97 protein-coding genes and 2 pseudogenes (1 of these 99 running past the window's edge) are annotated in these 115,343 nt (G+C 64.3%); 42 read left to right on the top strand and 57 right to left on the bottom strand.

The window, feature by feature from the left end; genetic code table 11:
* The 7 genes from Q2941_RS10215 to garD all read left to right on the top strand — a co-directional run.
* A protein-coding gene (locus Q2941_RS10215; protein WP_458192358.1) for an SGNH/GDSL hydrolase family protein crosses the window boundary here: on the top strand, positions 1-268 show its 3' portion. 1,679 nt of this gene lie to the left of the window's left edge; 268 of the gene's 1,947 nt are visible here — the last part of the coding sequence; its start codon lies off the left edge, out of view; the stop codon is at positions 266-268.
* A gap of 379 nt (positions 269-647) precedes the next feature.
* Positions 648-1,988: an MFS transporter gene (locus Q2941_RS10210; RefSeq protein WP_458192357.1), complete on the top strand. Its 1,341-nt coding sequence runs from the start codon at positions 648-650 to the stop codon at positions 1,986-1,988.
* Between the two features lie 125 nt (positions 1,989-2,113).
* A complete protein-coding gene (locus tag Q2941_RS10205; protein WP_027528637.1) occupies positions 2,114-3,019 on the top strand; it encodes a LysR family transcriptional regulator in 906 nt (301 codons plus the stop codon).
* Between the two features lie 156 nt (positions 3,020-3,175).
* Positions 3,176-4,120 (top strand): 5-dehydro-4-deoxyglucarate dehydratase, encoded by a 945-nt coding sequence (gene kdgD, locus Q2941_RS10200; protein ID WP_254111623.1) that lies wholly within the window; start codon positions 3,176-3,178, stop codon positions 4,118-4,120.
* Positions 4,121-4,147: 27 nt separating this feature from the next.
* A complete protein-coding gene (gene gudD / locus Q2941_RS10195; RefSeq protein ID WP_458192356.1) occupies positions 4,148-5,500 on the top strand; it encodes a glucarate dehydratase in 1,353 nt (450 codons plus the stop codon).
* A 21-nt stretch (positions 5,501-5,521) separates the two neighbouring features.
* A complete protein-coding gene (locus Q2941_RS10190) occupies positions 5,522-6,970 on the top strand; it encodes an aldehyde dehydrogenase family protein (protein ID WP_027528634.1) in 1,449 nt (482 codons plus the stop codon).
* Positions 6,971-7,103: 133 nt separating this feature from the next.
* Positions 7,104-8,645: a galactarate dehydratase gene (garD, locus tag Q2941_RS10185; protein ID WP_458192355.1), complete on the top strand. Its 1,542-nt coding sequence runs from the start codon at positions 7,104-7,106 to the stop codon at positions 8,643-8,645.
* 235 nt (positions 8,646-8,880) lie between these two features.
* On the opposite strand, the gene Q2941_RS10180 is transcribed toward garD, so the two are convergent.
* The gene (locus tag Q2941_RS10180; protein ID WP_458192354.1) at positions 8,881-10,392 is read right to left on the bottom strand and encodes a CYTH and CHAD domain-containing protein; all 1,512 of its coding nucleotides are present in this window, start codon (positions 10,390-10,392) and stop codon (positions 8,881-8,883) included.
* Between the two features lie 290 nt (positions 10,393-10,682).
* Here Q2941_RS10180 and Q2941_RS10175 point away from each other — a divergent pair, with 290 nt between their 5' ends.
* Both Q2941_RS10175 and Q2941_RS10170 read left to right on the top strand, forming a co-directional pair.
* A complete protein-coding gene (locus tag Q2941_RS10175) occupies positions 10,683-10,952 on the top strand; it encodes a hypothetical protein (protein ID WP_254111616.1) in 270 nt (89 codons plus the stop codon).
* 121 nt (positions 10,953-11,073) lie between these two features.
* Complete coding sequence (locus Q2941_RS10170; RefSeq protein ID WP_458192353.1) at positions 11,074-11,328, top strand: hypothetical protein; 255 nt, start codon at positions 11,074-11,076, stop codon at positions 11,326-11,328.
* 70 nt (positions 11,329-11,398) lie between these two features.
* Here Q2941_RS10170 and Q2941_RS10165 read toward each other — a convergent pair whose 3' ends face one another.
* The 3 genes from Q2941_RS10165 to Q2941_RS10155 all read right to left on the bottom strand — a co-directional run bounded on the left by Q2941_RS10165 (position 11,399) and on the right by Q2941_RS10155 (position 14,016).
* The gene (locus Q2941_RS10165; RefSeq protein WP_027528630.1) at positions 11,399-11,749 is read right to left on the bottom strand and encodes a hypothetical protein; all 351 of its coding nucleotides are present in this window, start codon (positions 11,747-11,749) and stop codon (positions 11,399-11,401) included.
* A 528-nt stretch (positions 11,750-12,277) separates the two neighbouring features.
* Positions 12,278-12,877, bottom strand: a complete 600-nt coding sequence (locus Q2941_RS10160; protein ID WP_027528629.1) for a DUF2147 domain-containing protein — start codon at positions 12,875-12,877, stop codon at positions 12,278-12,280.
* 110 nt (positions 12,878-12,987) lie between these two features.
* Positions 12,988-14,016, bottom strand: a complete 1,029-nt coding sequence (locus tag Q2941_RS10155; RefSeq protein ID WP_027528628.1) for an NAD(P)/FAD-dependent oxidoreductase — start codon at positions 14,014-14,016, stop codon at positions 12,988-12,990.
* Positions 14,017-14,201: 185 nt separating this feature from the next.
* On the opposite strand from Q2941_RS10155, the gene Q2941_RS10150 reads away from it, so the two are divergent.
* Positions 14,202-14,669: an acyl-CoA thioesterase gene (locus Q2941_RS10150; RefSeq protein WP_027528627.1), complete on the top strand. Its 468-nt coding sequence runs from the start codon at positions 14,202-14,204 to the stop codon at positions 14,667-14,669.
* Positions 14,670-14,678: 9 nt separating this feature from the next.
* Here Q2941_RS10150 and Q2941_RS10145 read toward each other — a convergent pair whose 3' ends face one another.
* Both Q2941_RS10145 and Q2941_RS10140 read right to left on the bottom strand, forming a co-directional pair.
* Positions 14,679-14,999: a 2Fe-2S iron-sulfur cluster-binding protein gene (locus Q2941_RS10145; protein ID WP_027528626.1), complete on the bottom strand. Its 321-nt coding sequence runs from the start codon at positions 14,997-14,999 to the stop codon at positions 14,679-14,681.
* 120 nt (positions 15,000-15,119) lie between these two features.
* Positions 15,120-15,497 carry an Hpt domain-containing protein gene (locus Q2941_RS10140; RefSeq protein WP_027528625.1) on the bottom strand — a complete coding sequence of 126 codons (378 nt, stop codon included), beginning with the start codon at positions 15,495-15,497 and terminating at the stop codon, positions 15,120-15,122.
* 79 nt (positions 15,498-15,576) lie between these two features.
* Between Q2941_RS10140 and Q2941_RS10135 the strand changes: the two genes are divergently transcribed.
* The gene (locus tag Q2941_RS10135; protein ID WP_156944986.1) at positions 15,577-15,753 is read left to right on the top strand and encodes a hypothetical protein; all 177 of its coding nucleotides are present in this window, start codon (positions 15,577-15,579) and stop codon (positions 15,751-15,753) included.
* Positions 15,754-15,896: 143 nt separating this feature from the next.
* Complete coding sequence (locus Q2941_RS10130; RefSeq protein WP_027528624.1) at positions 15,897-21,524, top strand: apolipoprotein A-IV repeat region-like domain-containing protein; 5,628 nt, start codon at positions 15,897-15,899, stop codon at positions 21,522-21,524.
* A gap of 524 nt (positions 21,525-22,048) precedes the next feature.
* Here Q2941_RS10130 and Q2941_RS10125 read toward each other — a convergent pair.
* Genes Q2941_RS10125 through Q2941_RS10115 form a run of 3 tightly spaced genes read right to left on the bottom strand, consistent with a single transcriptional unit; the run spans position 22,049 to position 24,898 of the window.
* Positions 22,049-22,975, bottom strand: a complete 927-nt coding sequence (locus Q2941_RS10125) for an MlaD family protein (RefSeq protein ID WP_458192352.1) — start codon at positions 22,973-22,975, stop codon at positions 22,049-22,051.
* A 16-nt stretch (positions 22,976-22,991) separates the two neighbouring features.
* On the bottom strand, positions 22,992-23,762 hold the full coding sequence (locus Q2941_RS10120) for an ABC transporter ATP-binding protein (protein ID WP_027528623.1): 771 nt from the start codon (positions 23,760-23,762) through the stop codon (positions 22,992-22,994).
* A 2-nt stretch (positions 23,763-23,764) separates the two neighbouring features.
* Positions 23,765-24,898, bottom strand: coding sequence for an MlaE family ABC transporter permease (locus Q2941_RS10115; RefSeq protein WP_254111610.1), 1,134 nt, complete (start codon positions 24,896-24,898; stop codon positions 23,765-23,767).
* A 138-nt stretch (positions 24,899-25,036) separates the two neighbouring features.
* On the opposite strand from Q2941_RS10115, the gene dgcA reads away from it, so the two are divergent.
* Positions 25,037-26,032, top strand: a complete 996-nt coding sequence (dgcA, locus tag Q2941_RS10110) for an N-acetyl-D-Glu racemase DgcA (protein ID WP_458192351.1) — start codon at positions 25,037-25,039, stop codon at positions 26,030-26,032.
* On the opposite strand, the gene Q2941_RS10105 is transcribed toward dgcA, so the two are convergent.
* Positions 26,002-27,198: an MFS transporter gene (locus tag Q2941_RS10105; RefSeq protein WP_027528620.1), complete on the bottom strand. Its 1,197-nt coding sequence runs from the start codon at positions 27,196-27,198 to the stop codon at positions 26,002-26,004. The two genes, dgcA and Q2941_RS10105, sit on opposite strands and share 31 nt — an antisense overlap.
* 75 nt (positions 27,199-27,273) lie before the next feature.
* Between Q2941_RS10105 and Q2941_RS10100 the strand changes: the two genes are divergently transcribed.
* From Q2941_RS10100 to Q2941_RS10090, 3 genes are all read left to right on the top strand, one after another.
* Complete coding sequence (locus Q2941_RS10100) at positions 27,274-28,614, top strand: hypothetical protein (protein WP_458192350.1); 1,341 nt, start codon at positions 27,274-27,276, stop codon at positions 28,612-28,614.
* 194 nt (positions 28,615-28,808) lie between these two features.
* Entirely contained in the window at positions 28,809-29,162 is a 354-nt protein-coding gene (locus tag Q2941_RS10095; protein ID WP_458192349.1) for an ADP-ribosylation/crystallin J1, read from the top strand.
* Positions 29,163-29,297: 135 nt separating this feature from the next.
* Entirely contained in the window at positions 29,298-31,115 is a 1,818-nt protein-coding gene (locus Q2941_RS10090; RefSeq protein ID WP_458192348.1) for a caspase family protein, read from the top strand.
* Between the two features lie 158 nt (positions 31,116-31,273).
* Here Q2941_RS10090 and Q2941_RS10085 read toward each other — a convergent pair whose 3' ends face one another.
* The 4 genes from Q2941_RS10085 to thiD all read right to left on the bottom strand — a co-directional run bounded on the left by Q2941_RS10085 (position 31,274) and on the right by thiD (position 35,196).
* Complete coding sequence (locus Q2941_RS10085) at positions 31,274-32,257, bottom strand: threonine/serine dehydratase family protein (protein WP_027528616.1); 984 nt, start codon at positions 32,255-32,257, stop codon at positions 31,274-31,276.
* A gap of 55 nt (positions 32,258-32,312) precedes the next feature.
* On the bottom strand, positions 32,313-33,356 hold the full coding sequence (locus Q2941_RS10080) for a glycosyltransferase family 4 protein (protein ID WP_458192347.1): 1,044 nt from the start codon (positions 33,354-33,356) through the stop codon (positions 32,313-32,315).
* Positions 33,356-34,168, bottom strand: a complete 813-nt coding sequence (locus Q2941_RS10075) for a UDP-2,3-diacylglucosamine diphosphatase (protein ID WP_254111606.1) — start codon at positions 34,166-34,168, stop codon at positions 33,356-33,358. The genes Q2941_RS10080 and Q2941_RS10075 overlap by 1 nt, the downstream gene beginning before the upstream one ends.
* A 227-nt stretch (positions 34,169-34,395) precedes the next feature.
* Positions 34,396-35,196: a bifunctional hydroxymethylpyrimidine kinase/phosphomethylpyrimidine kinase gene (thiD, locus tag Q2941_RS10070; RefSeq protein WP_458192346.1), complete on the bottom strand. Its 801-nt coding sequence runs from the start codon at positions 35,194-35,196 to the stop codon at positions 34,396-34,398.
* A 154-nt stretch (positions 35,197-35,350) separates the two neighbouring features.
* Between thiD and Q2941_RS10065 the strand changes: the two genes are divergently transcribed.
* Positions 35,351-35,596 carry an Lrp/AsnC ligand binding domain-containing protein gene (locus tag Q2941_RS10065; RefSeq protein WP_027528612.1) on the top strand — a complete coding sequence of 82 codons (246 nt, stop codon included), beginning with the start codon at positions 35,351-35,353 and terminating at the stop codon, positions 35,594-35,596.
* Here Q2941_RS10065 and Q2941_RS10060 read toward each other — a convergent pair.
* The gene (locus tag Q2941_RS10060) at positions 35,593-36,519 is read right to left on the bottom strand and encodes a c-type cytochrome (RefSeq protein ID WP_458192345.1); all 927 of its coding nucleotides are present in this window, start codon (positions 36,517-36,519) and stop codon (positions 35,593-35,595) included. The two genes, Q2941_RS10065 and Q2941_RS10060, sit on opposite strands and share 4 nt — an antisense overlap.
* Before the next feature lie 154 nt (positions 36,520-36,673).
* Here Q2941_RS10060 and Q2941_RS10055 point away from each other — a divergent pair, with 154 nt between their 5' ends.
* Positions 36,674-37,093, top strand: a complete 420-nt coding sequence (locus Q2941_RS10055) for a CHRD domain-containing protein (RefSeq protein ID WP_458192344.1) — start codon at positions 36,674-36,676, stop codon at positions 37,091-37,093.
* A 258-nt stretch (positions 37,094-37,351) separates the two neighbouring features.
* Here Q2941_RS10055 and Q2941_RS10050 read toward each other — a convergent pair whose 3' ends face one another.
* Positions 37,352-37,819, bottom strand: coding sequence for a hypothetical protein (locus tag Q2941_RS10050; protein ID WP_458192343.1), 468 nt, complete (start codon positions 37,817-37,819; stop codon positions 37,352-37,354).
* A gap of 294 nt (positions 37,820-38,113) precedes the next feature.
* Here Q2941_RS10050 and Q2941_RS10045 point away from each other — a divergent pair, with 294 nt between their 5' ends.
* Together Q2941_RS10045 and Q2941_RS10040 are read left to right on the top strand one after the other, a co-directional pair.
* The gene (locus Q2941_RS10045; protein WP_458192342.1) at positions 38,114-39,730 is read left to right on the top strand and encodes a sensor histidine kinase; all 1,617 of its coding nucleotides are present in this window, start codon (positions 38,114-38,116) and stop codon (positions 39,728-39,730) included.
* A 236-nt stretch (positions 39,731-39,966) separates the two neighbouring features.
* A complete protein-coding gene (locus tag Q2941_RS10040; RefSeq protein WP_458192341.1) occupies positions 39,967-41,361 on the top strand; it encodes a serine hydrolase in 1,395 nt (464 codons plus the stop codon).
* 37 nt (positions 41,362-41,398) lie between these two features.
* On the opposite strand, the gene Q2941_RS10035 is transcribed toward Q2941_RS10040, so the two are convergent.
* The 10 genes from Q2941_RS10035 to Q2941_RS09990 form a co-directional block, all read right to left on the bottom strand.
* Positions 41,399-41,872: a VOC family protein gene (locus Q2941_RS10035; RefSeq protein WP_458192340.1), complete on the bottom strand. Its 474-nt coding sequence runs from the start codon at positions 41,870-41,872 to the stop codon at positions 41,399-41,401.
* Positions 41,873-42,127: 255 nt separating this feature from the next.
* Entirely contained in the window at positions 42,128-43,411 is a 1,284-nt protein-coding gene (locus Q2941_RS10030; protein WP_458192339.1) for a cystathionine gamma-synthase family protein, read from the bottom strand.
* A gap of 352 nt (positions 43,412-43,763) precedes the next feature.
* Positions 43,764-44,213 (bottom strand): cytochrome c, encoded by a 450-nt coding sequence (locus Q2941_RS10025; RefSeq protein WP_458192338.1) that lies wholly within the window; start codon positions 44,211-44,213, stop codon positions 43,764-43,766.
* Between the two features lie 124 nt (positions 44,214-44,337).
* Positions 44,338-46,647: a xanthine dehydrogenase family protein molybdopterin-binding subunit gene (locus Q2941_RS10020; RefSeq protein ID WP_458192337.1), complete on the bottom strand. Its 2,310-nt coding sequence runs from the start codon at positions 46,645-46,647 to the stop codon at positions 44,338-44,340.
* A gap of 305 nt (positions 46,648-46,952) precedes the next feature.
* A complete protein-coding gene (locus Q2941_RS10015; protein WP_458192336.1) occupies positions 46,953-47,294 on the bottom strand; it encodes a DUF1127 domain-containing protein in 342 nt (113 codons plus the stop codon).
* Between the two features lie 1,079 nt (positions 47,295-48,373).
* Complete coding sequence (murJ, locus tag Q2941_RS10010; protein ID WP_027528601.1) at positions 48,374-49,900, bottom strand: murein biosynthesis integral membrane protein MurJ; 1,527 nt, start codon at positions 49,898-49,900, stop codon at positions 48,374-48,376.
* Between the two features lie 221 nt (positions 49,901-50,121).
* Positions 50,122-51,273, bottom strand: a complete 1,152-nt coding sequence (locus tag Q2941_RS10005; protein ID WP_027528600.1) for a DegT/DnrJ/EryC1/StrS family aminotransferase — start codon at positions 51,271-51,273, stop codon at positions 50,122-50,124.
* 52 nt (positions 51,274-51,325) lie between these two features.
* Complete coding sequence (locus Q2941_RS10000; protein ID WP_458192335.1) at positions 51,326-52,330, bottom strand: Gfo/Idh/MocA family oxidoreductase; 1,005 nt, start codon at positions 52,328-52,330, stop codon at positions 51,326-51,328.
* A gap of 181 nt (positions 52,331-52,511) precedes the next feature.
* A complete protein-coding gene (locus Q2941_RS09995; RefSeq protein WP_027528598.1) occupies positions 52,512-53,924 on the bottom strand; it encodes a mannose-1-phosphate guanylyltransferase/mannose-6-phosphate isomerase in 1,413 nt (470 codons plus the stop codon).
* A 7-nt stretch (positions 53,925-53,931) separates the two neighbouring features.
* Positions 53,932-54,918, bottom strand: a complete 987-nt coding sequence (locus Q2941_RS09990) for an NAD-dependent epimerase (protein WP_458192366.1) — start codon at positions 54,916-54,918, stop codon at positions 53,932-53,934.
* A gap of 185 nt (positions 54,919-55,103) precedes the next feature.
* Here Q2941_RS09990 and Q2941_RS09985 point away from each other — a divergent pair, with 185 nt between their 5' ends.
* Together Q2941_RS09985 and Q2941_RS09980 are read left to right on the top strand one after the other, a co-directional pair.
* Positions 55,104-56,063: a lysylphosphatidylglycerol synthase transmembrane domain-containing protein gene (locus tag Q2941_RS09985; RefSeq protein ID WP_027528596.1), complete on the top strand. Its 960-nt coding sequence runs from the start codon at positions 55,104-55,106 to the stop codon at positions 56,061-56,063.
* Between the two features lie 35 nt (positions 56,064-56,098).
* The gene (locus Q2941_RS09980) at positions 56,099-57,094 is read left to right on the top strand and encodes an MraY family glycosyltransferase (RefSeq protein WP_035665468.1); all 996 of its coding nucleotides are present in this window, start codon (positions 56,099-56,101) and stop codon (positions 57,092-57,094) included.
* Between the two features lie 18 nt (positions 57,095-57,112).
* Here Q2941_RS09980 and Q2941_RS09975 read toward each other — a convergent pair whose 3' ends face one another.
* The 6 genes from Q2941_RS09975 to rfaD all read right to left on the bottom strand — a co-directional run bounded on the left by Q2941_RS09975 (position 57,113) and on the right by rfaD (position 65,063).
* The gene (locus tag Q2941_RS09975) at positions 57,113-58,060 is read right to left on the bottom strand and encodes an NAD-dependent epimerase/dehydratase family protein (RefSeq protein WP_027528594.1); all 948 of its coding nucleotides are present in this window, start codon (positions 58,058-58,060) and stop codon (positions 57,113-57,115) included.
* On the bottom strand, positions 58,057-59,277 hold the full coding sequence (locus Q2941_RS09970; RefSeq protein ID WP_027528593.1) for a glycosyltransferase family 4 protein: 1,221 nt from the start codon (positions 59,275-59,277) through the stop codon (positions 58,057-58,059). Before Q2941_RS09970 ends, Q2941_RS09975 begins: the two co-directional genes overlap by 4 nt.
* A 2-nt stretch (positions 59,278-59,279) precedes the next feature.
* On the bottom strand, positions 59,280-61,190 hold the full coding sequence (locus tag Q2941_RS09965) for a nucleoside-diphosphate sugar epimerase/dehydratase (RefSeq protein WP_027528592.1): 1,911 nt from the start codon (positions 61,188-61,190) through the stop codon (positions 59,280-59,282).
* 114 nt (positions 61,191-61,304) lie between these two features.
* Entirely contained in the window at positions 61,305-62,588 is a 1,284-nt protein-coding gene (locus Q2941_RS09960) for an O-antigen ligase family protein (RefSeq protein WP_458192334.1), read from the bottom strand.
* Positions 62,585-64,069, bottom strand: a complete 1,485-nt coding sequence (gene rfaE1 / locus Q2941_RS09955; RefSeq protein WP_458192333.1) for a D-glycero-beta-D-manno-heptose-7-phosphate kinase — start codon at positions 64,067-64,069, stop codon at positions 62,585-62,587. The genes Q2941_RS09960 and rfaE1 overlap by 4 nt, the downstream gene beginning before the upstream one ends.
* A gap of 13 nt (positions 64,070-64,082) precedes the next feature.
* The gene (gene rfaD / locus Q2941_RS09950) at positions 64,083-65,063 is read right to left on the bottom strand and encodes an ADP-glyceromanno-heptose 6-epimerase (RefSeq protein WP_027528589.1); all 981 of its coding nucleotides are present in this window, start codon (positions 65,061-65,063) and stop codon (positions 64,083-64,085) included.
* A gap of 192 nt (positions 65,064-65,255) precedes the next feature.
* On the opposite strand from rfaD, the gene waaF reads away from it, so the two are divergent.
* Positions 65,256-66,323 carry a lipopolysaccharide heptosyltransferase II gene (waaF, locus tag Q2941_RS09945; protein ID WP_027528588.1) on the top strand — a complete coding sequence of 356 codons (1,068 nt, stop codon included), beginning with the start codon at positions 65,256-65,258 and terminating at the stop codon, positions 66,321-66,323.
* A 457-nt stretch (positions 66,324-66,780) separates the two neighbouring features.
* On the opposite strand, the gene Q2941_RS09940 is transcribed toward waaF, so the two are convergent.
* Positions 66,781-67,101 (bottom strand): hypothetical protein, encoded by a 321-nt coding sequence (locus tag Q2941_RS09940; protein ID WP_027528586.1) that lies wholly within the window; start codon positions 67,099-67,101, stop codon positions 66,781-66,783.
* A gap of 253 nt (positions 67,102-67,354) precedes the next feature.
* Positions 67,355-68,392: a glycosyltransferase family 4 protein gene (locus Q2941_RS09935; RefSeq protein WP_458192332.1), complete on the bottom strand. Its 1,038-nt coding sequence runs from the start codon at positions 68,390-68,392 to the stop codon at positions 67,355-67,357.
* 127 nt (positions 68,393-68,519) lie between these two features.
* Here Q2941_RS09935 and galE point away from each other — a divergent pair, with 127 nt between their 5' ends.
* The 5 genes from galE to Q2941_RS09910 all read left to right on the top strand — a co-directional run bounded on the left by galE (position 68,520) and on the right by Q2941_RS09910 (position 73,977).
* Entirely contained in the window at positions 68,520-69,533 is a 1,014-nt protein-coding gene (gene galE, locus Q2941_RS09930; RefSeq protein ID WP_458192331.1) for a UDP-glucose 4-epimerase GalE, read from the top strand.
* Positions 69,534-69,650: 117 nt separating this feature from the next.
* Positions 69,651-71,459: an ABC transporter ATP-binding protein gene (locus Q2941_RS09925; RefSeq protein ID WP_027528583.1), complete on the top strand. Its 1,809-nt coding sequence runs from the start codon at positions 69,651-69,653 to the stop codon at positions 71,457-71,459.
* 35 nt (positions 71,460-71,494) lie between these two features.
* A complete protein-coding gene (locus Q2941_RS09920) occupies positions 71,495-72,196 on the top strand; it encodes a fumarylacetoacetate hydrolase family protein (protein WP_027528582.1) in 702 nt (233 codons plus the stop codon).
* 128 nt (positions 72,197-72,324) lie between these two features.
* Complete coding sequence (locus Q2941_RS09915) at positions 72,325-73,137, top strand: amino acid kinase family protein (RefSeq protein ID WP_458192330.1); 813 nt, start codon at positions 72,325-72,327, stop codon at positions 73,135-73,137.
* A gap of 12 nt (positions 73,138-73,149) precedes the next feature.
* Positions 73,150-73,977, top strand: coding sequence for an amino acid kinase family protein (locus tag Q2941_RS09910; protein WP_458192329.1), 828 nt, complete (start codon positions 73,150-73,152; stop codon positions 73,975-73,977).
* A 10-nt stretch (positions 73,978-73,987) separates the two neighbouring features.
* Here the strand turns inward: Q2941_RS09910 and Q2941_RS09905 are convergent, their stop codons facing one another.
* The 5 genes and pseudogenes from Q2941_RS09905 to Q2941_RS09885 all read right to left on the bottom strand — a co-directional run bounded on the left by Q2941_RS09905 (position 73,988) and on the right by Q2941_RS09885 (position 77,921).
* On the bottom strand, positions 73,988-74,446 hold the full coding sequence (locus tag Q2941_RS09905; RefSeq protein WP_027528579.1) for a YybH family protein: 459 nt from the start codon (positions 74,444-74,446) through the stop codon (positions 73,988-73,990).
* 32 nt (positions 74,447-74,478) lie between these two features.
* On the bottom strand, positions 74,479-75,408 hold the full coding sequence (locus Q2941_RS09900; RefSeq protein WP_027528578.1) for an aspartyl/asparaginyl beta-hydroxylase domain-containing protein: 930 nt from the start codon (positions 75,406-75,408) through the stop codon (positions 74,479-74,481).
* Positions 75,409-75,529: 121 nt separating this feature from the next.
* Positions 75,530-75,685 carry a hypothetical protein gene (locus tag Q2941_RS09895; RefSeq protein WP_254111577.1) on the bottom strand — a complete coding sequence of 52 codons (156 nt, stop codon included), beginning with the start codon at positions 75,683-75,685 and terminating at the stop codon, positions 75,530-75,532.
* 139 nt (positions 75,686-75,824) lie between these two features.
* Positions 75,825-76,863: pseudogene (locus Q2941_RS09890) on the bottom strand (alpha/beta fold hydrolase).
* Between the two features lie 134 nt (positions 76,864-76,997).
* Positions 76,998-77,921 (bottom strand): LysR family transcriptional regulator, encoded by a 924-nt coding sequence (locus Q2941_RS09885; protein ID WP_458192328.1) that lies wholly within the window; start codon positions 77,919-77,921, stop codon positions 76,998-77,000.
* 222 nt (positions 77,922-78,143) lie between these two features.
* Between Q2941_RS09885 and Q2941_RS09880 the strand changes: the two genes are divergently transcribed.
* Together Q2941_RS09880 and Q2941_RS09875 are read left to right on the top strand one after the other, a co-directional pair.
* On the top strand, positions 78,144-78,854 hold the full coding sequence (locus Q2941_RS09880) for an SDR family NAD(P)-dependent oxidoreductase (RefSeq protein ID WP_027528575.1): 711 nt from the start codon (positions 78,144-78,146) through the stop codon (positions 78,852-78,854).
* A 19-nt stretch (positions 78,855-78,873) separates the two neighbouring features.
* On the top strand, positions 78,874-79,110 hold the full coding sequence (locus Q2941_RS09875; protein ID WP_254111572.1) for a tautomerase family protein: 237 nt from the start codon (positions 78,874-78,876) through the stop codon (positions 79,108-79,110).
* A gap of 22 nt (positions 79,111-79,132) precedes the next feature.
* On the opposite strand, the gene Q2941_RS09870 is transcribed toward Q2941_RS09875, so the two are convergent.
* The 4 genes from Q2941_RS09870 to Q2941_RS09855 form a co-directional block, all read right to left on the bottom strand.
* Positions 79,133-80,593 carry a flavin-containing monooxygenase gene (locus Q2941_RS09870; RefSeq protein ID WP_458192327.1) on the bottom strand — a complete coding sequence of 487 codons (1,461 nt, stop codon included), beginning with the start codon at positions 80,591-80,593 and terminating at the stop codon, positions 79,133-79,135.
* Between the two features lie 160 nt (positions 80,594-80,753).
* Complete coding sequence (gene ahcY, locus Q2941_RS09865; RefSeq protein WP_027528572.1) at positions 80,754-82,175, bottom strand: adenosylhomocysteinase; 1,422 nt, start codon at positions 82,173-82,175, stop codon at positions 80,754-80,756.
* A 123-nt stretch (positions 82,176-82,298) separates the two neighbouring features.
* Positions 82,299-83,495, bottom strand: a complete 1,197-nt coding sequence (metK, locus tag Q2941_RS09860; protein WP_458192326.1) for a methionine adenosyltransferase — start codon at positions 83,493-83,495, stop codon at positions 82,299-82,301.
* Between the two features lie 60 nt (positions 83,496-83,555).
* A complete protein-coding gene (locus Q2941_RS09855; protein WP_458192325.1) occupies positions 83,556-84,911 on the bottom strand; it encodes a hypothetical protein in 1,356 nt (451 codons plus the stop codon).
* A gap of 227 nt (positions 84,912-85,138) precedes the next feature.
* On the opposite strand from Q2941_RS09855, the gene Q2941_RS09850 reads away from it, so the two are divergent.
* Both Q2941_RS09850 and Q2941_RS09845 read left to right on the top strand, forming a co-directional pair.
* The gene (locus tag Q2941_RS09850) at positions 85,139-86,227 is read left to right on the top strand and encodes an aspartyl protease family protein (RefSeq protein WP_458192365.1); all 1,089 of its coding nucleotides are present in this window, start codon (positions 85,139-85,141) and stop codon (positions 86,225-86,227) included.
* A gap of 94 nt (positions 86,228-86,321) precedes the next feature.
* Entirely contained in the window at positions 86,322-88,043 is a 1,722-nt protein-coding gene (locus Q2941_RS09845) for a caspase family protein (protein ID WP_458192324.1), read from the top strand.
* Between the two features lie 176 nt (positions 88,044-88,219).
* On the opposite strand, the gene Q2941_RS09840 is transcribed toward Q2941_RS09845, so the two are convergent.
* From Q2941_RS09840 to Q2941_RS09815, 6 genes are all read right to left on the bottom strand, one after another.
* Complete coding sequence (locus Q2941_RS09840; RefSeq protein WP_458192323.1) at positions 88,220-89,338, bottom strand: cobalamin-independent methionine synthase II family protein; 1,119 nt, start codon at positions 89,336-89,338, stop codon at positions 88,220-88,222.
* Between the two features lie 62 nt (positions 89,339-89,400).
* Positions 89,401-90,117: an ABC transporter ATP-binding protein gene (locus Q2941_RS09835; protein WP_254111564.1), complete on the bottom strand. Its 717-nt coding sequence runs from the start codon at positions 90,115-90,117 to the stop codon at positions 89,401-89,403.
* Positions 90,110-90,865 (bottom strand): ABC transporter ATP-binding protein, encoded by a 756-nt coding sequence (locus tag Q2941_RS09830; RefSeq protein ID WP_458192322.1) that lies wholly within the window; start codon positions 90,863-90,865, stop codon positions 90,110-90,112. Before Q2941_RS09830 ends, Q2941_RS09835 begins: the two co-directional genes overlap by 8 nt.
* Complete coding sequence (locus tag Q2941_RS09825) at positions 90,862-91,890, bottom strand: branched-chain amino acid ABC transporter permease (RefSeq protein ID WP_027528564.1); 1,029 nt, start codon at positions 91,888-91,890, stop codon at positions 90,862-90,864. The genes Q2941_RS09830 and Q2941_RS09825 overlap by 4 nt, the downstream gene beginning before the upstream one ends.
* An 8-nt stretch (positions 91,891-91,898) precedes the next feature.
* Positions 91,899-92,768 carry a branched-chain amino acid ABC transporter permease gene (locus Q2941_RS09820; protein WP_027528563.1) on the bottom strand — a complete coding sequence of 290 codons (870 nt, stop codon included), beginning with the start codon at positions 92,766-92,768 and terminating at the stop codon, positions 91,899-91,901.
* Between the two features lie 159 nt (positions 92,769-92,927).
* On the bottom strand, positions 92,928-94,106 hold the full coding sequence (locus tag Q2941_RS09815; protein WP_027528562.1) for an ABC transporter substrate-binding protein: 1,179 nt from the start codon (positions 94,104-94,106) through the stop codon (positions 92,928-92,930).
* 593 nt (positions 94,107-94,699) lie between these two features.
* Here Q2941_RS09815 and Q2941_RS09810 point away from each other — a divergent pair.
* Positions 94,700-94,987 (top strand): hypothetical protein, encoded by a 288-nt coding sequence (locus Q2941_RS09810; protein ID WP_035665413.1) that lies wholly within the window; start codon positions 94,700-94,702, stop codon positions 94,985-94,987.
* A gap of 95 nt (positions 94,988-95,082) precedes the next feature.
* Here Q2941_RS09810 and purU read toward each other — a convergent pair whose 3' ends face one another.
* Entirely contained in the window at positions 95,083-95,946 is an 864-nt protein-coding gene (purU, locus tag Q2941_RS09805) for a formyltetrahydrofolate deformylase (protein WP_027528560.1), read from the bottom strand.
* A 140-nt stretch (positions 95,947-96,086) separates the two neighbouring features.
* Between purU and Q2941_RS09800 the strand changes: the two genes are divergently transcribed.
* Positions 96,087-96,923: a uroporphyrinogen-III synthase gene (locus Q2941_RS09800; protein ID WP_458192321.1), complete on the top strand. Its 837-nt coding sequence runs from the start codon at positions 96,087-96,089 to the stop codon at positions 96,921-96,923.
* Between the two features lie 10 nt (positions 96,924-96,933).
* On the opposite strand, the gene Q2941_RS09795 is transcribed toward Q2941_RS09800, so the two are convergent.
* Positions 96,934-97,614 (bottom strand): redoxin family protein, encoded by a 681-nt coding sequence (locus Q2941_RS09795; protein ID WP_458192320.1) that lies wholly within the window; start codon positions 97,612-97,614, stop codon positions 96,934-96,936.
* A 21-nt stretch (positions 97,615-97,635) separates the two neighbouring features.
* The gene (locus Q2941_RS09790; RefSeq protein ID WP_458192319.1) at positions 97,636-100,953 is read right to left on the bottom strand and encodes an adenylate/guanylate cyclase domain-containing protein; all 3,318 of its coding nucleotides are present in this window, start codon (positions 100,951-100,953) and stop codon (positions 97,636-97,638) included.
* 414 nt (positions 100,954-101,367) lie between these two features.
* Here Q2941_RS09790 and Q2941_RS09785 point away from each other — a divergent pair, with 414 nt between their 5' ends.
* Positions 101,368-102,630, top strand: a complete 1,263-nt coding sequence (locus tag Q2941_RS09785; protein WP_458192318.1) for an MFS transporter — start codon at positions 101,368-101,370, stop codon at positions 102,628-102,630.
* A gap of 19 nt (positions 102,631-102,649) precedes the next feature.
* Here the strand turns inward: Q2941_RS09785 and Q2941_RS09780 are convergent, their stop codons facing one another.
* Positions 102,650-103,324, bottom strand: coding sequence for a Crp/Fnr family transcriptional regulator (locus tag Q2941_RS09780; protein WP_027528554.1), 675 nt, complete (start codon positions 103,322-103,324; stop codon positions 102,650-102,652).
* A gap of 334 nt (positions 103,325-103,658) precedes the next feature.
* On the opposite strand from Q2941_RS09780, the gene Q2941_RS09775 reads away from it, so the two are divergent.
* The 6 genes from Q2941_RS09775 to Q2941_RS09750 all read left to right on the top strand — a co-directional run bounded on the left by Q2941_RS09775 (position 103,659) and on the right by Q2941_RS09750 (position 110,940).
* Positions 103,659-104,480 (top strand): ABC transporter ATP-binding protein, encoded by an 822-nt coding sequence (locus tag Q2941_RS09775; RefSeq protein ID WP_027528553.1) that lies wholly within the window; start codon positions 103,659-103,661, stop codon positions 104,478-104,480.
* Complete coding sequence (locus tag Q2941_RS09770; RefSeq protein WP_458192317.1) at positions 104,477-106,408, top strand: long-chain fatty acid--CoA ligase; 1,932 nt, start codon at positions 104,477-104,479, stop codon at positions 106,406-106,408. The genes Q2941_RS09775 and Q2941_RS09770 overlap by 4 nt, the downstream gene beginning before the upstream one ends.
* A gap of 223 nt (positions 106,409-106,631) precedes the next feature.
* Complete coding sequence (locus Q2941_RS09765; RefSeq protein WP_027528551.1) at positions 106,632-107,525, top strand: branched-chain amino acid ABC transporter permease; 894 nt, start codon at positions 106,632-106,634, stop codon at positions 107,523-107,525.
* A 2-nt stretch (positions 107,526-107,527) separates the two neighbouring features.
* On the top strand, positions 107,528-108,601 hold the full coding sequence (locus Q2941_RS09760) for a branched-chain amino acid ABC transporter permease (protein WP_027528550.1): 1,074 nt from the start codon (positions 107,528-107,530) through the stop codon (positions 108,599-108,601).
* A 39-nt stretch (positions 108,602-108,640) separates the two neighbouring features.
* Positions 108,641-109,921 (top strand): ABC transporter substrate-binding protein, encoded by a 1,281-nt coding sequence (locus tag Q2941_RS09755; RefSeq protein ID WP_458192316.1) that lies wholly within the window; start codon positions 108,641-108,643, stop codon positions 109,919-109,921.
* A 179-nt stretch (positions 109,922-110,100) separates the two neighbouring features.
* Positions 110,101-110,940 (top strand): ABC transporter ATP-binding protein, encoded by an 840-nt coding sequence (locus Q2941_RS09750; protein ID WP_458192315.1) that lies wholly within the window; start codon positions 110,101-110,103, stop codon positions 110,938-110,940.
* 60 nt (positions 110,941-111,000) lie between these two features.
* Here the strand turns inward: Q2941_RS09750 and Q2941_RS09745 are convergent, their stop codons facing one another.
* The gene (locus tag Q2941_RS09745; RefSeq protein WP_458192314.1) at positions 111,001-112,152 is read right to left on the bottom strand and encodes an AGE family epimerase/isomerase; all 1,152 of its coding nucleotides are present in this window, start codon (positions 112,150-112,152) and stop codon (positions 111,001-111,003) included.
* A gap of 84 nt (positions 112,153-112,236) precedes the next feature.
* Between Q2941_RS09745 and Q2941_RS09740 the strand changes: the two genes are divergently transcribed.
* Positions 112,237-113,460, top strand: a complete 1,224-nt coding sequence (locus Q2941_RS09740) for a phenylacetate--CoA ligase family protein (RefSeq protein ID WP_458192313.1) — start codon at positions 112,237-112,239, stop codon at positions 113,458-113,460.
* Positions 113,461-113,671: 211 nt separating this feature from the next.
* Here Q2941_RS09740 and Q2941_RS09735 read toward each other — a convergent pair whose 3' ends face one another.
* From Q2941_RS09735 to Q2941_RS09725, 3 genes and pseudogenes are all read right to left on the bottom strand, one after another.
* Positions 113,672-114,235, bottom strand: a complete 564-nt coding sequence (locus tag Q2941_RS09735) for a hypothetical protein (RefSeq protein ID WP_458192312.1) — start codon at positions 114,233-114,235, stop codon at positions 113,672-113,674.
* A gap of 2 nt (positions 114,236-114,237) precedes the next feature.
* Positions 114,238-114,777, bottom strand: coding sequence for an alpha/beta hydrolase family protein (locus Q2941_RS09730; RefSeq protein WP_458192311.1), 540 nt, complete (start codon positions 114,775-114,777; stop codon positions 114,238-114,240).
* Positions 114,778-115,190: 413 nt separating this feature from the next.
* A pseudogene (locus Q2941_RS09725) lies at positions 115,191-115,343 on the bottom strand (IS5/IS1182 family transposase); the annotation flags it as partial.

The raw sequence follows: 115,343 nt of genomic DNA, 5'->3' as shown, positions 1-115,343 counted from the left end.
GATCCGTGACGCCAATGACAGCTATTTCGCCGCGATGACCTATCCGCAAGGCCTGCCCGCTGCGAGCCAGCCGAACGACATTCACGACGCCGCCTGGGGCGTGCTTTCCGCCGTCTATGGCGGCGCCGTGCACCCCTCAGCCGAAGGCCACGCCGCGATGGCGGACGCGACCCTGCCGGCCGCAAGCACCGTACTTGGCCTCGACGCCGTGCCGCCCGGCTTCACTCGCGGCCTGCTGGCGCCGCTGCTGCCGGGCGCGCAGCAGTAGGCCGCGCTGCAAGCACACTCTCGGTGTCATCGTCCGCCTTGTGCGCAATTGCGTACTGGAGCGGACGATCCAGTATTCCAGGGGCCGTGACGAATGCGGAGAGGCCGCGGCCCACTGAATTCCCCGCTTGCCGCCTACGCTAAAGCTTCGGCGAGCCAAAGTCCCCAACCCCGGCGAAGCCTTGGCGTAGCCTGGTCGCGGGGAATGACAGCGATGCGTGTGGGTATGATGTTCGGCCCGCGAGAGTGCCGTTCCTCCCCCTGCCGTCCCATCAATCCAAAAACGGTATCAATCGATACTCCCTTCAACTTGGACACTTTCCTGCGCGCCCCTCTAGGAGTCGTCCCTGAGGAAGCATTTATTCTGAGGAGGCGTGCGCATGAGCGCAGTAGTGTCCGCGGCGGACGTGAAGAGGTCCCGCGTCAGGCTTTTCATCGTGACCATGTTGTTCCTGGTCACCACGGTCAACTATGCCGACCGCGCCACGCTGTCGATCGCCGGACCCGCGCTCTCCAAGGAGCTCCATCTCGATCCCGTCGCCATGGGCTACATCTTCTCGGCGTTCGGCTGGTCCTATGTGATCGCGCAGGTGCCGGGCGGCTGGCTGCTCGACCGCTACGGTTCGCGCATCGTCTATGCCTTCAGCATCATCGTCTGGTCGCTGTTCACGCTGATGCAGGGCTGGGTCGGCTTCCTCGGCGCGGGCACCGCGGTCGCCATGCTGTTCGCCCTGCGCTTCCTAGTCGGCATTGCGGAGGCGCCCTCCTTCCCCGCCAACGCCCGCATCGTGGCAGCCTGGTTCCCGGGCAATGAGCGCGGCACGGCATCGGCCTTCTTCAATTCTGGGCAGTATTTCGCGACCGTGATCTTCGCGCCGCTGATGGGCTGGATCGCGCATGACTACGGCTGGCGCTACGTGTTCTTCGTGATGGGCGCGCTCGGCGTCGTCATGGGCCTGGTCTGGATCAAGACCATCTATGGCCCCAAGGAGCATCCCTCCATCAACGAGGCCGAGTTCGACTACATCAAGGAAGGCGGCGCGCTGGTCGATCTCGACGCGCCCAAGGAGGAGCGCGCACCGGACTCGGGCCCGAAATGGGATCACATCCGCCAGCTTCTCTCCAACCGCATGATGCTCGGTGTCTATCTCGGCCAGTACTGCATCAACACCCTGACCTATTTCTTCCTGACCTGGTTCCCCGTGTACCTCGTCAAGGAGCGCGGCCTGTCGATCCTCCAGGCGGGTTTCGTGGCGACGCTGCCGGCGCTCTGCGGCTTCATCGGCGGCGTGCTCGGCGGAATCATCTCGGATGCGATCCTGCGCAAGACCGGCTCGCTGACCATGGCGCGCAAGATCCCGATCGTCGGCGGCATGCTGCTGTCGATGGCGATCATCGGCTGCAACTATGTCGACGGCCAGGCGCTGGTGATCGGCTTCATGGCGCTCGCCTTCTTCGGCAAGGGCATCGGCGCGCTCGGCTGGGCAGTCGTCTCCGACACCTCGCCCAAGGAAGCCGGCGGCGTCTCCGGCGGCCTGTTCAACACTTTTGGCAACCTCTCCTCCATCACCACCCCGATCGTGATCGGCTACATCGTGGCCGCAACCGGCTCGTTCAACGGCGCCCTCGTCTTCGTCGGCGTCAACGCGCTGGTCGCCGCGTTCGCCTATCTCGTGGTCGTCGGCCAGATCCAGCGGGTGGTGCTTAAGCGTTCCTCCTGAGCGCTCCGGCGAAACCGGAACGGACCAGGCAACTTACGGCGGCTTCACAGCCGCCGTCTTTGTTTCGGAGGTTATCGATGCTAGAAGTGCCGGGGAAACGCCTTATCCATCTAAGGCAAGTATCGATGTTCGACCTCAACCAGCTCCGCTGCTTCGTCACAGTGGCGGAGGAATTGCATTTCGGCCGCGCCGCCGCGCGACTCAACATGACCCAACCACCGCTGTCCCGGCAGATCCAGGTGCTCGAGCACATCATCGACGCGCCGCTGCTGGAGCGCACCAGCCGCTCGGTTCGCCTGACGCCGGCCGGACGCAGCTTCCTGCCGGAGGCGCGGCGCATCCTGAAGCTCGCGGAGAGCGCCTCGCAGGTCGCCCGCCGCATCGCGCTCGGCAAGACCGGCTCGCTGAAGATCGGTTTCACGGCCGCGGCCGCTTACGGCTTCCTGCCCGAGCTCGTCGCCGCCTGCCGCGCCAGACTGCCCGAGGTCGATTTCTCGCTGAAGGAGATGGTCTCCGGCGACCAGTTCGAGGCGCTCGCCTCCGGCCAGATCGATGCCGGACTGTTGCGGCCGCCGATCGCGCGGCCGGAGCTTGCCAGCCGCCGTGTCGTCGCCGAGCCCCTGCTCGCGGCGATCCCCAAGAAGCATCCGCTGGCGAGCGCCGAGTCGGTGACCATCAAGGATTTCGACGACCAGCCCTTCGTGATGTATTCGCCCTATGAGAGCCGCTACTTCCACGACCTGCTGGTCGCGCTCTTCACCCGCGCCGACGTGCTGCCGCGCTATGTCCAGCATTTGAGCCAGATCCACTCGATCCTCGCCATGGTGCGGGCCGGGCTCGGGCTTGCCATCGTGCCGGCGGCGGCGGCGAGCCTGAAGATCTCCGACGTGCGCCTGCGGCCGCTCAAACTGCGCACGCGCGTTCCGGTCGAGCTCTTCATGGTCTGGCGGCGCGAGGACGAGAACCCGTTGCTGTCGGCACTGGTGAAAATCGCGAGCGAATTGGTCGCCGCGGAGACGATCGAAGATTGATGCTGAATATGCATCATTCGATATAGGCTTTGGCTTGGACGCGCATCGAACGGTCTCTTAAGTAACGGCCCATGGACGCAGCGGTTCGCGCGTCTTCCAGAACAACCGGCGTGCCCGTTTGCGCGCCGCCTTCAAAACCCAAAGGGAGCAGCGCCGATGAGCAAGATGACCCCGCAGGAGATGGCCCAGAAGATCGGCTCCGGCCTCCTGTCCTTCCCCGTCACGCCGTTCAAGGCGGATTACTCCTTCGACGAGGCGACCTACCGCGCCAACATGGACTGGTTGTGCGGCTATGACGTCGCCGGCCTGTTCGCTGCCGGCGGCACCGGCGAGTTCTTCTCGCTGACGCCGACCGAGGTTCCGCAAGTGGTGAAGGTTGCCGTCGACGAGACCAAGGGCCGCGTGCCCGTGCTCGCCGGCACCGGCTACGGCACCGCGACCGCACGCGAGATCGCGATCGGCGCTGAAAAGGCCGGCGCCGACGGCCTGCTCCTGCTGCCGCCCTATCTCACCCATTCCGAGCAGGAGGGCCTCGCCGCCCATGTCGAGGCGATCTGCGCCGCCGTGAAGATCGGCGTCATCGTCTACAACCGCGACAATGCAATCCTCCAGCCCGACACGCTCGCGCGCCTCGCCGAGCGCTGCCCGAATCTCGTCGGCTACAAGGACGGCATCGGCGACATCGAGCTGATGACCCGCGTCTACACCAAGCTCGGCGACCGCCTCACCTATATCGGCGGCCTGCCCACGGCCGAGACCTTTGCCCTGCCCTATCTCGACATGGGCGTGACGACCTACTCGTCGGCCGTGTTCAACTTCGTGCCGGAGTTTGCGACCAGGTTCTACGCCGCCGTACGCAAGCGCGATCATGAGGCCATTCACGCCGGCCTGAAGAACTTCATCCTGCCGCTGATCGCCATCCGCAACCGCAAGAAGGGCTATGCGGTCTCGATCATCAAGGCCGGCATGAAGGTGATCGGCCGCGACTCCGGTCCGGTCCGCCCACCGCTCACTGATCTCACCGAGCAGGAGATGGCGGAACTCACCGCGCTCGTGCAAAACCTGCCCGCCGCGCAATCGGCACAACAGGCGGCAGAATAGCGAAACGAAAAAAGGGAGGAGCAGCCGATGGTCGAAGTCTCCAGCGCGTCAGTCGCCGGCGCACCAATCGTCACGTCGATGCAGGTGATCCCGGTCGCCGGCCGCGACGGCATGCTCCTCAACTTGAGCGGCGCGCATGCGCCGTTCTTCACCCGCAACATCGTCATCCTCACCGACAACTCCGGTCACACCGGCGTCGGCGAGGTGCCGGGCGGCGAGAAGATCCGCAAGACGCTGGAAGACGCCCGCGATCTCGTGATCGGTAAGACCGTCGGCGCCCTGAACAACATCCTCGCCGAAATCCGCACCGCCTTTGCCGACCGTGATGCCGGCGGCCGCGGGAAGCAGACCTTTGACCTGCGCGTGATGATCCACGCCGTGACCGCGGTGGAATCCGCACTTCTCGACCTGCTCGGCCACCATCTGGGCCTGCCCGTCGCAGCCCTGCTCGGCGAAGGCCAGCAGCGCAAGAGCGTCGAGACGCTCGGTTATCTCTTCTTCGTCGGCGACCGCCGCAGGACGAGTCTCGCCTATGTCGAAGGCGAGACCGGCAAGCCGGACTGGTTCAATCTCCGCCATCAGGAAGCGATGACGCCGGAGACCGTCGTGCGGCTCGCGGAAGCGACCCACGATCACTATGGCTTTGCCGATTTCAAGCTGAAGGGCGGTGTCTTGCGCGGCGAGCAGGAGGTCGAGGCCGTCACTGCGATCGCCAAGCGTTTTCCGAATGCGCGCGTGACGCTCGATCCCAACGGCGCCTGGTCGCTCGATGAGGCAATCCGGCTCTGCAAGGGCATGCACGGCATCCTCGCCTATGCCGAGGACCCCTGCGGCGCCGAAGCCGGCTTCTCCGGCCGCGAGATCATGGCCGAGTTCCGCCGCGCCACCGGGCTGCCGACGGCGACCAATATGATCGCGACCGACTGGCGCCAGCTCTCCCATGCGCTGCGTCTCGGTGCGGTTGATATCCCGCTGGCCGACCCCCACTTCTGGACCATGCAAGGCTCGGTGCGCGTCGCCCAGACCTGCCGCGACAACGGCCTGACCTGGGGCTCGCACTCCAACAACCACTTTGACATCTCGCTCGCCATGTTCACCCATGTCGGCGCCGCCGCCCCCGGCAACGTCACCGCGATCGACACCCACTGGATCTGGCAGGACGGCCAGGCGCTCACCAAGGAGCCGCTCCAGATCAAGGGCGGCAAGATCGCCATCCCCGACAAACCGGGCCTGGGCATTGAAATCGACCGGGCAGCCATCGAAGCCGCGCATGGCCTCTACAAGCAGCATGGACTTGGTGCCCGGGATGACGCTATTGCCATGCAGTACCTGATCCCCGGCTGGACCTTCGACGACAAGCGTCCTTGCCTCGTGCGCTAAAAACTTCCCTGGAGGAAAAAGATGACTGCGATCCTGAAGAATTTCATTGGCGGTGAATGGGTCGACGGCTCCGGCATCACCAAGAACATCAACCCCTCCAACACCAACGACGTCGTCGGCGAATATGCCAAGGCCGACAAGGCGCAGACCGAAAAGGCCATCGCGGCTGCCAAGGCCGCTTTCCCGGCCTGGGCGCGCTCGACGCCGCAGGAGCGCTTTGACGCGCTGACCAGGATCTCGACCGAAATCCTCGCCCGCAAGGAAGAGCTCGGCCGCCTGCTCGCCCGCGAGGAAGGCAAGACCCTTCCCGAAGGCATCGGCGAGGTTGCCCGCGCCGGCCAGATCTTCGCGTTCTTCGCCGGCGAAGCGCTCCGCCTGATCGGCGAGAAGGGCGCCTCCGTGCGTCCCGGCCTCGAGGTCGAGATCACCCGCGAGCCGGTCGGCGTCATCGGCATGATCACGCCCTGGAACTTCCCGATCGCGATCCCCGCCTGGAAGATCGCGCCCGCGCTCTGCTACGGCAACACGGTGGTGTTCAAGCCGGCCGAGCTCGTGCCGGGCTCCGGGCACGCGCTGTCCGAAATCATCACCCGCTCCGGCATTCCGGCCGGCGTATTCAACCTCGTCGTCGGCTCCGGCTCCGTGGTCGGCCAGACCTTGCTCGACCATCCCGACGTCGCCGCGATTTCCTTCACCGGCTCGGTGCAGACGGGGCGCAAGATCGCGCAGGCCTGCGTGCTCTCGAACCCCATGAAGAAATTCCAGCTCGAGATGGGCGGCAAGAATCCGCTGGTCGTGCTCGACGATGCGGACCTCAAGACCGCCGTCGAGGTCGCCGTTAACGGCGCCTATTTCTCGACCGGCCAGCGCTGCACGGCGTCCTCGCGCCTGATCGTCACCGAAGGCATTCACGACCGCTTCGTCGCGGCGATGGCCGAGCGCCTGAAAGGCCTGTCGGTGGACGACGCACTCAAGGCGGGCGTCCATATCGGCCCCGTCGTCGATCAGAGCCAGCTCGACCAGGACCTGCGCTACATCAAGATCGGCCAGGACGAAGGCGCAAAGCTCGCCTGGGGCGGCGAGCTGCTCAAGCGCGAAACGCCCGGCCATTATCTCCAGCCGGCGCTGTTCACGGAGGCCAACAACAACATGCGCATCGCGCGTGAGGAAATCTTCGGTCCCGTCGCTGCAGTCATCCGCGCCAAGAACTACGAGGAAGCGCTGGCGATCTCCAACGACACCGAGTTCGGCCTCGCCTCCGGGATCTGCACCACCAGCCTGAAATACGCCACGCATTACAAGCGCAACAGCGAGTCCGGCATGGTGATGGTCAACCTGCCGACCGCCGGCGTCGACTATCACGTGCCGTTCGGCGGCCGGAAGGGATCGAGCTACGGCGCCCGCGAGCAGGGTTCGTACGCCCGCGAATTCTACACCACGGTGAAGACCGGCTACACATTCCCCGGCTGATGATGCGATCGTAGATATCGTAGGGTGGGCAAAGCGAAGCGTGCCCACCGCTTATGTTCGGTGTGAAGCATGGTGGGCACGGCGCGTTGCGCCTTTGCCCACCCTACGACTTCAAGTTCTGAGGCAAGAGCAGATGGACCAGTCAGTCGCAGCGAAAGAGCAGCCCCGCTACATCAAGCTCAACGAGCGCGACAATGTCGCGATCGTGGTCAATGATTTCGGGCTTCCCGCCGGCTCCCGCTTTGCCTGCGGGCTGACGCTGCGCGCCTTCGTGCCGCAAGGCCACAAGACGGCGCTGGTCGATATCGCGCAAGACGCGCCGATCATCCGTTATGGCGAGGTGATCGGCTACGCCCTCTCCCCGATCCTGGCCGGCGAATGGGTCGACGAGGCGCGCATCCGCATGCCGGAGGCGCCTGCGCTCGACAAGCTCGAAATCTCCACCGCCGTCCCCGCCCCGCTGCCCCCGCTCGAAGGCTACACCTTCGACGGCTACCGCAATCCCGACGGCTCGGTCGGCACCAAAAACATCCTCGGCATCTCCTCCTCCGTGCAATGCGTCAAGGGCACGATGGAATATGCGGTCAAGCGCATCCGCGCAGAGCTGATGCCGAAATATCCGAACGTCGACGACGTCGTTCCCCTCACCCACGCCTATGGCTGCGGTGTCGCGATCACCGCGCCCGACGCGGTGGTGCCGATCCGCACGCTGCAAAACCTCGCGCTGAACCCGAACTTCGGCGGCGAGATTCTCGTGGTTGGCCTGGGCTGCGAGAAGCTCGCGCCCGAGCGGCTCGTGCCTGAGGGCGTCAATGACGCCATCGTACGCATGCAGGACGAAGCCTTCGACGGCTTTGGTGCGATCGTCGATGCGATCATGACCCAGGCCGAGGCGCGCCTGAAAATTCTCAACGCGCGCAAGCGCGAGACCTGCCCCGCCTCCGATCTCGTCATCGGCCTGCAATGCGGCGGCAGTGACGCCTTCTCCGGCGTCACCGCAAATCCCGCCGTCGGCTACGCCGCGGATCTGTTGGTGCGCGCCGGCGCCACCGTGATGTTCTCGGAAGTCACCGAAGTGCGCGACGCCATCCAGCTGCTCACCCGTCGCGCGATCAACGAGGACGTCGGCCGCGCGCTGGTGCGCGAGATGGCCTGGTACGACTCTTACCTCGCGCGCGGCGGCGCCGACCGCAGCGCCAACACCACGCCCGGCAACAAGAAGGGCGGGCTTGCCAACATCGTCGAGAAGTCGCTCGGCTCGATCGTCAAGTCCGGCTCGAGCGCCATCACCGGCGTGCTCTCGCCCGGCGAAAAGGCGACGCAGAAGGGCATGCTGTTTGCGGCAACCCCTGCGTCCGATTTCATCTGCGGCACGCTTCAGCTCGCCTCCGGCATGACGCTGCAGGTGTTCACCACCGGCCGCGGCACGCCTTACGGCCTCGCGACCGCCCCCGTGATCAAGGTCGCGACGCGCAGCGAGCTTGCACGGCGCTGGAAGGACCTGATCGACTTTGATGCCGGCCGCATCGCCACCGGCGAAAAAACCATCGAGGAAACCGGCTGGGACCTGTTCCGCCTGATCCTCGACGTCGCCAGCGGCCGCACCAAGCCCTGGTCGGACCGTTGGGGCATCCACAACGACCTGACGCTGTTCAATCCCGCGCCGGTGACTTAAGTCGCGAATTCAGACGCGGGCAGCACGCTCAGGCGTCATCGCCCGGCTTGACCGGGCGATCCAGTATTCCAGAGACCGTGACGAATACGGAGAAGCCGCGGCGTACTGGATTCCCCGCTTGCCGCCTACGCTAAAGCTTCGGCGAGCCAACGTTTCCGGCGAAGCCTTGGCGTAGCCGGGTCGCGGGGAATGACGGCGGAGTGAAAGGCAAAACGCCGGCGATGCGACGCACCTTTCAAATCGCCTCCAACCCCCGCACTTCCTTTTCCGCGACCTTCACCAGCGGCTTGACCGCCTGGTCCTCCCGGCCGAGCACCACGCCCGAGGCCAAGGCACGCGCACGCCCTTCATGGCGTGGCGCCCGCGCCTTGAGCGCTGCGTCGACAGCCATGTCGCGATGCGCGACAAAATCGTTGAGCGAGCCAAACGCGTTCTGAATCTTTTTCAGATGCCTGGACAACGCTGCCACCTGCTTCCGTTCGCTCCGAGACTGAAAAAGACTTTCAAAGAACTCGATCGCATATCTGATCTTCTTGGCCCTGATGCGCAGCTTGTGCCGCTCCCGGGCAGACATCTCGTCGAGATGCCGTCCCTGCTTGCGCAGCTTCTTGATGCGGCGATGCAGCAGCCTGCCGGCGAATTTGCGGATCGGCGTCTTCGCATCTTCAGTCGCAATCGTTTGGTCGGCCTCGATCCATTGCAGCGTATCGACCAGCAAGGACCGGTAGTGCTGCGTGTTGACGGCTTCTTTTGCGCGCGCGAAAGCGCGCTCGCGCCTGGCACAGAACTCCTTCTTGATCGCCTTGCCGCCCCTGCGCAACAGCACGTCGCGCGTGGCAGGTTCGATATTCTCCGTCACGAAGACATCGAGCTCACGTGCCGGCGCGAGTTCGTTGGTGAGCCACTTCAGTTCCTGCTTGATCCTGTCCGTGCTCGCCCCGGACAGGACCTTCGAGAATAACGAGATCGCCGCGCGCAGGCGGCGCAATCCCACCCGCATCTGGTGAATTCCTTCCGGATCGCCATTGCGGACGGCGTCGGCGTTACCCGAGAAATGGCGTATCGTTGCGCGACCGATGGTCCGGAAGGCATCACCCGCATTCAAGTCGGCGTTCAAGGCGATGCTTGCGGCGGAAAGAACCGGATGCTCCTCGCCGCGCGCAAGAGCATAACCCCGGTCCGACTTCGATCGCAGATCGAGCTCGGCTTGCGATTTCCGTTCGATCGACCTCGCGACGCGGAACAAATCGACAAGCAGGCCATTCTTGAGTTCCAGTTCAAGCTCCTCGACCGGGTTGGAGTGTTGCCCGGCGACGATACGTCCACGATCGATGGCGAGTTCGATCTCACTTTTCCTGGTGCGAAGCGGCAACGTGATGCGGTGCACCGATGTCTCGAACACGGGTTTCAGCTTGCGACGCAACTTCCCGGATGCAAACGGCTCGAGCGGAGTGCCCTGCGCCTTGCCGAGGTTCGGCGCACCGTTCTTGATCTCCGCCTCCCATTCGCCGCGGCCGAACTGCGCACCGTTGGCCGATTTGACCGTCTGGACGTGCCTGTCGCCGTCATCGCGCACGCGCAGCGTGAGGCCGTGCCGTTTCAGCTTGCATTTTCTGGTATCGAAGTATGTCGACACCAGATCGTTCTCGGATCGCGGTCCGATCTTGCCGCCCGCCATGCGTCCGTTCGCCAACGTCTTGAAGTGGCGCACGGGTACGCGGAACTTCAGTTCGGTCTCGACAGCCATTCTGCTCTCCCGAGTTGGCTGCCGATAACGCGCGAGACGCGGCGGGGGTACCACAGGTATGAGGCCATTTGGGGCGCGCGTAACTACTCTCGCCGACTGGCGACAGGTCGCATGCGACGGACCTCCGCGAAACCGTCCTGAAACGCAGCGGCACGGCGTTTCCGGATCGCTTCATCGCGCTTCACATCTCGCAACCAAATATCTCCGCTCACGCTGCGCGGATTTGCGAACCTGTTCAGGCGTTATCGCGACCAACTCTCCGAGTGCTCATCTTCCCAAGGAGACTTGCAATGCGGATTCTTTCGATGATTGCCATTGCCGGCGCGATGATTGCCAGCACTGCCGGCGCATTTGCCGGCGAGCTTCCCTCTTACGAAGTGAACTCATTTCCGATTTCTGCGACGCAGGTCCAGTTGCTCGGCGCCACTGGCGTTCAGGAGCAGGCCTCCACGCCGATGCTGACCGTCGAAGGCATGCCCGCCTCGCCCGCGCAGATCACAGTGCTCTCGCCGCGCGTCAGGGTAGTCGCGAGCGCAAACTCGGACAACGAGTCCCGCTAATCGGCGGTCGCGGCGCGCTCGATGGCGCGCCGTATACGGAAATAACGCAAGCGGTCGGATGATCAGGAGAAAACGCGCTATTGCGGCCGGCATCGCCGGGTTCGTGATCGCAGCCCTTGTGATGATGTGGCCGCTGCCGCTGCTCTTCTATGCCCTCATCCTGGAAGAGATTTTTCCGAGCCGGATCGCGTGGGACGGCCACACCGCATGGAAGCGCTGCGACAGCGCGATCGCGGGACGCACGTCGTGGCCTGGTACGCCCAGCACAGCCTGCGAAGCCATGCATTTGTGTGCCAACGAGGCCCCGTTATCCGGCGCCCAGGAAAAATTGCTCAAGCAAGCCATTCGCGCGACGCCTGGGTGCAAGCCGCCGTAAAAGATCGTGCACACGTCAATCGCGCGCGTTCCGCGCGGATCAGATCAGACCGCACATTGGCTGAAACGCCTTACGTCATGCTGCCCGGCATGAAGCAGCGGACGCGTGGGTGGCCGTCGACATAGTGCTTCCACACCATGGTGCGGCCGATCTTGTTCGGCTCGGTGATGACGGCGCCGTCAGGCACCACGACCCATTCGTCGTCGATGTGCACGCGATAATGGCCGTTGTCGGACTCCCAATCGACGTCGGCCATGACGTAGCCATCGGCGTCCGAGCAGCATTGCCCGTATTGGCTGTGCAGGCTCTCGAACCAGGGCTTGAGCGGTGAATTGGCATAGCGCCCGTCGTCGCGCGCGAACGCGGTCGTAGCCAGCATGATCACGCCAAGCACGAGTGCGGCACAATGTCTTGCAAACATTCCTTCGTCTCCGCGGGTCGGTGTCACCGCGGGGCGCAAGCGCCGCTATTCGTCTGCCACGGACCGGCAGGCGTGGAGAAATAGCGATTCGCTCCCCCAGCAGCTTTCCCGACCACTATGCAAAACGGGCGCCAAAACACATTCCGGGGAACTACTGTTGGGGACATCGGCGGCGTGCGCCTTTGGACTCATGCAAACAGGACTGCATTCCCATTAGCTGTCGCTTTTCGCCGTCATTGCGAGCGCAGCGAAGCAATCCAGAGATTTATCCGCGGAAAGATTCCTGGATTGCTTCGCTGCGCTCGCAATGACGAGATCGGGGCGCGTGCGATCCACGACTCCAACTGTCATCGCCCGCCTTGTGCGCAATTGCGCACTGGGGGCGGGCGATCCGGTATTCCAGAGGCAGTGCGAGGATACGGAGAAGCCGCGGCGTACTGGATTCCCCGCCCTCGCGGGGAATGACAGCGGTGTGCGGGGAAAGACCTGAAACCAACGACCCGCGCGACCAGCGTCGCGGCGCGCGCCCTACTGCTTCATCGGCGCCATCATCGCGCCGCCTTTCTTCGCGGCGGGCGCTGGCGGCTTTGCGGCGACGGCTTGCGCGGGGAGATATTTTGCGACGATGGCAGGATCGAGCTGCGCGATGTTGGCATCCGGCAGGCGCGTCCAGGTCTCGTCCTTGCCGAGCAGCGAGATGCCGAGATAGCCGCGCAAGGTGAGCGTCTGACCATCCGGGCTGACCTTCATGTTGGCCTTCCAGATGTTGCCGTCGCGCGGATTGAGCACGTTGCCGCCTTCGTACTTCAGGCCATCACGCTTCATGTCGCGTACAAAGGACAGGCCGAGCACCGGCGCATTCTTGCGATCATCCGTGCATTTGGTGCAGGCCTCGTTCGGATCATCGCCCGGACGCGGGAAGGTCTTTGCGATCACACCTTCGAAGATGCCGTTGTGGTCGATGAAGAGAAACCACCCGACCTGCTTGCCGTCCTCGATCTTCTGCCAGAGGCCCGCAGCCGTGGGCTGCTGGGCCTGCGCTGCGACGGGCCGCGGCATCGCGAGCGACAGCGCGAGGCCGAGCGCGACGAGCGAGAGCAGTCGGAAGCTGGAAAAGATATTCCGCATTATGATCACCTGGTTAACCCACGACTGGAATGGCCGCAGACTAAGGCTATTTCGCGAAGGGTTCCAGCACCAGAAACATGGGAGAGATGCTCTCCCCGTTCCGGCCCGGATCAATTGACTCCGAGCTTCTTTTGCAGGCTGGACGAGGACGTCGTGTACTGGAACACCAGCCGCTTCTCCGGATAGACGTAGCGATGGGCTTTTTGCGCCATGAGCGCGCCCTCGTGGAATCCGCACAGGATCAGCTTGATCTTGCCCGGATAGGTGTTGATGTCGCCGATCGCGAAGATGCCGGGGACGTTGGTCTCGAACGCTGATGTCTCGACCGGCACCAGATTGTTCTCGAGCGCAATGCCCCAGTTCGCGACCGGGCCGAGCTTCATGGTGAGCCCGAAGAACGGCAGCATGGTGTCACAGGCGATCTCGGTGACGCTGTTGTCGTTGCCCTTGATCGTGGCGCCGGCGAGCTTGCCGTCAGAGCCGGACAATGCAGTGACCTGACCAAGCTTCAAATCCATCTTGCCTGCGGCCACCAGCGCGCGCATCTGCTCGACGCTGTGAGGCGCGGCCCGGAATTCATCGCGACGGTGCAGCAGCGTGATGCGCTTAGCCAGCGGATGCAGATTGAGCGTCCAGTCGAGCGCGGAATCGCCGCCGCCGACGATCAAGATCTCCTTGTCGCGAAACTGCTCCATCTTGCGCACGGAGTAATGCACCGAGGTGCCTTCATAGGCTTCGATTCCCGGCACCGGCGGGCGCTTGGGCTGGAACGAGCCGCCGCCGGCGGCGATCACCACCACCTTGCATTCGAACACCTTGCCGGCATCGGTGGTAACGCGGAACGCGGGATCGCCGATCTTCTCCACCTTCTCGACCATCTCGCCGAGATGGAAGGTCGGATGGAACGGCTTGATCTGTTCCATCAGCGCTCCGGTGAGGCCCTGCCCCGAGACATGCGGAATGCCGGGAATGTCGTAGATCGGCTTCTCCGGATAGAGCTCGGCGCACTGGCCGCCGACCTTGTCGAGGATGTCGACGAAATGCGCCTTCATGTCGAGAAGGCCAAGCTCGAAGGCGGCGAACAGACCGCAGGGGCCGGCGCCAATAATCAGCACATCGGTTTTGATCGCGTCGCTCATGTCGTCTCTTTATCGGTCGTTATCGGTTGGACGGCGCCCGGCAGGCAACGGAAAGGGCAGTTCCTGTCTAGCCAAGGCCGACGGCCCAGGGAAGGCATAAAAGCATTGGCCGCCTGCCGGCAGGGCTACTTGCCGGGACAGGATAACTGGGATGTAACGGCGGAGGAAATGACGGAGATCAACCGGTGAATGCACCAAGCCGCCTGGATTCAGCGCCGCGACTTGCGGATTTCCCCTATCGCCTCAGCGACAATGTGCGCTTCGGCGATCTCGATCCCAACCAGCACGTCAACAACGCCGTCTATGCCACCTATTTCGAGACCGGCCGCGTCACGCTGATGAAGGACCCGAAGATCGGGCTGACGCCGCCGGGGCTCGCCTGGATCATGGTGCGGCTCGACATCCATTTCCGCGCCGAGCTGCGCTGGCCGGGCACGATCGAGCTTGGGCTCGGCGTCGTGAAACTGGGACGGACGTCGGTGACCTTCGAGCAGGTCGTGTTCTCCGAAGGCAGATGCGTTGCCTCCGCGATTTCGGTCGGCGTCCTCATCGAAGAGGCCTCGCGGCGGCCGACGCCCCTCACCGCCGAGGTCATCGAGAAGCTCAAGCCCTGGCACAAGCGCGGCATCGAGGTCGCGCCGTCGAAGGTCTAGATTCTTTAGTTAGGCCTGCCGCTCCGGCGTCGACACCACGAGCCCGTCGAGCTCGTCGGACACCTTGATCTGGCAGGACAGGCGCGAGTTCGGGCGCACGTCGAAGCCGAAGTCGAGCATGTCCTCTTCCATCGGAGTCGGGCTGCCGACCTTCTCGCGCCAGGCTTCGTCGACATAAACGTGGCAGGTCGCGCAAGCGCAGGCGCCGCCGCATTCGGCCTCGATCCCGGGAATGGCGTTGCGGATGGCGCCTTCCATCACGGTCGCGCCGTTCTCGACTTCTACCGTGCGGGTTTCGCCCTTGTGGTCGACATAGTGGATTTTGGCCATGTGTGCTCGTGCTGCCGGAGTCTTGGGAATGAGGGAGGGTCCGCGCTGTCCTATAACGGGTCGCTTGGCGCAGCGCTAGTGCGCCAGTCTCCGGCAATCCGATGGATTTGGGGACCGCCCTCAGGCGCGGCGCAGGATCGCCTCGATCGCTTCGCGGGCCTCAGTGACCGCCTCCCTCAGCACAGCGAAGGCGCGGGTCGGATTGTCACCGGTCCGGATTGCGCATTCGAGTTCAGCGGCTGCGTCCGCCACCGCAAAGGCGCCGATTCCCCGCGCCGAGCCTTTCAGCATGTGCGCCAGCGCGGGTGCATCTGCGGGGAGCGCCGCCATCGCCGCGATCAGGCGGCTCGACTGCTCCACGAACATCGCGAGCACCTCGGATTCGAGTTCGGCATCCCCGAGGGTCATGCGCGCGAGATGGTCGAGATCGAGGGGATGGTCGAGCGGAGCAAGCGGCGGCGAGGGCATCCAGTCCATCCGTTGCAGATCAGGCATCATGGCGCGGGCCCCGGCATCGCTGGCAACGCGCCGGTCTGGCGGCGAAGCTTTCGACCTAACCCAACCACGGAAATGGTTAATGGAACGTTATGCCTATTTTACCCAATTCCGCCCTCATATTGACGAAAAGTTGCCGCAATCCGCAGAGTTCCGTGGAAAATTTCATTTATTGCTAAGGCCTTACGGCCCGATCCTGTTAACGATGATTAAGATTGTCTTAATCGCGGCCATTTCATTCGCAGCGCTCTGCCAATAGGATGTTGCGGAAATTGGCGGACAAGCCGTCTCGGGTGGAGGACGGCAATGGATCCGCGTTAGCGGCATGCACCGGTCTGTGAGCTTGCGGAATGCGCGGGCCTCGCGGGGGACGTGTACAAGTAACGAGGGCTCAAACTGAACATGGCGAATACTCCCAAGAAGGTCAAAGACCCCACGGAAGTCGCGCTTTCTGCAATCCAGGAAGCCCTGAACATCAGCGACACGGCTGCGGACACCAGCCGCGCCTCTGCGGTACGGACCGAGAATGGGCCTCCGGCGCTGCCGCCTCCCGTGTTCGACGAGCCGACCTTCGAGGCGCGCCCTGCCGCGACCGATCGGCCGGTGTTCGACCCGATCGAGGAGCCGCGCACGCCGCGCCGCGCCGCCAATGACGACCGCGAGACCATCGGCCAGCTCCTCCAGGCGCTTCAGAAGGGCCGCCCTGCCCGCAGCGTCTACACTTTCGCAACTGTCTTCGCCGGGATCTGGCTTGCGGCCTGCGCCGCGCTGACCGTCGGCTTCCTGCCATCGATCCATGCCGCCATGGGCCAGAGCGGCGGCGTGCTGGTCATCGCCGGCCTCGTCGCGATGTTCTTCGCGCCCATCATGCTGTTCTACTTCCTCGCGAGCCTCGTCTGGCGCGGCCAGGAAATGCGCATGATCGCGCAGGCCATGGCGCAGGTCGCGATCCGCTTCTCCGAGCCGGAGGGTTCGGCTTCCGATTCCATGGTCACCGTCGGCCAGGCCATCCGCCGCGAGGTCGCGGCAATGGGCGACGGCATCGAGCGCGCGATCGCGCGCGCCGGCGAACTGGAGACGCTGGTCGCGAACGAAGTCGCCGCCCTCGAGCGCGCCTACAGCGACAACGAAGTCCGCATCCGCGCCCTGCTCCAGGACATCGCCCATCAGCGCGACAACCTCGTCGGCCAGGCCGAGCAGGTCCGCAGCGCCATCTCCGGCGTGCAGATCGACCTGCGCCACGACATCGCGCTGATCTCGGACGCGATCGCCTCACGCGTCGACGAGGTCGCAAAATCCATCACCGGCGCCCTGGAAGAGCGCGGCGCCCACATCACGCAGGCGCTGAGCAATGCCGGCGATAACATGATCCTCGCGCTCGGCGAGCGCGGCGGCGACCTGCTCGACCGTCTCGAGGAAGCCAGCAACGAGACCACGCGCGCGGTCCTCGACGCCAGCGAGCGGCTGACCACCAGCCTCAACTTCAAGACCGGTCACGTCCACGACGAGTTCGTCGACCTCGCCGACCGCGTCCACGAGATGCTGAACGAGCGCATCGATCGCATCACCGGCGAGTTCGAGCAGCGTTCGTCGGCGATCGTCGACGGCATCTCGGAGCGTACCGAGCAGGTCCACGACTCCCTGAAGAATTCCTCGGACTCGCTCCTGCTCGAGCTCGAGCTGCGCAGCAACGACCTCTCCGCCAAGATCGACGACGCCGGCAACCGGCTCGCCGGCCACATCATGACGAGCGGCGACAAGGCGAGCGAGGCGCTCGACGCCACCGTCAACACGCTGGTCGCCAAGGTCGTGAGCCAGACCGAGACCGCGCACGATTCCCTCTCCCTGCAGATGAGCGCGTTCGACGAGCTGGTGAAGAACCAGGGCGCCGACCTCGTGGAGAGGTTCGCTCGCGACTCCGGCACGCTGGGCGCGCTGATCACCCGCCACATCTCCGAGTTCGACCGTACGGTGAAGACCTTCGGCGGCGAGATTGTCGAGCGCATGGGCCAGCGTACGACCGATATCGCCGAGACGCTGAAGACCTATGTCGACAATTTCGACACCCGCCTCACCTCGAACGGCGGCGAGATCACCGCGGCGCTCGACCAGCGCCTGGTGCAGTTCGAAACCACGCTCGGCGAACGCGTCACCAATCTTGACGGCTCGCTCGGCAGCAAGCTCGCCAACTTCGACGGTGTGATCGAAGGCCACTTCAAGACCCTCGACGATCAACTCGGCGGCCGGGTCGTCGCGCTGGAACAGTCGTTCGACACGCGCGCGAAGTCCGTCACCGAGACGATCGACAACCGCCTCGGCGCGCTCTCGACGTCCTTGACCGACGGTGCCTCGCAGGCGATCCAGTCGATCGACTCGCGCCTCACCCACCTCACGGCGTCGCTGACCGACGGTGCGACACAGGCGATCCAGTCGATCGACGCCCGCCTGACGCACCTGACCACGTCGCTGACGGGCGGCGCGGCGCAGGCGCTGCAGTCGATGGATTCGCGCTTCACCGAGCTCACGCTCTCGCTGACCAACACGGCGGCGCAGGCGGTGCAGTCGGTCGACTCGCGGCTTACGCTGCTGACCTCCACCCTGTCCGACGGCACCGCGCAGGCGATCGAGGCTGTCGACCGCCGCATCACCGGCGTAACCGAGACGATCGACGGCCGCAGCTCGCTTCTCACCAGCACGGTCGCCGCGCGCTTCCAGGAAATCCACCAGGCCATCGAGACCAAGGTCGGCTCGGTCGCCAACGACATCGACGTGCGCGTTGCGCAGTTCGAGGACCTGCTCGGCTCGCGGGTCGAGGCAGTGGCCGGCCGCATCGAGAGCAGTGGACGCCAGGCCAGCGACGACCTGATGTCGCGCGCGGAGATGATCTCCACCACCATCCGTTCGCATGTCGAGGACGCCGAGCGTTCGCTGACCAACCTCGTGGTCAACACCAGCGAGACCATCCAGACCGGCGCGCGGACCGCCCAGCAGTCGCTTATGACGGTGTCCTCGGACGTCAACGCACAGCTCAAGATGACCTCGTCCGAGGTCGAGCGCGCGCTGACTGCCGTCGGCACGGGCGCAGCGAACTCGATCCTGACCAGCGCCCGCGAGGCGCAGTCGACCCTGGTGTCCGCATCGGGCGAAGCCTCCAACCAGATCAAGTCCCTGTCGGCCGACGTCGAACGCACCCTGTCGGCGGCGGGTTCGGCCACCGCTGCCTCGATCCTGGCCGGCGCGCGCGAGGTGCAGACGTCCCTCATCACCGCTTCCTCCGATGCCGCCAACCACGTCAAGACGCTCACGGCCGACGTGCAGCGCTCGCTGTCGCTGGCCGGCAGCACGACGGCCGAGGCCATCACCGCCGGGGCACGCGACGCACAGAGCACGCTGATCGCGGCCTCGACCGAGACGTCGAACCAGATCAAGGCGCTGTCCTCCGATGTGCAGCGCTCGCTCTCGATGGCCGGCACCTCGACCGCCGAGACCATCACGGCCGGCGCGCGCGAGGCCCAGAACACCCTCGTTACCGCGTCCTCGGATGCCGCCGGCCAGGTCAAGTCGCTCGCGGCCGAAGTGCAGCGCTCGCTGTCGCAGGCAGGCCAGTCCACCGCGGAGACGATCACGACCAGCGCCCGTGACGCGCAGAGCACCCTGCTCGCGGTCTCGGCCGAGCAGACCGGCCAGGTCAAATCGCTCGCCGCCGAGATGCAGCGCTCGCTGGCCATGGCCGGCGGCGCCACCATCGAGGCGCTCACGGCCGGCGTCCGCGACGCGCAAGGAACGCTCGTCACCGCCTCCTCGGAAGCGGCGAGCCAGATCAAGTCGCTGTCTTCAGACATCGAACGCACGCTCACCGCGGTCGGCGCCGATACCGCGGCGGCGATCCTCAACAGCGCACGCGAGGCGCAGTCGTCGCTGACCGCGACGTCGGCGGATACAGCCAGCCAGATCCGCGCGATCTCGACCGACATCGAGCGCGCGCTCGGCACGGCGACCTCGAACGCCACCAACGACATCCAGACCAGCGCACTGAACGCCCAGAATGCGCTGATCACCGCCTCGAACGAGGCGAGCGCGCGGGTCAAGTCGAGCTCGGCCGACGTCGAGCGCTCGGTGCTCGCCGCCAGCGGCTCCTTCGGCCAGGCCATGACGGCCAAGACCGACGAGATCGTCACCTATGTGCAGCAGCAGGCCGACCGCCTGTCGAACCTGATCGACGCCAAGCGCGGCACGCTGGTGGACGCGATCGGCTCGAAGACCAGCCAGCTCACGCTCGACATCGACCGCGTCACCTCCGACGCGCTGAAGTCGATCGAGACGCGCGGCCAGGCGTTCTCGCAGTCGATGTCGGGCAACGGCAACGAGGTCGCACGCACCATCAACGCGGCGAGCGAAGTCGCGACCGGCGCGGTCAACAAGTCGCTCAGGGACCTCGAGCAGGCCTCGCGCGCGGCGATCGACCAGTCGCGCCAGGTCTCGATCGCGGCGGTCACCGAGATGCAGGAGACCAGCAAGATCCTGCGCACCGACACCGTCGCCCTGTTCGAGCGCCTGCGCGAAGGCAACATCCTCCTCCAGGAGGTGCTGACCGGTGCGCACGACAACCTCAACTCGCTCGAGCGTGCGCTGGTGACCCGCGTCGCCGACTTCGTCTCGGCGATGAACGACGTCACTGCGCGCAACGGCGCGGCGACGCAGAACCTCGAAGAGCAGCTCAACGTCTTCAACACCAAGACCACGAAGGCGCTGGTCGACCTCGGCGAGCTCTCGACCCAGTTCGACGCGCACGGCAAGGCGCTGGTCGATGCCGCCGCTGTCGTCGAGCAGAGCAACAAGAACACCACCGCCTCGCTCGCCGAGCGCAAGCAGGCGCTGGAATCGCTGGTCACCACGATCGACCTGCGCACCGCCGATCTCGACCAGCGGCTGTCGCGCTTCACCGGCCTGCTCGATGAGTCGCTTGCCGCTGCGGAAGAGCGTGCCCGCGACATCGCGCGCGTCGTAGCGGAGACCGCCGGTGCGGGATCTGCCGCGATCACCCGCCAGTTCGAGGCGGTGCGCGTGGCTTCCGAAGAGGAGCACCGCCAGACCATCGACGCGATGCACGACATCTACCGCCAGACCACCGACGAGGCGGACACGATGTTCAAGCAGTCGGCCGAGAAGTTCGGCAACCTCGTCGCCAGCATGAAGCAGATGGCGTTCGAGATGCACAACGAGCTCGAGGCCACGCGCAACGAGCTGCGCCGCGGCGTGCTCGAGATGCCGCAGGAGGCCGCCGAAAGCACCGCGCAGATGCGCAAGGTGATCGTTGACCAGATCGAGGCCCTCGCCGAGCTCAACCGCATCGTCGCCCAGCACGGCCGTGGCCTCGACGTCACGACCGCGGGCCGCGCCTCGGTTGCGCGTCAGGAAGAGCCGATGCTGGCGACCGCCGTCAGCCGCGGCACCGAAACGCGCATCCGCGACACCGGCAGCGCGTCGACCCTGCCGCCGCCGGACCTCGGCGTGCCCGCCTCTCGCCGCACTGAAGCCCCGCCGGTCGCGCCGGCCGGCAACGACCAAAGCCGCGACGGCTGGCTGTCGGATCTGTTGAACCGCGCCGATACCGGCCCGGCGGCTCCGACGGGCCGTGAGGCACCGCGCGGCCGTCCGCAGCAGCAGCCGCCTCAAGCGCCGCAAGGTAACGGCAATCCGCTGGAGTCGCTGTCGCTCGACATCGGCCGGCTGATGGACCGCAACCTCGCCGCCGAGATGTGGGACCGCTACCAGCGCGGCGAGAACAAGGCCTTCACCAAGCGCCTCTACACGCCCGCCGGCCAGAAGGCTTTTGACGAGGTCGCCCGCAAGTATCGCGCCGACCGCAACTTCAAGGGCACGGTCGACCGCTACATCTCGGAGTTCGAGCGTCTGCTCGACGAAGTCGCCCGCGACGGCCGCGGCCCGCAGGAGCTGCGCGGCCACCTGACCTCGGAGACGGGCCTTGTCTACACGCTACTCGCTCACTCGGCGGGACGGCTGGGGTAAGCGGCAGACAGCAACGAACTAGAATGCGGAGGCCTCGCGGCCTCCGTTTTCGTTCGACGAAGCCACGCAACAGAAACTGCAATTCGTGATGTCACCGCAGCTGATGGACATTGCACTACACATCAGCCATCGCACGCGCGACCTATCCGTCATCTGCAGCCGGCTAGGCCTCACGCCGGCAATCATGTGGACGGCGGGCGACGAACGGCAAACTCCCAAGGGAACGCGCATTGGCGGTCGAGGCACGGGATCCTATTGCTCGATCCCTTTTGGAAGAGACAAGCGCGAGCCGCTCGCAAAGCGACGACCGTACTTAGGCGGCTCAATCCGCATCGTCGCGCTCTTAGAACATTGTCCGCAACTGGGGGCCCGATCAGCCTCTTCGTCGGATGGTTCTGCGACGAGCACGCCGGCGATACTCTTGAATTTCAACTCCTGAGGGAAGCGGCCGACTTGCGCATCGCCATCGATTTGAACATCTACGCTCCGGACAGTTCGAAGACCCGATTCCGCAAACGGTGAGCCTACTGCCGCTTCTGCCCCTGCGCAGCCTGAGCTGGCGCTGTGGCGCGCGCATTAGCAGGTGCAGGTGCAGGCGCCGGCTTCGGTGGTTCGGCCGGCGGCGGGGCCTGTTGCGCGCTGCTGTTGCTGGCGCCGAACAGGACGCGGGTCGGGTTGCGGTCAAAATTGTTCACGGCGCGGCTGATGTCGCCGAGGGTACGGCGGCCGTCGGTCATGAGCGCGCCCGAGCGCTTGTCGAAATCATCGGCAAGCTCGCGGATCGACTTCACGGCCTGGAAGAGTTCACCGCCATCCTTGCCGCCGGCGAGCGTGTTGAGGCCGAGCATGAGGCTGTCGGCCTTGAGCATGACGCCGTCGACCTTGCCCATGACGGCATCGATGCGCTCGGAGTTGCGCGCCAGCGAGGTGGTGAAGGTCTCGAGATTCTTCAGCGAGTTCTTCACCGACTCCTGATTGTCCGCGACGAGCTTGTTGATGTTCTGCAGCGTGCCGCGGATCGCCTCGGTGACGTCCTGGAGCTTGTTGGGGTCCGCGGTGAGCGTCGGGATGCCGTCCTCGTCGAGCGGCGGCGGCGGGGCCGCCTCCTCGCCGCCCTTCAGCGAGATTGCGGCGACGCCGGTCAGGCCCTGGAATTCGAGGCCGACCAGGGTGTCCTTGCGGATCGGGGCGTTGTTCTCGACCATGGCGAGTGCGACAACCCGACGCGGGTTGTCCAGCTTCACCGAGACCACCTCCCCCACCCGGATACCGTTGAAGTTGACGCTGCCGCCGTTGCGCAGGCCCGCCGCCGGACCCTCGAACACGACCCGCAGGGGGCTGCGCTGCTTGGTGGTGTGCAGCGACTGGAACCACAGCACGAAGCCGATCGCCGCGGCGATCACCGCCAGCGTAAACGACCCGATCAGCACGTAATTCGCCCGCGTTTCCATGAAGTGCTCCGGATATTCAGCTCATGACCGCGCGGGCGCGCTTGCCATGGAAATACTGCCTCAACCAGGGATGCTGCGAGGCCTGCATGTCGGCGATCGACCCTGCCGCAATGATCTTACCGTTCCCTAAAACGGCGATGCGGTCGCAAGCTGTGTAAAGGCTGTCGAGGTCGTGCGTTACCATGAAAACGGTCAGGCCCAAAGTGCGCTGGAGCGTCCTGACCAGCTCGTCGAAATCGCCGGCGCCGATCGGATCGAGGCCCGAGGTCGGCTCGTCCAGGAACACGAGCTCGGGGTCGAGCGCCAGCGCACGGGCCAGCGCGACACGCTTGATCATGCCGCCCGACAGCTCCGACGGAAAGCGCTCGGCGACCTCCGGCTTCAGGCCCACCATGGCGAGCTTGGCCATGGTGATCTCGTCCATCAGGCGCTGCGAAACCTTCAGATATTCGCGCATCGGAAACTGGATGTTCTGCCGCACGGTCAGCGAGGAAAACAGCGCCCCCTGCTGAAACAGCACACCCCAGCGCCGCTCGACGCCGCGGCGCTGCGAGCTATTGGACGAATCCAGATCCACGCCGAACACTTCGATACGGCCGGCGACCTTCGATACGAGGCCGATGATGGTGCGCGTCAGCACCGACTTGCCGGCGCCGGACGGGCCGACGAAACCGAGGATCTCGCCGCGCTTGACGTCGAGGTTCAGCCCGTCGAGCACGCGCGTCGCGCCGAACTGCACGGTGATGTCGCGGACGCGGATGATGGGGTCCTGGATTTCGGGTGCCATCATCACATCCCGATCGATGCAAAGAAGATCGCGAACACGCCATCCATGACGATGACGAAGAAGATGCCCTTCACGACCGACGAGGTGGTGTGCTGTCCGAGCGATTCCGCGCTGCCCTGCACGGCAAGGCCTTCGACGCAGGCGACGATGCCGATCACCGCCGCCATCACCGGCGCCTTCACGATGCCGACGATGAAATGATCGATCGAGATCGCATCGCGCAAGCGCAGCAGGAAGGCTTCGGGATCGACGCCGCCATAGAGCCAGGCGACGAGCCCACCGCCGTAGAGCGCGGCCATCGCGCCGAGGAAGGCAAGGATCGGCAGCGCCAGCACCAGCGCCAGCATGCGCGGCAGCACCAAGACCTCGATCGGATCGAACCCCATGGTGCGCAACGCGTCGATCTCCTCGCGCATCTTCATCGAGCCGAGCTCGGCGGTGTAGGCGCTGCCGGAGCGTCCGGCGATCATGATCGCGACCAGCAGCACACCGATCTCGCGCAGCACCAGCACGCCCAGCATGTCGACGACGAAGATGTCGGCGCCGAACCTGCGGAAGTGGAAGATGCCCTGCTGCGCGATGATGCAGCCGATCAGGAAGGTGATCAGCACGATGATCGGCACCGCGCGCCAGCAGACCTGCTCGAGATGATGCACGGTCGAGGTCAGACGGAACGAGCGCGGGCGGATCAGTACGCGACCGCTGGCTGCGAGCACCGCGCCGAGCATGTCGACGAGATCGGTCACGGTCCCGGTGAGGCCGGCGACACCGCGGCCGATCTGCTCCAGCATGCCGGTGATGGTAATGGCGCCGGTCTCGATGACCGGCGTCGCCTTGACCCGCCGCACCTCGTCGACGAGGCTCGAATAGTTCGCCGAGAGCCCTGCGATCTGGGCCTCGGCTGCACCTTGCGTCAGGCTACGGCGTAAGCGCTCGATCAGCCAGGCGCCGAAGGTGTCGAGCTTGGAGACCTCGGAGACGTCGATGAAGATGTTCGGCCGGCTGCCGGCAAGCTTCTCGGCGTCAGCCACCATCCGCTCGAGGGCCGGCGCGAAGCTCGCGGTCCAGGCTCCCGTGGCGCAAAGTGCCAGCGAGTTGCCCTTGGCAATCCGCTCCAGCTTTGGATCGCCGTTCAAGATGTCCGCTCCCTAGCGAAGGGTTCGGATGAGAAGAGATGGTTGCGCACGCGCCCTTACCTTGAAGAAGGTATCCCCAACCAGCCATAGTTAGTTGCATCAGGTAACCAGCCGGTTCAGAAATTGCCAGAGTTCTAAATGACTTCCAGCAAACTTCCAATGTTGGCGGCGCGAATCGAGCGCTTCCCGATCGCCGGCCTCTTCACAATCAGCCGCGGCGCCAAGACCGAGGCCGTGACCGTCGTGGCCGAGGTGAGCCGGGGCGACCTGACCGGCCGCGGCGAATGCGTGCCCTACGCGCGCTATGGGGAGACCCCGGAGGCCACACTGAGGGCGCTCCAGGCCATGCAGGAGGCGATCCGGGGCGGACTGGACCGGCGCGCCCTGCAGGCCGCGATGGGCCCTGGGGCGGCCCGCAACGCCCTGGACTGCGCCCTGATCGATCTGGAGGCCAAGGAGGCGGGCCTGCGGGCGTGGAACCTGCTCGACCGCCCGGTTCCGGGGGAGCGCACCACCGCCTACACGATCTCACTGGGCACCCCTGAGGCGATGGCCGAGGCGACGGCCAAGGCGGCGCACCGCTCGCTCCTGAAGATCAAGCTCGGCGGGGAAGGCGATCCTGAAAGGATCGCCGCAGTGCGGAAGGCCGCCCCCGAATCGGAACTGATCGTCGATGCCAACGAGGCCTGGACGCTGGCCAATCTCGAGCAAAATCTGGCTGCCTGCGCCGACGTCGGTGTCACCCTGGTGGAGCAGCCGCTGCCGGCCGGCCAGGACGAGGCGCTGGCGCGCATCAGGCGGCCGCTCGCCGTCTGCGCCGACGAGAGCGTGCATGACCGCACCTCGCTCGCGCCCCTGCGCGAGCGCTACGACGCCGTCAACATCAAGCTCGACAAGACCGGCGGCCTGACCGAAGCGCTCGCGATGGCCGATGCTGCGCAAGCGCTGGGATTCGAGATCATGGTCGGCTGCATGGTCGCGACCTCGCTGTCGATGGCGCCCGCAATGCTGGTGACGCCGCAGGCGCGGTTCGTCGATCTCGACGGGCCGCTGCTGCTGGCAAGGGATCGCGATCACGGCCTGCGCTATGACGAAAGCCTCGTCTATCCGCCGGAGGCATCGCTCTGGGGATGAGCGAACAGGCGGTGCCGCGCAGTCCACATCAGCATTGCGCCCGTGCCGGCCATCGCGGCCATCAGGTAATACAGCGCCTCGCCATAGCGCGCGTAGATCGCGCCCGAGATGATCGAGGTCGTCGAGCTCAACAGCCCGCTGGTCGCCGCGTAGTAGCCCTGCCCGCGCGCCATCTGATGCGCGGGCACGTGACGCACCAGCAGGTTCATGACCCCGACCTGGGTGAGGCCAAAGCTCAGCCCGTGTGCGAGCTGGACCATCGCAAGCACTGCGACTGGAGGCTCCTGCGCTGTGATCGACCAGCGCGCCACCGCACTCAGGCCGCCGATCACCACCAGCAGAGAGGGATGCAGCGAAAGCCGCGGCGACACCGCAAAGACGATGATCTCCGCGAACACGCCGAGCGCCCACAGGCCGGCGATCGTCAGCCCGCCGAGCCCGTGAGCCTGCCAGTTGATCGAGGCAAAGGTGTAGTAGGCGGTATGGCTGCTCTGGATCAGCGCCGCCGAGGCGATGATCGCGAGGAAGCTCGCATCGCGCAGGAGGCGCTTGCCGCCATGCGCGGCTGCGCTCTTTCGTCGCGACTCATCCAGCGGCTGAAGCGAAAGGCCGGTGAAGGCAGTGAGCGCCGCAAGCGCGACGATGATCCAGATCAATTCGCGCGCGGCGATCACATCGACCAGGAGCCCGCAGGCGAGCGCGCCGGCGATGAAGGCCACCGAGCCCCATAGCCGCAACGGCCCGTAGTCGAGCTTGTAGCGGGCGACGCCGCGCAGCGCATAGGCGTCCGTCAGCGGCAGCAGCGGCGTCCAGAAGCAGCAGGTGACGATGTAGAGCAGCAGCACCGGCAGGGGCTGATGCTGCGTGCCGACCAGCGCGAAGCCGATCGCCGACGCGAATGCGGTCAGGATCAGTGCCGCGCGCACGGCCTGGCGCCGCTCGGCGAAGCCGGTCACGAAGGGCAGTGTGGTGAAGCGCGTCACCGCAGGGACCGCGCTGATGATTCCGATCCAGGCCGGCTCGATGCCGACCGCCTTCAGCCACACCGTGAAGAAGGGCAGATGCGTGCCGAGGACGGCGAACGAGACGCTGTAGAACAGTGCCAGGTACACGGCGAATCGCCGGCCTTGCGCCGCTGCGATGGGGATTTGTGATTCGCTCTTCATCAAACCAATTGCGATTCGGTCGATATCGTGATGATCGTTACTGTAACGCGCACTGATTTGCGCGACGAGATTGCCATGGCCACTGAAGCATTCGCCCTCTCGCCTATGTCTGCCCGCGCGGCCGAGCCGAACGAGCAGGACTACGATGCGATCCGCGAAGCCTTCATGGAGACCGCGCGCGGCCGCTGGTTCCTCGGCGAATACGCCAAGCGCAACCGCAACGCCGACACGCGCATGGTGCTCGACGCGGTCGCAAAGATCGAGGAAACCCTTGCAGCACAGCGCCAACCCGTCGTCGAGGACCGGCTGCCCGAGGCGCTCGTGGCGATCCGCCGCGCCATCCGCGAGGCCGAGACGATCGCGATCGCGGCGTTCGATCCCGCTCTGCTCGAGACCAGCCTCGGGCCGATCCACCGCGGTGTGCGCATCATCAAGGAGATCTCCTGGCGCTGGCGCGAGATCGGCGCCGACGGGCGAATCTGCGACCTGATTGATTCGCAGCTCGCGGCCATCGAGGCCGCCTGCGGTCAGACTTCGACGATCGACCCCCGCACCGACCTCAAGGCCGCCTTCGATCTGCTCAGGGACCATATCGAGCGGGTCGAAACGGGAGACGCGGCGGCGACTCACCCCCCACCTGCTCCGGCGCCCGAGATGCTCGCGATGGCGGATGCCGAGGCGGCGATGGCGGCAAGCGAGCCGCCCGCAGCGGAGATGCCGCGGGCGGTCGCGACAGTTTCCGAGCCTGAGGCCACAGTTGCTGCGGCCGAGGTCGCCGATGAGACGGCCATCAATGAGGCGATGGACGTCGCTGGAGAGACCGGAATCGCTAAGGTCGCCGAAGGCCGCGTCGCGATCGAAGAGAGCGTTGCCGAGCCCGCCCCCCTCGCGGACGCCGCCGACGAGCTTCCGTTCGATGCCGCAGCCGAGGCGGAAGACGAAGCCATTCTCGAGCGGATCGCGGTGGAGATGGCCGCGCCCGATCCCGAGTTCGACGAGGCGATCGCCGAGCCTGTTGAAGTCGCAGCCGCTGTCGAGGCGCCCGTCGCCGCCGGGCCAGACTTGTCCGAGCCAGTCTTGTCCGATCCAGTCTTGCCGGAGCCGGTCTTGCAAGAGCCAGCTTTGCCCGAGTCGATCGCAGCCCAATCGATCGCGCCAGTCGCGCCGTTCGAGCCCGCGGTCGCGATCATGGAGCGCCCGGCGCCAGCAGAGGCCCTGGCAGCTCTACATGCGACGCTACAGGCGGCTTCGCAGACTTCGCCCCTTCCCATGCCCTCGCCGCTGCCGGAGCAGCCGTCGCTCGGCTCGACGATCCTTGCGAGCGGCATGCTGCAAAAGCCCCGCGCAGCCGCCAACGATCCGCTGGCGCCGATCCGTCGCATGACCCAGGCCGAGAAGATCGCGTTCTTCTCGTAAACGCAGCGGGTTCGTGTCAGTCGGAGAATCACGCTGACGCATCTTGCTCCGTCATTGCGAGCGGAGCGAAGCAATCCAGACTTTTCCGCGGAGGGATTCTGGATTGCTTCGCTCCGCTCGCAATGACGGCCTTGAGACAGCGCGCTACAACAACTGTCACCGCAATAGCCCGAGCTCATCCAACAGGCCCAACAATGCCGGCTGACGAAGACACTCTCACCCTCTGGCGGCCAGTCGGACCGAAGGAGCTTGAGCTGATCCAACAAGCGGGCACGCGTAACTTCCCACCGCGCCTGCCGGACCAGCCGATCTTCTATCCGGTCTTGACCGAGGACTACGCGATCAAGATCGCGCGTGACTGGAATGTGCCGGTGAGCGGCGCAGGCTTCGTGACGCGCTTCCGGATCAAGCGGAGCTATTTAGACAGGTACGACGTGCAGGAGGCAGGCGGTCGATCCCATCTGGAATACTGGATCCCTGCACAAGATCTCGACGCATTCAATGCCGCCATCGTCGGGCTGATCGAGGTTGTCAGGAGCTTTCCCTAACCACGGCCGGCGCCAGCGTGACCCAGATCACGTCCGCCGCCTGGGTGACCGGCATCACGTCCCTCTCCCCTGAACGCGGTCTAGCGTCCCCGCAACCAATCTCACATCGAGATTAGTCCCTAGGGGAGCACGCTTATGTTCCGTTTCAAATCGTTGCTGATGTATGCGGGCCTGCTCGGAAGCCTGTTCGGCTTTGCGTGCAGTCCCGTTTCCGCGCAGACCGCGATCGTCGAGCAGGGCAATGCCGCGCCTACCGCGCTGCAAGGCCCGGAGCAGCGCGTCGCGCTGGTGATCGGCAATTCGAACTACCAGAACGCGCCGCAGCTCGCGAACCCTGACAATGATGCGCAGTCGATGGCGCAATTCCTCAACTCCGCCGGGTTCGAGGTGATTTCCGCGACCGACCTGACCCAGAATGACATGCTGAGGGTCGTGCAGGACTTTTCCGCGAAGGTCGCCGCGCGCGGACCCAACACAGTTGCGATGGTCTACTACGCCGGTCACGGCGTGCAGCTTGCCGGCGAGAACTATCTCGTGCCGGTCGATGCAAAGGTCTCGAGCCCCACCGAGCTCGTCAACAACTCGGTGCGCCTCGTCGACGTGATGTCGACGCTCGAGACGATCCCGAGCCGCATGCGCATCGTCATTCTCGATGCCTGCCGCAACAATCCGTTCCCATACCTGACCGACGCCAGTCGTGGCCTTGCCATCGTCGACGCGCCGAACGGCTCGATCGTCGGCTACTCGACTGCGCCGGGCGCGGAGGCACTCGACGGCCGGGGCGGTCACAGTCCCTACACCCAGGCCTTCCTGAACGTCGCGCGCGAACCGAACGTGCCGATCGAGCAGCTGTTCAAGCGGGTGCGGCTGGAGGTGAACCACACCACCGACGGCCAGCAGACGCCGTGGGAAAGCTCATCGCTGACGAGCGACTTCTATTTCTTCGGCGACACCGCGGTTGCCGCCAACCGCCCGCCGGTGAAGTCGCCGGTCGTGCAGATGGCGTCCAACCTGCCGAGCCGCTCCGCGCGGCAGGCCTACGATTACGTGCTCTCCGAGGGCAATCCTGAGTACTATCAGGAGTTCGTCCGGATGTACCCGCACGACCCGCTGTGCGACCACATCCGCTGGCTGCTCGCCAACCTCTTGATGGTGGAAGCCTGGCACAAGGCCGTTCTCGCCAACTCGCCGCTCGCCTACAAGAACTTCCACGACAGCTACGCCAGCAGCCCCTATGCGACGCCGGCATTGAAGCTCCAGGTCGAGCCGAAGAAGATCCCGCTGATGCAGGCGACGCATTTCCTCGCGCCGCAGACCATCGCGCCGACGCTGAAGCTCGGCAATCTCGGTCCGACCAAGTACATCCCACTCGCGCAGCAGGGCAATGGCGGCGCGCAGAACAAGCCGATCCCGATCGACAGCAACGTCATCGGCAAGCTCGGCAATGGCGGCCAGATCGGCACGCCGCCTTCCAACAACCAGCCGAACACCACGCCGTCGCAGCTTCCGGGCAAGATCGTCACCCTGCCTGCGCCGACCAATGGCACGACCAACAACGGGACCGTCGGCAAGATCGTGACGCTGCCGGTAACCAACACCACGAATGCCGGCAACAACGCCAGCAACACCGGCAAGATCGTGACCCTGCCGGTGACGACCGCGGGCAAGGGCGGTTCGAACGTCGACATCAAGAACATCGACGTGAAGACCAACAACGTGCAAAGGCAGAACCAGCCGATCCGGACCAGCAACGGCAATACCGGTATCGTCAAGCAGAACAACAATCCGCCGAACAACATCCAGGCGCGGACCAACCATCCGCAGCTCAACACGATGCCGAACCGGATGGGCGGCGGCGCGATGAACAACAACTTCAAGCCGCAATATGCCCAGACGATGAATCAGGCACCGGCGAACGCCGGCATGAATCGCCGCGTCGGCTTCATGCACTGATCATCACGAACTGCAACAATGACGAAGGGCAGAGCAGCGATGCTCCGCCCTCTCTCCCATGTCAGGGTCGCGTGTGATTAAGTACGATCTCGGTTTTTACCTCTCCCCAGCGGGGAGAGGTAAACGGAGCTCTTCGACTCACACCAACCGACAAAGAATCAGGCCACGAGCTCGGCGAACAAATCGGCGTCGACATTGCCGCCCGAGAGCACGATGACGATGTTCTTGCCGGCAACATCGAGACGCCCCGCGAGCAGCGCGGCGAGGCCGACGGCGCCGCCGGGCTCGACCACCAGCTTCAGCTCGCGATAGGCAAACGCAACGGCCGCGCCGACCTCCGCGTCCGATGCGGTGACGCCGCGCGACAACAGCTTGCCGTTGATGGCAAAGGTCATCTCGCCCGGGATCAGCGCCATCAGCGCGTCGCAGATCGTGCGTCCTGCGGGCGCATGCGCCTCGCGGTGACCTACGGCGAGCGAGAGCTTGTGATCGTCGAACGCTTCGGGCTCGGCCACGACGAGCTGGGCCTGCGGATAGCGGGCTTTCACGGCGGTCGCGACGCCCGCGATCAGGCCCCCGCCGGAGGCCGGCGCCACGACGATATCGGGCGCGATACCGAGCGCCGCCATGTCCTCGGCGATCTCGCGGCCCGCGGTACCCTGCCCTGCGATGACGTAGGGATCGTCATAGGGCCTGACCAGCGTCGCGCCGCGCTTCTCGGCAATGCCGCGTGCGATCGCTTCGCGATCGTCACGGTCGCGATCGTACAGCACGACCTCGGCGCCGTAGGATTTGGTGCGCTCGCGCTTGGAGAGCGGCGCATCCGACGGCATCACGATGGTCGCCTGCATGTCGAGGATCTTTGCCGCGGCCGCCACACCCTGGGCGTGATTGCCTGACGAGAACGCGACCACGCCGCCGCTGCGCTTGTCCTGCGGGATCGAGGACACCTTGTTGAAGGCGCCACGGAACTTGAACGAGCCGGTCCGCTGCAACATCTCCGGCTTCAGGAACACCTTTGCACCGACGAGCTCGTTGAGCACAGGAAAGGACAAAAGCGGGGTGCGGATGGCGAAGGGCGCGATCACGCGCGCTGCGGCATCGATGTCGGCGGGTCCGACCGGGAGGGGCTGTTCCGTCATGGGTAATTTGTATCCCGGCCGCCCACGGCTGGGAAGACACCGCCGCGTGAGAGTATCAGGCGACGAAGCGCGGCTGTTCCCGTCCGCCTGCGTGCGGCAGCACGGCGCCGACGGCCCGGATGCTGTCGACGAAGGCGCGCGCCGAGGCCTCCCAGGTATGATTGGCGGCAAATTCGACGCAGGCCTGCCTGGAAATGTCGAGTGCGGCGAGGCAGGCGCTGCGCAGATCCTCGTCCAGCACCCCGACCGGTGCATCGCCGATCACGTCCCGCGGCCCCTTCACCGGGAAGGCCGCGACCGGCAGACCGCTCGCCAGCGCTTCGAGGAGCACGAGGCCAAAGGTGTCGGTCCGGCTCGGAAACACGAACACGTCGGCCGCGGCATAGATTTCGGCCAGCGCCTCGCCGTGCTTTTCGCCTAAGAAGATCGCCTGGGGATAGGCCTGCTCCAGGCCAGCGCGCGCCGGGCCGTCGCCGACGATCACCTTGGTGCCGGGCAGATCGAGGTCGAGGAATGCTTCCAGATTCTTCTCCACCGCGACGCGGCCGACGCAGAGGAACACCGGCGCGGGAAAGCAGAGATCGATGGCGCGGGGATAGAACAGCTTGTTGTCGACGCCGCGCGGCCACAGCACGACACTGTCAAAGCCGCGCTCGCTGAGCTCACGCGCCAGTGCCGGGGTCGCCGCCATCACGGCGCGGCTGGGCGCGTGGAAGCGGCGCAGCGCCCGCCAGATCAGCGATCCCGGAACCGGCACCCTGGCCCGGACATATTCAGGAAAGCGGGTGTGGAAGCTCGTCGTGAACGGCAGCTTGCGCTGCCGGCAATAGCGGCGGACCATGAGGCCGATCGGCCCTTCGGTCGCGATATGGATACTGTCGGGACGCGCTTCCTCGATAAGCTTTGCGATCTTCGCTGGCCGCGGCATCGCGAGCCGCACGTCGCGATAGCTCGGCATCGCGAAGGTACGGAACGATTGCGGGGTGAGGAAGCTGAACTCGACGTCCAGCGCCTTCGCGGCGTCGGCGAGCTTGGTCAGCGTCCGAACCACACCGTTGACTTGCGGGTGCCAGGCGTCGGTCGCGACCAGGATGCGCATCACGCAGCTCTTGCGGCCACCGGCACGACCGGCGCGGCCTTTCGCAACTGGTCGGCCCAGGTGATGATCTCGAATTGACCGTCGTCATGCTCGGCCAAGGCGGTGCAGCTCTCCACCCAGTCGCCGCAATTCATGTAGCGGATGCCGTTCTCGTCACGGATCACGGCATAGTGGATGTGGCCACAGATCACGCCGTCGGCCTCGTGGCGCCGTGCTTCGGCGGCAAGCGCCTGCTCGAACGCGCCGATATAGTTGACGGCGTTCTTGACCTTCAGCTTCGCCCATTGCGACAGCGACCAATAGGGCACGCCGAAGGCGCGACGGAAGAAGTTGACGAGCCGGTTCACCTGGATCGCGAAATCGTAGGCCTTGTCGCCGAGATGGGCGAGCCAGCGCGCGTTCTGCACCACGAGGTCGAAGATGTCGCCGTGGATCACGAGGTAACGCTTGCCGTCCGCGCCGGTGTGGACGGTGTTTTCGACCACATCGATGCCGCCGAAATGCGTGCCGTAATAGTTCCGCAGAAACTCGTCGTGATTGCCGGGGATGTAGATGACCTTGGCGCCCTTGCGCGCCTTGCGCAGCAGTTTCTGGACGAGATCGTTATGCGATTGCGGCCAGTACCAGCCTGATTTCAGCGCCCAGCCATCGACGATGTCGCCGACGAGATAGATGGTGTCGGCATCGTGGTAGCGCAGGAAGTCGAGCAGAAGATCGGCTTGCGAACCGCGGGCCCCGAGATGAACGTCGGAGATGAACAAGGTCCGAAAGCGCCGTTCGGGACTCTCGTCACTCATATCGTAACTTCCCATGCATCAGCCTGTAACAATGTCCCGTGACAGGGGGATGACCGATTGAACCTGTGAGGCACCCTCAGATACGAATCAAACTTTGCCTCGCCCTCCCCGCGGATATCAGCCGCATGCGACAATCAGGCGACATGGCGTCGCAGACGCCTCCGCAAAACTCCGGGAACCAATAGGTTTATTGGTTAACGCCAGCGGGCCGCGCGCGGCTGCCGCCGCCATCGCGGCCGACGTCAATAGAACTTGTGGAAATGATGGATCGGCCCGTGGCCGTGACCGACGCTGAAGCGGTCGGCCGCCGCAATCGCCGCGCTGATCCAGGCCTTGGCATTGCGCACGGCGGTCGCGAGGTCTTCGCCCTTGGCGAGACCTGCTGCGACGGCAGACGACAGCGAGCAGCCAGTGCCATGGGTATTTTTGGTGGAGACCCGCGGCGCGGCGAGCGCTATCAAGCCATCCGCGCTGACGAGATAGTCGATGCTCTCTGAGCCCCGCCCGTGCCCGCCCTTGATCAGCACCGCGCGAGCGCCAAGCGCGAGCAGGCGGCGCCCCTGGCTCTCGATCGCGGCCTCGCTGACTGCGACCGACTCATCGAGCAGCGCGGCGGCCTCGGGCAGGTTCGGCGTGATCACCGATGCAAGCGGAATGAGTCTTTTGCAGAGCGACTCGACGGCTTCTTCGGCCAGCAGCCGGTCGCCGGAGGTCGCGACCATCACGGGATCGAGCACGACATGCGGCGGCGACCATCGCGCCAGGCTGGAGGCGATCGCATCGATGCTGGCCGCCTGCGCCACCATGCCGATCTTGACCGCGCGGACATCGAGATCGGAGAACACCGCATCGATCTGCGCGGTCACGAATGCGGCGGGCACCGCATGAATGCCGGTCACGCCTTTGGTATTTTGCGCGGTCAGCGCCGTGATCGCGGAGGCGCCATAGACGCCGAGCGCGGCGAAGGTCTTCAGGTCGGCCTGGATGCCGGCGCCACCGCTCGAATCGGAGCCGGCGATGGTCAGCGCTGTGGGCGTCGTCATGGCGCGGCTTTTCGTTGGATCGGGGCCATGTTCTGTCCTAACCCGCAGATCCGGGGGCAGCAAGCTGGCTTGCGCCCGGGGCAGCAAGTTCGCTTGCTAAAGCCGGCCGATTTTGGCCTATTAGCCGCCAAATCATGCCTTCGGAGTAGCCGCGATGGTTCCTTTCTTCGTCCAGATCAAATGCAAGCTCGGCCAGTCCTACACGGTCGCCAACGCGCTCGCCGAAGCCGAGATCGCCTCCGAGATCTATTCCACGGCGGGTCACTACGACCTCTTGGTGAAGTTCTATGTCGACAAGGACACCGACATAGGCCACTTCATCAATGAGAAGGTGCAGATCCTGCCGGGCATCCAGGACACCCTCACCATCATCACCTTCAAGGCATTTGGCGGCCGCTAGCCGCCCTCCTTCCGCTTCGGCGGCGGCTTGGGTCCCTCGACCGGCGGCAGCGATTTCAGATATTCGGCCATCGCGGCGCGGTCCTCGGCCGTGAGCTGCGCGAGATTCTTGATCACGGGCCGCATCGCGCCGGAGGCGCTGTCGCCCTCTGGCATGTCGCCGGTCTCGAGGAAATCGGCGATGTCCTTCTCGCTCCAGTCGCCGATTCCCTTTTGCGTGATGTTCGGCACCCATCCCTCGCCTTCCGGACTGGGGCCGCCGGCAAAGCGCTGCGACGTGATGAGGCCGCCAAGCAGATTGCGCGGGCTGTGGCACTCGGCGCAGTGGCCAAAACTGTTCACGAGATAGGCGCCGCGATTCCATTGCGGCGAGCGCGCAGCATCCGCCACGAACGGCGCGCCGTCCATGAACAGCCATTTCCAGACCCCGACATTGCGGCGGATGTTGAACGGAAACGGCAGGTCGTGATCGCGCACCCTGCCCGACACGGCGGGCAGCGTCTTCAGATAGGCAAAGAGATCGCGGACATCGTCCACCTTCGCATGCGCGTAGGACGTATAGGGAAACGCCGGAAAGTAGTGCGAGCCATCAGGCGAAACACCCCTCATCACCGCATTGACGAAATCGACCTCGCTCCAGCGTCCGATGCCGTCGCTTGGGTCCTGCGAGATGTTCGGTGCGTAGAAGGTGCCGAACGGTGAGCCGATGGCAAGGCCTCCGCCGAGCCGCAGGCGGTCGGGCTGGTTCGGCACAGCGTGGCAGGCCGCGCAGCCGCCGGCGTTGAAGAGCTCCTGGCCGTTGACAAGATCGGGCGCGCGCGAGGTCGCCGGCAGCGCCAGTGCGACCGGCGCCGTGAGCCACCAATAGAGCGCGAGGCCGAGACCGGCGGCAAGCAGCGCAGCAATGATTGTTCGTCGCAACATTCGTGAGATCCGTCGATGTCCGGCGAACTTAAAGGCGTGGCCGCGGCCGCTCCAGCCACGAATAATTTAGATGGTTTGAACGCCCGACGGGAATAAATTCCAAATCGCACTGTTTGGAGGTTTGCCACCTTTCGAGGTCAACAGGGAGAGAACCATGAACAAGCCCCTTTTTGCCACACTCGCGCTGACGGCTGCATTTGCGTTTGCCGGACCCGCCTGCGCGGAGAAACTGAAGGCGACACTGGACGGCAAGGCTGAGGTGCCTGCGACGACCACAAGCGGCACCGGCACGGCCGATCTGGACTATGACGCCGCCAGCAAGAAACTCTCCTGGACCGTCACCTATTCCGGGCTCTCGGGCCCCGCGACCGCCGCTCACTTCCACGGCCCGGCCGAGACCGGCAAGAATGCCGGCGTCGCGGTCGCGATCCCGAATGCGGCGTCGAGCCCCGTCAAGGGCGAAGCGACGCTCACCGACGCGCAAGCCGCCGATCTGCTCAGCGGCAAATACTACGTCAACATCCACACCGCAGCGAACCCGGGCGGCGAGATCCGCGGCCAGGTGACGAAGTAAGCGCTGCATTATCTTGCCACGAAATGAGGCCGGGCGTTCGCAAGAGCGTCCGGCCTTTTTCCGGCCTACGACCGAAGAGGTGGCGCGAACCTGCTTCAACGTCGTCATGCGCAGCGAAGCAATCCAGGAATCTTTCCGCGGCAGCAGTCTGGATCGCTTCGCGGAGCCTGTCATCGGGCCGCGCGTTGCGCGGACCCGTTGGTTCGCAATGACGGAGCAAGGTGTTTCGCCGTCATCCTCTCACTCCCGCGAGGCACGTCACGAGCCTTGCATGTATCGAACAGGGTTGTTCGGATCCGACGTGAAGATGTCGGCAACTTCCGTGAAGAGCAGCGATATCGCCTTCTGCTTCAGGTCATCGAACCTCTCGAAACTGAAGTTGTTTCCACCCATTCGCAATTCGCCGAGTTGTCCCGCATATCCGGGTACGATCGGCGCGCCTTGCCGGGTCACCGCCACGTAGACGCTGATGTAGTTCTTCTGAAGAGCAACACCGATCACCGGCCATTCGGTGGTCTTCCCGGATTTGATCGCATAGCGAAATTTTCCATAGCCGATCATCTTCATCCGCATACCCGCCTCTCCCGCTTGTGTTCCCTTATGGAAAAACCGCTTGAGAGCCGGAGCGGCCTGGACGATCAGCTTGTGAAGGTTGACCAGGTCATTCTTTCGCTCTGGATCGAAATCGAGGTAGGCCTGCAATGTGTCTGCCGTCACGCGGAACATGTGAGTCTCGACCGCTGTTGCTGAACCAATGTGCTGTCGACGAATAGAGTATGCGCAGTGTGCCACGCGTCGGCATCGTCTGCTTGATCGAAATTGATCAGCACCGGACGCCGATGCGCAGTCCGCCTTGGCCTGGCGAAATTCGATGGTTTGACTGGTGATTTCGGGTTATGGTCGCTGGTCGCACGCGTTGCGCAGGCGGCCGACTTTTCGAACACAATGCAGCGTTCGCGCCGGATTGCCGTTTGAATGGCTGGGCCAAGCGACCGTTCGGGCACGTGACAAGGTCAGGTCATGGGCGGGCACTCGACCGATTTCCTCAACGGAGGCGGCAAGATGGGCGCGCTGATGCGCGCGCACGACTGGTTGACGTCACCGCTCGGTGTACCCGCGCAATGGCCGGACACGCTCAAGTCAACAGTCGCAACTTGCCTCAATTCCCGCTTTCCCATGGTCGTCTGGTGGGGGCCGCAGCTCATCATGCTGTACAATGATGCGTGGCAGCCCATCCTCGGCGAGACCAAGCATCCCCATGGCCTCGGCCGACCAGGCGCGGACTCCTGGCCCGACACCTGGCCGATAGTCGGTCAACAATTCGAAAGCGCGCTCAAAGGCGTTGCGAGCTGGTCGGAAGACCTGCTGCTGGCGAGCGACCGCCACGGATACATGCAGGAATGCTATTTCACGTACTCACACAGTCCGCTGATCGATGCCACCGGCAAGATCGTCGGCGTCCTCACGGCCGTCGTTGAAACGACCGCGCGCATCCTGACCGAGCGCCGGATGCGTGTCTTGGGTGCATTGTCAAAGGCGACGATCGAAGCAACGACGGGTGACGTGACGATCGAGGAGACCTGTCAGAATCTCCTGGATCTGCTCTGTTCCGACAATCCCGACATCCCGTTCGCCGTTCAGTACATCGCCGACGAGAGCGGGCACGCTCGGCTTGTCGCTGCAAGCCAGATCGATCGCGCCCTGTTTCCGTCCTCGTTGTCGGCCCTATCACCCGACGATGTATGGGGCATCGTCAATGTCCTCAAGACGCGCGCGCTGCGGATCATCGAGCGATCGCCCGAACCGCGGTTCGCGCTGCCGGGCGGCAGCTGGCCTGAACCGACGACGCAACTCGTCGCATTGCCGCTTTTGCGCAAGAGCCCCGGTAACAACCTGGTGGGCGCGTTGCTCATCGGCGCCAATTCGCGCCTGCATCTCGATTCAGAATATCTTGATTTCCTGATGCTGGTCGCCGCCGAGCTGGCGGGATCAATATCGGCCCTCCGGAGCATCGAGACGGAACAGCGCTCCGCGCGAGCCAAGGAGCTTCTGGTGCGAGAATTGCAGCACCGAAGTCGCAATTTGCTCGCTGTGGTCCGGTCAATCTCGGAACGGACACGCGCGACGAGCACGTCGCTTGACGATTATGCAGGCGACTTCAACGGGCGCCTGGGCGCGCTTTCGCGGGTTCAGGGCCTTCTCTCCCGCGAGGAGTCGGAAGCGATTGGCCTTGATGAGCTCGTGCACATGGAAATGAATTCGCTGGGCGTAACGGACTCCTCCGACGTCTCGATTGGAGGTCCGAACCTGGCCCTTCCTCGGGATTCCGTGCAGATGCTTTCGCTCGCCCTGCATGAACTGGGCACGAACTCCATCAAGCACGGTGTCCTCAACGGCTCCGGCGGCACCCTGGAGATCCGCTGGAAGCTGGCGAGCACCGACAAGCCCGCCCTGCGTCTCGAATGGAGCGAACGCAGACGCAAGCTCGCCGAGCTGGTCGTATCGCATCGACACGGGTTCGGCCGGACGCTGCTCGAACAGGCACTGCCCGGACAGCTTGGGGCGACGACGCGGTTCGATTTGCGGCCTGACGGCTTGCAGTGCGTCATCGAGCTACCCGTTGAATCCGCAACATGACGGCTGCGGAGCAAAGCGCTCAATCAGGCCGGACGGGCCGAAATGTGCTCGTCGTCGAAGGCGAATTCTAAACTCAGCTCACGGCCCACTTTTCTCTCGCCTGCATGATCGAGCTCGGCTAACGTTGACGGGCCCAGAGGAAGCAATCCATGATTGTGCTGCGAGCCGGCCTGCTGGCAGCACTGCTGTGCCTCGCCGGACTATCGTTTCACCCCGTAAGCATCGCGACTTAAACCATGCCCTCGCCCGACATCCAGCGTCGCATCGGCGAAGTCTGCGCGCGCCTCATGACGAAGGTGGTCGAGCGGGGCGACCCTCGCGCCTGCCAAGCGCTCGCGGACCGCATGGCCGCCTACCATGTGCCGGGCGTCAGCATTGCCGTTATCCATGAGGGTACCATCGAATGGGCGCAGGGATTTGGGGTCGTCGAGGCAGGTGGCGATCCCGTCACGACCGAGACGCTCTTCCAGGCCGGAAGCATCAGCAAGCCCGTCGCCGCGATGGCTGCGCTTCATCTTGTCGAACAAGCCAAGCTCTCGCTCGATGCGGACGTCAATCAGGCACTGACTTCTTGGACAATTCCGCCGAGCGCGGCCGCACCGGGAGCCGTGGTCACGCTGCGCGAGCTGCTCAGTCACGCCGCCGGACTCACTGTGCACGGATTTCCGGGCTACGCCGCGAGTGCAGCCGTTCCCACGCTCGTCCAGATTCTCGATGGTGTGACGCCCGCCAACACTGCTCCCATCCGCCTCGAGGCCGTCCCCGGCAGCCGTTGGAAATACTCGGGTGGCGGCTACACGGTGATGCAGCAATTGCTGCTCGACGTTTCGCAACAGCCCTTTCCCGAACTGCTGCGCGACATCGTGCTGGCGCCGATCGGCATGACCCACAGCACCTACGAACAACCGCTGCCGGTGGTGCTGCGCGTCCAGGCCGCAACACCCTACAAAGCAGACGGCGCGCCCATAGAAGGCGGCTTCCATACCTATCCGGAAATGGCAGCCGCCGGGCTGTGGACGACGCCGACCGATCTCGCGCGGTGCGCGATCGAGGTCCAGCGCTCGCTGCGCGGCGATGCCAACCACGTGCTCTCAGCCGATATGACCAGCCAAATGCTCGATGCGGGCATTGGCAAGCATGGCCTCGGTTTCGAGATCGGGGGCTCGCCCGAAAATCCCTTCTTCTGGCATGGCGGGATCGACGCAGGTTTCGAAGCCGTGCTCGCCGCCTATCAGCGCAGCGGCAACGGCGCGGTCGTGATGACCAATGCACAAGGCGGCCATGTCCTGGCCCACGAGATCTTGCGCGGTATCGCCTCGGTCTATGGCTGGCCGGATTTCCATCCGATCGTCCGGGCGAGCGTCAAGGTCGCCCCCGCCATTCTCGCGACCTATGTCGGCGTCTATGAGATCACGCCCACATTTTCGATCGCCGTCACGCTGGAGGGTGAGCAACTGACAGCGCAGGCGACCCATCAGCGCAAGCTGCCGCTCTTTGCCGAGTCCCAGACCAGGTTCTCCGCGAAGATCGTCGACGCCCGGCTGGAATTCTTCGCAACCGACACAGGACAAATCTCCCATCTGGTTCTTCATCAGGACGGCAATGATATGCGGGGCGAGCGAAAGCGGTAACCAGCTCGCAGCGCGTCCTGCGAGCTGCAAGCGCAAATTAGCCGCGCCTTGCCGCCTTGATCGCGGCGACGTCGATCTTCTTCATCCCCATCATCGCGTCGAACGCGCGCTTTGCTTCGCCACCGCCGGCTGCGAGCGCCTCCATCAGCACCCGCGGGGTGATCTGCCAGGAAATGCCCCATTTGTCCTTGCACCAGCCGCACGCGTTTTCCTGCCCGCCATTGCCGACGATGGCATTCCAGTAGCGGTCTGTCTCCTCCTGATCGTCGGTCGCGATCTGGAACGAGAAGGCTTCGCTATGTCTAAACATGGGACCGCCATTGATGCCGAGACAAGGAATTCCGGCCACCGTGAATTCGACCGTCAGCACATCGCCCGCCTTGCCGGATGGATAGTCACCGGGCGCACGGCGGACGGCGCTCACTTTGCTGTCGGGGAACGTCTCGGCGTAAAAGCGGGCAGCAGTTTCGGCGTCCTTGTCGTACCAGAGGCAAATCGTGTTCTTTGCCATTCGCGAGTCCTTTCAGTTCCACCCCGATCAGGTTCATCCCCGCCTCGCCCTGATATCGTCGCAGCCAATGGCAATTTCTTGACCCGTCTCGCGTCAGCTTTCAGATTTCGGAACAGACTCGCGCGCGGCGCCCACCGCCTCCGCGATCCATGGCTTTGTCGAACAGCTACCGTCGGCCCATCAGGCTCTTTAGATTGCCAGCTCGAGGACCCGTGCATCGCCAACGTCGAATCCGCTGTGACACCTCCACCGCGCCTAAGCCACGCTCAACGCCTGCGTGAGATCAGCAATCAGGTCCGCGGGGTTTTCGATGCCGATCGAGAGGCGAATCGTGGAATCCAGAACACCGATCTTTTGGCGGATGTCCGCGGGAACGCCGGAATGGGTCATGGTCGCAGGCAGGCTGGCCAGCGACTCCGTTCCACCCAGGCTCACCGCCAGCTTGAGGATTTGCAGCGCGTTGAGGAATTTCACGGCCGCCGCCTTGCCGCCGACGATGTCGAAGGAGAATGTCGATCCCGCCCCTAAGCATTGCCGCGCGAACACGCGTCCGGCCGGCGACGTCTCTTCGTGGTGACCGAGATAGTGGACCTTCGCCACCTTGGGGTGGTCGCGCAGGAAGTCGGCCACGAGCCGCGCATTGCCGTCGGCCTTCTCCATGCGGATGCTCAGCGTCTCCAGGGAACGGCTGATCATCCAGCACGAGTGCGGATCGAGCTGCGTGCCGATGGCGCCGCGCAGCGCCTTGACGCCCTTGATGACGGCCTTGGCGCCGAGCGCGGCGCCGGCGATGAGGTCGGAATGACCGCCGACATATTTGGTCAGCGAGTACAGCGAAATATCCGCGCCGTGCTCGATCGGCCGCTGAAACACAGGGCCGAGCAGCGTGTTGTCGCACGCGATGATCGGCGTGTTGCCCTGGGCCTTGCCGATGGCGTCGGCAACGCGGCGGATCATCGCGATATCGACGAGGCCGTTGGTCGGATTGGCCGGGGTTTCGATGATGATCATCGCAACGCGGCCCCTTCGGATGGCCTCCTCGGAGGCTTGGCTGACCGCGCCTTCGTCGATGCCATCAGCAAAGCCGACGGCGCTGATCGAAAGGCGTGCGAGCGTGTTGGTCAGCAGGGTTTCCGTCCCGCCATAGAGTGGCTGGGAGTGCAGGATGACGTCGCCCGGGCGGACGAAGGCGAGGATCGTGGTCGCGATCGCCGCCATGCCGGATGAGAACAGCGCGCAGCTCTCGGTGCGCTCATAGACAGAGAGCCTGTCCTCGACGATCTCGCTGTTGGGATGATTGAACCGCGAATAGACGAGGCCTGCCCCCATCCCTTCCGGCGGCTCGCGCCGGCCGGAGACGAAATCGAAGAAGTCCTGCCCGTCCTCGGCCGTCCTGAACACGAAGGTCGAGGTCAAAAACACCGGCGGCTTGATGGCGCCTTCCGACAGTTGCGGATCATAGCCATAGGTCAGCATCAGGGTTTCCGGATGCAGCATATGGTTGCCGATGTGGGTCTTGGACGGGAACGGTTTTGCCATGGCCTGTCTCGCTGTCCTTGATTCGGATCCTCGCCGTGCGCTGGAACCCTGCAATCGAAAGCAGTCAGGAATTGGATGCGCCGGCATCCAACGACTCATCGTCAACGTCGCGGCGGCTGGTGTTCAGGATAGCGCATACTTCGCGCGCTGACAGCGACTCGCCGGGCCCTTCGAAAGAATTTCCTCCGCGGGCGTTGGCAGTGAGAGTGTCGCGGAGGTGTGCGACAATCTCGTCATTGCGAGCGCAGCGAGGCAACTGCATGAGCGAAGCGACATGCGGGGACACCTGCCCCGGATTTCGCTGCGCTTCATCCAGGCTACGAGTTCTATCGGCCCGCACGGGGCCGACAGGCTACTTCAACTTCACGCGATAGGTTTCGTGGCAGTCGCTGCAGCGGTCGTTGATGCTGGTGTAGGCGGCCTTCAGGGTGGCGACGTTGTGGACCTTGCCCTTGGCGTCCGCGATCGCCTTCTGCACCGGCGGGATCTTGGAATCGAAGTCGGCCTTGTTCTGCCAGACCTTTTGCGAGGCACCGTAGGTGGCGTTGACCACATCCTCCTTGGGATTGACTTCGAACGTCTTCGCGATCTTAGCGACGCTCTGTTCCAGGTCGGCGAGCGCCTGGTCGACCGCTTTCTGATTGTAGGGAATGTTGCCTTTCGACATCTTCTGGATGACGTCATACAGGCTCTTGGCCTGCGAGCGCATCAGATTGTCCTGCTGAACGGCAATCTCCTGCTGCGCCATCACGGCGCCGGCACCCAGCAACAAGGTGCCCACGACAATAATCGTCCGTTTCATCTGGTATTTCTCCGGGCTCGCAGACGTTTCAAGAGAGGGCCATGCTCCGCATAGCGGGAGGCATGGCCCATCCCTGAATAGAACCCCGCCGCGGGCTTTTATTCCCGCGTGCGGAGATCACGCATTAGAGGCTGTGACGGCGATGGTGCTCGGTGATGGCGATCCACACCCGCTCCGGCGTTGCCGGCATGTCGATGTGGTCGATCTTGTATTCGCGCCAGAGGCCCTCGACGATGGCATTGACGACCGCGGGGCACGAGCCGATCGCGCCGGCCTCGCCCGCGCCCTTCACCCCCAGCGGATTGGTCTTGCAGGGAACGTTGTGGGTCTCGAACACGAAGGCCGGACCGTCGGCCGCGCGCGGCAGCGCGTAGTCCATATAGGTGCCGGTGACGAGCTGGCCGTCACCCGCGCCATAGACCACCTGCTCCATCAGCGCCTGGCCGATGCCCTGCATGGCGCCGCCATGCACCTGGCCGGCGAGCAGCAGCGGATTGAGCGTCTTGCCGAAATCGTCGACGATCACGTAGTTGACGATCTTGATCACACCGGTGGCCGGGTCGATCTCGACCTCCGCCAGATGCGTACCATTCGGGTAGGTGCCGTCGGCGCTGGCAAAGGTCGCGCTGCCGTTCATCTTCGATGGGTCGGCGCCGGGGCGCTTGGCGAGATCGGCAAAGGAGATCGAGCGGTCGGTGCCGGCGATGCGGATTGCGCCGGCTGAAATCTCGAGGTCGCCGGCGCTTGCCTCCAGCGCCTGCGCCGCGATCTCCTTCAGCTTCTTGCCGAGCTCACCCGAGGCGCGCTCCACGCAGACACCGCCCGTGGGAATCGAGGCGGAGCCGCCGGTGCCGAGCCCGGTCGCGATCTCGTCGGTGTCGCCCTGGCGGATATGCACGCGCTCCGGCGGCAGGCCGAACTGCTCAGCAACGATCTGGGCGTAAGCCGTCTGGTGGCCCTGCCCGCTCGACTGCGTGCCGATCAGGACGGTGACGTCGCCATTGGGGTCGAGCCGCACATTGGCGGTCTCTTCGCCCATCACGCCGCAGATCTCGACATAGCTCGCAAGGCCAATGCCGCGGACCAGGCCCTGCTTCTTGGCCGCCTTGGCGCGCTTGGGAAACTCCTTCCACTCCGCGATCTCCATCGCGCGCTTGAGATGCGCGGCGAAGTCGCCGGAGTCGTAGACCTTGCCGGTGGCCGTCTTGTAGGGCAGCGCCTTCGGCTGGATGAAGTTCTTGCGACGGATGGCGTCGGGCGTCATGTCGAGCTTGCGCGCGCAGGCATCGACGAGACGCTCGATGACGTACGCCGCCTCAGGCCGGCCTGCGCCGCGATAGGCGTCGACCGGCACGCTGTGGGTGAAGATGGTGCGCACGCGGCAGTGGAAGGCCTGGATGTCGTAGAGGCCCGGGAGCATGCCGGCGCCGCCATGCGGGATATAGGGCCCGAAGGTCGACAGATACGCGCCCATGTCGCCCATCAGGTCGCAATCCATCGCGAGAAACTTGCCGTCCTCGGCAAGCGCCATCTTCGCAGTGGTGACGTTGTCGCGGCCCTGCGCATCACCCATGAAATGCTCGGAGCGGTCGGCCGCCCATTTCACTGCCTTCTTCAGCTTTCGCGCCGCGACCGCCATCAGTGCGTATTCGCGATAGGGAAACAGCTTCGTGCCGAAACCGCCGCCGACATCGGGGCAGATCACCCGCATCTTGTCGGTCGGGATATTGAGCACGTTCTGGCAGAGGATGTCGCGCAGGCGGTGGCTGCCCTGGCTGCCGACCGTCAGCGTCAGGTGGTCGCGCTTGGCGTCGTATTCGCAAACGGCTGCACGCGTCTCCATGAAGCTCGCGACCACGCGCGGATTGACGATGGAGATCTCGGCAACCGCATGCGCTTTCGCAAAGACGGCTTCGGTTGCGGCCTTGTCACCGATCGAGACGTCGAACAGCACGTTGCCAGGCTTGTCCGGCCAGACCTGCGGCGCGCCCTGCTTCACGGCGTTGACGACGCCGGTCACGGCCGGCAGCGGGCTCCATTTCACCTCGATCGCCTCGATCGCATCGCGGGCCTGGTCGATGGTCTCGGCGACCACGAAGGCGATGGAATCGCCGACATGGCGCACCTCGTCCTTGGCGAGGATCGGGTAAGGCGGCCCGGTGAACGGATCGGTCTCGAGGTTGAACAGGCATGGCAGATTGCCGAGATCCCCGACGTCGTCGGCGGTCAGGATCAGCGCGACGCCCGGCAGCGCGCGGGCGCGGCTCACATCGATCGTATACTTGGCGTGCGCGTGCGGCGAGCGCAGCATCAGGCAGCGCAAGGCCGCCTGCGGCGCATAGTCATCGGTATAGCGGCCCTTGCCGCGGATCAGTACGTCATCCTCCTTGCGCAGCACGCTTTGGCCAACGCCAAACTTGATGGGAGCAGCCATTTTCTCTCCATGCCCTCATGGTTGTTTTGCCGCATATTGCAGCGGATCGGCGGGCAGCGCAAACGGCTTTAGCCATGCATGATGGCCGCAGGCCGGGAAAAGCGCTCCCCGCCCGCGCGGATGGCGGGGGCGGGGCCGGGAGTCACGAGGTAGAGGACCGACAACGCCGCGAGACAGCGTCGATACAGGGCGCTTCTCCAGGCGTCCCTTTCCAACTTGGCGAAACCGATCGACGCAAAGCTTTCGGTAGCCGAATCGGACGTGCTTGTTCGCGAAGCGCATGTCCGATTCTGACGGTTGATCCGTTACATCCGGCCCCATAGATACCTCGTGCTATCTCTAAGCGTATCGATAGCCCGTTCAGGTGTGAGGAAGTCAATCTCACTGCGGGTCAAGCCGATATCCATCAGTTCCCTGTCACTCAGGTCCTGCAAGGTGGCTCGCAAGCTCTGGCGCTGGCGCCGCTCCTGAAACTCACGCCAATATCGCTTGAGCAGGCTTAAGGCGCTCCCTGTCGCTGCGGCCGCTCGTCCAGCAGCATCCTTTTCCGACAAAGTGTCGTCCGGCACTGCAATGGACGCATTGAGGCCGGGCGCTGCGGCATCGCGCTCGGTCCCGGATGTGATGTTCGTCTGTTGGGGTGGCATCGGATGCTCCTGCTGTTGTGCCGGCAGGGAGCGTGGCCAAACAAAAGGCCCCGTCCGATGCCGGCGGGGCCTGGTGAAAAGATGTCGTCGTCGAATTCTTAGCGCGCGACTCCTTCCACGGCCCAGCCGAAGCGGGTCATGTGCTTGAAGTTGACGTTGCGCACTACTGTGTTCATGAGGCGCCAATACCACGGCGATCGGGCAAAATCAAGGGATGTGCGGAAGTAGGGCGCATCCTAGAGGCGAGCGCCCCGCTCCGCCGAATTGCCCCTACGCGATGGGCATTCCAATGCCACCGCCACCCCTGTGGGGACGCTCGAAGAAACCGAACGGCGCGGATGGGATCAAATCGACGCAGGCGCTCGAGCAACTATGGACTAGGAGGGGAACGTCATCCGTGCCAACCCGCTGAGTTGTCCAGAAAAGCTGCGGGGTTCTTTCACCGAATGGCTGATCGCAAACGCTGCAGGTCGTAGGGAGCATAGCCTCAATCGGACCTGAAAGTCGCGGGAATGGCAGTCCCGTCTTCTTATTCCCGTAGAGCGCGCGAGTGCTCATCCTGCTTACGCTCAGGTTTGCGCATCGTGAGACTTCGTAAGGTAGCCAATGCAGCGAATAAGACGTGTAGATGTCCAATTCTCGGAGCGACGTCATCCGTCCGATCTCCGGGGGAAGTCTTCGCAGATGGCTACCATAAAGGCGTATTCCCACTACATTGGTTAGAGACGCCACTTGAGGCGGGAGCGTGATGACACGCATCCAGTCTTCCCAAGGGATTTGCGCCGATGGCTCCAGGATTGAAGCGGCCGTTCGTGCAAGCTGCTCGATCAAATTCGTGACCTGCCCCCAGCCCGCTACGCTCCGGTCTTGTGCCTCTGCATGAATGTTCGGAACAAAGGGCACGCCCTTCTTTGACCTCACCGCCAAGCAAGCGCAGTGGTCGCGTCGCGTCATACGTCCGATCGCGGCGTCTGTGGCAGGATCAATCGAGAACAGGCGCGAAGGTACGTCTGTGTCGTTGGACATGCGTCTATCCTAACGGCCGGTAGATCGGACGGGACGAACTTATTGATACACGCCTAGCCGCGCACCAGCGAGACTAGCCAGCGGCGGCCAAACAGCACAAGGATCGCGAGCGCGTAGACGATCGTGCCACCGACGGCCAGCAGGACCAGCGTCAATTCATCGTGGAAGTGCATCGAGGCAAGATAAGCGCCGCCGAAGCGCGCGATCAGCCAGAAGGCGGCGGCCAGGATGATGCCGGTCACGAGGAATTTGACGAGCGACAACAGCCAGGCGCGGTCAAGCACGAGAAAGCCTCGTCGCACCGCGAAAAAGAGCACCAGCAGCAGATTGGTCCAGACACCAACGGCGGTTGCCAGCGCCAGGCCGATCTGGGCGAGCGATCCCATCAAGGCAACCTTCAGGGCGACGTTGACCGCGATACCGGTCAGCGAGGCGCGGACCGGCGTCGCCGTATCCTTGCGCGCGTAGAAGGTCGCGACCGCGCTGCGGATCAGCACGAAGGGGATCAGGCCGATGGCATAGGCCGCGAGCGTGGCACCCGCGGCGGCGGCATCGGCCTTCGAGAACGCGCCGCGGGCGAACAGCGCACGCATGATCGCCTCGGGCACGGTGATGAAGGCCGCGACGAAGGGCACCGAGAACAGCAGCGTGAAGTCGAACGCGCGGCGCTGCGCCTTCATCGCGCCGTCGTGGTCGTTGGCCGTGATCCGCCGTGACATCTCCGGCAGCAGCACGGTGCCGATGGCGATGCCGATGACGCCGATCGGGAGCTGGTTGAGACGGTCGGCATAGTAGAGCGCCGACAGCGCGCCTGCGGGCAGGAAGGTCGCGATGATGGTGTCGGCAAACAGCGCGACCTGCGTGCCCATCGAGCCCAGCGTCGCAGGTCCAAGCGCCCTGAAGAAGCCGCGGACATCTTCGTCGAGCCTCAGCGGCGCAAAGCGCGGCAAGCCGCCATGACGCGCGAGATCACCGGCGAGCAGGAAATACTGGAGGAAACCCGAGATCAGGACGCCCCAGGCGGCGGCGTGCCCCGCGCTGGGAAACCAGGCGGCCAGTGCCAGCGTCATCATCATCGAGACGTTGAGGAAGATCGACGCGGCCGCGGCGCTTGCAAAGCGCTGCATCACGTTGAGCATGCCGCCGTAGAGCGTCACCAGCGTGATTAGCAGGAGATAAGGAAAAGTGATCCGGGTCAGTTCGATCGCGAGCTTGCGCTGCTCGGCGTCCTCGGAAAAGCCGGGCGCCAGAATGCTCATGGCCTGCGGCATGAACAGCAAGGCGACGACCAGGAGCACGAGCTGGGAGGCAAGCAGCAGCGTGAAGATGCGGTCGGCGAACAGCTTTGCCGACGCCTCGCCTTTCTCGCCATGGACATGGGCATAGGCCGGCACCCAGGCGGCGTTGAAGGCGCCTTCGGCAAAGATCGCGCGGAAGTGATTGGGCAGCCGCAGCGCCACGAAGAAGGCGTCGGCAACGGGGCCGGCACCCAGGATCGCCGCGAGCATGATGTCGCGGGCAAACCCCGTCAGCCGCGAGAGCAGCGTATAGCCGCCAACTGTGAAGATGCGTCCAAGCATGCGCCTGTTCTAGAGACTAATCGGTCAATCGATAAGGGCTCTACAGCATGGCGGGATTAGGTCTAGGTGAAACCGCAACGAAGGTTCGCCCCCTACCCCGCTTGCGGGGGAGGGTTGGGGAGAGGGTGTCTCCACAATCGAGAACCCCCAAGAGGACAGAGCCCTCACCCGCGCCTTCGGCGCGACCTCTCCCGCAAGCGGGAGAGGTAAAAACGACGAAATCAGGTTGAAATCGCGCCGCGCACGGCCGCGATGATTCGCTCCTGGGCCGCCTCGTCGAGATAAGCGTGCATCGGCAGGCTGATGACGTCCTCCGACAGGCTTTCGCAGACCGGCAGGCCGCCGTCGGCGACCGGATAGTGCCTGTAGGCGGTCTGCTGGTGCATCGACTTCGCATAGTAGATCGCGGTCGGCACGCCCTGGGCCTTCAGTGCGGCGGCAAAGCCGTCGCGGTCCGTTCCCTTGGGCAGGCGGATGGTGTACTGCGCCCAGACCGAGGTGCAGCCGGGCGCGAGCCGCGGCACGGTGACCACATTGCTGAGCCCGCGCGCGTAGCGCTCGGCCACCTTGTTGCGCGCCGCGATCTCGTCGTCGAAAATCTTCAGCTTCTCGATCAGGATGGCGGCCTGCATGGTGTCGAGCCGTCCAGTCAGGCCGAGACGCACGTTGTCGTATTTGTCCGCGCCCTGGCCGTGGACGCGAATGCTGCGCAGCGTATGCGCTAGCTCGTCATCGTCGGTGAAGATCGCGCCGCCGTCGCCGAAGCAGCCGAGCGGCTTTGCCGGGAAGAAGCTGGTCGTGGTCGCCAGCGCCAGCGTGCCGAGCTTGCGTCCCTTGTAGCTCGCGCCGAAACCTTGCGCGGCGTCGTCGAGCACGAACAGGCCTTCGTCCTTCGCGATCGCGGCGATGGCGTCGTGATCGGCAGCCTGTCCGAACAGGTCGACCGGAATGACCGCTACAGGCCTCAAGCCGGCCTTCCGGGCGGTCGCAATGCCGCGCTTCAGGGATTCGGCGCTCATGTTGAAGGTCGCCTCATCCACATCGACGTAGACCGGCGTAGCGCCGGTGCGCGCCGCCGGCGAAGCGGTTGCAATGAAGGTGAACGACGGACACAGCACCGCATCGCCGGGCCCGATGTTCTTCGCCATCAGCACCATCAGCAGCGCATCGGTGCCGCTGGCGCAGCCCACCACATGCTTGGCGCCGCAATAGGCCGCGAGCTGCTTCTCGAGCTCGGTCACCTCGGGGCCGTTGACGAACTGGCAATGGTCGAGAACGCGCGTGACCGCGGCATCGAGCGAAGCGCCGAGCCGGCGGCGCTGCGCGCCGACATCGATGAAGGGGATGGGATCGGAACGCAGATGCTGGTTCATGGCGCCTTGCTGAATGTCTTGCAGGTTTTTAGCGGTCGGCATGGAATGAGGATCAGCCGGCGGCGCGGCGCGGCCCCTTGCGGGCCGCGGATGCCGCAGCAGGATGGCTCGGCGCCTCCAGGCAGCGCGTGGCGATCTCGAGGCTCGCAACGCCCTCATCGCCGGTCACCGCCGGCGTCTCGCCGTGGCGCACCGCGTTGAGGAACGAGATCAGTTCGGCGCGCAGCGGTTCGTCATGACCGACCGGCAGATGCCGCATCGAATAGCTGCCGTCCGGCTTGAAGCCGAAGCATTCGGTGACCTGGCGCGTCAACAGATCGCCCATGACGTACTTGCCGCGGGTCGCGACAGTGACGCTGCGCGCCTTGAACGGCGTCAGCCAGTTGGTGTTGATGTGGGCGAGCACGCCGGAGGCAGTGCGGAACTGCAACAGCGCGATGTCCTCGCGCTCGGCGACCGCGCTCGACAATTGCGGCTGCACCTCGACGATATCGGACTCGGTGAACCAGCGGATCAGGTCGATGTCATGCACGGCGAGGTCAATGACCACGCCGACATTCGACATACGCGGCGGGAACGGACCGACGCGCGTGATCGCGATCGACAGGATGTCCTCGCCCGCGATCGCCTGCTTGACCGCAGCGACCGCCGGATTGAAGCGCTCGACATGGCCGACCATCAGCGTCACGCCGGCCTCGCGCGCAGCAGTGACGATCTCGCGCCCCTCCTCCACTGAAGATGCGATCGGCTTCTCGACCAGCACGTGAATTTTCCTGGCGATGCAGGCGAGCGAGATCTCGTGATGCAGATGGGTCGGCGCCGCGACGGTCACCGCATCGACGCCTTCGGCGACGAGCTGATCGAGCGTCTCGAAGCACTGGCAATTGGCAAGCTCGGTCGCACGCGCGCGGTGCGCCGGCGAGGGATCGACCACACCGACCAGGCTGACGCCGGGAAGCCCTGCGAGCACGCGCGCGTGGTTGCTGCCCATCACGCCTGCGCCGATGACGCCGACGCGCAAGCCGGCCTTTGCCGGTGCAGATCCTTTGGAACTCATCTGATCGAACCCCGATTCAACCCAAATCCCCGGCGCCACTCCTAGCACGGGCGCCACATTTGTGGCGAATGCCGAGACAGTAGACCGGACACGATTTGATTCAAAAAATTACACGTTCCCCGGGCCTTAGCTCAGTTGGAGGCCGGCCCTCGAGCCCGGGTGACGTGATTCGGAGGGCTGGTTACGACCTTTGATAGTCGTCTTCAATCCGGATGATATCGTCCTCCCCGAGATAGCTGCCGGTCTGGACCTCGATCAGTTCCAGCATGATTTTACCGGGGTTCTCCATCCGGTGCACAGCGCCCATCGGGATGTAGATCGACTCGTTCTCGTGCACCGTCTTGACGGTCTCGTTCACGGTGACGCGGGCCGCGCCGCGGACCACGATCCAGTGCTCGGCGCGATGATGATGTTTCTGGAGCGACAACCGTCCGCCCGGCTTCACCACGATGCGCTTGACCTGGTGGCGTTCGCCGTTGTCGACCGACTGATAGCTGCCCCAGGGGCGATGCACCTTGAGGTGCTCCTCGGTGACCTTCGGGGCCACCGTCTTCAGCCTCGTCACGAGGCGCTTGAGGCCATTGGCATCCTTCTGGCGCGAGACCAACACGGCGTCGGCGGTCGCCACCACGACGAGATCGTCGACGCCTTCGAGCGCAACCAGCGCAGAATCGGTCGTGACGTTGCAATTGCGCGAGTCCTCGAACACGGCAGTGCCGTGCGCGGCATTGCCCTGCGCGTCCTTCTCCGAGAGCTCCCACACCGCAAGCCAGGAGCCGACATCGGACCAGCCGCACGACACGGGAACGACCGCGGCGCGCGCGGTCTTTTCCATCACCGCATAGTCGATCGAGATCGCCTTGGCTGAAGCGAACGCCTTCGGCTCGAGCGTGACGAAGCCGAGATCGCGGCCGGCGTTACTGACGGCCTCGGAAACCGCCTGCACGCTCGTCGCATCGACCTTGCGATATTCGTCGAGCAGCACGGTAGCCGGGAACATGAAGTTGCCGCTGTTCCAGAGATAGCCCGAATTGACGTAGTCGGCCGCCTTCACCGCGTCCGGCTTCTCGACGAATTTCGTGACCACGCGCACCTCGCCCGCGACCGCGTCGCCGGGGTTGATGTAGCCATATTCGGTCGCCGGCCGTTCCGGCTTGACGCCGAAGGTGACGATGCACCCTTCGCCCGCGGCAACCAGGCCCTGCCGGCACGCCGCGACGAAGGCCGCATTGTCGCGCACCACGTGATCGGCGGCGAGCGCCAGCACGATCGCCTCGTTGTCGCGGCTCTGCGCGAACGCAGCGCCAGCCGCAATCGCCGGGCCTGAGTCACGCCGCATCGGCTCCAGCAACACATCGGCCTCGACGCCGATCTCGACGAGCTGCTCCAGCACCATGAAGCGATAGGCCGCATTGGTGATGACGATCGGACGATCGAACAGCGCGCCGTCGGAGACGCGCAAGAGCGTATCCTGGAACGTCGAGCGCTTGCCGAACAGCGGCAAGAACTGCTTGGGACGTACCTCGCGCGAAGCAGGCCACAACCGCGTGCCGGCGCCGCCGCACATGATCAGGGGGATAATGCGTCTGTTCATCGTCATCTCAAACCTTGTAGTAGTCGCGATACCAGCCCACGAAGTTACGGACGCCGATCTCGATCGGAGTTGATGGTGCGAACCCGGTGTCGCGCGTCAGATCCCCGACATCGGCGAAAGTCGCCGGCACGTCTCCCGGCTGCATCGGCAACAGCTCCTTGACCGCCGTCCGGCCCAGCTCACGTTCCAGAAGTCCGACAACGTGCATCAGCTCTTCGGGATGGTGGTTACCGACATTGTAGAGCCGAGACGGCGCATTTGCGGCGGCCGGATTATCCACAGGCACCCGATCAATCAGCGTGGATACTACACGGGTGACGTCGTCAACATAGGTGAAGTCGCGCCGCATCTTGCCATGGTTAAAGAGCCGAATCGGCCTGCCCTCCATGATGGCGTTTGCGAACAGAAATATGGCCATGTCGGGCCGTCCCCACGGGCCGTAAATGGTGAAGAAGCGCAAGCCCGTGACCGGCAGGCGGTACAAATGGCTGTAGGACTGCGCCATCACCTCATTGGCCTTCTTGGTCGCGGCGTAGAAGCTGACGGGATGGTCCGTTCTGTCCTCGATGGCAAATGGCAGTTTTGTGTTGGCGCCGTAAACGGAGGATGACGATGCATAGACGAGATGACGACAGCCATTGTGCCGGCAACCCTCGAGCACGTTGAGGAAGCCCTGAAGGTTGGAATCGACGTAAGTCTGCGGATGCTCGATTGAGTAGCGCACGCCGGCCTGGGCTGCGAGATGCACGACGGTCGCGAACCGGTGCTGCGCAAACAGTTTCGCGATCGTGTCGCGATCGGCGAGATCGGCTTGGACAAAGGAAAAGCCGGCGTCCCGCAACACGTCCAGCCGCGCCCGCTTCAAGGTCGGATCGTAATAGTTGCTGAGATTATCGAGCCCGACGACCGGCCGGCCTTCGGCCAGAAGCTGCCGGGCGACGTGAAAGCCGATGAAGCCGGCCGCGCCCGTGACCAAAATTGACTGATCTGCCATCATGTTCCCAAATCGTCCGCTGCCCCCTCTTTAGCCGCCGCGTCGAGGGGGCGGCAATAGCTACCGCCCCCCTCACGACAGCTATTGCAAGATCGGCGCCAAGACCATACCACAGCGGCCAAATTCGGCGCAGGGCGTCGGGTTACGCCAAGTCTGAAGAAACCCCCTGTTCAAACGCGGGCGAGATGCGCCGAATCCTGCTTTCTGCGGCCAAGATCATCGTTTCCGGGGCGCTGCTCTATCTGGCGCTGCGCAAGGTGAATCCGTCCGATCTGTTCTCGCGTTTCACCGTGAGCAGCCTGTACTGGATCGCCCTCGCGATCGCGGTGACGTTCCTCCAGATCTTCGTCGGCGTGCTGCGCTGGCGCGAGATCAGCGCGGAGTGCGGCGCGCCGCTCGAGCTCGAGCGCGCCATGCGCTACAATGTGATCGGAACCTTCTTCAACCAGACCCTGCCCTCGGCGATCGGCGGCGATGCCGTCCGTCTCTGGCTCGTCGCGCGCGCCGGCGCCGGCTGGCGCGCGGCGACCTATTCGATCTTTGTCGATCGCGCAATCGGACTGATCGCGCTCGCGATCGTCATCGTCGCCAGCCTGCCCTGGAGCTATCGCCTCATCAACGATGCGCAGGGACGCTCGGCGCTGTTACTGCTGGACTTTGCGGCGCTCGCGGCCGGCCTCGGCTTCCTGCTGCTCGGGGCCCTGAACTGGCCATGGCTGAAGCGCTGGTGGGCCACCCACCACATTCATGCCTGCGCGGTGATCGCCAACCGCGCCATCTTCAACCGTTCGCGCGGGCCGATCGTCGCGGTCCTGTCGCTTCTCGTTCACGTGCTGGCGGTCGTGATCGCCTGGTGCGTCGTGCAATCGATCGCAGCGCCCGTCAGTTTCGGCGAGACCTTCCTGCTCATTCCGCCGGTGATGCTGATCACGATGGTGCCGATTTCGATTGCCGGCTGGGGCGTGCGCGAAGCGACCATGGGCCTCGCCTTCGGCTTTGCGGGCCTTGCCGCCAATGAGGGCGTCAACGTCTCGCTGCTGTATGGTGCCGTGTCGTTCATCGTCGGCGCATTCGGCGGACTGGTCTGGATCTTCAGCGCGGAGAAGGCTCAGCAGGGATCGGCCCCGATAGGGGTGCCGGAGTGAGCACCTTCGTTTCCGGACCTGCGACGGCGCTGGGGATGTTTCTGCTCGCCCTCCTACCTGCCGCCCTGGCCGCGCTGCTCTCGGCCTGCATCACCTGGCGGAGCATGCCCCTGTTGCAACGTTATGCACTGGCTCGGCCAAACGCGCGCTCCTCGCACCGGATTCCGACGCCGCAGGGTGCCGGCATCGCAATCGTCGCGGCCACCCTGCTGGTCGCCTCGCTCTGGGCCGCCTGGTTGAATGCATCCATTCCGCTGGTTTTGATCGCGGCCACGGTGGTGATTGCGCTGGTCGGCCTTGCCGATGATATCAAACCCCTCCCCGTCCTGCTTCGGCTCGTGCTCCAAGCTGCATCCGTTGGAGCCGTCGTTTTCACGACATCAGATGCGCTCCGGATCGTCCCGGCGCTGCCGCTGGCGCTCGAGCGCGGTCTCATCCTGCTCGCAGGCGTGTGGTTCGTGAACCTCGTCAATTTCATGGACGGGCTCGATCTGATGACGGTGTCGGAGGTGGTCCCCGTCGCCGCCGCGCTCGCCCTGCTTGGATGGCTCGGCGAGCTGCCGTTGCCGGCCTCGCTCGTCGCGGCGGGACTGTGCGGCGCCATGGTCGGATTTGCTCCGTTCAACCGGCCCGTCGCAAAGGTATTTTTGGGCGACGTCGGCAGCCTGCCGATAGGGCTCCTGCTCGGCTGGTGCCTGCTGGGGCTTGCCTGGCACCAGCAAATCGCAGCGGCGCTGCTGCTGCCGGCCTACTATCTTGCGGATTCCACCGTCACGCTGTTCCGGCGCATTGCCCGGCGCGAGCCGTTCTGGTCGGCGCATCGCTCGCATTTCTATCAGCGCGCCACCGACAACGGCTTCACCGTGTCCCGCGTGGTCAGCGAGGTGTTCGCACTCAATCTCCTGCTTGCGCTGCTCGCCCTCATCACGATCAAGGCGACTTCGATGACAGTCACGACGCTGGCGCTGCTTGCGGGCGCCATCGCGGTCGGCTTAGTGCTGCGCAGGTTTTCTCAGGTGCGGACGGGCTGACGCGCCGGCGGCGGCTGGTCAGGCGTCCTGAGCCGACAATGCCAGTCGCAGCCCCTCGTCGAGCGACACCTCCGGCCGCCAGCCGGTCGCGATCGCCTTCGATACATTCAGCTCGAGCGAGCCGATCAGGCTGTCATGGGTGTCCTGGCGGCCGACGACCCCGAGAACCGAGCCCAGGAGATCCTGCGGGACCGCGAACAGCCGGGGCCGCTTGCCCGCGGCCTTGGCCAGCCTCTCGATGAATTCGGGCGTCGAGACCTGTTCCCTGTCGGCGATCAGGAAGATCTCGAAATTGCTCGCGGGATCGGGATGGGCGAGCCGGCGCCGGATGAACGACGAGAGGTTTTGCACGGCAAGGAAAGCGCGCTGATTGCGGATCGCGGCGAACGGCAGCGGCAATCCGAGATTGACCGCCCGGCTCAGCAGCGCAAAATTTCCCCTGGCGCCGGCGCCATAGACCAGCGGCGGCCTGATCACCGAAATCTTCATCTCGCTGTCGCGCGCCAGCGTCTTGAGCCCTGCTTCGGCGGCCGCCTTGGACATGCCATAGAGCCCGCGCGGCGTCAGGACATCGTCCTCGCTGAACGGCGCGCGGCCCTCGTTGCTGCGGCCGTGCACGAGCACGGTGCTGATGAAGATGAACTGGCGCACGCCGGCCGCGGCCGCTGATCGCGCCAGATGCAGGGTGCCGGCGATGTTGACGTTGCGATAGAGCTGGACCGCGTGCTCCTCGTGCTTGTGGTGGACGCGGGCGGCAAGGTGGACGACGGCATCGACGCCGTCGAGCGCGGCCTGCCAGTTGGTTTCGGGACCGATCGATTCGATGACGACCTCGTCACCCAGCCGCGCGGGGCTGCGCACCGCGCGACGCACCGACCATCCCTGCTCCACAAGGGCGGGGGCGACGTGACGGCCAACAAAGCCGCTGGCGCCCGTCACCAGCACAACAGGCTTTCGCTCGCTCATCGTTGCCCCGCCAGTTCCGGATTGCGCAACAATTCGTCGATCACGCCAGCATAGGCATCCATGGCCGTAGCGCGATCAAATTTTGCGGCGGCCTTCACCGCCCGGTCCACCATGGCCTTGGCATCTGCGCCGGCCGCCGCGCGGATCGCATCCGCCAGCTCCTCGGGCCGGCCCGGCGCCACCACCCAGCCCAGCCCGTTTTCGACCACGGTCAATGCGGCCTCCGCCTCCGGCTCCGAGACCAGCAGCACCGGACGACCGACGGCGAGGAGATTATAGAACCGGCTCGGCACAGATACACCTGCGACGTTCTTCCGATAGGGAATGATCCAGACGTCGGCGGCGGCGAGAAACGCCTCGAGCTCGGCGTCCTCGACACGCGGCACGAAGGAGACGTTCGGCAGGTTCGATTCCGCCTGCAACTGCATCAGCCGCTCGAAGCCGATCCCCCAGCCGGAGAGCAGGAAGTGGATGTCCGTCTCCTGCCGCAACAGGCGCGCGGCCTCGAACACGATCTCCGGATCGTGGGTGAAACCGAGATTGCCCGACAGGCCAACGATGAAGCGGGCCGGCACCGCGCGGCGGAAAGCATTGTCCACGGTCACCGGACGCAGCGCGGGAACGAGCGTCGCCCAGTTCGGGATGAAGCGGATCTTGTTCGCGGTCATGCCGCGGTAGCGCAGCAGCGACCCCTCGGCGTCGCGGCCGATGGTGATGACGGCATTGAGCGCGCGGAACATGAACGCGTTCGCGGCACGGATCACGCGGGTCACGATCGAGCGGGGCTTGAGCAGGCCCGCCATCACCAGCACGTCGGGAAACAGATCGTGCATGATCAGCGCCGAGCGCGCGCCCTTCAACCTTGCGGCCGCCGCAACCGCATAGGGCAGCATGAACGGCGCGGTCACGGTGAGCACCACGTCGCCGCGCTTCAACACTTTCGTCAACGCGAAGAAGGTGCGCAGCGCAAACAGGATCTCGGCAAGAGCGCGCCGCACCAGCGCCGCCTTTCCGGTCATCCGGTTCTTGACGGCAATGACGCGCGGCTTGCCCGGTCCGATCTGAGAGGCCGGCAACTCGCCGGGCGTGCCGGACAGCACGACGACCTCATGGCCCAGGGCAAGGCGGCACGCAATCTCCGCCATGATCGCCGCCGTGGTGCTGGGATCCGGCGGATAATGCTGGCTCGCGACGACGATCTTGCCTTGAGGCTGCATGGTCAGGCCGCAGTCGACCCGAATTCCGGAACCGCGTCCTTCAGGATGGTCCTGATGGTGGCGCGATCGTCGCGCGCGATCGCCTGCTCCAGCGCGGAGATCCATTTGCGCAAGGTCAGCATCGGCGGCTCGTTGGGCCGCGCCGCCATGATGCCGGCAATGCCGATCTCGACCTTCGGCTCCTCGGTCGCGAACAGGATCTCGTTCAACCGTTCGCCGGGCCGCATGCCGCTGAACACGATCTCGATGTCGTAGCCGGGCTGCAGGCCGGACAGGCGAATCATGCGCTCGGCGAGATCGACGATCTTGACCGGCTGGCCCATGTTGAGCACGTAGACCGAGACGTTCGAGCGCTCGGCCCCGAGCGCGTGGGTCGCAGCCGTGATCACGAGGTCGCAGGCCTCGCGGATGGTCATGAAGTAGCGGACCATGTCGGGATGAGTGACCGTGACCGGTCCGCCGGCATCGATCTGGGCCTTGAATTTCGGCACCACCGAGCCGTTCGAGGCGAGCACGTTGCCGAAGCGGACCGAGATCAGCCGCATCGGCGACTTGTCTGCGCCCTGCAGGCCCAGATCGTGATCGAGCGCCTGGCAGTACATTTCCGCAAAGCGCTTGGTCAGGCCGAGCATCGAGACCGGCTCGATCGCCTTGTCGGTCGAGATCATCACCATGGCCTCGGCGCCGGAGGCAAGTGCTGCGTCCGCCACGTTGATCGAGCCGAAGATGTTGGTCTTGACCCCTTCGCTCCAGTCGCGTTCCAGGATCGGCACGTGCTTGAGCGCGGCGGCATGGAACACGATGTCCGGCTTGAACTCGGCCATCAGGCGAATGACGCGTTCGCGGTCGCGGATGTCGGCGATCCGGCCTTCGATCGTCGCAACGGCGCCTTGCGCGGCGAGCGCTTCGGTGACGGCGTAGAGCGCGGGCTCGGAATGTTCGAGGATCAGGAGGCGCGCGGCCCCGAATGCGACGACACGCTCGCAGATTTCGGAACCGATCGAGCCGCCGCCACCGGTGACGATGACGGACTTGCCCCTGATCAGGGTTTCCAGGCGCGCATAGTCGATCTTCTCGCTCGGCCGCAGCAGGAGATCCTCGACCGCAACCGCGGTAAGCCGCGGCGTATCGCCACTCTCGAGCGACGGCAGACGGCTGACGATCAGGCCCTGACGGCGCGCCCGCATCAGCACCGATTCGGGATGCGACTCCGGCTCGAAGGCGGACGGCGTCATCACCACCCGCGCGATCGGCTTGTTGCGCTTGGCGAAATCGCCGATCACGTCCTCGAAGTCGTCGATGCCGCCGAGCACCGGCACGTTGCGGATGAGCTGTCCGAGATCGGCGCGCGACGGCGACAGCACGCCGACCGGCCAGACCCGCGTGATCGCCCCGCTCTCGATGCCGCGCAACAGCACCTCGGCATCCGCCGCGCGCCCGATCAGCAGCGTCGGCGAGGCATCCTCGATCCGGGCGTGGCGCCGCACGCGGGTGTAGCGGAAATAGCGATAGGCAAACCGCAGCGCGCTGAGGAAGGAGATCTCCAGGAACCAGTAGAGGATGATGGTCACCTTGCCGAGAAAGAAGGTGCCGTGGACGTTGGGCGCGAGGAAGACGTAGTCGAGCACGAGCAGTGCGACGGTGAGCACGGTCGCGACGCGGATGATGTTCAGCGCATCGGGCAGCGAGATGAAGCGCCATTTCGTCGTGGTCAGGTTGAAGACGAAGAACACGACCACGCTGAAGGCGAGGAACCAGGGCAGGATCTTCAGCAGCAGCGGCAGGCGGACGAAAAACAGCTCGCCGCCCTCGAAGCGCAGGTAGAACGCGACAAACAGCGCCGCCGCGGTCGCGAGCAGGTCGTGGAGCGCGATCAGGAAATTGCGCGAGTTAAGATGCGAAAGACGCGTCATCCGCCGACCGATGAATATCCAGTTAGATGCAACCTGACCGCGCTGATAGCCCATCTCCGCAAGACATGCCAGCACAAGACTTGCCAGCACAAGACTTGCCAGCCGCGCGGCGGCTCAGGAACCGGCTTCCCCCACCTTCGGCTCGGCTTGTCGCGCGCGGATCACCATGCCGCCGGCAACGCCGACGCCGATGACGTACATCCAGCCCTCGTGGAAGTCGAACAGATGGGAGTTGAAGAGCGACGTGAAGATGTTCTGCACCACGACGAGGAGGCCGACCCAGTTGGCAAGTCCGTCGCCGCGAAACAAGAGGAGATGCTGGAGCCAGATCGCGTAGAGAACGACGATGCCGATGACGCCCCACTGCACGGCGACGTTCAGTGTCTGGTTATGCGGATTCGGAAAGACCCTGACGCCTTGAACCCATTCGGCGCTCTTGGCGACCTTGTCAAACAGCCCTTTAGTGGAGCCCGTACCATGCCCGACGAATGGAGCCTGTACAAAGAACTGAATTGACTTCTGCCAATACTCGAGGCGCTCGCCAATAGAGGTTGGAACCTTCTCCTGCGTGTAGAGCCGATAGTCGCGGGAAAAGGTGTCGGTCGTCTTGCGCAATTGCGGCGAGATTTGCCAGGCAAGCAGCGCGCAGGCGAGCAGACCGGCAGAGATGATCAGGATGCTGCGCCACCGCAAGTGAAGCAGCGCGAACACCGCGAGCATGATCGGCACCGTGACGAGCGCGGTGCGCGAGACGATCACGAAGGCCATGTTCGCGAAGAAGCTCAGCGCGAGCGCCGTGAGCACGGCGGCGAGCGCGTATCGCTTCTCACGCAGCAGCATCACGACCGGATAGGCGAGCGCGACCGCGCACAGCGTGAATTCTTGGCTCTGGTCGATGTAGTTCTTGACGAAGATGCCGCGCTCGACGTCTCCGGGCTTGATCGAGAGTGCGGGATTGAAGGCGACCAGCCAGGACATCACCGACAACAGCGCGCAGGAGACCAGAAAGGCAACGAACACCCACCGTCCGCGCGAGGAGCGTTCGAAATGATAGAGCAGGACCGGGAGCACGAGCAGCTTGACGGTCGGGTTCACGGCATAGAGCCGCGCGCCCCACGCCGCATCCGACCACAGCGTTCCCACGAGCGCGAGCAGGAACAGCGCGATCGGCGCCGCACAGATCGGCCGCTTCAAGGATTGCAGGAAATCCCTGACGTCGAGAAACGGGACCATGCAGACGAGCATGAGGGCATTGAAGATCGCGGCCAGCGACGTCGACCATGGCAGCGAGGCCGCGGTCAGGACCGCGAATAGGTCCACGCTCTCGGCCCATGCGGCGGGGCTGCGCAAGCGGCGGAGCATCATCGCGCCGGTAGTTTCCTGCGCCAGCGCCGTCACGTCATCCCTCCCCGCGCACGGTTGACGAGTGCGGTCGTGCTAAATCCCCTGAGGATGTCGACCAGCACTACCGTTCCGCCAGCGGCTTCGACGACGTCATAACCGACCACCTGCTCGCGGGTGTAGTCGCCGCCCTTCACCAGCACGCTTGGTTTGATGTCGGAAATCAGATTGATCGGCGTGTCCTCCTCGAAGATGACGACGAGGTCGACGGCTTCGAGCGCCGCCAGCACCTCGGCCCGTGCGCGCTCGTCCTGCACCGGCCGGTCCTCGCCCTTCAGCCGGCGCACCGAGGCGTCGCTATTCAGGCCGACGACAAGGCGATCACAGGCGGCGCGCGCCGCGGTCAGCACCTTGACGTGACCGGGATGCAGGATGTCGAAGCAGCCATTGGTGAAGCCGACGCGCAGGCCCTGCTTGCGCCAGTCCGCAAGCTGCGCGGCAAGCGCGCCGGGCGCGAGCACGATCTTCTCCTCGGCGGCGAGATAGGCATGCGGCAGGATTTTTCGCCGCAGCTCGGCCGCGCTCACACTTGCAGTGCCCTGCTTGCCAACCGCGACCGCAGCGGCGGCGCTGGCCATGCGCAGCGAAGTGTCCCAATCGGCGCCAGTCGCGAGCGTCGCGGCAAGCGCCGCAGAGACCGTGTCGCCGGCGCCCGAGACGTCGCGCACCTTCACCGGATAGGCCGGAACGTGGACGACGTCGCCCTCGCGCGGCAACAGCGTCATGCCGTGCTCGCTTTGCGTCACCAGGATCGCCTCGCAATCGGCAAGCCGCATCACGTCCTGCGCCGCCTCGGCGATACCATCGACGGTATCGGCGCGGCTGCGGGTCGCCTCGGCAAATTCCTTGCGGTTGGGCGTGAGCAGGCTGGCGCCGCGATAGATCGCCCAGTTGGGGCTCTTGGGGTCGACGATCACGCGCTTGCCGAGCTTTCGCGCGGCATCGATCACGTTGCGGATCACGCGCGCGGTCAGCACGCCCTTGGCATAGTCGGAGAGCAGCACGATGTCGGCGCGCGGGATCTGCGGCAGGATCGCCTCGATCAGCTTCAGCTCGATTTCGGTGGAGGCCGGCGCCGCCTGCTCCCAGTCGGCGCGCAGCATATGCGTGGAAAAGTGCTCGGAGACGAAGCGCACTTTTCGCGTGGTAGGGCGCGAGGGGTCGCTGACAAGCACGCTTTCGATGCCGGCGATCTCCGCCAGCGCACCCCGGAGCCGCGCCCCCGCGTCGTCCTCGCCGACCAGCGCGACGAAGATGCAGCGCGCGCCGAGGGACGCGATGTTGCGCGCGACGTTGCCGGCACCGCCGATATGGATCTCGCTGCGCTGCGCGGCGATCACGGGCGCAGGCGCCTCCGGCGAAATCCGCGAGACCTCGCCATAGACGAACTCGTCGAGCATGAGGTCGCCGATGCAGAGCACGGTGCGGCCAGCGATGGCCTGCGCGAGCGTATCGAAATCGAAGACGGGCGTGTGCATGGTCCTCAGCGCCTCAGCGGAAACGGTCGGAGCGATCAAGGTAGCCCCTGACATAGGCCGCCACCGCATCTTCGAGCGCCGTGAAGCCGCCGTTATAGCCGGCGCGGTACAGGCGATCGACCTCGCTCTGGGTGAAATACTGGTAGCTGCCGCGGATCGCCTCGGGCATGTCGACATAGTCGATGTTGGGCTTAGTGCCGAGCGCGGCGTAGGCCGCGAGGATCAGATCCTTGAAGCTGCGCGCCTTGCCGGTTCCGACGTTGAACAGCCCGGAGACCGACGGCGTTGCAAGGAGCCACATGATGACCCGCACGACGTCCTCGACATAGATGAAATCACGGCGCTGGTCGCCGTCGGCGATGCCCTCGCGATGCGACTTGAACAATTGCACGACGTGGCCAGCCTTGATGTCGTCGAAGCGCTTCGCCAGCACGCTCATCATTGCGCCCTTGTGATACTCGTTCGGGCCGAACACGTTGAAGAATTTGAGCCCCGCCCATTGCGGCGGCAGCCTGTCGCCACGCGCGACGCGCTCGGCAACAGCGAGGTCGAACAGATGCTTGCTCCAGCCGTAGAGATTCATCGGCCGCAATGTCTTCAGCGCGGCGAGCGAGGCGTCGTCACCAAAGCCTTCTTCACCGTCGCCATAGGTGGCGGCCGACGATGCGTAGATGAACGGCACGCCATTCGCCGTGCACCAGTCCAGAAGGCGCAGAGAGAGGCGGAAATTGGTCTCGACGACGAGATCGCCGTCGGTCGCGGTGGTCTCGGAAATGGCCCCGAGGTGAATCACGGCGTCAAGCTTGCGCCCCTTCAGCCAGTCGATCAGCTCGGCCGGCGGCACGATGTCGGCGAGCTGTCGCTTGGCGAGGTTGCGCCATTTGCCCTCGTGGCCGAGCAGGTCGCAGACCACCACGTCGCTGCGGCCCGCATCATTGAGCGCCGCCACGACATTCGACCCGATAAAACCGGCCCCACCGGTCACCAGCAACATTCCACCGTCCCTGCCCGATTTGCCAAATTCAGCGCCCAAGAAACTGCCCAAGAACCCGCCGCAAGCCCTGCCGTAGCGCATGATCCGCCAAAGTGTAAGCGGTTTTGGGATCGGAACTGTCCCGCCTTTACCTGCCTGTGCAGAGCGGCTACCGAACGGACCCTGTCAACATCGCTTGGGCCCCATTTACAAATGAACATAGATTCGCAATTTAGTGGATTAAAGGATCCGGCGGATACGCGCCCTATCCTGATCATCCCCTATATGTGGATCGGCGATTTTGTCCGGAACCACACCGTGGTGCGGGTCCTGAAGGAGCGCTGGCCGAATCGGCCGGTCGACCTCCTGACCACCCCGCTTTGCACTCCGCTGGTCGACTACATGCCGGGCGTCCGCCAGGGGATCGTGTGGGACCTGCCGCGCAGCCGGCTCGCCGTGACCAGGCAGTTCGGCCTCGCAAAGCTGCTGCGCGAGCGGAACTATGGCACCGCGCTCGTGCTGCCCCGGACCTGGAAGGCCGCCATCGCGCCGGCGCTGGCCGGCATCCCCGAGCGCGTCGGCTTTGTCGGGGAGTTCCGGTTCGGCCTGATCAACCGCTGGCGCTGGGGCGAGAAGCGGCTGCCCCGCTTCATCGACAAGAACGCCTCGCTCGCCCAGCCCGACGGCGCGCCGCTGCCACCGGAATGGCCGGTGCCGCAGTTGCACGTCCCGGCCGAGGACGTCGCTCGCTGGCGCCAGGCGAACGGCCTGACCGGGGTCACCGCGGTCGCATTGGGCCCGGGATCAGTCGGCGCCTCCAAGCGCTGGACCTACTATCCGGAAGCTGCCCGCCAGTTCGTGGAAAAGGGTCTCGAGGTCTGGGTGGTCGGCGGCCCCGGCGAGAAGGCCATGGCCCAGGAGATCGTCGCGGCCTGTGGGCCACGCGTGCGCGACCTGACCGGGACGGATTTGCGCAACGGCGTGCTGGCAATGGCAGCGGCCAGCGTTGCCATCTCCAACGATTCCGGGCTGATGCATATCGCAGCCGCCCTGGGCACGCCGACCATGGGCATCTTCGGCCCGACCAGCCCCTACCTCTGGGCACCGCTCAACGGCCTCGCCGCCACCGTCGTGCAGAACAAGTCGATCCTCTCCTGTCAGCCCTGCCAGAGCACGATCTGCCGGATGAACGACCATCGTTGCATGCGCGACATCGCGGCCTCCGAGGTCGTCGCGATCGCAGAGCGCGTGCTCAGCGAAAACGCGCGCGCCACGACTTGAGCGAGGCAGATGCGGCGGAGCACGGTTCACCGGCTCGGCACAGGCAAGTGACGAAGGACCCTTTCAGCTCGGCATTCCTCTCCGAACAATTTTACCGATTCCTTCGTTCAACAAAGCACTTAACGGAGGAAGTTCATGGCAAGAGCAACATGGAAACGGCCCGGATCGCCGATCGGCAAGAAGGGTCCGCGCAAGGCAAACCCATCTTACAAGCGCCGTTCGCGCCAGCGGTGGTCCGATAAGGATCTGTCGAAACTCAGGCAGTTGGCCAAGGGAAACACGCCAACTGGCGTGATGAGCATCAGGCTCCAGCGCCCCGCCACTGCAATCCGCAGCAAGGCGCACCGCGAGGGAATCTCATTGAGACCCACAAATCGCTCGCCATACAATCGCCGAGCCAAGTCGGCGAAGCGCCGCTGACCAAGCAACCGGGGACACGAAGCGGGTGCGCGCTGATCTAGCGTTCCGGTGAGGGCACCCGCGCCTTCTCAGAGGATGCCAGCGCCAGCTTGCGCTTAACCGGCAAGGCAACGGACTTCACTGCCGACCGCCGACGCGGAAGGAAGAAGCTGTTGACGAGGATGGGATCGGTATCTCCGAGCATTGTTCGCTCCTCGACCAGCAGGCTCATGACCGAGCGCATCTTCATGATCTCCTGCGCCACGAAGGCGCAGCTCTCCTCCCGGTTGATCTGGTCACGCATGATGGCCTCAGCCTCAAGCATGCTCACGCGTAGCGCCCTGATAAGTCGTCGGATTTCGTTGATGCGGTTGTCCATGGCCATCTCCACTCACGGATGGCAGGATAAGAACAAAACATGAACAATGTGTCAAGGACGTCGAAGTAACAACAAAGCCGGCGGCCGGTGACACGGCGCGGGCTCGATCATTTCTGGATGATACCTGTTTACAGGCGATTTGCCCGACGCGCCAAGCGATTTCGTAAGAAACGAAATAGAACCCCAGCCGTCCTCGGCTACTTTGCATGGGGTTGTTTTCGTCATTTTTGTTCGGGGCCCTAAAAGCGCCGGTTCAGAGCAGCGGACGGTAGACCTCCCCGATCCGCGCCGCCTCGGCATCAAGGCTGAACTTCGCGAGCACCCGTGCCCGCCCGCGCGCGCCCATGGCGAGCGCAGCGGCGGGATCGCGCATCAAGGGCTCGAGCGCGGCGACCAGCGCGTCCGCATCGCCCGGCCGGATCAAGACGCCGGTGACGCCATCCTCGACCACGAGCTCGGCCGCGCCGGCGCGTGAGGCGACGAGCGCGCTGCCTGCCGCCATCGCCTCGATCAGCGTCAGGCCAAAGCCCTCGTTGCGCGAGGTGAAGGCGTAGATCGTCAGCCGCTGGTACCAGCGCTGCACCTGTTCGATCGGCAACTCGCCTGACATGACGATGCGCGATTGCAGGCCGGCAGCCTCGATCCGCTTCTTCAGATCATTGGCGAACGGCAACTGCTCCGGCGTGATCGCGCCGACGATGACGGCGGTGAAGTCCGAATAGCGCGGCAACAGGCGGCACATCGCGTCGACGAAGACATCGCTGCCCTTCTGCGCGCGCACGCGGCCGAAACAGCCGATCGCGTAGCGGCCCGGCAAGCCGCTTTCGGCAAACGCTGCGGCACGATCCGCAGGCGGCGCATAGACGTCGGTGTCGACGCCATGCGGAATGACGGTCGCCTTCACTTTCAGGAACGATGCCGAGATGTCTGACGTTGCGATGATCGCATCCATCCTCCGGATCAGCCAGCGCGTGATCCAGCTATGATGCCGCTGCGCGGCCGACGTGAAGACGAGCTTCAGCGGCCAGCCGAGCGCACGCAGGAGCACACCCGCGATCATCTCGTTGTTGCGGCGCGCGTGCCAGATCAACGGCGTCCGCCGGCGCCATAGTTTCAGGAAACCGGCAACGTCGAGCCGCGCAACTCCCTCCGGCGCATCGGACCCGAACCAGGCGGCACGAAACAGCTTTGCCAGGCGCGGGGCGACCATCCGGTTGGTCGCGGTCACGCCGGAATAGCGTCTGTGCAGATTTGGCACGATCAGTTCGAGATCGCCCGGGAAATTGGCCACGTCACGCTCCGTTTCGTGAGGCTCCTATACGCAACATTAAGCATAGTGACCAGTTCAGCCGCGCCGATACCCCCTCTTCACCACGCAAACGTTAGCATCACCGGATGATCGGAAGACGGGTGAGATCATGACTGTGCTTGTCACCGGCGGTGCCGGCTATATCGGAAGTCACACGGTTCTGGCGCTGGCGGAGGCCGGCGAGGACGTGGTCGTGATCGACGATCTCTCCACCGGCTTTTCCGCTTATTTGCCGGAAGGCGTGCCACTGTTCATCGGCGATGCCGGCGACGAAAACCTTGTCGAAGGCGTGATCGCCCAGCACAACATCGAAAGCATCATCCATTTCGCAGGCTCGGTCGTGGTGCCGGAGTCGATGCGCGATCCGCTCGGCTACTACCGCAACAACTTCATGACCGCGCGCAACCTGCTGAACGTCGCAGTCAAGCGCGGCATCAACCGCTTCATCTTCTCGTCGACCGCCGCCGTCTACGGCAATCCCGATCAGGTGCCGGTGCCCGAGCACGCGCCGACGCGGCCGCTCTCGCCCTATGGCTCGTCGAAGCTGATGACGGAGATCATGCTGCACGACGTCGCCTCGGCCTACGGCATGCAATATGTGACCCTGCGCTACTTCAACGTGGCCGGCGCCGATCCGCAGGCGCGCATCGGGCTTGCTACCGTCGGCGCCACCCATCTGCTCAAGATCGCGGTCGAGGCCGCAACCGGCCAGCGCGCCAAGATCGACGTGTTCGGCACCGACTATCCGACACCGGACGGAAGCTGCATCCGCGACTTCATCCACGTCACCGATCTGTCGCAGGCGCATCGCTCGGCGCTTGCTTACTTGCGCCGCGGCGGCGCCTCGACGACGCTGAACTGCGGCTATGGCTGCGGTTACTCCGTGCTCGAGACCATCGATGCCGTGCGCCGCGTGTCGGGGCGCAGCTTTGCGGTCCAGTACGCGCCGCGCCGGCCCGGCGACATCATGACCATGGTGGCCGACACCAGCCGCATCCGCAGCGTGCTGGACTGGCAGCCGCAATACGAGAACCTCGAGACGATTGCGGCCCATGCGCTGGCCTGGGAGGAACAGCTGTTCCGCGAGCGCCATGGCGAGCTCCGCCAGGCGGTCTCGGCCTAGAATCGTTAGGTTTGCAAGTCCTTAATTGGGCTTGAAAAACCCGGTCTGAGCGGGCACAGAGGCCATTCGATCCCTGACGCGCGGGCAGGTTCGCCCCCAGCCGTCAATGGACTACGGATGGCCCAGTTTCCAAAGAAAATCACCGACGATCCCTATGCGGCAGCGATCCTGATTCGCCGCCTCGTCACGGAACAGGGGATCACCTACTGGCGGCGCTACCTCGTCGCTTTCGCGTTGATGGCGGTTGCAGCCGGCGCAACGGCGGCTGCGACCTACGTTCTCGGCCAAGTCATCAACCAGGCCTATGTCGACAAGAACGTTCCCGGCATCGCGATGCTGTCTGGCGTCACGGTCGTCCTCCTGTTCATCAAGGGCGTGGCGACCTACGGCCACATGGTGATCCTGACCAAGATCAGCAACGCCATCCTCGCCACCAACCAGCGGCAGCTCTTCGCCAAGCTGATGCGCGAAAGCATCGGCTTCTTCTCCGAGCGGCACTCCTCGGAATTCCTGGCGCGCCTGACCGCCGGCGCCAAATCCATCACCGACGTTCTCAATATGCTGGTCAATGCCGTCGGGCGCGACCTGTTGATGCTGCTCGCCATGATCGGCGTGATGGTGTGGCAGGACCCGCTGATGTCGTTCATCGGCCTCGTCGCGGTGCCCCCAGCGATGCTGGTGCTGCGCAGGCTGGTCAAGCGCATCAAGGGCCTCGCCTACAACCAGTTCACCGGCACCGCCGACATTCTGGAGACGATGCAGGAATCGCTGCAAGGCATCCGCACGGTCAAGGCGTTTACGCTTGAAGATGCGATGCAAAGCCGCATCGACGAGAACATCAGTGTCGTCGAGCGCAACGCCAACAAGATGGCGCGCGTCGCCAACCGCTCCAATCCGCTGATGGAGATGCTGGGCGGCTTCGCGGTCGCCGGCTGTCTGCTCTATGGCGGCTACAGCGTGGTCGCGCTCGGCGCCACGCCCGGCCAGTTCTTCTCCTTCATGACCGCCTTCCTGATGGCGACCGAGCCGGCCAAGCGGCTGGCGCGGCTCAACATCGACCTCAACAGCCAGCTCGTCGGCGCGCGCATGCTGCTCGAGGTCATCGACAGCCCGGCGAGCGAGCAAAACGATGACGACAAGCCGGCGCTGAAACTGTCTGATGCGCGGATCGAGCTCAACGATGTCAGCTTCGCCTACCGCGCTGGCGAGACCGTGCTCAACCGCATGAGCTTCACCGCCGAGCCCGGCAAGGTCACCGCACTGGTAGGCCCCTCCGGCGGCGGCAAGTCGACCGTGCTGGCGCTGCTGCTGCGCTTCTACGAGGTGACGCAGGGCGACATCCTGATCGACGGCCAGTCGATCACGTCGGTGTCGCGCAAGTCGCTGCGCGCGCAGACCGCCTATGTCGGCCAGGACGTCTATTTGTTCCGCGACACGATCCGCAACAACATCGCCTTCGGCAGGCGAGACGCGACGGAAGACGAGATCATCGATGCCGCCAAGGCGGCCTGCGCCCACGATTTCATCATGAGCTTCCCGCTCGGCTACGATACGCCGGTCGGCGAGCACGGCACGCAGCTTTCCGGTGGCCAGCGCCAGCGCATCGCCGTCGCCCGTGCGCTGCTCAAGAACGCTCCGATCATCCTACTCGACGAAGCCACTGCGGCGCTCGACTCCGAGTCCGAGAAGCAAGTGCAGGAGGCGATCGAGCATCTCTGCCGGAACCGCACCACCATCGTGATCGCGCATCGCCTGCACACCATCATGCACGCGGACGCCATCCTGGTGATCGAGGGCGGCGAGATCGTCGAGCGCGGACGGCACGACGAACTGCTGCGCCGTTCCGGCCGCTACGCCTCGTTCTTCCGCCTGCAGCACCACGACGCCGGCCCCCTGCCGCTGGCACCTGTCAGTGCAACCGCCTAGGATCATTCTTACCCCAAGAGCAGCGAGACCGCTTCATGAACGCCGCCTCCTACGTCATCCCGCTTCCGCCTCAGGCTTCGCTTCCCGTCGTCGGCGAGACCGGCCGTTACCCGGTGCGCCGCATCTGGTGCGTCGGCCGCAACTATCTCGAGCACATCCGCGAGATGGGCAATGACGAGCGCGCCCCGCCGTTCTTCTTCGCCAAGCATGCCGACATGCTGGTGCCCGATGGCGCCACCATCCCCTATCCGCCGCTCACCAAGGATCTGCATCACGAGGTCGAGCTGATCGTCGCGATGAAGAGCGGCGGCCTCAACATTCCCGCGGAGAAGGCGCTCGACCATGTCTACGGTTATGCGGTCGGCATCGACCTGACCCGCCGCGACCTCCAGATCGCCTCGCGCAAGAAGGAGCGGCCCTGGGAGATCGGCAAGTCGTTCGACGGTTCGGCGCCCTGCTCCGCGGTGCAGCCAGCTTCGAAGATCGGCCATCCGTCGATGGGCAAGATCTGGCTCACCGTGAACGGCAAGGAAGCGCAAAAGGGCGACCTCACCGAGCTGATCTGGAATGTGCCGGAGATCATCTGGCAGCTCTCGCAGCAGGTGAAGCTCGCCGCCGGCGATATCATCCTGACCGGTACACCCGCTGGCGTGTCGCAGCTCCAGCCCGGCGACAAGCTCGAATGCGGCGTCGACGGCGTCGGCACGCTGAAGGTGTCGATCGGCCAGCCGGAGTAACCGCAGCGCTGGAAACACAAAGCCCCGGAGCGTGCTCCGGGGCTTTTGTTTTGTGGCTGGCTGCGGTTTTGCTAAACAAGCCGCTCGGCGATCACCGAAGAAGATCGACAAACGAAAGGACGTCTCTCATGGCGAACACGACGGCCGAGCTGGAAGCGCTCCTGATGCAGCGTTCGCTCACTGATCCCGAGCTCGTCGCGGCATCGGAGGCAGCTCCGGACTTCCGGATCCTGCCGGACGCCACGGTGATCAAGATCGGTGGACAGAGCGTGATCGATCGCGGCCGCGCCGCGGTCTATCCGCTGGTCGAGGAGATCGTCGCCGCGCGCAAGGCCCACAAGCTCCTGATCGGGACCGGTGCAGGCACCCGCGCGCGGCATCTCTATTCGATCGCGGCGGGGCTTCGCCTGCCGGCCGGCGTGCTCTCGCAGCTCGGCGCCTCCGTCGCCGACCAGAACGCCGCGATGCTGGGTCAGCTTCTTGCCAAGCACGGCATCTCCGCCGTCTCTAGCGCCGGGCTCTCGTCCGTGCCGCTGTTCCTCGCCGAGGTGAACGCCGTCATCTTCAGCGGCATGCCCCCCTATAGCCTGTGGATGCGGCCCGCGGCCGAGGGCGTGATTCCGCCCTACCGCACCGACGCGGGATGCTTCCTCGTGGCCGAACAGTTCGGCTGCCAAGCGATGATCTATGTGAAGGACGAGAACGGCCTATACACCGCGAACCCGAAGACGGCAAAGAACGCCACCTTCATCCCAAAGATCTCCGTGGCCGAGATGAAGGCCAAGGGCCTGCAGGACTCGATCCTGGAATTCCCGGTGCTCGATCTCCTCACCTCGGCGCGCCACGTCCACCAGGTGCAGATCGTCAATGGCCTCGTTCCCGGCAATCTGACCCGCGCGCTCGCGGGCGAGCATGTCGGCACCATCATCACTGCGAGCTGAGAGACCATCGCCATGACTGTCACCAACCAGATCAAGCACGTCGCCTCGCCGCTTGCGCGCCAGACCCTGCTCGACGGCGATCTCACTCGCCCGGTCGCAGGCAGCCGCCCGATCAAGCTCCTGCCCTGGGTGCAGGTCATCAAGATCGGCGGCCGCGTGATGGATCGCGGTCATGAGGCGATCCTCCCCCTCGTCGATGAGCTGCGGTCGCTGCTGCCTGAGCATCGCCTGCTGATCCTGACCGGCGCCGGCGTCCGCGCCCGTCATCTCTACAGCGTCGGCCTCGACCTCGGACTCCCCGTCGGGTCGCTCGCGCCGCTTGCCGCAAGCGAGGCCGGCCAGAACGGCCATATCCTTGCGAGCCTGCTCGCCCCGGAAGGTGTCTCCTACATCGAGCACCCCACCATCGCGAGCCAGCTCGCCATCCACCTCTCGGCCGCCCGTGCGGTCGTCGGCAGCGCGTTTCCGCCGTACCACCATCATGAATTCCCGACCTCGCGCATCCCGCTGCATCGCGCCGACACCGGCGCCTTCCTGCTCGCGGACGCGCTGGGCGCCGCCGGCCTCACGATCGTGGAGGACGTTGACGGCGTCTACACCACCGATCCCAACGGCGCCGACGGGAAGCAGGCGCAGTTGCTGCACGAGACGAACGTCGCAGAACTTGGCAAGCTCAAGGGCACACTGCCGTTCGATCCCGCGCTGCTCGAGGTCATGGCGAACGCGCGGCACATCGCGCGCGTGCAGGTCGTGAACGGTCTCGTTCCCGGCCGGCTCACGGCGGCCATGCGTGGCCAGCACGTCGGGACGATCATTCAGGCCGGTGCTCGCCTAACCTGAGGAAATCTATCTACCAGGCCTTCACCGGTCGATTGGCATGGCTTACCTGCGGGACGCCGCGATTGAGTGACATGTGGGAGTGCACGCACAGCCAACCATCGGCATTCCCCGAAAACACCATCGTCGCGCGGCCGGGACGCGGAAACGAGCTGCCGTCGGGATGATAGCCCGTGCTCGTCCACGGCGCGATCACGGTCGCCATCGTGCCATCGGAGGACGCCAGGATCGAGGTTTGCTCGAGGACGAAGCGAAAGTCGGTCGTCTTTGGCCAGACGTTGTCCCATTGCGTCGCGACCCATTGATCGAGACCCGGAATGACGTCGTTGTGCGTGCCGAAGGCAAGCACGTCCGGATGGAAGAGCGGCCTCGCGGAGGCGTAGTCGACCTCGCGGACATAGCCCGCGAAGGTTTCCAGCCACTGGCGGAAGAATTGCTCTGTCTCGGCGTCGGCGATCGGCAACGGGGCCATTGCCTATTCCCGATTCAGCACGGACGCCACGATCACCGCAGCGCCGACATTACGATGAGGCCAAGGATCAGCGCCGTCAGCGAATATTTCAGCGTGTAGTAGACGTTGCGATTCCATTCCTTGACCTTGCGGCTCGCAAGATGGACTTCGTAGAGCTTGCCGAACACCTTGTTGAGCACGCCGACGCTCTCGCCGTCGACGTTCTGGGTCGCCGACGCCTTGACGATGTGATGGCTGACCCAGCGATTCATCGCGGTCATGAAGCCGAACTTCATCGGGCGCTCGACGTCGCAGAACAGGATGATGCGGTTGACGTCGGTCGCGTTCTCGGCGCTGTGGATGAAGGTCTCGTCGAACATGAAGGCTTCGCCGTCGCGCCAGACGCATTCGACGCCGTCGACGAGAATCCGGCACTTGTTCGAGTTCGGCGTGACCAGCCCGAGGTGATAGCGCAGCGATCCGGCAAAGGGATCGCGGTGCGCGCCCAGCTTGCCGCCCGGCGGCAGCATCGCGAACATCGCGCCATGCACGGATGGAATCGAATTGAGCAGCTCCACCGTCTTCGGGCACAGCGTGCGCGCCGAGGGCAGGAAGTCGTCGTACCATTTCAGGTAAAAGCGCTTCCAGCCGCTCTTGAAGAACGAATAGAAGCCCCAGTCGTTGTTCTTGGCCGCGGCGCGGATGAAGCCTTCGTCGAACAGGCGCACCGCCTCGTCGCGGATCGTCTCCCAGTTCTCGCTGAGCGGCTTCAACTCGGGAAACTGGTCGACCGAGATCACTGGCTTGTTCGGCACGGCCGAGCCGGCATACATCAGTACATTATAGGGTGCGAGATAGGTCGAATGATCGCCGAGCTGGCGGGCAAAGCGCAGCCGCTGCTTGCCTCGAAAGTGGACGTAAATCGTTGATGCCGCAAGCACATAGAGGATGACAAGTTGCGGCGCAAAGAGCTGTTTCAACATTTCCCCGATCCCCAAGCGACCCAGCCGTGCTCGTGTAGCCCGGCCCGACACCAGCGGCAAGGCGCCGCAGACTGGTTCCGTCGTTCTCGACACAGACAGTTGAAACAGCGGGGGATGCCGATCAGACCCGCGCGAGCGCCTGCAGCCCCTTGAAGGTCAGGCGCTTGGGGTCCCTGACGCCCGCTAGATAGAGTTGGCGGATGAAGGTAGCGACGGCGTCGCGGTCACAATCGGTCAGCGCGACGACAGCGTCGACCGCGATCTTCTGGGCTTCCATTGGGCTACCCTTAAATTAGCGAGCACCCCGGCCGAGAGAGCCTAGGACCCGCCGGTTAATCCGGCGTTAACCGTTTGGGCAGCATGGCCGATTCATCTCCGGCCTCGATGGCAAAACAACGCTGGCGCAGCCTGCGCCGTCAGCTCGCGGCGATATCGAGGACGGCCTGGGCAAAGGCCTGCGGGGCTTCCTGCGGCAGATTGTGCCCGATGCCGCCGGTGATCGTCCGGTGCTCGTATTTGCCCGAGAACATCTTCGCGTAGGCGGAAGGGTCCGGATGCGGAGCCCCATTGGCATCGCCCTCCATGGTGATGGTCGGCACGGTGATCACCGGCAGGCCCGCCAGCTTCTGCTCGAGCTCGGCATACTTTGCTTCGCCCTCGGCCAACCCAAGCCGCCAGCGATAGTTGTGGATCGCGATGTCGACATGATCGGGATTGTCGAGCGAGACCGCGCTGCGGTCGTAGGTGGCATCATCGAAATGCCATTTGGGCGAGGCGAGCTTCCAGATCAGCTTAGCAAAGTCGTGCGTGTTCTTGGCGTAGCCCTCGCGGCCGCGCTCGGTGGCGAAATAGAACTGATACCACCATTGCAGCTCGGCGCTCGGCGGCAGCGGCATTTTCCCTGCCGCCTGGCTGGAAATCAGATAACCGCTCACCGAGACCATCGCCTTGACGCGCTCTGGCCAAAGCGCCGCGACGATGTTGGCGGTCCGCCCGCCCCAATCATAGCCGGCGAGCGTCGCCTGCTTGATGCCAAGCGCATCCATCAGAGCGACAAGGTCGGCAGCGAGCGCTGCGGGCTCGCCGTTGCGCATCGTCTCGCCCGACAGGAAGCGCGTCGTGCCATAGCCGCGCAGATGCGGAACGATGACTCGATAACCCGCCTTCGCGAGCACAGGCGCGACATCGACGAAACTGTGGATGTCATAGGGCCAGCCGTGCAGCAGGATCACCACGGATCCATCCGCCGGACCGGCCTCGGCATATCCCACGTTGAGGAAGCCGGCATTGATCTGCTTGATCGCCGCGAAGGACGTGTTGGTACCCGGCTTGATTGCGGGGGCTCGCCTTGCCGGACTGCGCGGCGGCAGCACTGCCGAGAACGAATGGTGCGGCGACGCCGATCGCGGCGGTGGTGAGGAAACGACGGCGATCGTTGTTTATCTCTTTTGACATCTTCATCTCGTGCATTTGCATGGCGCGCAATGCCGCCGTCGGCGCCGCTGTTTCACCGCAGATGTAGGCCGCAAGCGGGCGGCAAATCGCTGGTCTGCGATAAGCACTCTTTCGCGCGGCGAACGAGTCACAATTCAGCGAGGACCGATCGCCTTCTTCAGGACCGCGAACTGCTTCTTCAACCGCGGCACGGCAAAATCCGTGAAGGCCCGCACCTTCGGGACCGAGAGCCGGCCCTGCGGCGAAATCAGGTGCACGGGCATTTCGGGATCCTCGTCCCCGGATAGCACGATGTCCAGCTCGCCGCGCGGCACCTGCTCGGCGACTTGATAGGAATACATCCGCGCGAGGCCGCGGCCGGCGACGGCGGAAGCGACCGCGGCATAGGTGCTGTTGATCACGAGCCGCGGCGTGAACTGAACGGTTCGCGGCACCACGGAACCGGGCTGCGGCGCAAACGTCCACGAATTCGGCAGGTGGGCCATGGCGACGATCTGATGCTTGGCGAGATCGCCGGGCTCGGTGATGCGCGGATGCTGGTTGAGATATCGCGGAGCAGCCACCACGACACGGCGTACGTCGCCGAGCTTCATCGCGACCATCGCGGAGTCCGAGAGAGGACCGATCCGGAGCGCCACGTCGATGCCCTCCTCGATCAAATTGACCGCTCGGTCGAACAGCAACAGTTTCGCCGACACCGTCGGGTAGGCATCCAGGAACGTGTCGAGGATCGGTCGCAGCACCATCTCGCCGGAGACCACAGGCGCGGTGATCGCAAGCGTGCCGCGCGGCGCGGCACGCGGCCCCGCCGCGATATCGTCGGCCTCCTCCAGCTCGGTCAGCACGCGGCGGCAGATCGCCACGTAACGCTCGCCCTCCTCGCTGAGCTTGATCGACCGCGTCGTGCGGTGCAGGAGCTCAGTGCCGACCCGCTCCTCCAGGAAGGCGATGGCGCGGCTCACCGCGGCCGGCGAGCGGCCGAGTTTGCGGCCAGCAGCCGCAAGGCTGCCCTCGTCCACCGCAAGGACGAACACGTTCATCGCGTCGAGACGATCCATGCGCTTTCCGTCGCCCCAGCAAAGTCCGACCGCAAGCTAGGCGCTCACGCGCGACACGACAACCGCCGCAACCGCTGGCCCGCCATTCGATCGCGCCGCGAAAGAGTGTCTGCCGGACAGCGCGTATTCGCAACCAAGCCGCCGCGGCGTACCTCAGCGGGCAAGCCAGTCGCAGGCGACCGGCACAGGATCACTCCCATAAATCAGTAACAGGAGCCCAACATGGGTATCGAGCAGAAAGTCGCTATCATCACCGGTGCATCGCAGGGCATCGGCGCCGCCCTCGTCCAAGCCTACCGCGACCGCAATTATCGGGTCGTCGCAACGGCGCGCTCCATCAAACCTTCCGCCGATGATGGCATCCTTGCTGTCGCCGGCGACATCGCCGACCCCAGCACCGCCGAGCGCGTAGTGTCTCAGGCCGTCGCCCGGTTCGGCCGTGTCGACACGCTGGTCAACAATGCCGGCATCTTCGTCGCCAAGCCGTTCACGCAGTACACGGCCGAGGACTATGCGACGGTCATGGGCATCAACGTCGCGGGCTTCTTCCGCATCACGCAGCTCGCTATCGCCGAGATGGAAAAGCAGGGCTCGGGCCACGTCGTCCAGATCACGACCAGCCTGGTCGATCAGGCCAATTCGAACGTGCCATCAGTGCTGGCATCGCTAAGCAAGGGCGGGCTAGCGGCCGCGACGAAGTCGCTGGCAATCGAATATGCCAAGCGCGGCATTCGCGTGAACGCGGTTTCGCCCGGCATCATCAAGTCGCCGATGCATCCGGTCGAAACGCATGCCCAGTACGGCACGCTGCACCCCATCGGCCACATGGGCGAGATGGCCGACATCGTCGACGCGGTGCTCTATCTCGAGCGGGCGGGCTTCGTGACGGGCGAGATCCTGCATGTCGACGGCGGCCAGAGCGCCGGCCATTGAGCCGACAGGAGGGTTCACCATGCCAATCGTCACCATTCAAGTGACCCGCGAGGGAACGACGCCGGGCGCGGCGTCGCTCACCGCGGAGGAGAAAGTCGCGCTGATCAAGGGCTCGAGCCAATTGCTGCTCGATGTCCTCGGCAAGCCGCTGGATTCGACCTTTGTCGTGATCGACGAGGTCGATACCGCCAATTGGGGCTGGGGCGGTCTGCCTGTCCTCGAATTCAGGCGCCGTCGCGCGACGCCACCAGGCTGATCTGGAGCGGCGTGGGCGGTCGTTACGAATACTGCATCACGCCGTCGTCGATCTTGCCGAAGCGCAGCGAGACGATGTCGAGCGCATAGTTCTGATGCAGCCGCCACGGCCGCTTGGAGCCCTGCTTCGGCATCTTCGCAATCGAGCGCTGCACATAGCCGGAGGTGAAATCGAGCGAGGGCTGGGCGGTGACCGTCGAATCGTCATTGTGCGGCACGCACTGGCGGAAATTGTGCCGGTCCATGTAGTTGATGAGCCGGCAGACATATTCGCAGGTGAGATCGCATTTCAACGTCCAGGACGCGTTGGTGTAGCCGAAGGCGGAAGCCATGTTCGGCACGTCGGCGTACATCATGCCCTTGTAGGTCAGCGTTTTGGCAAAATCGACCACGCGGCCGTCGACACTGATCTCGAGTCCGCCGACGACCTGAAGCACGAGCCCTGTCGCGGTGACGATGATGTCGGCGGCAAGCTCGCTGCCGTCCTTGAGGCGAATTCCGTCTTTCGTGAAGGTGTCGATCTCGTTGGTGACGACGGAGGCACGCTTCTCGCGGATCGCAGTGAAGAGATCGCCGTCGGGCACCAGGCACAGCCGCTGATCCCAGGGATTGTAGCGCGGCGTGAAATGCGTCGCGACGTCGTAGTCCGGCCCCAGCGCCATCTGCACGCCCTTCAGGATCAGATCCTTCACCTTGGCGGGCCGGCGCCGGCTGAGCTGGAAGAAGAACATGCCCCACATCACGTTGCGCCAGCGGATCATATGATAGGCGAGCGTCGCCGGCAGGTTGCGGCGCAGCTTGTTGGCGAGTGGATCCTGCGCAGGACGCGACACGACATAGGTCGGCGAGCGCTGCAGCATGACGACCTCTGAGGCCTTCTTCGCAAGCTCCGGCACCAGCGTCACGGCAGTGGCGCCCGATCCGATCACCACGACGCGTCTTCCCGCGTAGTCGATATCCTCGGTCCACTTCTGCGGATGCACGATGCGGCCTTGAAAATCCGCGGCACCCTGGAACTCCGGCGTGTAGCCTTCCTCGTATTTGTAGTAGCCGGAGCACATGAACAGGAAATTGCAGGTGAAGCGTACGATCTCGGCTGCGCCCTCGCCTGTCGTTCGTTCGGCCTCGACGGTCCAGCGCGCATCAGGCGTTGACCACGACGCGCGCTTGACGCGATGGCCGAAGCGGATCTTCTTGTCGATGCCGTTCTCGGATGCCGTCTCGCGCACGTAGTTGAGAATTTGCGGCCCGTCGGCGATCGCCTTGGGATCGGTCCACGGCTTGAAGGAATAGCCGAGCGTGAACATGTCGCTGTCGGAGCGGATGCCGGGATAGCGGAACAGATCCCAGGTGCCGCCGATGCAGTCGCGCCCCTCGAGGAGGACGTAGCTCTTGCCCGGGCATTTCGTCTTGAGATGATAGCCCGCGCCAATGCCGGACAGGCCGGCGCCGACGATGAGGACGTCGAAATGTTCTTGTTGCATGGTTTCCTCCGCCGCTGAGGATTGTCCGACCATCACCGCCGTGCGTCAATCGCTAATCGGCCCCCGATACAACCGGGAGGAGAACCCCGTAGTTTCCGGCCTGCAAAACAAAAAGCCCCGGATTGCTCCGGGGCTTTTGCACGTTTGAGACGAGTGGATATCAGTACCGATAGTGGTCCGACTTGTACGGACCTTCCTGCTTGACGCCGATATAGTCGGCCTGGTCCTTGCGCAACTCGGTCAGCTTGGCGCCGAGCTTGGCGAGGTGCAGGCGGGCGACCTTCTCGTCGAGCGACTTCGGCAGCACGTAGACCTTCTTCTCGTACTTGCCGTTCTTGTTGTTGGCCCAGAGCTCGATCTGCGCCAGCGTCTGGTTGGTGAACGACGCCGACATCACGAAGCTCGGATGTCCCATCGCGTTGCCGAGGTTCACGAGGCGGCCTTCCGACAGCATGATGATGCGGTGCTTGTCCGGGAATTCGATCTCATCGACCTGCGGCTTGATGTTGGTCCACTTCAGATTGCGCAGAGCCGCGATCTGGATCTCGTTGTCGAAATGGCCGATGTTGCACACGATGGCGCGATCCTTCATCGCGCGCATGTGCTCGATGGTGATGATGTCCTTGTTGCCGGTGGCGGTGACGAAGATGTCGGCGCGCGGCGCGGCGTCTTCCATCGTCACGACCTCATAGCCTTCCATCATCGCCTGCAGCGCGCAGATCGGGTCGACCTCCGACACCATGACGCGGCAGCCGGCCTGGCGCAGCGACGCCGCCGAACCCTTGCCGACGTCGCCGAAGCCCGCGACCATCGCGAGCTTGCCCGACATCATCACGTCGGTGCCCCGGCGAATGCCGTCGACCAGCGATTCACGGCAACCATAGAGGTTGTCGAACTTCGACTTGGTGACGCTGTCGTTGACGTTGATGGCGGGGAACAGCAGCGTGCCCTTGTTGGCCATCTCGTAGAGGCGATGCACGCCCGTGGTGGTCTCTTCCGAGACGCCCTTGATGTTCTTGGCGATCTCGCCGAAGTAACCCTTGGGCTTCTCCTTCAGGAGGCGCTTGATCAAGGCGTAGAAGATTTCCTCTTCCTCGGAAGCAGGCTTATCGAGGAAGGCGGTGTCGCCCTTCTCGGCGCGGACGCCGGCATGCACCAGCATGGTCGCGTCGCCGCCGTCATCGAGGATCATGTTCGGCGTACCGCCGCCATGCCAGTCGAACAGCTTTGCGGTGTAGTCCCAGTATTCGGTCAGCGTCTCGCCCTTCACGGCGAAGACGGGAATGCCGGCCGCGGCGATCGCGGCGGCCGCGTGATCCTGCGTCGAGTAGATGTTGCAGGAGACCCAGCGGATGTCGGCACCGAGGGCTGCGAGCGTCTCGATTAGCACCGCGGTCTGGATCGTCATGTGCAACGAGCCGGCGATGCGCGCGCCCTTCAGCGGCTGCTTCGGGCCAAACTCTTCACGGGTGGCCATCAGGCCGGGCATCTCGGTCTCGGCGAGCGAGATCTCCTTGCGGCCGAAATCGGCCAACGAAATGTCCTTGACGATGTAATCGGTGAAGCCGGGCTTCGCGTTCATGTCGAGCTTCCTGTTGTTTGAAAAAGTCGTTCCGGGGCGCTCGTGAAACGCGCGAACCCGGAATCCAGAGGTTCGAGATTCCGGGTTCGCCGCTGGCGCGGCGCCCCGGAATGACGGAATTGATCAGACCGCGCGCTTGAACGGCTCGACGAGGTCGGTCTTCTCCCACGAGAAGCCGCCTTCATTGTCGGGCGTCCGGCCGAAATGGCCGTAGGACGAGGTGCGCGCGTAGATCGGACGGTTGAGGTCGAGATGGCTGCGGATGCCGCGCGGAGTCAGGTCCATCACTTCGGCTGCGGCCTTCTCGAGCTTGTCCTCGGAGACCTTACCGGTGCCATGCGTATCGATGTAGATCGACAGCGGCCGCGCCACGCCGATGGCGTAAGCGAGCTGGAGCGTGCAGCGATCAGCGAGCCCTGCGGCCACGATGTTCTTGGCGAGATAGCGCGCTGCGTAAGCGGCCGAACGGTCGACCTTGGTCGGGTCCTTGCCGGAGAACGCGCCGCCGCCATGCGGGGCCGCGCCGCCGTAGGTGTCGACGATGATCTTGCGGCCGGTCAGGCCGGTGTCGCCGTCGGGACCGCCGATGTAGAACTTGCCGGTCGGGTTGATGTGCCAGATGGTCTTGCCGTTGATCCAATCCTTCGGCAGCGCCTCGCGCACATAGGGCTCGACGATGTCGCGAATCTGCGTGGACGAGATGTCCTCGACCAGATGCTGGTGCGAGACCACGATCTCGCGCACGCCGACCGGCTTGCCGTTCTCGTACTGCACGGTGACCTGGCTCTTGGAGTCCGGGCCCAAGACCTTCTCGCGGCCGGAGTGGCGCGCTTCGGAGATCAGCCGCAGGATCTTGTGGGCGTAGAAGATCGGCGCCGGCATCAGGTCGGGCGTCTCGTTGGTGGCGTAACCGAACATGATGCCCTGGTCGCCCGCGCCCTCCTCCTTGACCTCGCCCGGCTGAAGCGCATCGACGCCCTGCGCGATGTCGGCCGACTGCGGATGCAGCAGGATCTCGATATCCGCGGTCTTCCAGTGAAAACCTTCCTGCTCGTAGCCGATGTCCTTGATCGCGCCGCGCACGACGCTCTCGATCTGCTCGTTGGTGACCGATGCGGGACCACGGGTCTCGCCCGCGATCACGACCTTGTTGGTGGTCGCAAGCGTTTCGCAGGCGGCGCGGATCTGCCACGGGTCGATGCCGGCTTTCGGCCCCTCGCGGTAGAACAGATCGACGATCTCATCGGAGATCCGGTCGCAGACCTTGTCCGGATGGCCTTCAGATACGGACTCGCTGGTGAAGAGATAGGACGCTCGCATCAGTAACCCCTTGTCCCGCCCCGTTGGGCGGTCGTTTGCGATGTTTACTTTTGGATTATGTCAGTCACGCCGGCGCGAGATGACGTAGGATTCGTCGTAAAACCAGAGCCCGTTGTGTTTGCGCAGCACGTCCCTGGCGGCATCCAGAGTGCGGCCGTTTTGAGTCATTTCTGTCAATCGGTCGTCCTCAATCTGAGCGACATACACCGCCGCATTCCACGCTGCAAAGGCTGTCGAGGTTCCGATGGTCCCGGTCACCTCGTTGGGCAGCGCTTCCATATCATACCTGAAGATCGAACGGTTATCAGCATATGCATTAAAATTAAGGTCGCGGCCCAACGATCCGAGCTCATACTTAACAGCGCGCAATAGCTCATGACGGCTCACCGCGAAAGGATTTTCTCCAGGCCAGATCGCCTGGATCATTTCCATGCCGGGATCGTGACCATGAGAGTGAATTCCGATCAGGCGCCCCCCCGGTCGCAATGCCCGCGCCAGAGGTGCAATGATCCGCTTTGCCCGAAAATTAACCGAGGACAGGGCGCGGTATGGCTGGGATGCAATAACGAGGTCGAAATTGGCCTCGGTCTGGCCCGGCCGCGGAATGGTCGAATCCAGCAGGAATCTGTGATCTTCGCGATACAGCACGAGGACGACGGGCCGCTCGTAGAGCGGCATGGCCGTGCGCGGGCTGATCGCGGCGCGCCAGTTCTGCTCCAGGAACGGCCTCAGCTCGGCGATCTGCTGTTCGAACTCTCCCGAGGAAGCGCCCCGCAGCGGAACCTCGTGCCAGACGGTGGCGGCCGCCGCGGCGGGCGATGCCGGCGTCAGCCAGGGCGCCTCCGAGTAGAACATGTTGGTAAAGACGAAAACCGACGCCGGATGCTCGAAAATGCGGTCCGGCACCTTCTCCAGCGTCAGGCGCAGGTCCTCGAGACTGAGCTCCTTGCCGGCGACATAGAACGGCATGTGCGGAAAGCGCTGGTGCGTGGCGCGCAGGACCCGCGCCAGCACAGTGCCGTCGCCGACGCCCGCGTCGAATATGCGCAGGGCCGGCGGGCGCGGATGGATGCTGGTGAGCTCGAGCGCCACGCGCTCGGCGACCACGCGCTTCTCGCTGCAGGTATGGACGAACAGCAGGTATTTCTGCCGGTTCTCGAAGAAGCGGAAATTACCGCGCGGATCGCGCTTCTCCGGCGGCACCTGAAGCCCTCGCGGCGGTGGCAGGCCCCCGGTCATCGATGCGGCCATATAGGCCTGGATCCGCTCGAGCGTGTCGATGGTGATGCGCTTCCCCTCGCGCAGGCGCTGCACCAGCTTCCCATCGTTCACCGCGCGCCGGCCAAAGGTCGATTCCGCCATGTCCGCCTTGCGGCAGAACTCGGTGATCTGGCTGAGGATTTCGTCGTTCTTCATGGGTGGGACGGTGGTGGGCAGCGATGTTGGGTTCGATCGCATAGCAAATTCTGCCCACTCAGGGAATACCCTCTGGAATTGCTCCACTTCCGAATGAGGGGCTTCCCGCCCGCTCCTGAGCTTCATACGGCCGGCCCCGCGGGGTCGCCCCCAAACATCCCTATCGTGCGTTTGGCAGCGCGCACACTTCCCAGTATACGTAACGTACGGGGATGTTCGGGGTGGATATGTTCAGGTCGTTTTGGCTGGCCGCGTGTCTTTTTGCGGCACTATTGGCCAGCGCGCGCGCAGGCTATCTGGACGAGAATCCCGACGAGGTGTTTGCAACGGTCTATGAACGCATCGGGTCCCTGCCGGTCCAGGCCGCGCGCGATCCCTATGTCTGGCTGCGTCTGGAAGAGCTCAAGCGTGAGCCGTGCGACCAGAAGAGCATCGCCGATCTCGCACTGATGCTGGATAAGCTCGGCTACCGGCGACAGGCCGCCGATGGGCTTTATAAGTTCGTCAAGAACTGCGGTGCACCGCTGACCGCTCTGCACCGGTCGATCGACATCTATCTGAAGCTGACCGACTATCCGAAAGCGGTCGAGGTCGCCGACGAATTCATGCGGCGCGCGCCATCAAATCGCGAGGCGCACTATCTGCGAGGCGTTGCGCTGGAGGGCGTCGGCGACTACCACCGCGCGCTTGCCGATTACTCGGATGCGATCGAGCTCTATGGTGCGGACAAGAAAACGATATCGAGCCGTGTCTTTCTGCGCATGGCCGGTGCCTATGCGGCGCTCAAGCAGTTCTGCGAAGCGACTGCGCCGATCAATACGTGGATTGCGCTCGATCCGATGAATCGCGATACGAGCCAGACCCGAAAGATCATCGCCGACTACGAAAGCCAGGGAAACTGTATCGCATCAACCGCGCTTCGAAAGGAAACCTTTCCGCTCCACGGCCAGAAGAACGTTCTCACCGTCAAGGCCCAGATCAACGGCGTGTCAGGCATGTTCATCCTCGACACCGGTGCCAGCTATGTGTCCGTGAAATCCGCCTTCGCCGGCCGGGCCAAAATCCCCGATGCCGGCTCCAGCGAGATCACTCTCGTGACGGCCAATGGGCAAACCAAAGCCAGGCTCGCCAGGGCCGACAAGATCGCGCTCGGCAAGCTGGAGGCAAGCAACGTCCCGATCGCGATCCAGACCGTGGACGACAAGAGCTATGGCCCCGGCATCGACGGCCTGCTCGGCATGAGCTTCCTGTCTCGGTTCGACGTGCAGATGGCCGGCGGCTTCATCGAGGTCCGCACCCGCCAGCCGAAGAGGTAAGGCCTGCGGCGCGGCACCCGGACTGAACCGCCCGTCCCACGGTGGCGACAAACACACGGACGATCTGTTTCATTTCCGCATTCCCGAGGCCTTCATGCGTCGTTTGCTCGTCGCGTTCTGCCTGCTCTTTGCCTCCGCCTGGTCCGCCCCCTCCTTCGCGCAAAGCCGCGCGCAGCTCGGTCCGCTCTGCACCACCGACACCACGCCGGCCGACCAGCAGATCGACGCCTGCAACAAGATCATCGCGCTGAAGGTGTTCAAGGGCGGACAGCTCGCCACCGTCTATTTCTGGCGCGCGGTGGGCTGGAACAAGAAGGGCGATTACGCGAAGGTCATCGCGGATGCGACCGAAGCGATCCGCCTGGAGCCGAGCCAGGCGGTCTACAACCTGCGCGGCTCGGCCTATTTCGACAAAGGCGAGTACGACATCGCGATCGCCGATTTCGACGATGCGCTAAAGCTTGGGCCGCCGAGCGGAATCATCTTCCACAACCGCGGCAACGCCTATCAGGGCAAGAAGGAGTACGCTAAGGCGATCGCGGATTTTGATGCTGCGATCAAGGCCGATCCGAAATCGGCATTCTCCTACCAAAACCGCGGCAACTGTAAGAAGGCGCTCGGCGACCTCGACGGCGCGCTCGCCGACATCAACCAGGCGATCAGGCTCGACCCCAGCCTGTCGCAGCCTTTGGTGCACCGGACCACGATCTGGCGCGCCAAGGGCGAGTTCGATCGCGCCATCGCCGACGGCACGGAGGCGATCCGGCTCGCCAAGGACAAGCCGCCGGTCAACATCATGACGCCGCCGAACAGCGTGCTGATCTCGGCCTATACGTTTCGCGGGCTCGCCTACGAGGCCAAGGGCGATTACGCACACGCCAAGGAGGACTACAAGGGCGCGCTCGGCGTCACGGCGTCGGACGCCGGCAGCAAGTCCAACCAGGCGACAGCCAAGGTGCGACTGTCCCTGCTATCAGACACAACCGTGCCGACGCCGCGCGATGCGCCGACCTCGACCGCGCAGCAGACGACGGCGCCCTCAGGGCAGCAGCAGGCGAGCACGGCGCCTTCGCCCTCGCCCACTCCGGCAGGCCGCGGCAAGCGCATGGCGCTGATAATCGGCAACGGCGCCTATGCCCACGTCAAGGCGCTGCCTAATCCGCCCAACGATGCGCGCGCAGTCGCGAAGAGCCTGCGTGACATCGGCTTCACGGTGTCGGAGGGCATCGACCTCGACCGCGCGACGATGCAGAAGATGACGCGCGACTTCCTGCGCGATGCGGCGCGGGCGCAGGTCACGGTGGTCTACTACGCCGGCCACGGTGTGCAGATCGACGGCCGCAACTATCTCATCCCGATCGACGTCGAACTCAAAGCGGGCGCCAACATGACGGAGGCGATGATCGACATGGACACGATCATGGCCGGCCTCGACGATCAGGTCCGCACCAACATCCTGATCTTCGATGCCTGCCGCAACAACCCGATGGCGCCGCAGGTCGCTGCCGCCAGCGCCAATCGCGGTATCGAAGGCGCCTCTGGTCTCGCAGCGCCGGCGAGTCTCGGTGCCGGCGCGACGTTAGGGGCCGGCACGCTGATCGCATTCGCCACGGCGCCGGGCCAGGTTGCGCTCGACGGCGAAGGCGCCAACTCGCCTTTCTCGTCCGCCCTCTCCCGCCATATCGGCACGCCAGGGCTCGAGGTGCAGCAGATGCTGACGCGGGTGCGTGCTGAGGTCGTCTCGTCCACCAAGAACAAGCAGGTGCCGTGGTCGAACTCGTCGCTGCTGGGCGAGGTTTATCTGGCGGAGAAGTGAGGGTGTGAGTGCGCCGTCGGTCAGGAACGCCGCGCTATCCGCGACACGCTCAGTTGTCATCGCCCGGCTTGACCGGTTGAAACCGCCCAGTATTCCAGAGACAGCGAGAGGCACGGAGAAGCCGCGGCGTACTGGATTCCCCGCTTTCGCGGGGAATGACAGCGAGCTAGCGGGTCTTAATTGCCCCACACTTCCTTCGCGATCTCGACCGCCAGGCTCAGCTTGGCCCACTGCTCTTCCTCGGAGAGGATGTTGCCTTCCTCGGTCGAGGCGAAGCCACATTGCGGGGAGAGAGCGAGCTGCTCCAGCGGCGCGAACTTGGCGGCTTCTTCCAGACGGCGCTTGATGTCGTCCTTCTTCTCGAGCTCGCCGAACTTCGAGGTGATGACGCCGACCACGACGACCTTGTTGCCCTTGGGCAAGAAGCGCAGCGGCTCGAAGCCGCCGGCGCGGTCTGAGTCATATTCCAGGAAGTAGCCGTCATAGTTGGTGCCGGCGAGCATGGTCTCGGCCACCGGCTCGTAGCCGCCCGAGGAGATCCAGGTCGAGCGGAAATTGCCGCGGCAGACATGGGTCGTCACCACCATGTCCGCGGGCTTCTCGGCCAGCGCGTAGTTGATGATGCGCGCGTAGATTTGCTGGAGACCATCCGGATTGTCGCCGCGCTCGCGCGCCTTCTTCAATTCGTCCTGCGAGCAGAGATAGGCCCACACGGTGTCGTCGAACTGGAGATAGCGGCAGCCGGCATCGTAGAACGCCTTGACCGCCTTGCGGTAGGTCTTGCCGAGATCCTCGTAGAAGGCATCGAGATCGGGGTAGACGTCCTTGGAGATCGCCTTGCGGCCGCCGCGGAAATGCAGCACCGCCGGCGAGGGGATCGTCATCTTGGCGGTAACGTGGGCCTGGTCGGCATACTTCTTCAGGAACTTGAAGTGGTCGAGCATCGGGTGGTGGTCGGGAAAGTCGAGCTTGCCGATCACCCGCACCGCGTCATGCCGCGTCTCGACGCCCGCGAACTGGATGCCTGTGTCCGGGTGGAACATTTCGCAGCCGGTGAGCTTCGCCAAGAAGTCGAAGTGCCACCAGGAGCGGCGGAATTCGCCGTCGGTCGCGAGCTTCAAGCCGATCGAGGCCTGCTTGTGCACGACCTTCTCGATCTCCATGTCCTCGATCTTGCGCAGATCATCGGCCGAGATCTCGCCCTTCTCCAGCTTGGCGCGGGCTTCCTTGATCTTGGCCGGACGCAGGAGGCTGCCGACCTCGTCGGCGCGGAAGGGGGCTTTGGTTCGCTGCATTGGTTCACTCCCGAATTTTCCAGAGCGTTTTCGGTTCGTGTGAAGAAAACGCGTCAGACAGACTAATGGGCGGCCGCTCCGGCGACGCCCAGATGGCGCTCGAGGACCGACGGGTCGGCCTTCAGCGCGGCGCTCGGGGCGTCGTGGACGATCGTTCCGCGCTCCAATATCACAACGCGGTCGGCAAGCCCCAGAATCTTTTGGGCGTTCTGCTCGACGATGATCGAGCAAATGCCGCCGGCCCGGGTGATGGTCCCGATCGCTTTCAGAAGCTCCTCGACGATGATGGGCGCAAGGCCCTCGGTCGGCTCGTCCAAAAGCAGCACCTTGGGATTGAGGGTCAGCGCGCGGCCGATCGCCAGCATCTGCTGCTCACCGCCGGAGAGCTGGTTGCCAAAGTTGCTCCGCCGCTCCTTCAGCCGCGGGAACATCTCGTAGACCTTCTCGACCGTCCAGAGGCCGGGCTGCGCCACGGCGGTCATGTTCTCTTCCACCGTAAGCGAGCGGAAGATGTTGCGCTCCTGCGGCACCCAGCCGATGCCGGCGCGCGCGCGCTGGTCGGGCCGCAGCGAGGTGACGTCGGTGCCGGCGAGCGCGACCGAGCCGGAAAAGCGTCGGGTGACGCCGACGATGGAGTTGATCAGCGTGGTCTTGCCGGTGCCGTTCCGGCCCAACAGCGCGAGCACCTGCCCCTCGGCGAGGCGCAGGGACATGTTGGGCAGCACCACCGCCTCGCCATAGCCGGCGCGCAGGGATTCGATTGCGAGCAGGTCAGACATTGACCGCCTCCTCGCCGAGATAGACGGCCTTGACCTGCGGATCGCGCGCGACCTGGTCGGGCGGGCCCTCGGTGAGCAGCGCGCCCGAGACCAGCACCGAGATGCGGTCAGCGAAGGAGAAGACGAGATCCATGTCATGCTCGATCAGGAGCACGGTGACGTCGCGGGGCAGCGCTGCGACCACGGCAAGGATGTCGTGGCGCTCGCTCTCGGGCACGCCCGCGGCGGGCTCGTCCAGCAACAGCACGCGCGGCTTGGCCGCGATTGCGACCGCGATCTCGAGCAGGCGCTGCTTGCCGTAGGGCAACGTCACGGTCTGCTCGTTCATGACGTCGAGCAAATGGAAGTGTTTGAGGAGCTCGGCGATCTCGCCATTGACGTCGTCACGGGTACCCATGCGCCGCCACCAGTCGCCGCCATGGCCGAGGCGTTCGGAGACGGCGAGGCCGATCGTTTCGAGCGCTGTCAAGTCGGGATAGAGCTGATTGATCTGGAAGGTACGCGACAGGCCGCGCAGCACGCGCTTGTGCACAGGCAGATCGGTGATGTCCTGGCCTTCGAGCAGGATACGCCCCGAGTTCGGCTTGAGCACGCCGGTGAGCTGGTTGATCACCGTGGTCTTGCCGGCGCCGTTTGGTCCGATCAGCGCATGTCGGGCGCCCTGCTCGATTTTCAGCGACAGGTCGCGCGTCACGCGCAGGCCACCGAAGGTCTTTTCGAGATTTTTGGTTTCGAGCGGGATGGTCATGCATCGCCCTCCGGCACGGCGACGACCGCCTTGCGACCGGCGACCTGCTTGATGATCAGGTTCGGCACGAACAGCACCCAGCGGTGCAGCCGCTGGCGCCCAACCAGCACGATCACGACCAGCACGAGGCCGATCCAGAACTGCCAATATTGCGGGGTGATGGTGGAGAACCATTCCTGGAGGATGCGGAATATGACCGCGCCGATCAGCCCGCCATAGAGATAGCCGGTGCCGCCGATGACGAGCACCAGCATGAGATCGGCCGAGCGCTCGAAAGCGAACACGTCGAGCGAGGCGATCGCGGTGGTCTGGGTGAACAACGCGCCGGCAATGCCGGCATAGAACGCGGCAAGCGTATAGATCGCGATCAGGCGGCGGTTGACCGGAATGCCGATGGCGGCGGCCCGCAGCGGATTGTTCTTGATGGCGCGCAGCGACAGGCCGAACGGTGAATGCACGATGCGGCGCGCGAGCAGAAACAGGACGAACAGGACGGCGACCGAATAGAAGAACCCGGTCTTGCCGAACATGTCGAAGGCAAGCGTTCCGAAGATCGGCTGCATCTCGATGCCTTGCAAGCCGTCGGTGCCGCCGGTGATGTTGGAGAATCGTTCGGCGAGCGCTTCAAGCAGCAATGCGATGCCGAGCGTCACCATGAGACGGGTCAGGTCGACGCCGCGGATGACGAGGAAGCTGGTGGCAAACCCCAGCACCATCGCCGCAAGACCGGCGACAACGAGCGCAATCACGGGCTCGTTGATAATCCCGTGCAGCGCAAGAAGCCCCGCGCCATAGGCGCCGACGCCGAAGAAGGCGGCATGGCCGAGCGAGACGATACCGGCATAACCAAGGATGAGATCGAGCGACATCGCAAACAACGCAAGCCGCACGATGTCGGTCATGATGAGATAGCGCGAGGGAAACACGAAGCCGCAGGCCAGCACGATGAGCCAGAAGGCGACTTCGCCATAGTGCCAGCGCGCATGGCGCTGGGCGTGATAACCGACGTCGGATGCAGCGCTCATCGGATTACTCAACGCGCAGCCGTGCGGCCGAACAGGCCGTTCGGGCGCCAGATCAGGATCACGATCATCATGGTGTAGATCACGAAGGGGCCCATCTTCGGCACGTAATACTTGCCGGCGACGTCGCCAATGCCGAGCAGAAGCGAAGCCAGAAATGGACCGGTAATTGAGGAGGAGCCGCCGACGGTGACCACGATCAGGAAGTAGATCATGAATTTCAGCGGGAAGTACGGATCAAGCCCGAGAATCTCCGCGCTCAGCGCGCCGCCGAGGCCGGCGAGGCCGCAGCCGAACGCAAAGGTGAAGGCGAACACCTGCGGCACGTTGATGCCGAGGCCGCTCGCCGCGCGCGGATCGTCGACGGCGGCGCGCAAACGGCTGCCGAAACGCGTCTTGGCCAGCACGAGCTGAAGCGCGATGGTGAGGAGCCCGCAGATGATGATGATCATCAAGCGGTAGCGGCCGATGCCAACGCCGAACAGGTCGAACTGGCCCTGCAACGCGGCCGGCAGGTTGATGAAGACGCGCGACGAGCCCTGGATGTAGTCAACGGCCGCGACCGACATGAACGTAAGACCAATGGTGAACAGCACCTGGTCGAGATGGCTGCGCGTATAGAGGTGGCGGTAGAGCGTTCGCTCCAGCACGATGCCGATTGCCGCGGCGGAGACGAAGGCGAGCGGCAGTGCGGCGAAGAACGGCCAGCCCTGCTGGTTGACCAGCACGGCGCAGATGTAACCGCCTGCCATTGCAAAGGCGCCATGGGCGAGATTGACGAAATTCATCAGGCCGAGCGTGACCGCGAGCCCGCAGGCGAGCACGAACAGCAGCATGCCGTAGGCAACGCCATCGAACAGGTTGGTGAGGATTGCGGTCATCGGAAGTTGATTGATCCTGGTAGACGCTCGTCATTCCGGGGCAGCGCGTGAGCGCTGAACCCGGAATCTCATTTCAACAACTTCGAGATCCCCCGATGCGCAATTGCGCATCTGAGGTTCGCGCCAAGGCGCGCCCCGGGGTGACGCGCGCCTCGCGCGTCACTTCTTGGTCTTGCCGAGATCCTTGACGGCCTCGAAGGTCTGGAATTCGACGTTGTAAAGCTCGCCGTCGACCTTCTCGACCTTCCGGATGTAGATGTTCTGCACGATGTCGCGGGTCTCGGGATCGATCGAGATCGGACCGCGCGGGCTCTCCCACTTCTGGCCCTTCATGGCCTCGATCAGCTTGGTGCCGTCGGTGTCGCCATTCGTCTTCTTCAGAGCCTCGTAGATCAAATGGATGCCGTCATAGCCGCTCACCGCCATGAAGCCCGGGCGGGTACCGAAGGCCTTCTTGTAGGCCGCGACGAAATCCTTGTTCATCTGCGAGGGATGCGCCGCAGAGTAGAGATGCGCGGTCACGGTGCCGAGCACGGCATCGCCCATGTTGTTGAGGAGATCGTCGTCGGTGACGTCGCCCGGCCCGATCACCTTGATTCCGGCCTTGTCGAGTCCACGTTCGGCATACTGCTTCATGAAGTTGCCGCCCTGGCCGGCCGGCACGAACACGAAGATCGCGTCGGGTTTTGCGTCCTTCATGCGCTGGAGGAATGGCGCGAAGTCGGGGTTGGCGAGCGGCACCTTGACCTCTTCGACCACCTCGCCGCCGCCGGCGACAAAGTGCTCCTTGAAGAAGTTGAGCGCGTCATTGCCCGGCGCGTAGTCCGAGGTCAGCGTCGCCACCTTCTTGATGCCGTTCTTCACCGCCCAGTCGCCGATGATCGTCGAGGACTGCGCCAGCGTGAAGCTGGTGCGCACGATGTAGGGCGAGCGCTCGGTGATGATCGAGGTGCCGGCCGCCATCACGACTTCCGGAATCTTGGCCTGGGTGGCGAGCGGCGCAGCGGCAAGCGCCGCCGGCGTCACGCCGAAACCGGCGATGAAATTGACCTTGTCGTTGACGATCAGTTCCTGCGCGGCCGTCTTGGTCTTGTCGGGAATCGCGGCGTCGTCCTTGACGACGATCTCGACCTTCTTGCCGGCGACGGTGTCGCCCTTCTGCTGCATGTAGAGCTTGATCGCGTTCTCGATCTGCTTGCCGGTCGAGGCCTGGCCGCCGGTCATCGGCAGGATCAGGCCGACCTTCACGGTATCTTCAGCCCTGGCGGCCGTGGCGGCCACGAGGCCTGCGACGGCCGCGAGCGTGGCGACCCATGACAATCTGCGACGTCCGAACATCAAAATGTCCCTCCCCTTCTTCCTTCTCTTGCGCCCTGAACCGAGTACCCGGCTCTTGCCTCACCATAACTCAGACCGGACCATGTGGCGGGGGCCACAAGGCGTCTTTCGCGCCCCTGTTGTCAATCGAACGTTCGGCGCAAGCCGGACGATGCGACCCGGGACAACACGGCCCGATTTCCACGGTATTTGTTACCAGTTATTGGTCTTTCGACGATTTGTACGCTTGTACAAATAAAATGGTCTTGTCAACGAAAAACCCCGTCGCTGCGACAGCCAATTTGTCGCGAACTGGGGCCGACACTCTAAGAAGCCCCGCCGCGGCGTGGATGGAGAATTGCGCCTTTCATTTGCAGAATTTGAACACGCCGATACGCTTTACCGTTCAGCTTCAGTGAATACGCTATGTATACATACCAGCTGGGAAGGACGCTTCAAGAGCCGAATTATCGTACCAAAATACCATTGCTGTATACAGATGAAACACGTCTTCGAATAAGCCAATTTTACCTGTTGAAGCGCTAGAGTCCGCCGCTGGCGCCATCCGGCGTCCCGTCACCGCGCCTGATCCGGCATCGCCTTAGAAGATACCCATGCGTTTCCACTCGCTTTCGATTGCTGCCGCAGCCGCCCTGCTGGCTTCCGGCCTTGCAGGCTGCGGCACCGTCAACGAGAAGCTTTCCGCTGGGATGGGCGACTACGTTCCGCACTGGGCCGGCGGCCTGCCGGCCGACGCACCTCCGCGCCCTGGCACGCCGCAATACGACGCCTGGATGAAGGAGCGTGAACGCAAGCGGATGATGCCGGCTGCGGATCGCGAAAAGGAAGAGCAGGCGCAGAAAGGCGCCACGGGCTCCACGTCCAGCGACGCGGTGCATTGAGCCGCAAATCGTCATTCCGGGGCGATGCGTCAGCATCGAACCCGGAATCTCGAGGTTCCGGGTTCGCGCTTCGCGCGCCCCGGAACGACGGCCGACTAATCCACGAACACAACGGTCTTGCGGCCGTTGAGGATGACGCGGTCGTCGAGATGGTAGCGGATCGCGCGCGCAAGCACGCGCCTTTCGATGTCGCGGCCCTTGCGGACGAGATCCTCGGGCGTGTCGCGATGACTGATGCGCTCGACGTCCTGGTCGATGATCGGTCCCTCGTCGAGGTCGCGCGTGACGTAATGCGCGGTCGCGCCGATCAGCTTGACGCCGCGCTCATGCGCCTGGTGATAGGGTTTCGCGCCCTTGAAACCCGGCAGGAACGAGTGGTGGATGTTGATGCAGCGGCCGGAGAGTTTTGCCGAGAGATCGTCCGACAGGATCTGCATGTAGCGGGCGAGCACCACGAGATCGGTCGCGGTCTTGGCGACGAGTTCGAGGATCTGCGCCTCCTGCTCGCGCTTGGTCTCCCTAGTGATCGGCAGATGGTGGAACGGGATGCCGCCGAAATCGAGCCCGGCATAGACCTCGCGCGGATGGTTGGAGACGATCGCTGCGAGCGTCATCGGCAATTCGCCGGTGCGCCAGCGATAGAGGATGTCGACCAGGCAGTGGTCGGACTTCGACACCAGCAGCATCACGCGGCGATGCGCGGCGCGGTCGCGCATCTGCCACTCCATGCCGAAGCGCTCCGCGATCGCGGCGAAACCGGTCTGCAAGGCCGACAGCTCGACGGCGAGATCGGCCGCCGTGAACACCACCCGCATGAAGAAATTCTTGGTCTCGATGTCGTCGAACTGCTGGGCGTCGAGAATGTTCTGTCCGTTATGGGCAAGGAAAGTCGACACCGCCGAGACGATGCCGGGGCGATCCGGACAGGAGAGCGTCAGAACATATTGCTGGTCGGGCATGAGCGTTGATGAAGGTTTGGGCAAATGAAGCGGAACAGGCCGATTTGCGTCCTGCTCTATCACCGGAGCCGGCCTTGCGCCAATCCCAAGACCGGAGTCAGGATGAACGTAACATTGCAATTCCAAACTGAGGCCCGACCATGGACCGGCTGAACGGCTACCGCATCCTGATCCTGGAAACGCGCGAGGAGGCCCAATTCTCCAAGCTTCTCGCCGAACAGGGCGCCGATGTCGTGCAATGCCCGATGTTCGCCATTCACGATGCGCCGGATCCCGCGCCGGTCGAGGCCTGGATCCGACGCTGTATCGACAGGCCGTTCGACGACCTCGTGCTGATGACCGGCGAAGGCCTGCGGCGGATGATCAAGCTCGCGCGCGAGCGTGGGATCGACCAGGCGCTTGTCGAGGCGCTTGCCAAATCGCGAAAATTCACTCGCGGACCGAAGCCTGGACGTGCCCTGCGCGAGATTGGGCTGGATTCGCAGCAGACCACGGAGAAGCCGACCACCGAGGGCGTGATCGAGATGCTGGCGAAGATCGACCTCGGGCGGCATCGCCTCGGCCTGCAGCTCTATCCTGACAAGGATCACAGCGCGCTGATCGGCTCGCTCGAGGCGCAGGGTGCTGAAGTCGATACCGTGTTGCCTTACGTCTACGATCCAAAGGCGGCGGATGCGAATATCGTCACTGCGATCGACGAGATGGCGGAAGGGCGGATCGACGCCATCGCACTCACCAATCTTGGCCAGGTCCGCCGCTTGATCGAAGCCGCGAAGGCGCATGGCAGCGAGGCGCGCCTGCGCGCAGGGTTCGAGCGGACGCTGATCGCGTCGGTGGGCCCGGCTGTCTCCGGCGAGCTCGCGGCCCACGGCTTGCGCACCGACGTCGCGCCGGTGGAAGACCACTATTTCATGCGCCCGCTGATCTCGGCGATGGCGGCGGCGCTCGCAGAGAAACGGCCGAAGGTGGCGGGTTGATCGTCAGACGCTAGCCTGCCACCTGCGAGGCGGCCGACATCAACTCCTGCGGGTTCGGGGCTCCGAACATGCGCTGGCCACCGTCGGGGACCTCGGTAAACGTCCAACGCACGATCCCCTGCCGATCGAGCAGGAACTGGCCGAATAGCTGGCCCGTGCCGGCCGCGGCCATGCGCTGATCGGCTTCGGTCATCTCGTAGCCGTCCTTGTTGTTGAGGTACTCGGCGGCCGCCGGCCGGTTCATCGGGCCGGGCAATTCGCCGGGCATATTGACTGGCATGCTCAGAACCACGTCGATGCCCACCTTGCGCGGCCACTCGGTCTCGTTCTGCGTGAACTCGACATTGGGCAGGCCAAACGCGCGGTGCGAGACCCGCTCGGGGTCCGACGCGGCAAGAAGGTTGGGCAACGGATGGTAGCGGAAGTAGAGCCGCGCGCGTTCGATCGGCGTATTGACGACCGTGAGGCTTTCGACGCCCTTCTCGCGCAGGGCTGCGTCAAGCTGCGCCTGTGCGGCGATATGGCGCCGGCAGAACGGGCAGTGCAGGCCTCGAAACAGGCCGACCAAGATCGGACTATGCCCGCGGAAATCTTCGAGCGCGACCTTTCCTTCGCGCGTGATGGCGTCCAACACGACGTTCGGTGCGCGATCGCCGGGCTGAAGTGGTCCATCGACATGGCGGTCTGACATGGTTGAACTCCCTCACATTGGCTAGTCCAGAAATGGCAGTACGATCAGCCCTGCGGGATCGAGCCCGTGCCGGGCGCAGACATCTTGGGCCAGCGCGAAATACCGCTCGGCCTCGGGCATGTCGCCTCGATCAAGGTTCAGTGTCGCAAGACCATCATAGCACGGAAAGAGCTGCTGCGGCTCGCCGGTCTCGCTCGCCACCTCGATTGCCTCATTGTAGCAGCGGGCAGCCAGGTCGGGGCGGAAATGGCACTGATGGATTTGCCCGAGCACGATCAAGGGCACCGGGAGATGCTCGCGCTGATCGAGTGCACGGTCGATCTCGATCGCCTTCTCGGCAGCCGGCACCCCCTCCTCGGAACATTTGTCCGTGAAGGTGCAACAAGCGACGGCATAATTGGCAAACAGGCGCGCCTGGAAGCCGAGATCGCCGATGCGACGCGCGACATCGAGGCCGCGCCGGCAAACCTCCATGGCTTGCGCCGGGTCGACAGTGGTGTAGAGCACGCCAAGATTGGTGTAGCTGCGACAGGCCACGTTGAGATGGCCGGCGGCCTCGGCGGCTGCGACACTTTGCTCCACCTCGCGCACCGCCTCCTGGTGTCGTCCAAGCCGCGCCAGTGCAACCGCCTTGGTGTTGAGAGCCTCGGCAATGGCCCGCGCTGCCTCGGCTTGCTTGTCCGCGTCCGCCGGCGCGGATCGGGCGTAGCCAAGCGCCTCGTCGGCCCATCTCGCGGCAGCTACGTGGTCACCCATGCGAAACGCGAGACGGCCGCGCTCCTGCAGGAGGTGCGCCCACTCGATTGGCGCCTCGGTCCCTCCAAGCAGTTCAGCCGCCTCTGCGTAGTGCGTTTCTGCCTTGGTCCGCTTGCCGGCGTCCCACAACATCCGGCCAAGCTTGCGAAGAATGCGCGCTTCGCCGATGCGGTCCCCTGCGGCCCGGTGACCTTCCAGCGCGCTCTGGTAGTGCTCCTCGGCGGTGTTTCGACGGCCGGCCGCGCCACAGAGGTCCGCGATCCGCTCGTACAGGGCCAGGCGTTCCGGTTCGCCTTCGCCGCCGGTCAACAGTACAGCGAGGGCCTGCTGGTAGAGACGGATGGCATCGTCATTGGCATAGGTCGCGCGAGCGCGATCGCCGGCTGCCCGCAGATAGCGCGCACCTTTCGGCTTGCTCGCGCTCAGGCTGAAGTGGTGTCCGAGCAGGACGAGGTCTTCGAGCCGCTCTGGCTCGTTGCCGTAGAGACGCTCCAGAGCGGCACCAATCCGCCCGTGGAGCTCGATCCGGCGCTGCAAGAGCAGGTTCTGATAGATCACGTCCTGAAGCATGGTTTGCGTGAAGCGGTAGGATCGCAGCGAAATGGAGTTCGAGCCTGCGACCTCCTCGACGATCTCGGCGTCGCACAGAAGCTCGAGCCCCACCTCTACCTTTGCCCGATCGGTCGCCGTCGCACCGAGGAGAGCCGCATCGAAGCGCGGGCCGATCACCGCGGCCTCCTGGGCCAGCCGGCGCACCTCATGCGGCAGCCGGTCCAGGCGCGCCAGCAACAGCGCCTGAATGTTTGCCGGAATATCGGCGGCGGCTTCATCCGACTTGATCCGCCACTGCGAGCCGTCACGCTCCAGGGCACCGGCTTCAATGAGACCGCGGATGATCTCCTCAAAGAAGAGTGGATTGCCGCTCGCACGCTCGAGGATTCGACTGAACAGACGCCCCGGCGGTTCGCGCCAACCCTGACTGAAATAGGCCGCGAGCAGCTTTTGTCCGTCGGCGTCACCAAGCGGAGGCAGCCGAAGGGTTGTGTGGCTGATCCGACCCGAACCGAACTGATCCAGCTCCAGCATTGGCCGATGCGTGAACAACAGCATCAGCCGCGTACGCTCCAGCCGGTCCATCAGGAACCGCAGCGCTTCGAGAGACACGGCATCGGCCCAGTGCAGATCTTCAACAATGATCAGAAGCGGCGACAAGGCCAGACGCCGTTCGAAGACGGTGCGAATCGCAAAGAATATCTGCCGCCGGAGCTGTTCGGGCTCGACGTGCTGCAGCACGGCGTCGGGGTCGCCGAGGCCGAGAACGTGGAAATAGAGCGGCATCAATCGCTCTGCCTCTTCAGTCGCAAGGCCAAGCTCCGACAGCGCGGCAGCCAGCCTGGCCTCGGTCTCTGCGGCGCTGGCCTTCTGCGCGATGCCATAGGCGCTGCGCAGCACCGCCGCGAGCGTGCCGTAGGATTGTTCACCCAATGGCGAGCAGACAGCCTGCCGGATCGCCACATCTGCGAAGCGATCCTCATCGCGGATACGGGCGACGAATTCGTTCACCAGGCGCGTTTTCCCGATTCCGGCTTCGCCGACCAGCCGCACCAGTTGAGCCGCGCCGCCGCACGCACGATCAAGGCTGCCGATCACGCGGGCAAGCTCGGCGTCGCGCCCGATCAGGGGCGCGCTGAGGCCCAGCGTGTCGAGGCCTCTCGCCGCACGGGGCGTTTCGAGCGCCCCCTTCAAACGATGGACCAGGACGCTGCCCATCTTGCCCTTAAGCGAGACCTCGCCAAGCGAGTCATAGGAGAAAGCATGCCGCGTCAGCCGGTGGGTCAACGGCCCGACCAGGACCTCGCCCGGAGGAGCCATCGACTGCAATCGCTGTGCGGTATTTACCGTGTCGCCGGTCACCGAATAAGATTTGGCAACACCCACACCCAGCCCTCCCGCAACGACGTGCCCGGTGTTGATGCCGACATGGAGCAGCAGCGGTGAACCGGCATACGCCTTCGCGCGTTCGCTGAGGCGCGCCGTCCGGCTGATCATGTCCAGGGCGGCGCGGATCGCCCGCTCCGGGTCGTCCTCGTGCGCGGCCGGCGCACCAAAAAGAGCAAGCAGCGCATCGCCGATGAATTTGTCCACGAAGCCGCCAAAGCCCTGCACGGCGGCCGTCAGCTCCTCGAATAGTTCGTTCTGAAGCGTCTGCATGACCTCGGGGTCGAGCCGCTCGGTCATCGTGGTGAAGCCGCTGAGGTCGGCAAACAGCACGGTGATGGTACGACGGTTTGCCTCGCCATCGATTTTGTCCGACTGCGGTCGAGACGCGTGTTGAGCCTCGACCATCGGCGCGAGCGGCGGCGAGGAGGACCTGATCGGGATTGTCGTCGGGGTCGTCCGAACCGATGCCTGCCCGCCGCCTTTGGAAGCCTCACAGACGGGAATGCCGCATTTCGGGCAGTATGCGAAATCCGGCGCGCATGGAAAGCCGCAGCCAGGGCACGCGATCGGCTGCTTCGTGCCGCACTTCGGGCAGAAGGCAAAGCCGCTCTGAACCTCGTACTCGCAACCCGAGCACTTCATGGCCCAAGACCTTTTCGTAGCCCAAGACCTCGCGGAAGCCACGATGGCGCGATCAGCAGGCCCGACCGAATGGGCCCAGGATGCGACCAGAATGGGCTCGACGCGCCGGAAGAGCAAGCGGCGGCTCGTCTGCTCATCCACGTAAACAGGTGGGACAGCGAGGCCGCGCTGCGGGTGCACTGGCGGACCGAAGGCGACTGCTGTGCGCTACCCCGCACAAAACTGCACTCTTCTATCTGCAGCGATTCTATTCAACAGGCGGAAGTCCCGCTGAGCGCGGCCCATCGCGAATCGTCGGCGAGCATGGCGGCATGCGGTAGCGTCAATTGACACGAGTATCGCCTGCACTACGCTGACGAACAGAAAGAACCAATAATAAGGGCAGGGAATCGCCGTGAAACCCGTCATCGCATCTTGAGCACAGCTACACGACCTTCCGCGCTCGCGCCGTTCCGCATCCGCAACTATCGCTTTCAATGGCCGTCCGATCTCCTCACCTCCTGGGCGTTCGAGGTGGAGACGCTGGTGCTCGGCTGGTACATCATGGTGGAGACCGGCTCGGTTCTGCTGCTTACCATCCTGGCATCGCTGCAATATGTCGGGACACTCATTGCGCCGGTGTTCGGGATGATAGGAGACCGCATCGGTCACCGGGACCTTCTCATCGCCATGCGTCTTGCTTATACGGCACTGTCTTCGACCATCATGGCGCTGGCCCTCACCGGCCATCTGGCGACGTTCAATGTGATGATCATCGTCGCGGTCATGGGCCTGATCCGCCCTTCGGACCTCGGCATGCGCGGCGCGCTGCTCGCCAGCATCATGCCGGCCGAACAACTGGTTGGTGCAATCAGCCTGTCGCGCACGACCCAGGATAGCGCGCGCATCGCCGGCGCCTTGACCGGTGCCGGACTGTTCGCAGCGCTTGGCATCGGCCTCGTGTATGTGGCGACCGCCTGCCTCTATCTCGTGGCCGCGATCCTGATGCTCTGCCTGACCCGGCCGGCAAAGTCCTCTGCCGCAAGCCATCGCCCGGCGGACGGCCGCGCCGGCACGAGATTGCTGCGCGACCTGAAGGAAGGCATCGTTTATGCCTGGAACGGCCCCGGGATGAGAGCGGCGCTCTGCGTCGCATTTTTGGCCAATCTCACGGCATTTCCGCTGACGAGCGGGCTGTTACCTTTCGTCGCGCGCGATATCTTTCATACTGACCAGACCGGTCTCGGCTATCTGTCGGCGAGTTTTGCCGTGGGCTCGCTGACAGGTTCGATCGCACTCAGCCTTATGAGCGGCTTGCGGATCGCCCGGCTTCTGATCGGCGCGACGCTCGCCTGGTACGCGATGCTGCTGGTGTTCGTCGGAATGAGGACCATGCCGGTCGCCATGGCCTGCCTCGTGCTCGCCGGCATCGCGCAGAGCATGTCGATGATATCAGCCGCCGTGATCCTGATGCGCGCGGCGAGCGCGCACCTCCGGGGCCGCGTCATGGGGGTGCGCATGATGGTGATCTACGGCTTGCCGCTCGGGCTGCTTGCGGCGGGCAGCCTGATCGACCGCATCGGCTATTCGGCGACAGGTTCGCTGTATGCGATCTCTGGCTTCATCGCTATGATGGCGATTGCAGTGCGCTGGCGCGCCGATCTGTGGCCGGCACACGCGCCAGCCAATGCGCGATGATGGATTGGCGCCCTAAACCCTAATCCCCATATCCGCGCAGCCGCTCGACATCGAGGATGGTGACGCCGCCATATTCGAGCCGCAGCAGCCCCTCCTTCTCGAGCCGGTTCAGCGCGCGGTTCGCGTTCTGCCGCGACATGCCGGAGAGTGCGCCGATCTCCTCCTGCGTGATCTCCAGATGCGTCTTGGAATCCGGATAGAGGATCGGATTGAACAGCGAGGCGATGCTACGGGCAAGGCGCGCTGTGGCGTCCAGCGTGCGGTTGACCTCGAGCATGCCGATGAACTGGCCGAGCCGCTCGTTGAGCTGGCGCACCAGGAAGCGGTTGAAGCCGACGCTGTTCTCGAACAGCCACAGGAAGGCGCTGCGCTCCATCAGAGCGAGACGGCTGTCGCGGAGCGCAACCACGTCGTAGCGCCGCGGCTCGTTCTTGAGCACGCTGCCCTCGCCGAACCAGGCTCCCGCGGTGAGACCCGCGAGGCTCGTCTCCTTGCCGTCGCGCGAAACCCCGCCCATCCGGGCGAGGCCACTGACCACGCCGGCCCAATAGTCGAACTTGTCGCCGCGCATGAAGACAGTCTCGCCGTTGGCGTAGGATTTTTCGACGATCCCGGCGCGGGCGACCTCAATCTCGCGCGTCGTGAGTTCGCGCGACCAGGCGGCGACGCGCTTCAATTGATCCTCTGAAATCATGATCCCGAAGCCAACCGCACCGTAACGCCACCCCGCCTGATTGCTGCATCGCAGCAAACCCGCCTCATTCGCCCTGCGGCGAAAGAAGCAAGCCCCGCCCCCGCGAAAAACTTTGCCGACGAATTGTCAGGCACAAGACATTTCAAGATAGCGCTTTACCCTATTGAGGACCACCTCGCGCGATCGGCTTTTGTTCCCAATGGGGATAGCGTCGGCCGCGTGATCGGACCGGGACCATCGGCTGCATGGCCTCGCCCGAACGGCCGATATAGGATCAGCCCAAGGAAATGGACGAAAGAGCGCCAAAGCGCCGTCGCCGGGGAGGGAATTATTGGTGGCAACCAATCTTGAAGTGCGCGGCGTGTCCTTGCGGTTCGGCGGCGTCCGCGCGCTGACCGACGTCAGCTTTTCCATCAAGGACGGCGAGCTGTTCTCGATCATCGGCCCCAACGGCGCAGGCAAGACCTCGATCGTGAACTGTATTTCCGGTCGCTACAAGCCGACGGAAGGCCAGCTCTTCTACCAGGACCGCGACATCACCGGATTGACGCCAAACGCCCGCGCCTCGCTCGGCATCGGCCGCACATTCCAGAATCTGGCGCTGTTCCACCATATGAGCGTGCTCGACAACATCATGGTTGGCCGCCATCACCTGCTGAAGAACAATTTCATCACGGGCTCGCTGTACTGGCTGACCGGCGCGCGCAAGGAGGAGCTCGCGCACCGCCGCAAGGTCGAGGAGATCATCGACTTCCTCGACCTGCAATCGGTTCGAAAAGCGCAAGCCGGCACCCTGCCCTACGGCCTGCGCAAGCGCGTCGAGCTGGCGCGCGCCATGGCGCTGGAGCCGCGCCTCATTCTCCTCGACGAGCCGATGGCCGGCATGAACTTCGAGGAGAAGGAGGACATGGCCCGCTACATCGTCGATCTCAACGAGGAGTTCGGGATGACGGTGGTGATGATCGAGCACGACATGGGCGTAGTGATGGATATTTCCCACCGCGTCATGGTGCTGGATTTCGGCCGCAAGATCGCCGAGGGCGATCCGGCGGCGGTGCTGGCCGATCCCCACGTCAAGCGCGCCTATCTCGGCGAAGAGGACGACGTGCTGGTCGATCCCGACGACAAGCCCGCTGCCCCGGAGTGCGCGGCATGATGGATTATGCGGGGCGCGTCGCGCAGGCCGACACCTATCCGAAACTGCTACGGCTGAATGCGATGGAGCACGGCAGCGAGGTCGCGCTTCGCGAAAAGGATTTTGGGCTCTGGCGTCTTTTCACCTGGAGCGACTACCAGAGGCGGGTGCGCGATTTCGCGCTCGGCCTCGTTGAACTCGGCCTCGGCCGCGGCGACGTCATCGGTATCATCGGCGACAACCGGCCCGACTGGGTCGCGGCGGAAGTGGCTACCCATGCCATCGGCGGTCTGAGCCTCGGGCTCTATCGCGACGTGCTGGATGAGGAGGCCTCCTATCTCCTCACCTATGGCGAAGCGCAGCTCGTCTTCGCCGAGGACGAGGAGCAGGTCGACAAGCTTTTGGGGCTCGCCGACCGCGTGCCGAAACTAAAGCACATCATCTATTCCGATCCGCGCGGCATGCGGAAATATGATGATCCGCGGCTAATGCCGGCCGAGAAGCTCGCCGAGCTCGGCCGTGCGCGCGCCGCGCGCGAGCCGGAGCTTTACGACAGGCTGGTGGATGCGACCAGGGGCGAGGACGTCGCGATCCTCTGCACCACGTCGGGCACCACCTCGCATCCCAAGCTTGCGATGCTCGCCGCCGGCCGCGTGCTCGGCCACTGCGCGACCTACCTCGCCTTCGATCCGAAGGGACCGGACGACGAATACGTCTCGGTGCTGCCTCTGCCCTGGATCATGGAGCAGGTGTATGTGCTCGGCAAAGGCCTGCTCTGCCGGATGAAGATCAACTTCGTTGAAGAGCCCGACACCATGATGAACGATCTGCGCGAGATCGCGCCGACGTTCGTTCTCTTCGCGCCACGCGTATGGGAATCGATCGCCGCCGATGTCCGGGCCAAGGTGATGGACGCGACGCCGTTCAAGCAGCGGCTGTTCGATCTTGGCATGAAGACCGGGCTTGCCGCGCTCGCGCAAGGCAAGCATTCGAGCCTCGCCGACATGATCCTGTTCCGCGCCCTGCGCGACCGTCTCGGATTCACGCGGCTGCGCTCGGCTGCGACGGGCGGCGCGGCGCTTGGGCCTGATACCTTCAAGTTTTTCCAGGCGATGGGCGTGCCGCTGCGCACGCTCTACGGCCAGACCGAGCTCCTGGGCGCCTACACGCTGCATCCCGAGGGCAAGGTCGACCCTGACACCACGGGCGTGGCGATGGCCGACGATATCGAGATCCGCATCGACAATGCCGACATCCATGGTGTCGGCGAGATCGTGGTGCGGCATCCCAACATGTTCTTAGGATATTACAAGAACCCCGAGGCAAGCGTCGCCGACATCAGGGATGGCTGGATGCTCTCGGGCGATGCCGGCTATTTCAACGATAGCAAGCAGCTGGTCGTCATCGACCGGATCAAGGACCTCGCAGAGACTTCGCGCGGCGAACGCTTCTCGCCGCAGTTCATCGAGAACAAGCTGAAGTTCTCACCCTATATCGCGGAAGCCGTAGTGTTGGGTGCGGGCCGCGACGCGCTCGCAGCCATGATCTGCATCCGCTACTCCATCATCTCGAAATGGGCGGAGAAGAACCGCCTCTCCTTCACCACCTATAGCGACCTCGCCTCGCGGCCGGAGGTCTATGCGCTGCTCCAGAAGGAAGTCGAGACCGTGAACGCGACGCTGCCGCCGGCGCAGCGCATCTCGCGCTTCCTCCTGCTTTACAAGGAGCTGGATGCCGACGACGGTGAACTCACCCGCACCCGAAAGGTGCGTCGCGGCGTCATCAACGAGAAATACGCAGATATCATCGACGCCATCTACCGGGGCGATGCCAACATCCCCGTCGACACCGTGATCCGCTTCCAGGACGGCACCACGCAGAGGGTGCGCACGAGCTTGCGGGTGGTGGACCTGCGCGCCGACGCGCATATGGCGGAGGCGGCGGAGTGAGTCTTTCGCAAGCAACGAGCACGATGCACCTTATTCTGCCCTCTCCCCTTGTGGGAGAGGGCAGCTCCGCCCTCAGCCGCAAGCTCGTAGGGGTGAGGGGTCCTCTCTCCACACCTTCAATGCGGAGGCAACCCCTCACCCGGCTTCGCTTCGCGAAGCCACCCTCTCCCGCAAGCGGAGAGGGTGCACCGTCAACGCTTCTGCATTTTGCGCGGAAATCGACATGAATACCGCATTCCTCATCCAGCTCCTGGTCAACGGCCTCGTGGTCGGAACGCTCTATGGCGTGGTCGCGATGTCGTTTGTGCTGATCTACAAGGCGACGCAGGTCGTCAACTTCGCGCAAGGTGAATTGCTGCTGGTCGGCGCCTGGGTGTGCTGGGCGCTGCTGGCGAAATACCAGGTGCCGTTCTGGATCGGCATGCCAATGACGCTCGTCTTCATGTTCGTGTTCGGCATTGCGATCCAGGTCCTGATCCTGAGGCCCATGATCGGCGAGCCGATCATCTCGGTGATCATGGTCACCATCGGCCTCTCGACGGTCTTCCAGGCCGCGCTGAAGTGGATGTTCGGCGTCAACCCGCAGCCGTTCCCGCGCGTATTCGAGAGCCAGTCGGTGAACCTGCTCGGGCTGCAGATCCAGACCGTCTACATCATGAGCCTAGTGGTGTCGGTGGCAATGATGATCGGCATGGCCTGGTTCTTCCGGGCCTCGAAATACGGGCTTGCGATGCGGGCCACCGCGTTCAATCAGCAAGTGGCGCAGTCGCTCGGCATTTCCGTCAAAAGCGTGTTCGCGATGGCCTGGGCGATCTCGGCGACGGTGTCGGCGGTCGCGGGCGTCGTCGTCGCCGTGGTGAATGGCGTGTCGTCGGGGCTCGCCGCGTACGGCATCAAGGTGTTTCCGGCGGCGATCCTCGGCGGGCTCGACTCCGTCGGCGGCGCCGTGCTCGGCGGCATCATCATCGGGCTTCTCGAGAACATCGCGCAATATGTCGACAGCCAGTATCTGCACTGGGGCAATCTCTACGAGATCGCACCGTTCTACGTCCTCATCATCGTGCTGATGATCAAGCCCTACGGCCTGTTCGGCACCCACGACATCGAGCGGATTTGACCATGGCTGGCCCTGCCCTCATCCCTGCTGGTGATTTCCGCACCACCTACGCGGCCGACACCACGATCTTCCCGACCAGGACCAGCCGCAACTTTGCGATTGCCGGCGTGCTGCTGCTTTGCCTGGCGCCGCAATTCTTCAGCGGATATTGGCTGAGCATCCTGATCCAGATCGGCATCTTCTCGATCGCTGCACTCGGCTTGAACATCCTGGTCGGCTTCACCGGCCAGATCTCGATCGGCCATGCTGCCTTCTTCCTGCTCGGCGCCTTCACCTCGGCCTATATCTCCAACAACGCACCGATCCCGGTGTTCTTCGCCATCCCGCTCGCCGGCATCGTCACCGCGCTCGTCGGCCTGGTCTTCGGTATTCCCGCGGCACGGCTGAAGGGGCTCTATCTCGTCATCGCGACGCTCGCGGCGCAATACATCCTGCTCGACTTCTTCTCGCGCGCCGAATGGTTCTCCGGCGGCTCGGTGCCGGCCAGCGCCGAGCCGTTTTCGATCTTCGGCTATGCGCTGCGCGGCGATAAGCAGTATTTCTACGTCGTGTTGGCTTACGTGCTCGCAAGCTACGTCCTCGTCACCAATCTGATGCGCACGCGCGACGGCAGAGCGCTGGTCGCGATCCGCGACCATTATCTCTCCGCGGAGATCATGGGGATCAACCTGACGAAGTACCGCACGCTGTCGTTCGGGCTCGCCGCCTTTTTCGCCGGCATCGCCGGCGCGCTCTACGCGCATTACCAGCTCGTGGTCTCGCAGGAAGGCTTTGGCATCGAGCGGTCAATCCTGTTCCTCGCCATGATCATTATCGGCGGCACCGGCTCGATCATGGGCACGCTGATGGGAACGGCCTTCGTGGTGCTGCTGCCGGAATCGATGGAATGGCTCAGCCTGCAATTGAAGGGCGGCGCGATCGATCACGCGCTGTCGCTCAATACCAACATCACCTTCCTGCGCGAGATCGCGATCGGGCTCATCATCATCGCATTCCTGATGTTCGAGCCGGACGGGCTCGCGCATCGCTGGCGGCAGATCAAGGCTTACTGGAAACTCTACCCGTTCTCGCATTGAGCGCGGGCCATCTAAACGAAAAACAGGAGGAACCAACCCATGAAGATCAAAGCCCTTTTGAGCACCGCATCGCTTGCGCTGCTGATCGGCGCCGTAGCCGCGCCGGCACATGCGCAGATCGCGATCGGCCATCTCGCCGACTATTCCGGCGCCACTTCCGACGTGGGAACGCCCTACGGCCAGGCCGTAGTGGATACCTTTGCCTGGATCAACAAGAATGGCGGCATCGGCGGCAAGCAGCTCAATGTCGACAGCAATGATTACGGCTACCAGGTGCCGCGCGCGGTCGCGCTTTACAAGAAGTGGTCCGGCGGCGAGAAGGTCGCGGCGATCATGGGCTGGGGCACCGCGGACACCGAAGCGCTGACGACCTTCGTCGCGCAGGACAAGATCCCCTATATGTCCGGCTCCTACGCCGCAGCACTCACCGATCCCGAGGGCAGCAGCGGCAAGGCGAAGGCCGCGCCGTATAATTTCTTCTATGGCCCGAGCTATTCCGATGCCATGCGCGCGATGCTGACCTGGGCGGCCGAAGACTGGAAGGCCAAGGGCAAGAGCGGCAAGCCCAAATTCGTGCACATGGGCGGCAACCATCCCTACCCGAACGCACCGAAGGCCGCCGGCGAGGCACTCGCGACCGAGCTCGGTTTCGAGGTGCTGCCGCCGATCGTGTTTGCGTTGACGCCCGGCGACTACAGCGCGCAATGCCTGAGCCTGAAGAGCAGCGGCGCCAACTACGCCTATCTCGGCAATACGGCTGCCTCGAATATCTCCGTGCTGAAGGCCTGCAAGACCGCGGGCGTCGACGTGCAGTTCCTTGGCAACGTCTGGGGCATGGACGAGAACGCTGCCAAGACGGCCGGCGATGCGGCGGACGGCGTGATCTTCCCGCTGCGTACCGCAGTGAGCTGGGGCGGTAACGCACCCGGCATGAAGACGGTGATGGAGATCTCGAAGATGTCCGATCCGACCGGTAAGGTCTATCGCCCCGTGCACTACGTCGCCGCCGTTTGCAGCGCGCTCTACACCAAGGAAGCGCTCGACTGGGCGGTCAAGAACGGCGGCGCCACCGGCGAGAACGTCGCCAGGGGCTTCTACCAGAAGAAGGACTGGGTGCCGGCCGGAATGGAAGGCGTCTGCAATCCCTCGACCTGGACCGACAAGGACCATCGCGGCACGCTCAAGGTCGATCTCTATCGCACCAAGATCACGGGCGCGACCGATGGCGACCTCAATGATCTCATGAGCAAGGGCGTGATCAAGCTCGAGAAGGTCAAGACGGTCGAGCTGCCGCGCAAGCCGGAATGGCTGGGGTGGTGAGGTAGGAACGAGCGTACCAACTATTCGCTGCGTCATCCCCCGCGAAAGCGGGGGATCCGCAGCTTTCTCCCGTCGTTCCGGGGCAATGCAAAGCATTGAACCCGGAACCTTCGAGATTCCGGACTCGCCTCTTCGAGGCGCCCCGGAATGACGAACCAAGAGAACGAGAGTAACTGACCATGAGTGAAGTGACTCATATCGAGCGCCCCAATCCAAGCGTCGTTCCCACGCCGCCGCTGCTCAGCGTGCGCAACATCGAGGTCGTCTATGACGACGTCATCCTGGTGCTACGGGGCTTGAGCCTCGAAGTGCCCAAGGGCGCGATCGTGGCGCTGCTGGGCGCCAACGGCGCCGGCAAGTCGACGACGCTGAAGGCAATCTCCGGCCTGCTCAAGACCGAGGACGGCGAGGTCACGCGCGGCGAGATCATGTTCGACGGCGCCCGCATCAACGGCATCGACCCCGACAAGATCGTCCGCCGCGGCATCTTCCAGGTGATGGAGGGGCGGCGCATCGTCGCCGACATGACGTCGCTGGAGAACCTCAAGCTCGGCGCCTTCACCCGCAGCGACCGCGAGATCGATGCCGACCTCGACATGGTCTTCAACTATTTCCCACGCCTGAAGGAGCGCACGGGCCTCGCCGGCTATCTCTCCGGCGGCGAACAGCAGATGCTCGCGATCGGCCGCGCGCTGATGGCGCGCCCGAAGATGATTTTGATGGACGAGCCGTCGATGGGGTTGTCGCCGCTGCTCGTGAAGGAAGTGTTCGCGATCATCAAGAAGATCAATCGCGACCTCGGCGTCACCATCCTGCTGGTCGAGCAGAACGCACGCGCCGCGCTCTCGGTCGCGAGCCATGGCTACATCATGGAGCAGGGTAAGGTCGTGCTCGACGGCACCGCCGACGATCTGCGCGACAACGAGGACGTCAAGGAATTCTACCTCGGCGGCGCCGGCGACCAACGCAAGAGCTTCAAGAACCTCAAGAGCTTCAAGCGACGCAAGCGCTGGCTATAGCGTTTTCAAGCGAAGTGGGAACCGGTTCGCGTGAAGAAAACGCGTCAAAACAAAAGCGTTTCACCCCAGCACTTGCTCGGCTTCCGTGACCGCGCAGAGAACATGATAGAACGACGACGCAGGAATGGTCTCGACCAGCGAGTTGCCGTCGCGGTCGAACTGATCATACCAGCCGCCCTTCACCGGATGGCTGAGATAGTGCCGTTCCAGCCGCACCAGCGCCGCGAGCGCCTTGTCCGCCGCGCCCGTCTCGCCGGATTCGGCCTGCGCGATCCACGCTTTCGCGATCTCGGTCTGCGGCCACAGCCGCCGCGAATGCCGGCGGATATTGCCGTCGACGTCGGCTTCGTCGATGAGGCAGCCAGTTGCGGTGTCGTAACAGCGCACCGCTGTCTGCAGCAATTCGCCGCGATAGCGGCCCGTCGGGCAGCCCGTGATGCGCTCGAACCCCTTCAACAGCCAGACCCATTCGGCCTGGTGGCCGGGCTCGACACTGACTGGCTCGATTTTGGACCAGTCCTCCTCGAAATATTCGCCGAGCGCGCGCTTCTGTTTGTCGTAGAGATTGGCGAGAAACAACGCGAAGAACTCGCCGGCGCGGTTCTGGAACGACAGGTCATGCGTCGCGTCAAAACACGCGATCATCGACTCGAACAGATGCATGTGTGGATTCTGCCGGCGCGGCATCGCCGTCGGCAGGCTCTCGTGAACACCGCCATGCGGCGAGCGCAAATGCGCGTCGATGAAGGCGAGCAGCGCGTCGATCTCGGCGCGAACCTGCGCGTCCCTGTCCAGCGCATAGACGGTCGCAAGCGCGAGCAGGATGAAAGCGTGGTCGTAGGCATCGCGCTTGCCGTCCAGCACGGTACCTTCCGGCGTCAAGCGATGCACGTAGCCCGGACGGCCGTCCGGCGCCTTGGCGCGCGCCAGCATGTACTCGAGACCCTTCAACGCGATCGCACGGCCGTCCGGATACCAGCCCATCTGTGCCGCCTTGGCATAGCAGTAGATCTGGCGGGCCTGCACCATCACGCGGCGAGGCGCCACACGATCCGCCGTGCCATCCTTGTGCAGCCGGTCGATGAAGCCGCCCGTAGCCCCATCCCAGCCTTCGCCCGACCACAACGGCAGCGCTGCGTCGATCATTCGCCGCTTCAATCTGGCGACGACATCGGCGGCCTCCTCCGTCGTGATCCCCTGTTCGTCGGCCATTCCACCTTCTCCAGCTCCGGCTGCCGCCCTGATAGCGACGCGCGCGAGGCGGCGCAACGGAAGCGAACCAGTTGAGGACCAGCCATGACCGCCCATTACGACGCCCTTGAGACGCGCGCGCCCGACGAGCGCGAGGCCGAGCTGTTCTCGCGGCTGCCAGGCATCCTGCACCATGCCATGGCCGCACCGGCCTATGCCGAGCGTCTGAAGGGTTTCGAGCCGGCCTCCGTGACCTCGCGGGCGGCGCTGGCGCGGCTGCCGGTGCTGCGCAAGTCGGAACTGCCCGCCCTGCACAGGGCCTCCCAGCCCTTCGGCGGCTTCGTGGCGCACCCGCCCGGGGCATTCGCGCGGCTGTTCACCTCGCCAGGACCGATCTTCGAGCCGGAGGGAACCCAGGCCGACCCCTGGCGCGGGGCGCGGGCATTATTCGCCGCGGGCTTTCGGCCCGGCGACATCGTGCTCAACACGTTCGGCTACCATCTGACCCCCGGGGGCTTCATTTTCGACGCCTCGGCGCGGGCGCTGGGCTGCGCGGTGATCCCGGCGGGCCCGGGCAACACGGAAGCGCAATTTGAGCTGATCGAGGCCTACCGGCCGATCGGCTATAGCGGCACGCCGGACTTTCTGAAGATCCTGCTCGACGCCGCCGCAAGCGCGGGGCGCGATGTCTCCTCGATCAAGCGCGCGCTGGTGTCGGGCGCCGCGTTTCCGCCCTCGCTCCAGGCCGAGATCAAGGCGCGCGGCATCGACGCCTATCAGGCCTTCGGTACCGCCGATCTCGGCCTCATCGCCTTCGAGACCGAGGCCCGCGAAGGCATGGTCGTCAACGAGGACCTGATCCTGGAGATCGTCAAGCCAGGCACCGGCGATCCCGTTGCGCCAGGAGACGTCGGCGAGATCGTGGTGACCTCGCTCGACCCGCATCATCCCTGGATCCGCCTTGCGCTCGGCGACCTCACCGCGGCGCTGCCGGGCAAGAGCTCCTGCGGCCGCACCAACATGCGCATCAAGGGCTGGATGGGTCGCGCCGACCAGACCACCAAGGTCAAGGGCATGTTCGTCCGCCCCGAGCAGATCGCCGAGATCGGCAAGCGCCATCCCGCGCTTGGGCGCCTGCGTCTCGTCGTCACCCGCGAGCGCGAAACGGATGCGATGACGTTGAAGGCCGAGACGGCGGCAGCAAGCGAGGCGCTCCACGAGGAGATCGCCGCCACGCTACGCGCGGTGACGAAGCTCGGCGGCAATGTCGAGTTGGTGAGCCCGGGCGCACTACCGAACGACGGCAAGGTGATCGCCGACGAGCGCTAAAAGGGCCCACTCCACAAGCTCAATATCCTGCGAACAGGGAGCGCGGGGCGGCCGAGCGCATGAAAGTAAGCGTTGATTTCTCACATACTTTTTCTAGTGGGCGCACCACGAGGCGTGTAAGCGCGCCGCAGTGGGCTTCGCGGCGCGGCGCCCCATCTCAATGGCCTGATTTGTCGACTTGATTGGGTTCGTTCTGCGAAGGCATGTGGCTTCATGGTGCAGGATGCTCCCTTACCGTGTTCCGCGCCGCGACCTCGGATAGCGCCCGATCCAGCGTCGCATAGGTCCGCGCCTCGGAGCGGTTGAGCTTGCGCAGCTCTGGCAGCAGCCGACGCACGACCTCGGCCTCGCGCTCAGCTTGCGAGGGCACGGATACCGGTTTGAGCCGCTCTGGTTTCTGCCATTGCCGGCGCAATAGCGCTTTCAGGTAGCGCGACTCGGCCAGACGCGCGCGCATGAGCTCCCCCGGCTCCACGGCGCCGAAGTCCAGCATGCGCTGGATGATATCGGCTTTGATCTGGCGGATATGGGCGAGCTCGAGGTACGCGCGCGCCGCGCTGCGGGCCGAGTCCAGATGCTTCGGATCGCTGCTACCGGCAACGATAGCGAGGGCTAGGGATTCCACGGCTGCATCATCCGCGGCATTGCCGGTGGCAACGCTGAGGCCGTGGCGGTAGGCGTTGCCCGCGCTGCGCCGCTTACCCGCCGCCGTGCGCGGCCCCGTGCTCTTCTGCGCGTTCCTCCTGTTGGCCGCGATCTGACGTTCAGTTGCCATCGTCACCCCTGATCATCGCTGCCTTGTCGCCGATGCGCCGGCCTCGCCAAGCCGGCCCGGTGGTCCTCAAGCAGCTGCAGGTTCTTGTCGCGGCGCGAACTCAGTTCAGCCGACCGGCGATTGATCTCGCCCAACTCAACCAAGCAATGGCGGAAGGCCTCCGCATCGATACTGGCCTCCGTCATCCCGTATTGGCGCAGCTTGTCTAAAACCTTCCCACGTACCGCTTTGTTGGTAAAGAATCGCTCGGCCAAATCATTGATGTCAGCAGCGCCGCTGGTATTTAGCGCGATGCTCAACAGGTTTTTCAGTGCCGGACCGCGGGCGGAAGTAAGGATCAGATCCTTGAATTCCCGAAGTCGCTGCACTTCCCATTCGCCATGGATGATCTCGCAGACCCACATCTGCTCAATGGCGTTGCTCGGTTTGAGCTCGGCCACAATCGCGTCACGCATCATCCTAAAGCGCCCCTGCGATTCAGACGGCAGTAAGCGCGGCTCATAGATGAGTGCGAGCTGGGCGCCCTGATCCGATCGGCTCATCGGCTCATCCCCCGCTCGGTTGAGCGCATGGCGACAGCTCGTTTGAGACGCACCTGAGGCGGCCAGCACCTTTGAGCGCGCAACGCGTCGAAAGCATCCCCGATGGACTGGTTAGCCCAGTTGGTTCTTCGCTGTAGGCTCATTCCCATACTCCTTAACTCCTTCGCGGGGCTTGCTCGCCGGCGTAGCCTGTCGTCCCGGCCGCCGCGTGAGCGGTAGCAGGCACGCTCGGCTTCGCTGCGCGTTGAGGCGCAAGTCCGAGGTCAATCAGGAAAAAGTAGTAGGGTCAGAAATACTACCCTACCTGAAAAAACACCCGCGCGCAAAGCGATTCCGGCGCCCAGGGTGAAAAAAAATTTGCATCCTCGAAAATTCAATCTAGTCGTTTGTGAAGAACGTTTCTGAGCACCGTTTTACGCAAGGTGTGGTTGCGATAGGTGGCGACAGAGTATCCATAACAGGCCGCGCAAAAGTTCCGCGAGCCAGCGGCGGAGCAGGCTGAAGTTGTAGCCGGCGGCGGCGAGCACGGCGTTGATGCGGTCGCCGTCGCGGCCCTTGAGATGGTT

The sequence above is a fragment of the Bradyrhizobium sp. UFLA05-153 genome, assembly GCF_054185185.1.
The sequence above is the reverse complement of the archived record's forward strand: the minus strand, read 5'-3'. Positions and strand labels throughout refer to the sequence as shown.

Coding starts and splice junctions, on each gene's coding strand:
- Q2941_RS10210 (WP_458192357.1), top strand. CDS start 648: ATGAGCGCAGTAGTGTCCGCGGCGGACGTGAAGAGGTCCCGCGTCAGG.
- Q2941_RS10205 (WP_027528637.1), top strand. CDS start 2,114: ATGTTCGACCTCAACCAGCTCCGCTGCTTCGTCACAGTGGCGGAGGAA.
- kdgD (WP_254111623.1), top strand. CDS start 3,176: ATGAGCAAGATGACCCCGCAGGAGATGGCCCAGAAGATCGGCTCCGGC.
- gudD (WP_458192356.1), top strand. CDS start 4,148: ATGGTCGAAGTCTCCAGCGCGTCAGTCGCCGGCGCACCAATCGTCACG.
- Q2941_RS10190 (WP_027528634.1), top strand. CDS start 5,522: ATGACTGCGATCCTGAAGAATTTCATTGGCGGTGAATGGGTCGACGGC.
- garD (WP_458192355.1), top strand. CDS start 7,104: ATGGACCAGTCAGTCGCAGCGAAAGAGCAGCCCCGCTACATCAAGCTC.
- Q2941_RS10180 (WP_458192354.1), bottom strand. CDS start 10,392: ATGGCTGTCGAGACCGAACTGAAGTTCCGCGTACCCGTGCGCCACTTC.
- Q2941_RS10175 (WP_254111616.1), top strand. CDS start 10,683: ATGCGGATTCTTTCGATGATTGCCATTGCCGGCGCGATGATTGCCAGC.
- Q2941_RS10170 (WP_458192353.1), top strand. CDS start 11,074: ATGATGTGGCCGCTGCCGCTGCTCTTCTATGCCCTCATCCTGGAAGAG.
- Q2941_RS10165 (WP_027528630.1), bottom strand. CDS start 11,749: ATGTTTGCAAGACATTGTGCCGCACTCGTGCTTGGCGTGATCATGCTG.
- Q2941_RS10160 (WP_027528629.1), bottom strand. CDS start 12,877: ATGCGGAATATCTTTTCCAGCTTCCGACTGCTCTCGCTCGTCGCGCTC.
- Q2941_RS10155 (WP_027528628.1), bottom strand. CDS start 14,016: ATGAGCGACGCGATCAAAACCGATGTGCTGATTATTGGCGCCGGCCCC.
- Q2941_RS10145 (WP_027528626.1), bottom strand. CDS start 14,999: ATGGCCAAAATCCACTATGTCGACCACAAGGGCGAAACCCGCACGGTA.
- Q2941_RS10140 (WP_027528625.1), bottom strand. CDS start 15,497: ATGATGCCTGATCTGCAACGGATGGACTGGATGCCCTCGCCGCCGCTT.
- Q2941_RS10135 (WP_156944986.1), top strand. CDS start 15,577: ATGGAACGTTATGCCTATTTTACCCAATTCCGCCCTCATATTGACGAA.
- Q2941_RS10130 (WP_027528624.1), top strand. CDS start 15,897: ATGGCGAATACTCCCAAGAAGGTCAAAGACCCCACGGAAGTCGCGCTT.
- Q2941_RS10125 (WP_458192352.1), bottom strand. CDS start 22,975: ATGGAAACGCGGGCGAATTACGTGCTGATCGGGTCGTTTACGCTGGCG.
- Q2941_RS10120 (WP_027528623.1), bottom strand. CDS start 23,762: ATGGCACCCGAAATCCAGGACCCCATCATCCGCGTCCGCGACATCACC.
- dgcA (WP_458192351.1), top strand. CDS start 25,037: ATGACTTCCAGCAAACTTCCAATGTTGGCGGCGCGAATCGAGCGCTTC.
- Q2941_RS10105 (WP_027528620.1), bottom strand. CDS start 27,198: ATGAAGAGCGAATCACAAATCCCCATCGCAGCGGCGCAAGGCCGGCGA.
- Q2941_RS10100 (WP_458192350.1), top strand. CDS start 27,274: ATGGCCACTGAAGCATTCGCCCTCTCGCCTATGTCTGCCCGCGCGGCC.
- Q2941_RS10095 (WP_458192349.1), top strand. CDS start 28,809: ATGCCGGCTGACGAAGACACTCTCACCCTCTGGCGGCCAGTCGGACCG.
- Q2941_RS10090 (WP_458192348.1), top strand. CDS start 29,298: ATGTTCCGTTTCAAATCGTTGCTGATGTATGCGGGCCTGCTCGGAAGC.
- Q2941_RS10085 (WP_027528616.1), bottom strand. CDS start 32,257: ATGACGGAACAGCCCCTCCCGGTCGGACCCGCCGACATCGATGCCGCA.
- Q2941_RS10080 (WP_458192347.1), bottom strand. CDS start 33,356: ATGCGCATCCTGGTCGCGACCGACGCCTGGCACCCGCAAGTCAACGGT.
- Q2941_RS10075 (WP_254111606.1), bottom strand. CDS start 34,168: ATGGGAAGTTACGATATGAGTGACGAGAGTCCCGAACGGCGCTTTCGG.
- thiD (WP_458192346.1), bottom strand. CDS start 35,196: ATGACGACGCCCACAGCGCTGACCATCGCCGGCTCCGATTCGAGCGGT.
- Q2941_RS10065 (WP_027528612.1), top strand. CDS start 35,351: ATGGTTCCTTTCTTCGTCCAGATCAAATGCAAGCTCGGCCAGTCCTAC.
- Q2941_RS10060 (WP_458192345.1), bottom strand. CDS start 36,519: ATGTTGCGACGAACAATCATTGCTGCGCTGCTTGCCGCCGGTCTCGGC.
- Q2941_RS10055 (WP_458192344.1), top strand. CDS start 36,674: ATGAACAAGCCCCTTTTTGCCACACTCGCGCTGACGGCTGCATTTGCG.
- Q2941_RS10050 (WP_458192343.1), bottom strand. CDS start 37,819: ATGTTCCGCGTGACGGCAGACACATTGCAGGCCTACCTCGATTTCGAT.
- Q2941_RS10045 (WP_458192342.1), top strand. CDS start 38,114: ATGGGCGGGCACTCGACCGATTTCCTCAACGGAGGCGGCAAGATGGGC.
- Q2941_RS10040 (WP_458192341.1), top strand. CDS start 39,967: ATGCCCTCGCCCGACATCCAGCGTCGCATCGGCGAAGTCTGCGCGCGC.
- Q2941_RS10035 (WP_458192340.1), bottom strand. CDS start 41,872: ATGGCAAAGAACACGATTTGCCTCTGGTACGACAAGGACGCCGAAACT.
- Q2941_RS10030 (WP_458192339.1), bottom strand. CDS start 43,411: ATGGCAAAACCGTTCCCGTCCAAGACCCACATCGGCAACCATATGCTG.
- Q2941_RS10025 (WP_458192338.1), bottom strand. CDS start 44,213: ATGAAACGGACGATTATTGTCGTGGGCACCTTGTTGCTGGGTGCCGGC.
- Q2941_RS10020 (WP_458192337.1), bottom strand. CDS start 46,647: ATGGCTGCTCCCATCAAGTTTGGCGTTGGCCAAAGCGTGCTGCGCAAG.
- Q2941_RS10015 (WP_458192336.1), bottom strand. CDS start 47,294: ATGCCACCCCAACAGACGAACATCACATCCGGGACCGAGCGCGATGCC.
- murJ (WP_027528601.1), bottom strand. CDS start 49,900: ATGCTTGGACGCATCTTCACAGTTGGCGGCTATACGCTGCTCTCGCGG.
- Q2941_RS10005 (WP_027528600.1), bottom strand. CDS start 51,273: ATGAACCAGCATCTGCGTTCCGATCCCATCCCCTTCATCGATGTCGGC.
- Q2941_RS10000 (WP_458192335.1), bottom strand. CDS start 52,330: ATGAGTTCCAAAGGATCTGCACCGGCAAAGGCCGGCTTGCGCGTCGGC.
- Q2941_RS09995 (WP_027528598.1), bottom strand. CDS start 53,924: ATGAACAGACGCATTATCCCCCTGATCATGTGCGGCGGCGCCGGCACG.
- Q2941_RS09990 (WP_458192366.1), bottom strand. CDS start 54,918: ATGGCAGATCAGTCAATTTTGGTCACGGGCGCGGCCGGCTTCATCGGC.
- Q2941_RS09985 (WP_027528596.1), top strand. CDS start 55,104: ATGCGCCGAATCCTGCTTTCTGCGGCCAAGATCATCGTTTCCGGGGCG.
- Q2941_RS09980 (WP_035665468.1), top strand. CDS start 56,099: ATGTTTCTGCTCGCCCTCCTACCTGCCGCCCTGGCCGCGCTGCTCTCG.
- Q2941_RS09975 (WP_027528594.1), bottom strand. CDS start 58,060: ATGAGCGAGCGAAAGCCTGTTGTGCTGGTGACGGGCGCCAGCGGCTTT.
- Q2941_RS09970 (WP_027528593.1), bottom strand. CDS start 59,277: ATGCAGCCTCAAGGCAAGATCGTCGTCGCGAGCCAGCATTATCCGCCG.
- Q2941_RS09965 (WP_027528592.1), bottom strand. CDS start 61,190: ATGACGCGTCTTTCGCATCTTAACTCGCGCAATTTCCTGATCGCGCTC.
- rfaE1 (WP_458192333.1), bottom strand. CDS start 64,069: ATGCACACGCCCGTCTTCGATTTCGATACGCTCGCGCAGGCCATCGCT.
- rfaD (WP_027528589.1), bottom strand. CDS start 65,063: ATGTTGCTGGTGACCGGTGGGGCCGGTTTTATCGGGTCGAATGTCGTG.
- waaF (WP_027528588.1), top strand. CDS start 65,256: ATGAACATAGATTCGCAATTTAGTGGATTAAAGGATCCGGCGGATACG.
- Q2941_RS09940 (WP_027528586.1), bottom strand. CDS start 67,101: ATGGACAACCGCATCAACGAAATCCGACGACTTATCAGGGCGCTACGC.
- galE (WP_458192331.1), top strand. CDS start 68,520: ATGACTGTGCTTGTCACCGGCGGTGCCGGCTATATCGGAAGTCACACG.
- Q2941_RS09925 (WP_027528583.1), top strand. CDS start 69,651: ATGGCCCAGTTTCCAAAGAAAATCACCGACGATCCCTATGCGGCAGCG.
- Q2941_RS09920 (WP_027528582.1), top strand. CDS start 71,495: ATGAACGCCGCCTCCTACGTCATCCCGCTTCCGCCTCAGGCTTCGCTT.
- Q2941_RS09915 (WP_458192330.1), top strand. CDS start 72,325: ATGGCGAACACGACGGCCGAGCTGGAAGCGCTCCTGATGCAGCGTTCG.
- Q2941_RS09910 (WP_458192329.1), top strand. CDS start 73,150: ATGACTGTCACCAACCAGATCAAGCACGTCGCCTCGCCGCTTGCGCGC.
- Q2941_RS09905 (WP_027528579.1), bottom strand. CDS start 74,446: ATGGCCCCGTTGCCGATCGCCGACGCCGAGACAGAGCAATTCTTCCGC.
- Q2941_RS09900 (WP_027528578.1), bottom strand. CDS start 75,408: ATGTTGAAACAGCTCTTTGCGCCGCAACTTGTCATCCTCTATGTGCTT.
- Q2941_RS09895 (WP_254111577.1), bottom strand. CDS start 75,685: ATGGAAGCCCAGAAGATCGCGGTCGACGCTGTCGTCGCGCTGACCGAT.
- Q2941_RS09885 (WP_458192328.1), bottom strand. CDS start 77,921: ATGGATCGTCTCGACGCGATGAACGTGTTCGTCCTTGCGGTGGACGAG.
- Q2941_RS09880 (WP_027528575.1), top strand. CDS start 78,144: ATGGGTATCGAGCAGAAAGTCGCTATCATCACCGGTGCATCGCAGGGC.
- Q2941_RS09875 (WP_254111572.1), top strand. CDS start 78,874: ATGCCAATCGTCACCATTCAAGTGACCCGCGAGGGAACGACGCCGGGC.
- Q2941_RS09870 (WP_458192327.1), bottom strand. CDS start 80,593: ATGCAACAAGAACATTTCGACGTCCTCATCGTCGGCGCCGGCCTGTCC.
- ahcY (WP_027528572.1), bottom strand. CDS start 82,175: ATGAACGCGAAGCCCGGCTTCACCGATTACATCGTCAAGGACATTTCG.
- metK (WP_458192326.1), bottom strand. CDS start 83,495: ATGCGAGCGTCCTATCTCTTCACCAGCGAGTCCGTATCTGAAGGCCAT.
- Q2941_RS09855 (WP_458192325.1), bottom strand. CDS start 84,911: ATGAAGAACGACGAAATCCTCAGCCAGATCACCGAGTTCTGCCGCAAG.
- Q2941_RS09850 (WP_458192365.1), top strand. CDS start 85,139: ATGTTCAGGTCGTTTTGGCTGGCCGCGTGTCTTTTTGCGGCACTATTG.
- Q2941_RS09845 (WP_458192324.1), top strand. CDS start 86,322: ATGCGTCGTTTGCTCGTCGCGTTCTGCCTGCTCTTTGCCTCCGCCTGG.
- Q2941_RS09840 (WP_458192323.1), bottom strand. CDS start 89,338: ATGCAGCGAACCAAAGCCCCCTTCCGCGCCGACGAGGTCGGCAGCCTC.
- Q2941_RS09835 (WP_254111564.1), bottom strand. CDS start 90,117: ATGTCTGACCTGCTCGCAATCGAATCCCTGCGCGCCGGCTATGGCGAG.
- Q2941_RS09830 (WP_458192322.1), bottom strand. CDS start 90,865: ATGACCATCCCGCTCGAAACCAAAAATCTCGAAAAGACCTTCGGTGGC.
- Q2941_RS09825 (WP_027528564.1), bottom strand. CDS start 91,890: ATGAGCGCTGCATCCGACGTCGGTTATCACGCCCAGCGCCATGCGCGC.
- Q2941_RS09820 (WP_027528563.1), bottom strand. CDS start 92,768: ATGACCGCAATCCTCACCAACCTGTTCGATGGCGTTGCCTACGGCATG.
- Q2941_RS09815 (WP_027528562.1), bottom strand. CDS start 94,106: ATGTTCGGACGTCGCAGATTGTCATGGGTCGCCACGCTCGCGGCCGTC.
- Q2941_RS09810 (WP_035665413.1), top strand. CDS start 94,700: ATGCGTTTCCACTCGCTTTCGATTGCTGCCGCAGCCGCCCTGCTGGCT.
- purU (WP_027528560.1), bottom strand. CDS start 95,946: ATGCCCGACCAGCAATATGTTCTGACGCTCTCCTGTCCGGATCGCCCC.
- Q2941_RS09800 (WP_458192321.1), top strand. CDS start 96,087: ATGGACCGGCTGAACGGCTACCGCATCCTGATCCTGGAAACGCGCGAG.
- Q2941_RS09795 (WP_458192320.1), bottom strand. CDS start 97,614: ATGTCAGACCGCCATGTCGATGGACCACTTCAGCCCGGCGATCGCGCA.
- Q2941_RS09790 (WP_458192319.1), bottom strand. CDS start 100,953: ATGAAGTGCTCGGGTTGCGAGTACGAGGTTCAGAGCGGCTTTGCCTTC.
- Q2941_RS09780 (WP_027528554.1), bottom strand. CDS start 103,324: ATGATTTCAGAGGATCAATTGAAGCGCGTCGCCGCCTGGTCGCGCGAA.
- Q2941_RS09770 (WP_458192317.1), top strand. CDS start 104,477: ATGATGGATTATGCGGGGCGCGTCGCGCAGGCCGACACCTATCCGAAA.
- Q2941_RS09765 (WP_027528551.1), top strand. CDS start 106,632: ATGAATACCGCATTCCTCATCCAGCTCCTGGTCAACGGCCTCGTGGTC.
- Q2941_RS09760 (WP_027528550.1), top strand. CDS start 107,528: ATGGCTGGCCCTGCCCTCATCCCTGCTGGTGATTTCCGCACCACCTAC.
- Q2941_RS09755 (WP_458192316.1), top strand. CDS start 108,641: ATGAAGATCAAAGCCCTTTTGAGCACCGCATCGCTTGCGCTGCTGATC.
- Q2941_RS09750 (WP_458192315.1), top strand. CDS start 110,101: ATGAGTGAAGTGACTCATATCGAGCGCCCCAATCCAAGCGTCGTTCCC.
- Q2941_RS09745 (WP_458192314.1), bottom strand. CDS start 112,152: ATGGCCGACGAACAGGGGATCACGACGGAGGAGGCCGCCGATGTCGTC.
- Q2941_RS09740 (WP_458192313.1), top strand. CDS start 112,237: ATGACCGCCCATTACGACGCCCTTGAGACGCGCGCGCCCGACGAGCGC.
- Q2941_RS09735 (WP_458192312.1), bottom strand. CDS start 114,235: ATGGCAACTGAACGTCAGATCGCGGCCAACAGGAGGAACGCGCAGAAG.
- Q2941_RS09730 (WP_458192311.1), bottom strand. CDS start 114,777: ATGAGCCGATCGGATCAGGGCGCCCAGCTCGCACTCATCTATGAGCCG.